Raw genomic sequence first — 115,343 nt, 5'->3', positions numbered from 1 at the left:
CCGAACTGGGCGGCGACAAGGTCAAGGTGTCCAGCGCCACCAGCGCGCTGCAGGACCCGCACCGTATTGAAGCGCGGCCGAGCCTGATCGCGCGCACCCGCAACGCCAATCTGCTGGTGTGCACGGGACTGGAACTGGAAGTGGGCTGGCTGCCGGTGCTGGTGCAGCAATCCGGCAATGGCAAGATCGCCGCCGGGCAGCCCGGCAATTTCGAAGCCGGCGCCTATGTGCCGCGGCTGGATGTGCCAGGCAAGGTGGACCGCAGCGAAGGCGACGTGCACGCGGCCGGCAATCCTCACATCCAGCAGAATCCCCACAACATCGCGCTGGTGGCCGTGGCCCTGGCCAAGCGGCTGGCTGAGCTGGACCCGGCCAACGCGGCTTACTATCAGGCCCGCCAGAAGGACTTCGCGGCGCGCTGGGATGCCGCCATGCAGAAGTGGGAGAGGCAGGCCGCGCCGCTGAAGGGCGTGGCCGTGGTGGAGCACCACAAGAACATGGAATACCTGATGAACTGGCTGGGCTTGCGCCAGGTGGGTACGCTGGAACCGAAGCCGGGCGTGGAGCCCAGCGCGGCGCACCTGTCCGGCTTGCTGAGCCAGTTGCAGCGTCAACCGGCGCGCATGGTGCTGCGCGCCGCCTATCAGGATGGGCGGGCATCGCAATGGCTGTCCGAACACGCGAAGATACCGGCCGTCGTGCTGCCATTCACGGTGGGCGGCGACGAGCGCGCCAAGGACTTGTTCGGCCTGTTCGATTCTTCCGTGCAGCGTCTGCTGGACGCCAATAAATGACGGCCGCGTCGTTCGACTTGATGATCATCCTGCCGGCGCTGCTGGCGGGCCTGCTGGTGCTGGTCACCCATATTCCGCTGGGAGCCCAGGTGCTCAAGCGGGGCATCGTCTTCATCGACCTGGCCATTGCCCAGATCGCCGCGCTAGGGGTGATCATCGCCGGCGTGGCCGATCTGGACCCGCAAGGATGGGCCGTGCAACTAGCCGCCGCGCTGGCGGCCGTGCTGGGCGCCGTGCTGCTGACGTGGACGGAGAAGCGTTGGCCGGAAGTGCAGGAAGCCCAGATCGGCGTGATGTTCATCCTGGCCGCCACGGCCGGCCTGCTGCTGGTGGCGCATAACCCGCACGGTGGCGAGCATTTGCAGGACTTGCTGGCCGGCCAGATCCTGTGGGTCCGTTACGACCAGTTGCTGGTGCCGGCGATCGGCACGGCCGCGATCAGCGCGCTGCTGTTCCTGTTCCAGAACCGGCTCAGCCGCTTGGGTTTTTACCTGATCTTCGCGCTGGCCGTGACGGCTTCCGTGCAACTGGTGGGCGTCTACCTCGTGTTCACCAGCCTGATCGTGCCCGGCCTGGCCGTGCGCCACTACTCTGGTGGCAAGCGGCTGGCCTTGGCCTATTTGATCGGCGCGGCCGGTTATGCGAGCGGGCTGGTGCTGTCGACCCTGTTCGATTTGCCGTCCGGCGCGCTGATCGTCTGGTGCCTGACGGCGCTGGCCATCGTCGTCTATGCCGTTGGCCCTAAACGCCATGGGAGCCATGGCGCATCGCGTCACCACCACGGCTGAGCGTAACGCTCGCCATCGTGGACCAGCACACTTCCGCTCGGAAGTGCCTGGTCCACGTCCAAAATATTTCCCGCGATACAGCGAACGATAACAATTTGCCATGCAGTTTGAGCAGGCTCAAAACTGCGCGCCAATCGCAATTTATACTTTATACAACATTGTTACGCTTTGCCGGTACGCGTCCTTATGGCGCGCGCCGACGGCAACAATCCAGATTGGCCAGCTGGAGGTGTCGCATGAAGAACCAGAACTCAGCCAAGGACAGCTATGACAGCTACGTCTGGTTTCGCGACGCGGCCGAACAGGGCAATCCTTACGGGCAATTCAACCTGGCGTTGATGTTCAAGACGGGCCAGGGCATCGCGCGCGACGATGCCAGCGCGTTCCGCTGGATGCGCCTGGCCGCCCAGCAGGAACTGGCATTCGCGCAGAACCATCTGGGCGCCATGTACTACAACGGCCGGGGTGTCGCTGCCAGCGACCTGGAGGCGGCGCGCTGGTTCCGGCGTGCCGCCAACCAGGGCGACGCGTCGGCCCAGCAAAACTTGGGCGTGATGTACAAGCGCGGACGAGGCGTGCCCCGCAGCGACGAGATGGCGCTGGCCTGGTTCTACCGCGCCTCCGAACAGGGCGTGGCCAGTGCCCAGACCCTGTTGGGTGAGGCCTATGCCCAGGGCTTGGGCACACGGCGCAATTACGCGCTGGCGTTGGCCTGGTTCCGCAAGGCGGCGCTGCAAGGCGATGCCACGGCCCAACTGAATCTCGGCTTGATGTACAAACGCGGCCAGGGCGTCACGCCCAGCGATGCGCAGGCGCTGGCTTGGTTCCGTCAGGCCGCGTCACAGGGCGATGCGGTGGCGCAGCGCCAGGTGGGTGTGGCGTACGCGCAGGGACGGGGTGTGGCGCAGGACGCGACACGCGCTTATGCCTGGCTGTCGCGCGCGGCCGAGCAGGACGACGCGGACGCGCAGTTTAACCTGGGCATCATGCTGGCGACGGGCAAGGGCGTGGATCAGGACGAGGCACGCGCCTGTTCCTGGTATGAGCGGGCGGCCGATGCCGGCCATGCGCTGGCCCAATATAACCTCGGCGGTATGTACGCCCATGGCCGGGGTGTGGAGCGGGATCAGGCGCGGGCGCTGGCGTGGTACCAGCGCGCGGCCGAGCAGGGAACGGCCAATGCCCAGTTCAACGTGGGAGTGATCTACGCCAATGGCCATGGCGTGCCCAAGGATGAGGAAAAAGCGGTCGTGTGGTACCGCACGGCGGCCGAGCAGGGCGACGCCAGCGCACAGAATAACCTGGGGGTCATGTATGCGAATGGCCATGGTGTGGCCCAGGATGACGTGCAGGCCGTGCTGTGGTACCGGAAGGCGGCCGATCAGGGTCATCCGCTGGCCCAGTACAACCTGGGCGGCATGTACAACGGCGGGCGGGGTGTGCCGCGCGATGTGGTGCGCGCCCACATGTGGGTATCCCTGTCGGCCGAGCATGGCGACGAGGCGGCCGACAACCAGCGCAAGCTGATCGCGCGCGCCATGTCGTCTGCCGAACTGGCGTCTTCCCACGAACTGCGGCGCCGCTGGCGGGAGGAACATCGGGCCTGAACGCCTGAACGCCTGAACGCCTGAACGCCGGTGTGCGGCCACAGGGGGGCGGCTAGGCCTGCGTGGCCAAGGCACTCGCCGCCGGGAGATTAACGGGCTTGCTGCTGCCGGCGATCCAGGAACAGGCTGTTGCCGTGGATCTTCTTGGCCTGCTTCTTGGCCTCGGTCGCCGCCGTGGCGATCTGGTGGTGGGAGTAATACTGGTGCGCTTCCACCTTGATCGCGCCTAGTGACAAGCTCATCAGCGAATAGAACACCTTCTTGCCTTGGCGATCTTCGCTCAGGTAGCCGCCCCGTTCCCAGTCTTCCAGGCTGTAATAGTCGCGCGCCCCGAGTGAGAACTGGGCCAGGATGGCCTGGCAGCGCGCTTCCCAGTCCTCGCTCTGGAACAGGATCATGAAATCGTCGCCGCCAATGTGGCCCACGAAGTCGCGGTCGGGATCGCAATGGTCGGTGAGGATCTTGCCCGTGCGCTGGATCACGTCATCGCCGCGCCGGTAACCATACACGTCGTTGAATGGCTTGAAGTGGTCCAGGTCGCAATAGCAAACCCAGAACCGCGTGCCGCTCTCCAGTAGCCGGTCGATATGCTCGTTGATCGGTACGTTGCCGGGCAATTGGGTGAGGGGATTGGCGTAGCGCGCCGCCGTGATCTGCATTTGCGTGATTTCGCGCATCAGGTCGTGGCCCGTGCCCATGCCCAGGTATTGGCCGTTCTCGGTGATGATGAAGCCGTTGAACAGGTGGTGGGCGTCGGCCTGCACCATGGTGAAGCTCAAGTCTTGCAGGCTGGTGTCCTTGTCCGCGATCAATGGCTTGCTGTCCATGAAGATGCGGCACGACTTCTTGCCATACAGTTCGCGCTGGTAGGGGCGGGCGAAGTGGTCGATCATGTCGAAGCGGCTGATCAGTCCCAGCGGCTGCCCTTCCTCGACCACAGGGATGATGAGCAGCTTGGGTTCACGCATGAAAATCTCGTACACCTCGTTATTGCTCATGGACGGCGGTACGGCGGCCACTTTGTGCAACAGTTTGAGGATGCTGGCGCCGTTCTTTTCATTGCCGTGCTGCGGATAGACGGCCACGCCGTTGCGCGCCAGCGCCTTGGCCACCTCGGCCGGCACCGCTTTCGCCGGCTGGCTGTTCGGCCGGCCCAGATGGTAACCCTGGCCGAACGCCACTCCCAGGTCGCGCAGCACCAGCAGTTCCGCCTGCGTCTCGATGCCTTCCGCGATCACCAGCGTGTTGGACTGGTCGGCGATCTCCTGGATGGAACGGACAAATTGCAGTTTGACGGGGTCGTTGTTGATGCCCTGGATGAAGTGCATGTCGATCTTGACGAACTCCGGCCGCAATTCCGACCACAGGCGCAGGCTGGAAAATCCTTCACCCAGGTCGTCAATGGCGATCTGGAAGCCCATGTTGCGGTAATGCAGCACTGCATCGCGCATCAGTTCGTAATCGTAGGTGGGCTGGTTTTCCGTCAGTTCGATGATCACGCGGCTGGGATCGATGCCGGCTTGCTGAATATATTCCAGCGTTTCGCCGTGCGGCGCGTCGCGCTGGAGCAGGCATTCCGGGCTCACGTTGAGAAACAGCTTGCCTGGCAGTTTCAGTTCCGCGAAACGTTCCAGCACCACCTTGCGGCACAGGTGCTCCACCTGCACGGTCAGGTTGTTGGCGCGCGCCACCTTGAACAAATTCATGGGCGCGTGCAGCGGGCTGTCCGATGGACCCCGGATCAAGCCCTCGTAGGCGATGATCTCGCCCGTTTGCATCTGGATAATGGGCTGGAACAGGGCGCTCAGCTGGCGCTGGGCGATGATGTCGTTTAAGTGTAACCGTAGCATTTCATCCTCTTCCAACACGGCCGCCGGAACGGGCGGCTTCAAATAGGTGACGGTGGCGGAAGGGGGGGCGGGGCGGGTGCCGGAGAGCGCCAGGGGGAGGGAATTCACGATGCTTGCCATGGACGAGAGATTGTTGCATATGCTAATCGCCAAATGTGACAACCGTATGAAATGCAGGAAACAAACAGTGCAGCTTTAATTGCCTCATGGAAGCAAAAAATTGCGGAAATCGTTAGCGGGAACTTTTTGCCAGGCGCTACAATGGAAGTTCCGCATCCTCAGCAGGCTCACCAATGTCCTTGAAATTCGTCCTGTCATCCGCCGTGCTGGCGCTCGGTGCGCTCGGTGCGCTTGGCGCCGTCAACGCCGAGGCCGCCGCCTTGATGGTGAAGATCCTTGACGCCAACGGTGCGGCGCTTGCCGACACCGTCGTCTACGCGGAGCCGGAAGGTGGCCAGGTGCCGAAAACCATGGCACCGGGTGAAATCGCCCAAAAAGGACTGAAATTCATCCCATTGGTGACGGTGGTGCAGACCGGCAGCAAGATCTATTTCCCCAATAATGACCGGGTCAGGCACCACATCTATTCGTTCTCGCCCGCCCACAAATTCGACCAGAAGCTGTATTCCGGCGAGCAGGCGCCGCCCCAGTTGTTCGATAAGGCCGGTACGGTGGTCCTGGGCTGCAACATCCATGACAAGATGCTGGCTTTCGTGAAAGTGGTCGATACCCCGTACTTCGCCAAATCCGATGCCGGTGGCCTCGTTCAACTCGATCTGCCGGCCGGCAAATACACGGTCAAGGCCTGGCACTACGACGCAGCCGGCGGCCTGACCCCGGAGCAGCCGGCGCAAGTCAAGGCCGGCGAGGGGGGGGCACCGCTGGTATTCCGGCTGACCCTGAAGCAGGGGAGCGCCGATCCCGACGCGGCCGCCCGGCCTAATCTCTGACCGGAGGTCAGCATCATGCACTTCCGCAGCCTGGAAAGCCGTATCGTCACCTTGTTCCTGGCACTGATCGTGGCGGTGCAGGTGATCGGCCTGCTGGTGATCCAGCGCGGTATCGACAGCAACGCGCGCCAGTCCATCAGCAGTGAATTGAACAACGGGACCAAGGTGTTCCGCCGCCTGCTGGACCAGAATGCGCAAAGCCTGCGCTTCGGCGCCCGGCTGCTGGCGCGTGATACGGCCTTCGTGGCCGCCATCGGCAATAACGACGAAGACGATCGCGCCACCATTGAATCGGCCCTGGCCAACAGCGGACGCCGCATCAAGGCCACCATGACCATGCTGGTGAGCGCCGAGCGCCGCGTCAGCGTGTCGACCAATAGCATCCAGGCGGCAGCCCTGGAGCCGCTCGTGCTGAGCATGCTCGACCCGGCCGAGCAGGGCGACGGCGCCAACGGCATCGCCATCGTGGAGCGGCGCCCGTACCAGATCGTCGTGATGCCCGTCAAAGCCCCCATCACCATTGGCTGGATCGTGATGACCTTCCCGATCGACCGCCAGCTGGCCACGGATATGCGCGACGTGTCGTCGCTGCACACCACCATCCTCACTCACGACCCCAAGAGCGGCTGGCTGGCCGTCGGCTCCACCTTCCTGGCGCCGTCCGTGAACGCCGCCGTGCAGCAGTTGCAGGCCATGCCCCAGCTACCGGTCGACCCCTTCGATCTCACGGTGGAATCGAACAAGTACAGCGCCCGTTTGCTGTCGATCGGCCAGGATGGCCCGCAAAGCGCCAGCGTGATGCTGGCCCGCTCCATCGACGAGGCGACGGAGGATTATCAGCGCCTGGAGCGGTGGTTGATCGGCCTGACCCTGGCCGGCATCGCCGTCTCGGCGCTGGTCAGCGTACTGACGGCCAAGCGCATCGCCCAGCCCCTGAGCGAGCTGGCCGTCACCGCCAAGCGGCTGGAGCAGGGCGATTACCAGGGCCAGATCGACGTCACGCGCCAGGATGAAATCGGCGCGCTGGCCCATGCCTTCGACAGCATGCGCGACGGGATCGCCCGGCGCGAACAGGAAATCTCCCGGCTGGCGTACCGCGACACGTTGACCAATCTGCCGAACCGGGCCCAGTTCCTGCGCCTGCTGAGTGAAGCGTTGGCGGAGGCGCGCAAGCAGGATGGCAGCGTGTTCGTGCTGATGATGGACCTGGACCGCTTCAAGCACGTCAACGACGTCATGGGCCAGAGCTTTGGCGACGCCTTGTTGCGCCAGGTGGCGGACCGCCTGCAAAAACTGTTGGCCGGCCAGCGCCATGTGTCGCCGCAAGTGGCCCGGCTGGGTGGCGACGAATTCGCCGTGCTGCTGCCGGAAGCGACGCTGGAACAGGCGCGCGGGCTGGCCAGCGACATCGCGCAGGCACTGGAAACGCCGCTGTCGCTGGAAGACCAGATGGTCGACATCGGCGCCGGCATCGGCATCGCCGGCTATCCAGCCCATGGCGCCGACGCGGAAGCACTGCTCAGCATGGCCGAAGTGGCGATGTATGCGGCCAAGCTGCGCAACGATGGCGCGGTGGTGTACGACAGCTCCATCGACAAGGCCAGCGAACAAAGCCTGTCGCTGCTGACGGAACTGCGTAACGCCATCGAGCGCAACGAATTCCGCCTGTTCGTGCAGCCGAAGATCCATTTCGACACGGGCGAGGTGGTGGGGGCGGAGGCGCTGGTGCGCTGGGTACATCCCGAACGCGGCAACGTATTCCCCGATCAATTCATCCCGTTCGCTGAGCAGACGGGCTTTATCCGCAAGCTTACGCGCTGGGTGCTGGAGCAGTCGGCGGCCCTGTGCCAGGATCTGGAAGCGGCGGGCCTGCATGTGAAAGTGTCGGTCAACCTGTCCACCCGCGACCTGATGGACCAGGACTTGCCGACCAAATTCCGCGAACTGCTGGAGCGGCGGCGCCTGTCCGCATCGTCGTTCTGCCTGGAGATCACGGAGAGCGCCATCATGGACGATCCCGTGCGCGCCGAGCAGACGCTGGCGCGCCTGCACGCGATGGGCGTGGAACTGTCGATCGACGACTTTGGTACCGGCTATTCCTCGCTGGCCTACCTCAAGCGCCTGCCCGTCAACGAACTGAAGATCGACAAATCGTTCGTGCTGAACATGGAAAGTGATGCGGGAGACGTGATGATCGTCCGTTCCACCATCCAGTTGGGGCACAACCTGGGCCTGCGCGTGGTAGCCGAGGGCGTGGAGAGCGAGGCGGTGTGGCACCAGCTCAAGAGCATGAACTGCGACCAGGGCCAGGGCTATTACATGAGCCGCCCGATCCCGGCCGACCAGCTGCTGCTGTGGATGCAGCAATGGCGCGCGCCAGAGCCGGTCAGCCTGCCCGCGCCGGCGGCGGCCAGCCTGACGCTGGCCAAATAAAAATCGACTTGCCAAGCTTGCTAACATTTTAAATTTGCATCGAAGCGCGCTATCATCGCCGGGCGCGCGAGCCGGGGAGCCCGCGCCGCCACCTTCGACGACGATACGGAAACCCTCATGCAAATACGACGCGCATCCCTTATTTTCACCATGATCGCTGGCCTGGGCGGCAGCGCGGCGGCGCAGGATTGCCCCGCCAATGGCCACGGCCTGTCCTACCCGCTCACCCGCACGGTGGACCAGCAGGACAACTACCACGGCACCAGCATCGCCGATCCCTACCGCTGGCTGGAGGATGCCAATAGCGCCGACACCCACGCCTGGGTGGATGCGCAGAACCAACTGACCCAAGGCTACCTGGCGCAGATTCCCGCGCGCGACGCGATCCGCCAGCGCTTGACCAAGCTGTGGAATTTCGAGCGCTTCTCGGTGCCGTTCAAGGAAGGGGGGCGCTACTTCTACAGCCGCAACGACGGCCTGCAGAACCAGTCCGTGCTCTACACCATGAAGACGCTGGCCGATGCACCGCGCCTGCTGCTGGACCCGAACACCCTGGCCGCTGACGGCACCGTGGCGCTGGCCGGCCTGGCCGTGAGCCCGGACGGCAAATTCCTGGCCTACAGCACGGCCGCATCGGGTTCGGACTGGAACGAGATCCGGGTGCGCGACATCGACAGCGGCAAAGACACGGCGGACCATATCCAATGGGTCAAATTTTCGAACACAGCCTGGCTGCGCGACGGCTCGGGCTTCTTCTACAGCCGCTACGACGCGCCGAATGAAGCCACCAAACTGGCCGACGTCAACTACTTCCAGAAGCTGTACTTCCACAAGCTCGGTACGCCGCAAAGCAGCGACACGCTGGTGTACGAGCGCCCTGACCACAAGGATTGGGGCTTCAGCGGCGACGTCACCAACGATGGCCGTTACCTGATCATCACGGCCTCGCAAGGCACGGAACGCAAGAACCGCCTGTACTACAAGGACTTGAGCGCCAAGGATGGCAAGGTGGTGCCGCTGCTGGAGGATTTCGACGCGGCCTACAACTTTATCGACAACGACGGCCCCGTGTTCTGGTTCCGCACCGATCTGAAGGCACCGCGCGCCCGCATCATCACCATCGACACGCGCAAGCCGCAGCGGGCCAACTGGAAGGAGATCGTACCCGAGAGCGCGCGCACGCTGGTGTCGGCCAACATCGTCAATCAGCAGCTGGTGGTCGATTACCTGAACGACGCCCACAGCCAGGTCACCGTGTATGACCTGAACGGCAAGCGCCTGCATGACGTGGAATTGCCCGGCATCGGTTCCGTCGCCGGCTTCGGCGGCAAGCGCGCCGACAGCGAGACTTTCTATTCCTACACCAGCTTCACCACGCCTTCCACCATCTACCGCTATGACCTGAAAAGCGGCAAGAGCAGCGTGTACCGCCAGCCCAAGGTGGACTTCGACCCATCGGCCTACGAAACGCGCCAGCAGTTCTATACCAGCCGCGACGGCACCCGCGTGCCCATGTTCATCGTCTCGAAAAAGGGCATGAAGCTCGATGGCAGCAACCCAACCTACCTGTATGGCTACGGCGGCTTCAACATCTCGCTCACGCCATCGTTCTCGGTGGCCAACCTGGCGTGGGTGGAAATGGGCGGCGTGTACGTGATGGCCAACCTGCGCGGCGGCGGCGAGTACGGCGAGGAATGGCATGCGGCCGGCACCAAGCTGCGCAAGCAGAACGTGTTCGACGACTTCATCGGCGCGGCGGAATGGCTGGTGCAGAACAAGGTCACCTCGCCATCGCGGCTGGCTATCGGCGGCGGCAGCAATGGCGGGCTGCTGGTGGGCGCGAGCATGACACAGCGTCCCGACCTGTTCGCGGCCGCCATCCCGCAAGTGGGCGTGCTGGATATGCTGCGCTTCCATAAATTCACTATCGGCTGGGCCTGGACCTCGGACTACGGCTCGTCCGACAACGCGGATGAATTCAACGCGCTGGTCAGGTACTCGCCGCTGCATAACCTGAAGAAGGGCGTGTGCTACCCGGCCACCATGATCACCACGGCCGACCATGACGACCGCGTGGTGCCGGCGCACAGCTTCAAGTTTGCCGCCACGGCGCAGGCGGACCAGGGCGGTGCGGCACCGATCCTGATCCGCATCGACACCAAGGCAGGCCACGGCGCCGGCAAACCCACGGCCAAGCAGATCGACGAAGTGACGGACCGTTGGGGCTTCCTGACCCGCGCGCTGCGCATGGATCAGCCGACCCAGGTCGCGGACAAGTAAGCCGGCCAGCCGCACCAAGTTGGATCATCACGATTCACGAAGCTATGCCTCTCGATGGTGCGCAATTCGCGATTTCCCAGCCATCGCCCTACCCATCGCACAATCCCAGTGCTAACGCGATCGACTCACGGCGCTGTGATGCATCATTTTGGTGCGAAAGATTGTTGTAAATTAACGCGCAATTGCCATTATCAATAAAATCAAGCACTTACAAATTTGCACCAAAATGGTACGGTTATTGCTTAAGAGAATACATCTTTATCTTTTGATGCATTCTTTTGGGGAGTAGTTTGATGGGTGGATACAAAGAAGGCGCCGACGCACTGTTTATCTTGCTCGGGGCAATCATGATTCTGGCGATGCACGCGGGCTTCGCCTTCCTCGAGTTGGGTACGGTCAGAAAGAAGAACCAGGTCAACGCCCTGGTCAAGATCCTGGTCGATTTCGCGATTTCGACCATCGCCTATTTCTTCGTTGGCTACAGCATTGCCTACGGGATCAACTTCTTCGCCGCCGCCGACGTGCTGGCCGCCAAGAACGGCTATGAACTGGTCAAGTTCTTCTTCCTGCTGACGTTCGCCGCCGCCATTCCCGCCATTATCTCGGGCGGTATCGCGGAGCGCGCGCGCTTCCATCCCCAATTGATCGCCACGGCCGTGCTGGTAGGCCTGGTTTATCCCTTCTTCGAGGGCATGGTCTGGAACCATCGCTTCGGCCTGCAGGAGTGGCTGGTCCAGGCGTTTGGCGCCGAGTTCCACGACTTCGCCGGGTCGGTGGTGGTGCATGCCGTGGGCGGCTGGGTCGCGCTGCCGGCCGTGCTGCTGCTGGGCGCGCGCCGCGGCCGCTATCATAAGAACGGTGCCATCGCTTCGCACCCGCCATCGTCCATCCCGTTCCTGGCGCTGGGCGCATGGATCCTGACGGTGGGCTGGTTCGGCTTTAACGTGATGAGCGCGCAGGCGCTGGACAAGATGAACGGCCTGGTCGCCGTCAACTCGCTGATGGCCATGGTGGGCGGCACGCTGGTGGCGCTCCTGATGGGCAAGAACGACCCCGGTTTCGTCTACAACGGCCCGCTGGCCGGCCTGGTCGCCGTGTGCGCCGGTTCGGACCTCATGCACCCGATGGGCGCGCTGGTGACGGGCGCCATTGCGGGCGCTATCTTCGTGACCATGTTCACGCTGGCGCAAAACAAATGGAAGATCGACGACGTGCTGGGCGTGTGGCCGCTGCATGGCCTGTGCGGCGCGTTTGGTGGCGTGGCGGCAGGCATCTTCGGCCAGAAGGCGCTCGGCGGTGTGGGCGGCGTGTCGTTCGGCGCGCAATGCGTGGGCACTGGTCTGGGTGTGGCGATCGCGCTGGCTGGCGGCTTCGCCATCTACGGGGCGCTGAAGGCCACGCTGGGCCTGCGCCTCGATCCGGAGGAGGAATTCCAGGGCGCCGACCTGTCGATCCACCGTATCTCGTCCACGCCGGAGCGCGAGTCGAACTGGTAATTCCCTCACCGTCGCGCAGCGGATGCGGCAAGCACCCGCTGCGCGAGGGCGCAGTTAGCAGCGTATCAACGGTGGATCACCACCAGCAAAGCCTTCGCTTCCGTCTTGCCCGCGTTGCGGATCGCATGCGGCACATCGGCCGGATAACGGGCCGTGCCGCCCAGTTTCACCTTCTTCTTGTGGGCACCTGCTTCCACTTCCACGGCACCATGCAATAACGTCAGATGCTCGCTCGCGCCCGGATCATGCGGCTGCGATACCAGCTCGCCGCCCGGCGCCAGCGTCAATTCATACCATTCGTATTTTCCCGCCAGTTCCATCGGCCCCAGGATGCGCAGCACGTAGCCGGCATGCTGGCCGGGCAGGGTGGGCGTCTCATGCGCGTCCACCACGCGGATCGTGTCCGCGTCCTTATTGTCCACGTTGGCCAGCAATTCGCCGATCTGCACGCCCAGCGCATTGGCCAGGCGCCAGGTGATGGCGATAGTGGGGTTGGCTTTCTCGCGTTCGATCTGCGACAGCATCGATTTCGATACCCCCGCGATGCGGGACAAATCTTCCAAAGTCAGGCCGCGGGCCAGGCGCAGGCGCTGCAGCGCCGCCCCGACTTCCGGTGGTGCGTTCGTTGGTACTGGTGTTTTCATGGTTTTATTCGGCCGAAGGGGGAAATACTACGTAAATCTGTCGGAAAAGGATGGAAAGAACCGCATGTGTGCTTATTGCCAAGTTCACTGGCCTTCGGTAGTATCCAATATATTGAATTTTAGTTCGAGATAGCGAATTTCGATGGCAGTCCGGAGAACAGGAGTAGACTTTCTTCCAGAGACGCCCCGCGAAACACGGTACAACATAGTGCAAGGACGGGTCAAGCGACCGCCCGCGCCGCCCACACGAGGATCATCATGAGCGACCAAGCAAAAAGCGACTTCTTTAACGGCCTGCAGCAGAACCTGGATCAACTGCGCGAACAGGGCCTCTACAAGCCGGAGCGTGTACTGTCGTCGCGTCAGGGGGCGGAGGTGGTTGGCCAGGATGGGCGCAAGCTGATTAATATGTGCGCCAACAATTACCTGGGCCTGTCGGGCCAGGAATGGGTGGCCCAGGCGTCCATCGCCGCCACTGAAAAATATGGCTATGGCCTGTCGTCGGTGCGCTTCATCTGCGGCACCCAGACTGTGCACAAGCAGCTGGAACAGGCGATCTCCAAGTTCCTCGGCACGGAAGATACGATCCTGTATGCCGCCGCGTTCGACGCCAACGGCGGTGTGTTCGAACCGCTGTTCGATGAAAACGACGCCATCATCTCGGACGCCCTGAACCACGCCTCCATTATCGACGGCATCCGCCTGTGCAAGGCGGCCCGCTTCCGTTATGCCCACAACGACATGGCCGACCTGGAAGCCCAATTGCAAGCGGCCGCCGGCAAGCGCCACAAGCTGATCGTCACCGACGGCGTGTTCTCGATGGACGGCACCATCGCCCAGCTGGACAAGATCTGCGACCTGGCCGACAAATACGGCGCGCTGGTCATGATCGACGAGTGCCACGCCTCCGGCTTCATGGGCGCCACCGGGCGCGGCACGCACGAACACCACAATGTGATGGGCCGGATCGACATCATCACCGGCACCCTGGGCAAGGCCCTGGGCGGCGCCATGGGTGGTTTCACCTCGGCGCGCAAGGAAGTGATCGACATGCTGCGCCAGAAATCCCGTCCCTATCTGTTCTCGAACACGCTGGCGCCTTCCATCGCCGGCGCCTCGCTGGCCGTGCTGGAGCGCCTCTCCGCATCGACCGAGCTGCGCGACCGCCTGCACGAGAACACCGCCTATTTCCGCAAGGAGATCGAACGCATCGGCTTCACCATCAAGCCAGGCACCCATCCGGTGGTGCCGGTGATGCTGTTCGATGCGCCGGTCGCGCAAAAGTTCGCTGCCCGCATGTATGAGCTGGGTGTGCTGCTCAGTGGCTTCTTCTACCCTGTGGTCCCCATGGGCCAGGCGCGGGTGCGCGTGCAGCTGTCCGCCGCCCATACCCGCGAACAGCTCGACACCGTACTCAAGGCATTCGAACAGGCTGGCCGCGAACTGGGCCTGCTGCCGACCCAGGCACAATGAAAATAGTCAGGAATAACAATATGGAACGCATACTCGTCATCGGCGCCAACGGCCAGATCGGCAGCGAACTGGTGGAAGCGCTGGCCGCCCAGCACGGCGCCAACAACGTCATCGCCAGCGATGTCAGCCCCACCAATGTGCACAAGGCGGAACGCTACATCCAGCTCAACGTGCTCGATAAGGACGCGCTGGCCGGCCTGGTCGCGGAACATGGCATCACCCAGGTCTATCAACTGGCCGCCATGCTGTCGGCCACCGGTGAGGCGGCGCCGTTGAAGGCGTGGACGCTGAACATGGATGGCCTGCTCAACATCCTGGAAGTGGCGCGCGAACGCAACACCGTCGGTAAGCCGCTGCGTATCTTCTGGCCTTCGTCGATCGCCGCCTTCGGCCCGAACACGCCAGCCGACCAGACCCCGCAACTGACGGTGATGGACCCGACTACGATCTACGGCATCAGCAAGCTGGCCGGCGAGCGCCTGTGCGAATACTACTTCCTCAAGTATGGCGTGGACGTGCGCAGCATCCGCTATCCGGGCATCATCAGCTACAAGTCGCCTCCGGGCGGCGGCACCACCGATTATGCGATTTCGATCTTCCACTCGGCCCTGCGTGGCGAATGCTATGAATGCTTCCTCGGCCCGCAATCGACGCTGCCGATGATCTACATGCCCGATGCCATCCGCGCCACCATCGAACTGATGGATGCTCCGGTTGAACAGATCAAGGTGCGCTCGGCCTACAACGTGGCCGGCGTCTCGTTCAATCCGGAACAGCTGGCCGCCGCCATCGCGCGCAAGATGCCGAACTTCCGTATCGCCTACAAGCCGGACAGCCGCCAGGCCATCGCCGACACCTGGCCCAAGAGCCTGGACGACAGCGCCGCCACGGCCGATTGGGGCTGGAGCGCGCGCATCGGCGTCGAACAGATGGTGGACGACATGCTGGCCAATGTGGACGTCAACCTGGGCAAGGCCGCCTGAGCGGCGAAAAACCATAAAAACCATAAAAACCATATAAACAATGCGAGACAAACGATGGACATGAGCGTATTTGACCTGTTTAAGATCGGTATCGGGCCATCCAGTTCCCACACCGTGGGTCCGATGGTGGCCGCGCGCCGCTTCCTGGTCGAATGCGGGTCGCTGGATGATGTGGTGTCCGTTGAAGCATCGTTGTATGGTTCGCTGGCCTTGACCGGCGTGGGCCACGCCACCGACAAGGCGGTCATCCTGGGCCTGATGGGCGAAACGCCGCAGGGCGTGGACCCGAGCCGGGTGGACGCCATGCTGGCCGCCGCCGAGGAGGCGGGCGAATTGGCCCTGCTGGGCCAGCACAAGGTGCCGTTCAAGATGGCCACCGGCCTGCTGTTCCACAAAAGCGAATCGCTGCCCGAGCACCCGAACGGCATGCGCTTCACCGTCAAGCGGGCCAATGGCAGCACCGTCAGCAAGGTGTACTACTCGGTCGGCGGCGGTTTTATCCGCGAGCAGGGCGAAGGGCAGGAGGCCGACGCGGCGCGTCCGGCCAGCGCCATTCCTTATCGTTTCGACACCATGGCCCAGTTGCTGGCGCACGGCCAGGCCAGCGGCCTGACCATCCCGCAGATGCTGCGTGCCAACGAGTGCGTCAAGATCAGCAGTGAGGAACTGGATGCCGGCGTTGACCGCATCTGGCAGGTGATGCGAGACTGTATCGCCCGTGGCCTGGACACGCCGGGCCAACTGCCGGGTGGCCTGCACGTGAAACGCCGCGCCGCCAACCTGTGGCACCAGGCGAACGATCCCAAGGCGCTGAATAACCACGCCAACGACCTGCCGCACGATGCGCTGCACCAGGTATCGCTGTACGCCATGGCCGTCAACGAGGAAAACGCGGCCGGCGGACGGGTGGTGACGGCGCCCACCAACGGCGCCGCCGGTATCATCCCGGCCGTGCTGCGCTACTACGCGGAAGACTGCAAACCCACCGATCCGGTGACGGGCGTGCGCAATTTCCTGCTCACGGCGGCGGCCATCGGCATGCTATGTAAGCGCAACGCCTCCATTTCCGGCGCCGAAATCGGCTGCCAGGGCGAAGTGGGCGTGGCCTGCGCCATGGCGGCGGCGGGGCTGGTGGCGGCGCTGGGCGGCAGTAACCAGCAGATCGAAAACGCGGCGGAAATCGGCATCGAACACCACCTGGGCATGACCTGCGACCCGATCGGCGGCCTGGTACAAATTCCTTGCATCGAGCGTAACGGCATGGGCGCCGTCAAGGCCATCACGGCCGCCTCGCTGGCGTTGAAGGGCGACGGCACCCACTTCGTCAGCCTGGACGAAGTGATCGAAACCATGCGCCAGACGGGCGCCGACATGCAGGCCAAGTACAAGGAAACCTCGCTGGGCGGGCTGGCGATCCACGTCATCACGGTCAATCACGCCGCATGTTGATGGAATTTTAATACCCCTAAAACAACGCGAATTTCACGGTAAAGGTCCAGCCGCACTATAATATGTGCCCATCGCATCGTTTCGCCACACGCTGTTCGCTCAACTGGACCTTTCAAATCTATGCAATACGTGTCTACCCGCGCCGCCGCATCGGCCGCCACCTCGTCTTCCCAACAATTTTCCGACATCCTGCTGGGTGGCCTCGCGCCTGACGGCGGCCTGTATCTGCCGGCCGCCTATCCGCAAGTGACGGGCGCCGAGCTGGATCAATGGCGTCAATTGTCGTACGCCGACCTGGCCTTCGAAATCCTGCGCAAGTTCGCGACCGACATTCCGGAGGCGGACCTGCGCGCGCTGACGGCCAAGACCTACACCAAGGAAGTCTATTGCAACGCCCGCAAAGGCGAGAAGGCGACCCAGATCACGCCACTGCGCGTGCTGGAAGAGCGCGAGGATGGCACGCGTCTGGTGCTGCAGGCGCTGTCGAACGGCCCCACGCTGGCGTTCAAGGACATGGCCATGCAATTGCTGGGCAACCTGTTCGAATACACGCTGGCCAAGCATGACGCCCAGCTTAATATCTTCGGCGCCACCTCGGGCGACACGGGCAGCGCGGCCGAATACGCCATGCGCGGCAAGAAGGGCATCCGTGTCTTCATGCTGTCGCCGCACAAGAAGATGAGCGCGTTCCAGACGGCGCAGATGTTCAGCCTGCAGGACCCCAACATCTTCAACATCGCCGTCGAAGGCGTGTTCGACGACTGCCAGGACATGGTCAAGGCCGTATCGAACGACCTGCCGTTCAAGGCCAAACAGAAGATCGGCACCGTCAATTCCATCAACTGGGCCCGCGTGGTGGCGCAGGTGGTGTACTACTTCCGTGGCTACCTGTCGGCCACCACCAGCAACGACCAGAAAGTGTCGTTCACCGTCCCATCGGGTAACTTCGGCAATATCTGCGCCGGCCACATCGCCCGCATGATGGGCCTGCCGATCGACAAGCTGGTGGCCGCCACCAACGAGAACGATGTGCTGGACGAATTCTTCCGCACCGGCGTGTACCGCGTGCGCAAATCGGCCGAAACCTACCACACCAGCAGCCCGTCGATGGACATCTCGAAAGCGTCCAATTTCGAACGCTTCGTGTACGACCTGGTGGGCCGCGACAGCGAGCGGACCCGCGCCCTGTTCCAGAAAGTGGAAACCCACGGCGGCTTCGACCTGTCGGGCAAGCCAGGCAGCGACGGCGACGAATTCAAACTGGTGGCCAAGTACGGCTTCAAGTCCGGCAAGTCGACCCACCAGGACCGCCTGAACACGATCCGCGACGTGTCCGACGACTACGGCATCACCATCGACACCCACACGGCCGACGGCATCAAGGTCGCGCGCGAGCACCTGGAACCGGGTGTGACGATGATCGTGCTGGAAACGGCGCTGGCCGCCAAGTTCAACGAAACCATCCTCGACGCGCTGGGCGTGGATGCCGAACGTCCGGCCGGCTTCGAGAACATCGAAGCGCTGCCGCAGAAGTTCGTCGTCATGCCGGCCGACGTGGAAAAGATGAAGGCCTACATCGCCGCCAACACCGGCCTGTAAGCGCCTGCGCGAAGGAGCACGCCAACCATGAGCGAATACAAGCCCAAACCGATGCTGGCGGTCAGCGAAGCACTGGCCTTCATGCTGTCGGCCGCGCGCCCCGTGGCCGACGTCGAAACCATCCCCACGCTGGAAGCCAACGGCCGGGTACTGGCCAAGGCCCAGGTGTCGGAGATGAACGTGCCGGGCCAGGACAACACGCAAATGGACGGTTACGCCGTGCGCTCGGCCGATTGCGCCGGCGGCGCGGCCACGCTGACGGTGTCGCAGCGCATTCCGGCCGGTCATGTGGGCCAGCCGCTGCTGCCCGGCACCGCGGCCCGCATCTTCACCGGGGCGCTGATCCCGGAAGGGGCGGACGCCGTCGTCATGCAGGAGCAATGTGAAGCCACCGGCAACCTGGTCACGGTGCGCCATGCGCCCAAGCCGGGCGAATGGATACGCCGCGCCGGCGAGGACATCACCAACGGCAGCGTCATCCTGCCGGCCGGGACCCGCTTGCGCAGCCAGGAACTGGGACTGGCCGCATCCGTCGGGCTGGCGAAACTGCCGGTGCGGCGCAAGCTGAAGGTGGCCGTGTTCTTCACCGGCGACGAGCTGACCATGCCGGGCGAACCGCTGGCGCCGGGCGCGATTTATAACTCCAACCGCTTCACGCTGCGCGCGCTGCTGGAAAACCTGGGCTGCGAGATCAGCGATTACGGCATCGTGCCCGATTCGCTGGACGCCACCCGCGCCGTGCTGCGCGACTGCGCCCAGCAGAATGACCTGATCATCACCTCCGGCGGCGTATCCGTCGGCGAGGAAGACCATATCAAGCCGGCCGTGGAAGCGGAGGGCAAGCTCAATATGTGGCAGATCGCCGTCAAGCCGGGCAAACCGCTGGCCTTTGGCGAAGTGAGGGACGCGTTCTTCGTCGGCCTGCCGGGCAATCCCGTGTCGAGCTACATCACCTTCCTGATGTTCGTGCGGCCCTTCATCCTGCGTATGCAAGGGGTAGAAGGCAGCCGCGCGCTTACGCCGCGCGCCTATCCGCTGCGGGCCGATTTCGACTGGGCCAAGCCGGACCGCCGCAATGAATTCCTGCGCGCCCGCTTCAACGACAAGGGCGGGCTCGATCTGTTCACCAACCAGAGTTCCGGCGTGCTCACTTCGACGGTCTGGGGCGACGGCGTGATCGACAATCCGCCCGGCCGCAGCATCATGGCCGGCGACACGGTACGGTTTATACCGTTTAGCGAATTGTTGAATTAGTTCAAAACTGAACCATTTTAAAGATAGAAATGACGATGAATATTACGCTGCGATTCTTTGCCAGCGTGCGCGAGACACTCGGCACCTCCACCGAAACGCTGGCGCTACCCGATAGCACCTCCACCGTGGGCGATGTGCGCGCGCACTTGGTGGCGCGTGGCGGCAAGTGGGCCGCCGCGCTGGGTGAAGACCGCGCGCTGCGCATGGCCTGCAACCAGGTGATGTGCGCGGCCGACACGGCCTTGACCGAAGGCTGCGAAGTGGCCTTCTTCCCGCCGGTCACCGGCGGCTGAACGTACCGCACAGCTTACCGCCGCCCGCCCTGGATCTGCCGCCTTCCTCATCTTCCCCGGACTGACAGCCACCACACCAGCTTCGGGACCGGCTTTCAATGACAGTTTTCGGATCGGCGCCATGCAGTCCAGCACCCCACAATTTCGCGTTGCCGTGATCGGCGGCGGCCCCGCCGGCCTGATGGCGGCCCAGACCCTGGCGCAGGGCGGGGCGCTGGTCGACCTGTACGACGCCATGCCATCCGTCGGCCGCAAGTTCCTGCTGGCCGGGCGCGGCGGCATGAACATCACCCACGCTGAACCGTATTCCGATTTCGTCACCCGCTATGGCAAGGCCGAAGCGGCGCTGCGCCCGATGCTGGACGCCTTCGGCCCGCAGGACGTGCGCGACTGGGTCCATGGACTGGGTGTGGACACCTTCGTCGGCACTTCCGGCCGCGTGTTCCCGACCGATATGAAAGCGGCGCCGCTGCTGCGGGCCTGGCTGCACCGCCTGCGCGAGCAGGGCGTGCGCTTCCACATGCGCCATCGCTGGCTGGGCTGGCGCGATGGCACACTGCGGCTGGATAGCCCCGATGGAGAACTGACCATACAGGCCGATGCCACCGTCCTGGCGCTGGGCGGCGGCAGTTGGGCCAGGCTGGGATCGGACGGGGCCTGGCTGCCGGTGCTGGCGGAGCGGGGCGTGGACGTGGCGCCACTGGTACCGGCCAACTGCGGTTTCGACGTCGCATGGAGCGAACATTTCAGCAGCCGCTATGCCGGTCATCCACTGACCACCGTGGCCATCCTGTCGATGGACGCCCACGGCCAGCCGCTGCGCAAGCAGGGGCAGTTCGTGGTCACTGCGGGCGGTGTCGAAGGCAGTTTGATTTATGCCTTGTCGGCCGCGCTGCGCGACCAGATTGCGGCAGGGGGAAACACCACCATCTATCTCGACCTGTTGCCGGACCTGGCCCCGCAACGGGTGCTGGACGAAGTGTGCAGGCCGCGTGGCGCCCGATCCATGTCCAGCCACCTTCAAAGCCGTCTTGGCATCAAGGGCATCAAGGCAGGCTTGCTGCGGGAGTGTATCAGCGCCGAGGAATATGCCGATCCCGAACGGCTGGCGCACGCCATCAAGGCACTGCCGGTGCGTTTGCTGCGCCCGCGTCCTATCGATGAGGCGATCAGCAGCGCCGGCGGGGTGCGTTTCGATGCCTTGGACGGCACCATGCTGAAGGCGGCGCCGGGCGTGTTCGTGGCCGGCGAAATGGTGGACTGGGAAGCGCCGACGGGCGGCTATCTATTGACTGCGTGTCTGGCCGGTGGACTAGCGGCCGGCCGGGAGGCGCTGGCGTGGCACTTGAACCATCAAACATGAGATCAGGCCGACCCGCAGCGATCCGTTGATTTAGCTATCCCGTGGAGTAGGGGAAGCTGGTGGGACATCCAACTACGCGTGCAGGACGCTCGTCACGGCCACTGCGTGGCCAGTCGCGCCACCGAGACGCAATAAATAACCAGGCATTCGTTTTTTCGTGTTCGGCGGCGAGGAAGTCAAAGTTGGAAATTTCAGTCTAATTTACAACATTTCTATCGGTTAAATATTTGTTATTATTTGCAAATAATTTAAGAAAAACACCGATATGAAGACGATACGCATCTTTGCTTTCATGGCCGGCCTGGCTTTGGTTGGCGCGGATTCTGCCGCTGAGGATTATCTGCATTATTGCCCGCTCAAGAAGGGTGACCCGATCAGTACGGTCAAGGAGTTCTACCAGATTGGCGCAGAACCCAAGGCGCTGAACAATAAGGGGGCCGCAGGCACGCCTAGCTACGCCTACGAGTTCAAAGAGTATGGGGTGGTCATTTTCCTGAATGAGAACTGGCGCGTCCTGCATCTGTCCTTTAAGCGTCCTTTCGCGGGTAAGATCGAGGGGATAAAGGTCGGAGATTTTGCGCCGGGCCTGATTCAAATGAAGGGACAGCCCTTCAAGAAAGTGCAAGGGATGCTTGATCAGGAACAGCGTGAAGCGTGGTTCAAGCGTAAGCGCGAAATCATTGAGCAACTGCCGAATCCGGCGCCCAGGGAACAGGTAATGAAAGCCTTCGCCGCAGTCGAACAGGTGAATTCCCAGCCGTTGCTGTTCAGCTCTGGCTGGCTGTACAAGAACGCCGATGGTGCTGTGGTTCGCTATGACGTCGGTGCCACTGAAGAGATGGTTCAGGAAATCCTGAGTGAAAAAGGAACCGGGCCACGTCCATCGTATGAGGTGGCAGTGAGCACGTTGACTGAGGCGACGGTGAACGACTTTTTCCGTCGGGCGGATCAAACCTATACCACGGGAGCGGCCGATGCCTACATGGCCCAGTTCGCGGACAGCTATACCATCAAGATCAATGGGCGGCTATTGATCGATGGCAAGAAGACGCGCTGGTCGGAAGTTCAGCGGAATACGTGGCCGGAATTGCCCCATTTGCTGGAAACCATCGTGCATTCAGTCGCGTTGGCGGCCGACGGGCAAAGCGCGGTTGCCAAGGTGACGATGACGGAACGGTATCGCAAGCAGGTCGGCGCCATTAAGAATATCTCCACGACGCTGCGTCCAGTGTTGCACAATTTCGCCGTCGTCGATGAAGCGACCGTCCACTTGGTGTTGGACCGGGGTGTCATCAAGATCACGCGGACTGAGGTCGAACGCCGCGATAGTAGCGAGAACCAAGGGAAGTGATGTCGGTCAATGCAGCAGAGCCGGCACTTCTGATCAATCCTGTGTAGGGAGGTGTCCGTGACTACAATAATTAAACATCATCGAGTGAACATTGTCGTGCTTGAGCGCGGCGAGGAAATAGCGCGGGTATGCGGTAACGGCGATATTGCAATCGTCAACGACGATGCGGGGTGGTGGATAAAGTTTGTTGGCGAAGGTGGTCAGCTTGATTGTTATGGCACCCCATATCCCAGTTATCAGGCAGCGCTCGGCTCTGCTAAAGCCGCTGCTGAGTTTGGGACGGAATAAGGATGCCGCGTTGAGAAAAATCAAAGAAACGCAACCACTGTCCGAATGACAGACCTGACACTGATTTAATCAATACTATTGAACTATCAAGCTTGCTGTTTAGGTATTGTGCTCGCTCAGTTATTGGTCCCAGGTTACCTCACCCGACCCCGTGCGGCTCACGTTGCGGTTGTCCGGGTTGCCGTGCACGCGGATATCGCCGCTGCCGCGCAAGGTCAGGTCGGCCTTCTGTTTGGCGAACACGGCTGTCGTGCCCGAGCCGTTCAGGTTGACGCTGACCTGGTCCGAGGCCAGGTGCTGGGCATCGAGGTCGCCCGATCCCGTCAGCTCCGCGTTGAGGGTCTTGCAGCTGCCGCTGGAGGTGATCTGTCCTGAACCCACCATCTCCAGCGCCACGTTCTCGCTGTTGCCTGCGTTCAGGTTCAGGTCGCCCGTGCCGTGCACGCCGGCCGCCAGATCCTTGTAGCGGCCGGTGAAGGTCACATTGCCCGAGCCGTGCAGGGCCAGTTTGAATTTGTCGCCGCTGAAGCCATTGACGGTGGTGTCGCCGCTGCCATGTACGTTCAGTTCGCGCAGATCGGGCAGCACCATCACCACCTGCAACGGCAGGCGATGGTGCAGCAGCATGCCTTTGGGGCCGATGTGGACCGTGTTTCCATCGAGCGTAGTCTCCACATTGCCCAGCAGGCGCTGCTCGCCGCGCACTTTCAGGTAGGGCGTGTCGCCCTGGGTCAGGGTCAGGTCGATCGGGCCATTCAATTCGACGATCGTGATGTCCTTGTCGATCTTGCGCACTTCGCTGCCCGCCGCGCGGCCGGCCGCGCTGGACGGATAGGCGCGGCCATACGAGCGCAGCATGCTGTACGAGACTCCGATCAACAGCAATGCCAGCAGCAGCAGGCTGGTGGCGACTTTGAGTAATCCGCGCGTCATATCGTCAACGTCCCCGCAACAGCGATACATTCATTTGCACATACCGTTTCAGGCCGGCCACCGTGAAGCGCGTGATCACCAGGCTGACAAGGCACAGCGCGATACCGGCCAGCACCATGCCCAGGCCCACCAGGGTCTGGGTGGTGCGCGCGCCCGGGTCGAAATCGGTCGTCACGCGCAGGTCGCCGTTGGCCACCGCTTCGGCGCGGTCCAGCAGGCGCGGACCGTGGCGCGGTTGATCGTTGTCGTCGGCCGCCGGCGGCTCGACGAACATGTGAATGCCCATCTTGCTGATCGCCATGCGCGCCTCCATGCCGGGATCGTCGGGGCCGTCGCGGTCAAGGATGGCCAGTTGCCGCAGCGGGCCTTCCAGCGCCAGTTCGTTCTGGCCCGACAGGCCGCTGGCAGTGACGGCGATACCGCTGATGTAGAAAGCGAAGGCGCTGGCATAGACTGCCACCAGCAGCGAGGCGTACACCATGGCCGGAATCACCATGAACAGGTTGAACAGGGCCAGGCCGGCGAACGACGTCAACATGCGCAGCAAGGAGGCCGGATTTCGGCTTTGCTCGTAGGCGTGCAGGTGCCGGTTCGCGCGCAGCGTCATCGCGATCTTGCGTGGCTCGTCCAGTTCCTGGGCGATCTCCGCCTCGCTGCGGCCGGCCACCAGGCCGTCGATAAAACGCTGCTCGTAGTAGGCCAGGGTCTTGGCCACCGTGTCCGGCGGCAAACCCGTCATGGCCCGTTTGAGGGCGTCCAGATATTCCTGTTTGCTCATTTTGTTGCTGTCTTGCCTATCGGTTATGCATGTGGGCGCTGTTTTGCGCCGCCGCCACCTGTTCCATTTGCACGATGGCCGTTGTGCTGACCACTACCAGGGCCAGCACGGCGATGATTTTGACGCTGAGCGTGATGTTCATTCCAGTCCTCCCCTAAGAGGTTTTGCTGATGATGCGACTGTACGCAAGTGGGGCGGCGCCAGCCAGCGCGTTGCGACAGGCTGCACTTTTGGCGGATCAGGCGACCAAAACAGGGGATCAGGGCGGCACGTTCCACAGGCCGGATGCGGCGCCCACGCCGCTGCGCACGGCCGATTCCAGGGTGGCCGGGTAGTCGCTGGCCGTGTAATCGCCGGCGATGGCCAGCCCTGCCAGACCGGTGGCGTTGCCGGGGCGGTCCAGCCCGGGAAGGCAGGCGAACGTGGCGCGCTTCTCCGTGATCACTTTGAACCACTGCGGCTGCCCCAGTTCCGGGCGCTGGAACACGTCGGCCAGCTGGACGGCGATGGCTTCGGCCAGCAAAGCCTGTCCCTGCTCGGCGGCGGCGCCCGACGCGCTGACCACCACGGCCAGCAAACCCGCGTTGCGCGCGTCGAGCTGGCCGCGGTCGAACACGAACTGGCCCCATTGATAACGTTCCGGCGCGTCGACCAGGGCGAAGAAGGGCAGGTCCAGCCGCACGTCTTTGCCGTATTGCAGGTAGCAGGTGGTGATGGCTTCCGATTCGAAGGCCGTCAGGCGCGCGCACAGCGGGTTCAGGTCGGCGTCCGGTATGGCGTGCAGCAGCACAGCGGCCTGGCTGGCCGAGGTGGCCAGGACCACGGCGTCGAATGGCGCGTTCCACTCGCCGCCCACGGCTTCGCCACTGGCGCTCACTTGCCAGCGGCCGTCATGCGTGCGGGCCAGGCCATGCACTTTGGCGCCGGTGCGCACGGCGCCGCCGTGGGATTGCAACCAGCTTTCGGCGGCGGCCGGGAACAGGGCCGTCAGGTCGGCGCGCGGCAGCAGCATGTCCGAGGCGCTGCGGCGCGCCCCGAGGCTGTCGCGCAGCACATTGAGGAAGACTTGGGCCGAAGCTCGTTCCGGCGGCGTGTTGAGCGCGGCCAGGCATAAGGGGCGCCACATCAGCTGGATCAGGCGCGCGGTCTGGTCGAAGCGTTCCAGTAGTTCAGATACGCTGCAGTCCTGATGCAATTGCCAGCCCATCCAGCGGGCCGTGGTGGAAAAGCGGGCCAGGCTCAGTTTGTCTTCGCGCGCCAAACCCTTGGCCCGGAGCAGGGCGCCCAGCAAATGCAGCGGGGCCGGCACGGGTAGGCGGGGTGCGACGAAATCCATGCCCTCGCCGCCGGGCGGATAGCGCATTTGCAGCGGCAGCTTGAGCAGCGCCTGCTGCGGGCCCACGCCCACCGTCTTCAGCAGGCGCAGCGTTTCGTTGTAGGCGCCCAGCAGGATATGCTGGCCATTGTCGAGCAGGGCCTGGTCGGTGACCACGCGGCGGGCCCGGCCGCCCAGCACACGGGCGGCCTCGAACAGGGTGACCTTGCAGCCCTGGTGCGCCAATTCCACGGCCGCCGCGCAGCCAGCCCAGCCGCCGCCCACGACGGCCACGCTGCGCACGGTCAGCCCCGGTTCTTGCTTAAGCACGGATCTCAACCACGAATATAGGTCTTCCACGCCAGCCACAGCTTGCGGATCGGCGTGAGCGAGATGCGTTGCTTGAGCACGTGGTAACCATCGGCTTCCACTTCCGTCAGCAGGGTGCGGTAGATGGCCGCCATCATCAGGCCGGGACGCTGGGCGCGCCGGTCTTCCTTGGGCAGCAGGGCGAACGCTTCGTCGTAGGCGGCCTGGGCGCGCGCCACCTGGAACTTCATCAGTTGTTCGAAGTTCTCGCTATGCTTGGCGTTGAGCAGGTCGGCCGCCGTCACGTTGAACTGTTGTAATTCGCTGATGGGCAGGTAGATGCGGCCCTTGCGCGCATCCTCGCCCACATCGCGGATGATGTTGGTGAGCTGGAAGGCGTGGCCCAGCTTTTCCGCGTATTGCAGCGTTTCCGGCCGGGTGGCGCCGAAGATGCTGGCCGACAGGATGCCCACCACGCTGGCCACATGCCAGCAATACCGTTGCAGCGCCTTGTAATCGAGGTAGCGGCTCTGGTTCAAGTCCATTTCCATGCCGTCGATGATGGCTTGCAGGTGCTGTTCCTGCAGCTTGTAGGGCGCCAGGTGCGGTTGCAGCGCTTGCGTGACGGGGTGCGATTGCTTGCCCTCGTACATGCCGGAGATTTCCTTGCGCCACCAGGCCAGCTTGACGCGGGCTACGGATTCGTCCGTGCATTCATCGACCGTGTCGTCCACTTCGCGGCAGAACGCGTACAGCGCCGTGATGGCGCGGCGCCGTTCCGGCGTCAGGAACAGGAAACTGTAGTAGAAACTGGAGCCGCTCTGGGCGGTCTTTTGTTGGCAGTATTCGTCGGGAGACATGGTCGTTCTTGCTAGGTGTGACTATCGAAGGCGCTATTCTATAGGGACGGCGCCCGTTGCAAAGGCTGTAGACGCAGATTCTTACGCCAGCGCGAGGTTTTTCAGCGCTTTTTTCATGCGCACGGCGCGCCAGAAGACGGCCAGCCAGTCGCGCTTGACCAGTTGGGGCCGGCGCCGGAACACGTCGTAGTCCACTTCCTCGATGGCGTCCAGGATGCGCAGGCCGCCTTGCACGACCATGCGCAGTTCGAAGCCGATGCGGCCGTTCAGGCGCAGCGCCAGCGGTGCGCCGCTCAGCATCAGCGCGCGGGCCCGCTCCACTTCCATCTTCATCATGGCGCGCCAGCGCGGGCGGGCGTCCGTATGGTCGAGCGCGGCCGGCGAGATGGCGAAACGGCTCAAATCCTCCAGCGGGATATAGATACGTTCCTTGTGGGTATCGATCGCCACGTCCTGCAGGAAATTAATCAGTTGCAAGGCGGTGCAGATGGCGTCCGAGTCGCGCACATTGTCCTCATTGGCCTGGCCATACAGGCTCAGCATCAACAGACCGACCGGATTGGCCGACCGGGCGCAGTAGTCCAGCAGGGCATCGTAGCTGGCGTAGCGGCTCACCAGCACGTCTTGTTTGAAGGCCGACAATAAGTCGTAGAATGGCCGCATGGGCAGGTCATGCTGGACGATCGCGGCCGCCAGGCGGGCAAACATGGGTTCGTGTGTTTGCGCGCCCTGTTCTATGCGGGCCAGGGCCGCCTCATAGGCGGCGAGGGCGGCCAGGCGCTGCTCCGGCGTGGCGTCGCCCTCATCGGCCAGGTCGTCGGCGCTGCGGGCGAAGGCGTAGATGGCTTCCACCGCCGGACGCAGGCGGCGCGGCAGCAGGACCGAAGCGACCGGGAAATTTTCGTAGTGTTCTACAGGCATAGAGGGGCTATTCAAATAAATGACGCAAAAGTCATTTGCAAACAAAACAGAGCGGTTTATAATTACTTAACGGAAAGTCATTAATTTCCAACGTGTAATAGTAGAGGCATCTTGAATCCACGGCAAGTTTTTGGCTGGCCGCGCTTGCTCCGATGCGACAAGATGCATCAAGTGTTACCGTGAGACAAAATCGAACCGCCCGCATAGTAAAGGAAAACACCGTGTCCGCCCTGAAATACCTGCGATTGCCCCATCCGATTCCGATCGCCTCGCTGATGGTCTTATCCATCGCCCTGAGCGCCTGTTCCAAGCCGGCTGAAAAGACGGAAGATATCCGCCCCGTGCGCGCCATGGTGCTGGCCAGCAGCGATGTTGATGTGAACGCCGAATTCTCCGGCGAAGTGCGGGCGCGGGTCGAATCGCGGCTGGGCTTCCGCGTGGGCGGCAAGATCGTCAGCCGCAAGGTGGACGTGGGCACCCTGGTCAAGCATGGCCAGGTCTTGATGGAACTCGATCCGCAGGATTTGCGGCTGGCCCAGGCGCAAGCGCTGGCGGGCTTGCGCGCGGCCGAAACCAGCCGCGACCTGGCCAGTGCGGAACTGAAGCGTTATCAGGAATTGCGCGCCAAGAATTTCGTCAGCCAGGCCGTGCTGGACGCCAAGGATTCCGCCTTCAAGGCGGCCCAGGCCAACGTCGATTCGGCCAACGCGGCTTACCGGGGCCAGACCAACCAGGCCGGTTATGCCAGCCTGGTGTCCGACATCGATGGCGTGGTGACGGCGGTGGACGCGGAAGTGGGCCAGGTGGTGGCGCCCGGCACGCCCGTGGTGCGGGTGGCCAAGGCGGGCGACAAGGAAATCGTTATCGGTTTGCCGGAAGATAAGGTGGAAACCCTGCGCCGCGTGCCCGACGTGCAAGTGCGCCTGTGGGCCGATCCTGGCAAGGCCGTGGCCGGCAAGATCCGCGAAATTTCGCCCGTGGCCGACCCGTCCACCCGCACCTACACGGTCAAGGTGGCGATTCCCGACAGCCTGACCGAAGCCAAGCTGGGCATGACGGCCGTGGTGCAATTCGCCTCCAAGACGCCGGTGCCGCAGATCAAGGTGCCGCTGACGGCGCTGTTCTATGAAAAAGCGGCCACTTCCGTATGGGTGGTGGAAAATGGCGCCGTCAAGCTGGTGCCGGTCGCCATCGGTGGCGTGGCGGGCAATGAACTGGTGCTGACCAAGGGCGTGGCCGCTGGCCAGACCGTCGTCACGGCGGGCGTGAACCTGCTCAAGCCTGGCCAGAAAGTCAAGATCCTCGGTAGTGACCTGCCGGCCAAGCCGGCCCGTCCGCTCGGCGCCAGCGCCGCGCTGGGCAATGGCGAGGCGGCCATATGATGAAGGGCGGTTTCAATCTTTCCCGTTGGGCGCTGGAGCACATCCCGCTCACGCGCTACCTGATCGCCGTGCTCCTGATCGGCGGCATGCTCAGTTATACCAACCTCGGCCAGGACGAGGACCCGCCGTTCACCTTCCGCGCCATGGTGGTGCGGGCCATGTGGCCCGGTGCCACCTCCTTGCAGATGGCCGAGCAGGTGACGGACAAGCTGGAGAAGAAACTCCAGGAAACCCCCGACATCGATGAAATCTCCAGCTATTCCAAGCCGGGTGAGACAGTCATCATCCTCAAGTTGCGCGAGTCGGCGTCACCCAAGGATACCAACGCTTCCTGGTATCAGGTGCGCAAGAAGATAGGCGATATCCGCGGCACCTTGCCGCCGGGTGTGATCGGCCCGTTCTTCAATGATGAATTCGGCGACACCTTTGGTTCCATCTTCGCGCTGTCCGGCGACGGCTTCACCTACGCGGAAATGAAGGACTACGCCGACTTCGTGCGCCAGCAACTGCTGGGCGTGCCGTTGGTGTCCAAGGTGGAATTGTTCGGTGTGCAGGACGAGAAGATCAACATCGAGTTCTCGCACAAGAAATTCGCCCAACTGGGCATTCCGTTCGAAGCCATCGTCAACCAGATCGCCACCCAGAACTCGGTGGAATCGACTGGCGTGCTGGTCACGCCCACCGACAACCTGCAAGTGCGGGTGACGGGCGCCTTGAAAACCGTCAAGGACCTGGAAGAACTGGAATTGCGCGCCAACGGCACCACCTTCCGGCTGGGCGACTTTGCCACCGTCAAGCGCGTCTACCAGGACCCGCCGCAGGACAAGATGCGTTACAACGGCAAGGAAGTGATCGGCCTGGGCGTGTCGATGGAGAAGGGTGGCAACATCATCCGCATGGGTGAGGGCATGCAGAAGACGGTGGACCAGTTGCGCGCCAAGCTGCCCGTCGGTATCGAACTGGAGCGGGTATCGAACCAGCCGGCGGCCGTCACGGCCTCCGTGGGCGAGTTCGTCCATACCCTGATCGAAGCGGTGCTGATCGTGCTGGCTGTCAGTTTCCTGTCGCTGGGTCTGCACAGCAAGCCGTTCCGGCTCGATGCGCGTCCCGGCCTGGTGGTGGCGCTGACCATCCCGCTGGTGCTGTCCGTCACCTTCCTGTTCATGCGCATGCTCGATATCGACTTGCACAAGATTTCGCTGGGCGCCTTGATTATCGCGCTGGGGCTGCTGGTTGATGATGCGATCATCGCCGTCGAAATGATGGTGCGCAAAATGGAGGAGGGCATGAACCGCTTCGAGGCCGCCACCTTCGCCTACACCTCCACGGCGCTGCCTATGCTGACGGGCACGCTGATCACGGTGGCTGGTTTCCTGCCCATCGGCCTGGCCAAGTCGGCGGCCGGCGAATACACGTTCTCCCTGTTCTCCGTCAATGCGCTGGCCCTGGTCATTTCCTGGGTGGTGGCCGTGGTGTTCACGCCTTATCTCGGCTACGTGCTGCTCAAGGTCAAGCCACACGCCAACGGTGATCATGAGTTGTTCGATACGCCCGGCTTCCGCAAGTTCCGCGCCGTCGTCAGCTGGTGCGTGGAATACCGCAAGACCACCATTGCCGCCACGCTGTTGGTGTTCGCGCTGGGCGTGTACGGCTTCAACTTCATCGAGAAGCAATTCTTCCCCGATTCCAGCCGGCCTGAACTGATGGTGGAAATGTGGACGCCGGAAGGCACCACCTTCGCCGCCAATGAAGCCCAGGTGAAGAAATTCGAAGCCTACATTTCCAAGCAGGAAGGTGTCGTCAGCGTCACCAGCTACGTGGGCACGGGCAGTCCCCGTTTCTACCTGCCGCTGGATCAGATTTTCCCGCAGACCAACGTGTCGCAGATCGTCGTGCTGCCCAAGGACTTGCATGCGCGTGAGGCCGTGCGCAACAAGATCATCGACATCTTCAAGACCGACTTCCCGGAAGTACGGGGCCGCGTCAAGCTGCTGCCGAACGGTCCGCCCGTGCCTTACCCGGTGCAATTCCGCGTGACGGGTGAGCAGGTCGAGAAAGTGCGCGCCATCGCCGATGAGGTGAAGGACATCATGCGCGCCAATCCCAACACGGTGGGCGTAAACGATAACTGGAACGAGTCGATCAAGGTGCTGCGCCTGGACCTGGATCAGGACAAGATGCGCGCGCTGGGCGTGACGTCGCAGACGGTGATGCGTGCCGCCAACACCATCCTGTCTGGCACCACGGTGGGCCAGTTCCGCGAGAACAACAAGCTGATCGACATCCAGGTGCGCCAGCCGCTGGAGGAGCGCAACACGATTTCCGTGCTGAACGATACCAATATACCCACGGCCAATGGCAAGTCGGTCACCATCAGCCAGTTGGCGCGCGCCCATTTCGTGTGGGAGCCGGGCGTCGTGTGGCGTGAGGGCAGGGAATGGGCGATCACGGTGCAGACCGATGTGGTGGACGGCATCCAGGGCCCGACCGTATCCGGCCAGATCAATCCCAAGCTGGACGCACTGCGCGCCCGCTTGCCGGCCGGCTACGCCATCACCGTGAAAGGTGCGGCGGCCGACAGCGGCGCGGCGGAAGCGTCGATCGCGGCCAATCTGCCGCTGGCCATCTTCATCATCTTTACGCTGCTGATGCTGCAATTGCACAGCTTCTCACGGGCCTTGCTGGTGTTCCTGACGGGGCCGCTGGGCGTGGCGGGCGCGGCCATGGCCCTGCTGTTGCTGCACCGTCCGCTGGGCTTCGTGGCCAACCTGGGCATCATCGCGCTGTTCGGCATGATCATCCGCAATTCCGTGATCCTGGTGGACCAGATCGAGCAGGACATTGCCGCTGGCCACGAACCGTGGGATGCCGTGGTGGAATCGGCCGTGCGCCGTTGCCGCCCCATCATCCTGACGGCGGCGGCCGCCGCGTTGGCCATGATCCCCTTGTCGCGCTCCGTGTTCTGGGGCCCGATGGCGGTGGCGATCATGGGCGGCCTGGTGTTGGCTACGGCACTGACTTTGCTGTTCCTGCCAGCACTGTACGCAGCCTGGTTCCGGGTCAAAAAACCGCTGCCTGGCGCAGAGAAATTAGCGGTAAATAAAGAGTAAATAAACGAAAGTAGGCGGGATGTTGGCGATAAGTTAAAAAACGCCACATTTCGCCGAAAAACCCGTTAGAATACCGCGTTGAAGTTGAAAGCTCCCACTGCGAGGCGGGATAGGGCGACCGTTTTCACTTACGGGTCGCCCTTTGCTTTTGTGCAAACATGCCGCGAGGATGGCGAAATTGGTAGACGCACCAGGTTTAGGTCCTGACGCCAGCAATGGTGTGGGGGTTCGAGTCCCCCTCCTCGCACCAACTGTATTCATAAATTTTTTGGACGATTTTTAAACATGGCAACTGCAGTCGAAACCTTGGGCAAACTCGAACGTCGTATCACGATCTCCTTCCCGCTGACTGATGTCCGCACGGAAGTGGAGAAGCGCCTGAAAGTGCAAGCCAAGTCGGCTAAGGCACCTGGCTTCCGTCCGGGCAAAGTTCCTTTGAAAATGGTCGCAGCACAATACGGTTATCAGATCGAAACCGAAGTGCTGAATGATAAAGTGGGCCGCGCGTTCAACGACGCCGCCAACGAAAACAACCTGCGCGTCGCTGGCTACCCACGCATCGAGCCTAAGAACGAAGCGCCGGAAGGCCAGCTGGCCTTCGACGCGACGTTCGAAGTGTACCCGGAAGTGGTGATCGGCGACCTGACCGCCGTGGAAATCGAAACCGTGAAGTCGGAAGTGTCCGACGCCGAAATCGACAAGACCATCGACATCCTGCGCAAGCAGCGCGTGCACTACCACACCAAGGGTGAAGCCGGTGAACACGGCGACGGTGGCGCAGCGATCGCCGCCAACGGCGACCGCGTGACCGTGGACTTCGTCGGCTCGATCGACGGCGTGGAATTCCCAGGCGGCAAGGCTGATGACTACGCCTTCGTGCTGGGTGAAGGCCGCATGCTGCCAGAATTCGAAGCCGCCACCGTCGGCCTGAAAGTGGGCGAAGCCAAGACCTTCCCACTGGCCTTCCCAGAGGACTACCATGGCAAGGACGTGGCCGGCAAGACCGCCTCGTTTACCATCACCCTGAAGAAGCTGGAATGGGCGCACCTGCCGGAAGTGGACGCCGAGTTCGCTAAATCGCTGGGCGTGGCCGATGGCGACGTCGCCAAAATGCGCGACGACATCAAAGTCAACCTGGAACGCGAAGTGGCTGGCCGCATCAAGGCCCGCAACAAGGAAGCCGTGATGGAAACCCTGGTCAAGACCGCCACCCTGGACGTGCCACAGGCACTGATCGCCCAGGACACCGAGCGTCTGGCCGAAATGACCCGTCAGGACATGGCGCAGCGCGGCATGAACGTCAAGGACGTGCCATTCCCACCAGAACTGTTCAAGGACAAGGCTGAGCGTCGCGTACGCCTGGGCCTGATCCTGTCGCAACTGGTCGGCGAGCAGAAGCTGCAAGCGACCCCTGAGCAAGTCAAGGCCCAGGTGGAAGATTTCGCCCAGAGCTACGAAGATCCACGTGAAGTGCTGAAGTACTACTACAGCGATCGTCGTCGTCTGGCGGAAGTGGAAGCTCTTGTATTGGAAGAAAACGTCGTCAACTATGTCCTGGGCCTGTCGAAAACCTCGTCCAAGGCGATCGCCTTCGACGAACTGATGGGAAGCAACGCTCAAGCGTAATTCAGCTCAGGCTGGTCCCCGTGGCCAGCCTGTCTGCTTCACAAGGAAAAGGAATGACTGGAATGAACCGAAATCCGGCGCTGGACACTGAAATGCTCGGCCTGGTGCCGATGGTGGTGGAACAAAGCGGCCGCGGCGAGCGCTCCTACGACATCTACTCGCGCCTGCTCAAGGAACGCGTGGTGTTCATGGTAGGCCCCGTCAACGACCAGATGGCCAACCTGATCGTCGCCCAGTTGCTGTTCCTGGAAAGCGAAAATCCTGACAAGGATATCTCGCTGTACATCAACTCTCCTGGCGGTTCCGTCTCGGCCGGCCTGGCGATCTTCGATACGATGCAGTTCATCAAGCCCGACGTGTCCACGTTGTGCACCGGCATGGCCGCCTCCATGGGCGCCTTCCTGCTGGCCGCCGGCGCCAAGGGCAAGCGTTTTTCGCTGCCGAACTCGCGCATCATGATTCACCAGCCGTCCGGCGGGTCCCAGGGCCAGGCGTCCGACATCGAGATCCAGGCCAAGGAAATTCTCTATTTGCGCCACCGCCTGAACAGTATCCTGGCGGAACGCACGGGCCAGACGATCGAGCAGATCGCCAAGGACACCGACCGCGACCGCTTCCTGTCGGCCGAGGAAGCCACCGAGTACGGGTTGATCGACAAAGTGTTGACCTCCCGCGCTTGATGCGTCCCAAGCGCAATTGCTGAAAAAACGCCCGGACGCTCAAACGTTCGGGCGTTTCGTTTTTATTTCGGGTAGCATGTAGTTGTGGGCGGATTTTTTCCTGCCGCACACAGTAGCACCGGACACAACCTGGTAAACCAAAGAAAACTGCCCCATGTCAGACAAAAAATCCTCCAGCGGCGAAAAATTACTGTACTGCTCGTTTTGCGGCAAGAGCCAGCACGAGGTAAAGAAACTTATCGCCGGCCCGTCCGTCTTCATCTGCGACGAGTGCATTGACTTGTGCAATGACATCATCCGCGACGAAACGTCGGCCATCGAATCGGTCACGGGCGCCAAGTCGGACCTGCCCACGCCGCAAGAAATCAAGGACTTGCTGGACCAGTACGTGATCGGTCAGCAAACGGCCAAGCGCATCCTGTCGGTGGCGGTGTACAACCACTACAAGCGCCTCAAGCACCTGGGCAAGAAAGACGACGTGGAACTGGCCAAGAGCAACATCCTGCTGGTCGGCCCCACCGGCTCCGGCAAGACCCTGCTGGCCCAGACCCTGGCCCGCATGCTCAACGTGCCTTTCGTGATCGCCGACGCCACCACGCTGACGGAAGCGGGTTATGTGGGCGAGGACGTCGAGAATATCATCCAGAAACTGTTGCAAAGTTGCAACTACGATGTGGACAAGGCGCAACGCGGCATCGTCTACATCGATGAGATCGACAAGATTTCCCGCAAGTCCGACAATCCGTCCATCACGCGCGACGTGTCGGGCGAGGGCGTGCAGCAGGCGCTGCTGAAGCTGATCGAAGGCACCATGGCTTCCGTCCCGCCGCAAGGTGGCCGCAAGCACCCGAACCAGGACTTCGTGCAGATCGACACCACCAACATCATGTTCATCTGCGGCGGCGCCTTCGACGGCCTGGCCAAGGTGATTTCCAACCGTTCCGAAAAGAGCGGCATCGGCTTCTCGGCCAGCGTGAAGAGCAAGTCCGAACGTTCGGCCAGCGACGTGCTGCAGGAAGCGGAACCGGAAGACCTGATCAAGTTCGGCCTGATCCCCGAGCTGGTGGGCCGTTTGCCCGTGGTCGCCACGCTGTCGGAACTGACGGAAGAGGCACTGATCCAGATCCTGATCGAGCCGAAAAACGCACTGGTCAAGCAATACTCGAAGCTGCTGGACATGGAAGGGGCGGAGCTGGAAATCCGTCCCGCCGCGCTGCACGCCATCGCCCGCAAGGCGCTGGCCCGCAAGACCGGCGCCCGTGGCCTGCGTTCCATCCTGGAACACGCGCTGCTCGATATCATGTACGAATTGCCGAACCAGCAAAACGTCACCAAGGTGGTGATTGATGAAAATACCATCACCAGCGGCGCCAAACCATTATTAATTTATCAGGAACAGGCAAAAGTTTCTGGCGAAAATTAAATAGACTCAATACCCCGGAGACACAAATGCGAAAAAAGGGTTTCGCATCTCCGGGGCAAGGCGGTACAATTTAAATCAATAAAAGATGCAGGCTTCATTCGAAAAGCCACTCGCGACACCTGCGCCGCGCGTGGCTTTTTTATTTGAACTGTAGACTTTTAGAGCACGGCCTCCAGTTTCCCGGCCAAAAAGTGAACGCCTGGAATTTTTTCTGGACGCTGGTCTTGTGATACGGCCACATTGCGCCCACATCATAAACACGCTTTCACATAAGGTACGCCATGACAACCTCCAAATTAACTGAGCAAACTCAACTGCCGTTATTGCCGTTGCGGGACGTCGTCGTTTTCCCGCATATGGTGATACCGCTGTTCGTAGGACGCCCAAAATCGATCAAGGCGCTGGAAGCGGCCATGGAGCAGGGCAAGAGCATCATGCTTGCCGCGCAAAAAGCCGCTGCCAAAGACGAACCTTCTGCCTCCGATATCTATGAAATCGGCTGCGTGGCCAATATTCTGCAAATGCTGAAACTGCCCGACGGCACCGTCAAGGTGCTGGTGGAAGGCGCTCAGCGTGCGCGCATCAACCGCATCACCGACACCCCGTCGCACTTCGTGGCCGACCTGACGCCGCTCGAATCGGAGCTGGGCGACGAGTCGGAACTGGAAGCCATGCGGCGCGCCATCGTTCAGCAGTTCGACCAGTACGTCAAGCTGAACAAAAAGATTCCACCCGAGATCCTCGCTTCGCTGTCGGGCATCGACGATGCCGGCCGCCTGGCCGACACGGTGGCCGCCCACTTGCCGCTCAAGCTTGAGCAGAAGCAAGTGATCCTGGAAATCTTCAGCGTCTCCAAGCGCCTGGAACACCTGCTGGGCCAGCTCGAAGGCGAGCTCGACATCCTGCAAGTGGAAAAGCGCATCCGTGGCCGCGTCAAGCGCCAGATGGAGAAGTCGCAGCGCGAGTACTACCTGAACGAGCAGGTCAAGGCAATCCAGAAGGAACTGGGCGAAGGCGAGGAGGGCGCCGACCTGGACGAGCTGGAGAAGAAAGTCGCGTCCGCCAAGATGCCGAAGGAAGCGTTGGACAAGGCCACCGCCGAACTGAAAAAACTCAAGCTGATGTCGCCCATGTCGGCCGAGGCGACCGTGGTGCGCAACTACATCGACACCCTGGTCAGCCTGCCATGGAAGAAGAAGTCCAAGGTCAATAACGACCTGAGCAACGCCGAGAAAGTGCTGGAAAGTGACCACTATGGCCTGGAGAAGGTCAAGGAACGCATCCTGGAATACCTCGCGGTGCAACAGCGCGTCGACAAGCTGAAAGCGCCTATCCTGTGCTTCGTTGGTCCTCCGGGCGTGGGTAAGACTTCGCTGGGCCAGTCGATCGCACGCGCCACGAACCGCAAGTTCGTGCGCATGGCGCTGGGCGGCGTGCGTGACGAGGCCGAGATCCGTGGCCACCGCCGTACCTACATCGGCTCCATGCCGGGCAAGATTTTGCAATCGCTGGCCAAGGTCGGCGTGCGCAACCCCTTGTTCCTGCTGGACGAGGTCGACAAGATGGGTGCGGACTTCCGCGGCGATCCGTCGTCGGCCCTGCTGGAGGTGCTCGATCCGGAACAGAACCATACGTTCTCCGACCACTACATCGAAGTCGATTTCGACCTGTCCGATGTGATGTTCGTGGCGACGTCGAACTCGTACAACATCCCGCCGGCCCTGCTGGACCGGATGGAAGTGATTCGCCTGTCCGGTTACACGGAAGACGAGAAGACCAGCATCGCGCAGCGCTACCTGCTGCCCAAGCAGATCAAGAACAACGGTCTGAAGGATGAGGAAATCTCGGTGGCCGAGTCGGCCCTGCGCGACATCATCCGTTACTACACGCGGGAAGCGGGCGTGCGTTCGCTGGAGCGCGAAGTGTCGAAGATCTGCCGCAAGGTGGTCAAGATGCTGCTGCTCAAGAAGTCGGACAAGAAAGTGGCCGTCACCAGCAAAAACCTGGACAAGTTCCTCGGTGTGCGCCGCTACGACTTCGGCGTGGCCGAGAAAGAGAACCAGATCGGCCAGGTGGTGGGTCTGGCATGGACGGAAGTGGGCGGCGACCTGCTGACCATCGAAGCCGTGCAGATGCCAGGCAAGGGCAACGTGATCCGCACCGGTACGCTGGGCGACGTGATGAAGGAATCGATCGAGGCGGCCCGCACCGTGGTGCGCAGCCGGGCGGCACGGCTGGGTATCAAGGCCGAGCTGTTCGAGAAGAGCGACATCCACATCCACGTGCCGGAAGGCGCCACGCCCAAGGACGGTCCGTCCGCCGGCGCGGCCATGACGGTGGCCATGGTGTCGGTGTTCACGGGCATCCCTGTCCGGGCCGATGTGGCGATGACGGGCGAGATCACCTTGCGCGGCGAAGTGTTGCCAATCGGCGGCTTGAAAGAGAAGCTGTTGGCAGCCCAGCGCGGTGGCATCAAGACCGTGCTGATCCCTGAGCAGAACGTCAAGGATCTGGCCGATATTCCGGACAATGTGAAAAACAAGCTGGAAATCGTGCCCGTGCGCTGGATCGATAAAGTGCTGGAAATCGCCCTGGAACGCATGCCGGAAGCACTGGTGGAAACGGCTGCCGTGGAAGCGGTGGCGGCTGCGGCAGCCAAGGCGGATGGCCAGACGGAAGTAGTAAAACATTAACTTTCTGTGTCCCGCAATGAACAAACAAGCGCCCGCGAGGCGCTTGTTTGTTATTTAAGTCCTTATTCCTGGCTTAAAGCCTTGACATAAAGCGAGTGCGGCTTGTTTAATACGGCCTGAGATTTTTCTCAGCCGCGTTTAGCGCGCCATTTGAATGGCGATTAAATAGCGGTGCAACGATATAAACCTTTGTGACGGGGAAGCTAGTGAATAAGACTGAATTGATCGACCATATTGCCCAATCCGCCGATATTTCGAAAGCGGCTGCGGCGCGCGCACTCGATGCGGTGATCGACGGTGTAACGACAACCTTGCAAAAGAACGACAGCGTCACCCTGGTCGGCTTTGGCACTTTCTCCGTGAGCGAACGCGCCGCCCGTACCGGCCGCAATCCGCGCACCAAGGAAGAAATCACCATCGACGCAGCAAAAGTTCCTAAATTTAAAGCTGGCAAAGCTTTGAAAGATGCTGTAAACTAACGGACTTCGGTGAGTGGACGCTCACCGATTTGTTTGTGCATGATGTGGGGCGCTTAGCTCAGTTGGTAGAGCGGAGCCCTTACAAGGCTTAGGTCGGGAGTTCGAGCCTCTCAGCGCCCACCACAGTCAGGCAGTACCAGCATTTGCAGGAGCGGTAGTTCAGTTGGTTAGAATACCGGCCTGTCACGCCGGGGGTCGCGGGTTCGAGTCCCGTCCGCTCCGCCAGCAAATGCGAAATTAAATGTCTAACCCAGGAGCGGTAGTTCAGTTGGTTAGAATACCGGCCTGTCACGCCGGGGGTCGCGGGTTCGAGTCCCGTCCGCTCCGCCAGAACAAGATACCCCGCAGCCGTTATCGGCTGCGGGGTTTTTCTTTTTCCGCGCCGATGATTGCTCATTTAAACTTCACCTGTTTTTATCGGGCCGTTGCCGCGCTGTTGCTAGGCCATGCGCGGCAGGCCACCGTGTGGCTTATGTTGCAATTGATTTACTCTTGCTATCGACTGAGGCTCACTGTAAAATCGCGTGATACCGATTTATTCGGCAGGTTTTTCGTTCACTGTGCCGTATAACTCGTTGAATTTAAAGGCGAAGTTGGCCGGAGCAAGTCGCTCCCACCACCACGCCCGACATAGAAGAGGCGAACGGGAGTTCGCCTTTTTTTGTATGTGCACGTTCCACTCAATCCGAATTGGCTGACCATGTTTGAATTTATACGCACCCATCAACGCTTGATGCAGTTCTTCCTGATGCTGCTCATCATTCCGTCTTTCGCGCTGGTCGGTATCAGCGGCTACAAGAGCTTTGGTGACGACGCCAACACGATCGCCAAGATCGACGGCCGCGCGCTGACCCAGCAAGAGTTCGATTCGGCCCTGCGCAACCAGCTGGAGAGCTATCGCCAGCGCCTGGGCGCCCAGTTCGACCAGAAGATGTTCGATACGCCTGAATTCAAGCAAAACATCCTGGACCAGATGATCGCCGAGCGGGCCCTGAGCGCGGAAGTGGCGCGTGGCCACCTGACTGTGACCGACGCGGCCCTGCAAAAGGCGATCCTGGAAGTGTTCGGTGGCGAAGGCAAGTTCGACATGGAGCGCTACAAGGCCATCCTGGCCGCGCAAGGCATGACGCCGGCCATGAACGACCAGCGCATGCGCCGTGACATGGCCTTCCAGCAGCTGAGCGGCGCCATCCAGAACACCGGCTTCGCACCACGCTCGGTGACCAAGATCGTGTCCGACATCGGCGCGCAAGAGCGCGAAGTGCAGGAACTGGTGCTGCCCATCAGCGAATTCGCAGCCCAGGTCAAGGTCACGGACGACATGGTCAAGGCCTTCTACGACAAAAACGCCAAGATGTTCGAACTGCCTGAGCAGGCCAAGATCGAATACGTGGTCTTCAACAGTGACGCTGTGATGTCGCAAGTGAGCGTGAGCGACGCCGACGTCGCCGCCTACTACGCGCAGAACCAGCAGCGCTACACGAGCGGCGAAACCCGCCGTGCCAGCCACATCCTGGTGGCCGTGAAGAAGGATGCCAGCGCCGCCGACAAGGCCGCCGCCAAGGCCAAGGCCGAAGCCATCCTGGCTGAAGTGCGCAAGGCGCCCGCCGATTTCGCCAAGATCGCCAAGGCCAAGTCGGAAGACCCGGGTTCGGCACAGCAAGGCGGCGACCTGGACGTGATCGAAAAAGGCACCATGGTCAAGCCCGTGGAAGACGCCATCTACAAGCTCAAACAGGGCGAGATCAGCGACGTGGTGGCGTCCGAATTCGGTTACCACATCCTGACCGTGACCGCGCTCAAGCCGGCCACCGTCAAGCCGCTGGACGAAGTGAAGAACGACGTCGCCGCCGAACTGAAGAAGCAGAAAGCGGCCAAGAAGTATTCCGAATTGGCGGAAGCGTTCACCAACACCGTGTACGAGCAGGCGGAAAGCCTGAAGCCGGTGGCCGACAAGCTGGGCCTGAAGATCGAAACGGCCGCCAACATCTCGCGCCTGCCATCGCCGGCTGCCGCCAATGCGCCATACAACAACGCCAAGTTCCTGGCCGCGCTGTTCACCAACGACTCGCTGCAGAACAAGCGCAACACGGAAGCGGTGGAAGTGGCGCCGAGCACCCTGATCGCCGGCCGCATCGTCGAATTCAAGCCGGCCGCCAAGCGTCCGCTGGCCGAAGTGGATGCTGCCATCCGTCAACGCGTGACGATGGAAGAAGCGCTGAAACTGGCCAAGAAGACGGGCGGCGACAAGCTGGCCGCTCTCCAGAAGTCAGGTGACGCGACCGGCTTTGGCGCCGCCAAGCTGGTATCGCGTGCCAAGGCGGACGGCATCAACGGCATGGCCATGGGCCAGATCATGCGTGCCGACACGAGCAAACTGCCAGCGTACGTGGGCGTGGAATTGCCGGGCATGGGTTATGGCATCTACCGCATCGGCAAGGTGCAGCAGCCTGCTCAGCAGGATGAAGCGCGCCGCAAGACTGAGGCTGACCAGATCGCCAACATCGTTTCGCAGCAGGAGATGTTTGATTACGTGGAAGCGCTGAAGCAGAAGGCCAAGGTGAAGATCGTCAAGCCGCTGGCCGTCGCCAGCAGCGCCGCGAAGACGGACGCCGACGCCAAGTAAGTTCAGCAACGCCAAAAAACAAAAGCCGCATTCAGCGGCTTTTGTTTTTTGATTCGGCAGGTTCAATTCGGGACGTAACACAATTCTTGTGTGTTACGTCCCGAATTCTTTAAGCGCTCGCCTGCAGGTGGCGGGCGGCGGCCAGGAAGGCGGCGGGGGAGATATCGTCCAGTTCCAGCACCTGCGCCTGGTCGAACTGGACGAAATTGCGGTCGATGGAGCGCAGGTAGGCAGGGTCGTAGTGCTCGGCCAACAGCTCCTCCACCAGTAGCTCCATCTGGCCGGTATTGGCCAGTTCGTGCCAGCGCTTGATCTTCTCGTGGCCGTGCAGGCTGACCAGGCAATCGAGTTGCGCGTTCAGCGTGGCCGGGTCTTGCGTGAAGTGGGCGTAGTCCTCCATCAGCAGCCGCACCCGGTTGGCGCGCGACAGCGTGAGCGAGATGCAGGGCGAGCCGCGCATGGTATCCATCAGCGCGGCCGGCACCCGCAGCTGGCCGACCTTCTTGCTTTCCGATTCCACGAACACGGGCCGGGCCGGATCGAACTTGCGCAGCCGGTCCCAGATCATCGTCTCGAAGGCTTTCTGGCTGGGTTGCGGGTGGCTGGGCAGGTTGCCCAGCACGGAGCCGCGGTGGGCGGCCAGCTGCTCCAGGTCCAGCACTTGCGCGCCGTCGGCATGCAGCACTTCCAGCAGGCGGCTCTTGCCGCTGCCCGTGGTGCCGCAGATCACGCGGAACGACAGGGCGGGGGCTTGTTCCAGCGCGCCGTTCACGTAGTTGCGATAAGCCTTGTAGCCGCCGTCCAGTTGCACCACAGGCCAGCCTATCTTGGCCAGGATGTGGGCCATGGAGCCGCTGCGGTTGCCGCCGCGCCAGCAGTAGACCAGCGGCTTCCACTCGCGCGGCTTATCCAGGAACTGCGCTTCGATGTGCTGCGCGATGTTGCGCGCCACCAGGGCCGCGCCCACTTTCTTGGCCTCGAATGAGTTGACCTGCTTGTACATGGTGCCGACCTTGATGCGCTGTTCGTCATCCAGCACCGGGCAGTTGATGGCGCCGGGCAGGTGGTCGAGCGCGAATTCGGACGGGCTGCGCACGTCGATGATGGTGTCAAACTGGTCCAGCCGGGGCAGTGCATCTTCAAAGCGCAGCAGTTCAGGGTACTTCATCGTGTCTTGAGTATTTTCTGTAGAGAGGGCCAGATATTGGCCAGGATGGTGGGATGGGCCTCGGCCGTCGGATGCAGGCGGTCGGCCTGGAACAACTGGGGCTTGTCGGCCACGCCTTCCAGCATGAAGGGCACCAGCGGCGCCTTGATCTCCTTGCTCAGCGTGCCGTACATGGCGTAGAACTGGTCGGCGTACTGGCGGCCATAGTTGGGCGGCATGCGCATCCCCACCAGCAGCACGCGGGCCTTCGCCTCGTGCGCGGCGCTGGCCATGGCGCGCAGATTGGCTTCGGCGGCGGCCACCGGCAAGCCGCGCAGGCCGTCGTTGGCGCCCAGTTCGATGACGATCACTTCCGGGTGATACTTTTCCAGCAGCGCCGGCAAGCGGGTGCGGCCGCCGCTGGTCGTCTCGCCGCTCACGCTGGCATTGACGATGTCGGCGGCGAGCTTCTGTTCCTTGATCTTTTGCTCGGCCAGGGCCACCCAGCCGCTGCCCCGGCTCAAGCCATATTCGGCTGACAGGCTGTCGCCGAGCACGAGGATGGTTTTTGGTGCAGAATAGGCGCTCGCGGTGGCGCACAGCAAGAGCAGGGCGGCGAACGCCTGCCGGTATGGCCTTCCAGTGTCACGACATTTTCTTAACAAGTTCAGCATGCCCGATCTTCCAACGACGCCTTCCATTCAATTGACTCCCACCCCGGCCAACGCCGCCGGGGCGACGGCCGCCATCGATGTGGCGGGTCTGACCAAGCGGGTGGCGGACGCCGGCGGTGAGCTGACGATATTGCACCAAGTGGATTTTACCGTGCAAAGGGCGGAGACGCTCGCTATTGTAGGCGCTTCAGGCTCCGGCAAGTCCACTTTGCTGGGATTGCTGGCCGGCCTCGATACGCCCAGCGGTGGCCGGGTGCTGCTCGATGGCGTCGATATCTACGCGCTCGATGAAGACGGCCGTGCCGCGCTGCGCATGGAAAAACTGGGTTTCGTGTTCCAGTCGTTCCAGTTGCTGCCCCATTTGACGGCGCTGGAGAACGTGATGCTGCCGCTGGAGCTACGTGGCGAATCGGGCGCGAAAGACAGGGCCCAGGCCATGTTGCGCCGGGTGGGGCTGGGCGAGCGCCTGCGCCACTATCCCAAATATCTGTCCGGCGGCGAGCAGCAGCGGGTGGCGCTGGCACGGGCGTTTGTCACGGAGCCGCCGCTGCTGCTGGCCGACGAACCTACTGGCAGTCTCGATGCGGCCACCGGCGAGGCCGTGATCCAGCTGATGTTCGAGCTTAATCGCGAACATGGCTCCACCCTGGTGCTGGTCACGCACGATGCCACCATCGCTGCGCGTTGCGGTCGCGTGATCACGATCGCGGCGGGCCGGCTGGTATAACAGCGGCGAACCTTCCGCCGCAGTCGAACCCGCTGCGCTTCAGCGCGCGTGCTGCTGTACCAGGCGGTTGATCGCCGCGCGAATGGCAGGTGTCAGCTCGCCGGCCGTCAGGCCGATCGGTCCTACGCCATCGTTCACCAGCACATCGGCCGCCATGCCATGCAGCCAGACTGCGGCCAGCGCCGCCTCCCACTGAGGCCAGCCTTGGGCCAGCAGGCTGCCGCACAGGCCGGCCAGTACATCGCCCGTGCCAGCGGTGGCGAGCGCTGGATTGCCGGTCGTGTTGATGACAGCGTCGCCATCGGGTCTGGCGATCACGGTCCCCGATCCTTTCAGCACGACAGTGGCCCGCAGTTGCGCCGCCAGCTTGCGCGCGGCCGATAAGCGGTCCGCCTGCACGGCGCCGATGGCGATCCCCAGCAGGCGCGCCGCTTCCAGTGGGTGGGGCGTGATGATGCAGCCGGCGGCGCGCGCCGCGACGGCCGCCTGCAATGCGGCGTCCGACGCGAGCAGGTTGAGCGCGTCGGCGTCGGCCACCAGCGGGCTGGCGCTCGCCACAGCCCGTTTCAGCAGGTCCACCGATTGTGGCGCCGTACCCAGGCCGGGGCCCAGTACCAGCACCGCGCTATCGAGGTCGAAACCGGCCGCGGCCCGGCACATCAGCTCCGGCTGGCCGCTGTCGTAGGCTGGCGCGTCGTCCGCGAATACGGCGAACACGCGCCCCGCGCCCGCGTGCAGCGCGCTGCGCGCTGCGAGGATGGGCGCGCCCGCCATGCCGCGCGCGCCGCCCACCACCGCCACATTGCCGTAACTGCCTTTGTGGCTGTTCTGGCGCCGCAGTTTCAGGTGGCGCGCGAAGAAGCGCACATCGTTCAGGTGCATGCGGGCAGGGGGGAACTGGCGCGGCTCCAGATCCAGCGGGGCCACACTCACTTGCCCGGCGTAGTCGCGTCCATCGCAGGTGTGCAGCCCTGGCTTGTCGCCGATGAAGGTGATGGTATGGGTGGCGTGCACGGCCACGCCATCCGGTCCGACGATGGCGCCGGTATCGGCATCGAGGCCGCTCGGTACGTCGAGCGCCAGCACAGGGCAGGACAGGGTGTTGACCGTGTCGACCAGCGTGCGCAAGGCGCCGCTAACGGGACGGGCCAGGCCGATGCCGAACAGGCCGTCGATCACCAGGTTCCAGTCCGTGCCTGCCATGGTGCTGGTGCCGATATCGATGAAGCGCGCATCGCTGTGTTCTGCGCGCCGCTGCGCGGCCGTCCGTTCCGCCGACGGTGCGCCAGCGGGCGGAAAATGCAGGACCTCCACCTGGACGCCTGAATACGTCAGGTTGGCGGCCGCCTCCAGCGCATCGCCGCCGTTGTTACCCGGCCCGGCCAGCACCAGCACCCTGGCCTGGTTGGTCGAGAAGGGTAGCATGTCGAGTGCCGCGTTGGCGGTGGCCTGGCCGGCGCGCTGCATGAGCGTGCCCGGCGGGAGCGCCGTCGCGGCTTGCTGTTCGATAGCGCGGATCTCCGCGACGGCATAAAGTGGGTTCATAGACGCATCCGATCAAGTGTGTAAAACGGCAGGTCCGGCCTGCGCGCCAGCGCGAAAACCCGCTGGCGATTGATGTTCGTACAATTTTAGCATCGAAATAATCCATTCAACCGTGTCGCGCGTACGCTGGCCCACACACTACAATATGCGCTTCTTGTATAGCATTGAGGTCGGCATGGATTGGCAATTCTGGATAGATCGCGGCGGCACGTTTACGGACATTGTGGCGCGGCAGCCGGATGGCCGCCTGCGCACGCACAAGCTGCTGTCGGAAAATCCTGAACAGTATCGCGACGCCGCCATCGCCGGCATCCGCCAGCTGATGGGACTGGGGCCCCGCACGGCCATTCCCGTGGCGCAAATCGAGGCCGTCAAGATGGGGACCACGGTGGCCACCAACGCCCTGTTGGAACGCAAGGGCGAACCGACGGCGCTGGCCATCACGCGCGGTTTTGGCGACGCGCTGCGCATCGCTTACCAGAACCGTCCCCGTTTGTTCGCGCGCCACATCGTGCTGCCGGAACTGCTGTACGGCCATGTGATCGAAATCGACGAGCGCATGGACGCGCACGGCGACGTGGTTGTGCCGCTGGACGCCGACGCTGCCCGCGGCGGGCTGCAGGCCGCTTACGACCAGGGCCTAAGGGCACTGGCCATCGTCTTCATGCACGGCTACCGCTACCACGAGCATGAACAGCGCGTGGCGCAAATGGCGCGCGAGATCGGCTTTACCCAGGTGTCGGTATCGCACCAGGTCAGTCCCTTGATGAAACTGGTGGCGCGCGGCGACACCACCGTGGTCGACGCCTACCTGTCGCCCATCCTGCGCCGCTACGTGGACCAGGTGGCGCGCGAGATGCCGGGGGTAAACCTGCAATTCATGCAATCGAATGGCGGCCTGGCGGACGCGCGCGCGTTCCAGGGCAAGGACAGCATCCTCAGCGGCCCGGCCGGCGGCATCGTCGGCATGGTGCGCGCCAGCCGGCTGGCCGGATTCGAGCGCGTGATCGGCTTCGACATGGGCGGCACCTCGACCGACGTGTCGCATTACTCGGGCGAGTTCGAGCGCGTGTTCGAAACCCAGGTGGCGGGCGTGCGCATGCGCGCGCCCATGATGAGCATCCATACCGTGGCCGCCGGCGGCGGCTCCATCCTGCATTTCGACGGCAGCCGCCTGCGGGTGGGGCCGGACAGCGCCGGCGCCAACCCGGGCCCGGCCAGCTACCGGCGCGGCGGGCCGTTGGCCGTCACGGACTGCAATGTCATGCTGGGCAAGATCCAGCCCGGCCATTTCCCGCACCTGTTCGGCGCCGAAGGCAAGCAGCCGCTGGACGCGCAGACCGTGCGCACCCGCTTCACCGAGATGGCCGCCCAGATCGCGGCGGCGACCGGCAAGCCGGCCACGCCGGAACAGGTGGCCGAAGGCTTCATCGAGATCGCCGTCGGGAACATGGCCAACGCCATCAAGCAGATCTCCGTCCAGCGCGGCCACGATGTGACGGAATACACGTTGACCAGCTTCGGCGGCGCCGGCGGCCAGCACGCCTGCCTGGTGGCCGATGCGCTGGGCATGAAGACAGTCTTCATCCATTCACTGGCTGGCGTGATGTCGGCCTACGGCATGGGCCTGGCCGACCAGAGCGCCATGCGCGAGGCGGCCGTGGAGGAAAAACTGGCCGATGAGCGCCTTGCGCACCTGGAAGCGCGGCTGCACGCGCTGGGTGACGAAGCGCATGCGGAACTGGTGCGCCAGGGCGTCGCGCCGGAACGCATCACCGTGCTGCGCCGGGTCCACCTGCGGTACGAAGGCACCGATTCCGCGCTGGTCGTGCTATTCGATACGGCCGGCGCGATGCAAGCCCAGTTCGAATCCGCCTACAAGAAACGCTTCTCTTTCCTCATGCCGGCCAAGGCGCTGATCGTGGAGGCGGTATCGGTGGAGGCACTGGGCCGCTCCGACGCGCCGGCCGAAATGGTCACGCCGGCACCGCGCCGGGTGTCCGGCCTCACGCCGCAAGCCGTGGTGCGCATGTACAGCGGCGGCCAGTGGCGCAACACCAAGCTGTATCAGCGCTCGGCCACCCGCATTGGCGACATCATCAAAGGCCCGTCCATCATCGCGGAAGCCAATGCCACCACAGTGGTGGAGCCGGGCTGGCAGGCCGAAGTCACGCCGCACGACCATCTGGTGCTCACGCGCGTGGAGGCGCTGCCCCAGCGGCGCGCCATCGGCACCACGGCCGATCCGGTCATGTTGGAGATCTTCAATAACTTGTTCATGTCGATCGCGGAACAAATGGGGCTGCGGCTGCAGAACACGGCCTACTCGGTCAATATCAAGGAGCGGCTGGACTTCAGCTGCGCCATCTTCGACGCAGACGGCAACCTGATCGCCAACGCGCCCCATATGCCGGTGCATCTCGGTTCCATGGGGGAGAGCATCAAGACCGTGATGCAGGCCAACGCGGGCAGCATGCATCCGGGCGACGTCTACATGCTCAACGATCCCTACCACGGCGGCACCCACCTGCCTGACGTGACGGTGATCTCGCCCGTGTTCGACGAGGCGGGCGGGCAGATCCTGTTCTACGTCGGCTCGCGCGGGCACCATGCCGACATCGGCGGCACCACGCCCGGTTCGATGCCGCCCGATTCGCGCAGCATCGAGGAGGAGGGCGTCCTGATCGACAACTTCAAGCTGGTCGACGGCGCCGCCGGCGGCCAGTTGCGCGACGCCGAAGCGCGCGCCCTGCTGGCCGGCGCCACCTGGCCGGCCCGCAATCCCGACCAGAACATGGCCGACCTGCGGGCCCAGGTGGCCGCCAACCAGAAAGGCGTGGACGAGCTGCGCAAGATGGTGGCCCACTTCGGCCTCGACGTGGTGCAAGCTTACATGGGTCATGTGCAGGACAACGCCGAGGAAGCCGTGAGGCGCGTGATCAGCGCGCTGCGCGATGGCAGCTATACGGTCGAGCTGGACAACGGCGCCCGGATCCAGGTGGCCGTGCGTGTCGATCAGGCCAGCCGCAGCGCCGAAATCGACTTCGCGGGCACGTCGGACCAGCTGGAGAATAATTTCAACGCGCCGTCGGCGGTCTGCATGGCCGCCGTGCTGTACGTGTTCCGCACGCTGGTCGATGACGACATTCCGCTCAACGCCGGCTGCCTCAAGCCGCTCAAGGTGCTGATCCCGCCCGGCTCCATGCTCAACCCGCACTATCCCGCCTCCGTCGTATCGGGCAATGTCGAAACGTCCACCTGCATCACCAACGCGCTGTACGGCGCGTTGGGCGTGATGGCGGCCGCGCAGGGCACGATGAACAATTTCACCTTCGGTAACGCGCGATACCAGTACTACGAAACCATCAGCGGCGGCTCAGGTGCGGGGCCGGGCTTCGACGGCACCAGCGTGGTCCAGACCAATATGACCAACTCGCGCCTGACGGACCCGGAAATCCTGGAATTCCGCTTCCCCGTGCGGCTGGAGAGCTACGCCATCCGCCATGGTTCCGGCGGCGCGGGACGCTGGCGCGGCGGCGACGGCGGTGTGCGCAAGGTGCGCTTCCTGGAACCGATGACGGCCGCCATCCTGTCCAACAACCGGATCCACGCACCATTCGGCATGGCGGGCGGTGCGCCGGGCGCGTTGGGCCGCAACAGCGTGTTGCGGGCCGATGGCAGCGTCGAACATTTGGGTCACATCGGCAAGACCGAGATGCGGACGGACGACGTGTTCGTGATCGAAACGCCGGGCGGTGGCGGCTACGGCCAGCCGGAGTAAATCCGGCGGGTCCTGCGAGTCTGGCGGGGCCGGCGCGTCCGGTGGACTTGCGCCGCACCCGCCGCGCCGTCACGCGGTGGTGGAAATACCGTACTTGCGCTGGGTGGCCGTGTACTGGTTGAGCAGGATGGGCAGAGCGGGGTGGTTGGGGTCCAGCCGGCGGATGCGCTCCAGCAGGTGGTTGCACTGTTCGGCCACGGGCGCTTCCCAACCCAGGTCGTCCAGTTGCTTGAGCATGGCCGAGGCGGCCGCTGGCAGCAGCGCCATATTGCCCGGTGCCTTGCGCAGCGCGCCATTGAGCGTGTCGATGGCCGCCCGCAGGTCGCCATGGGCGCGCTTTTCGGCCGCGTCCAGCAGCAGGTCGTCGAGCTGGCGCGAGATGGCTTCGCTCACTCCGGTGGCCAGGTCGTGGCGGCCGGCCTTCTCGAACACGCCCACGGCTTCGTCCATCGAAATGCCGCTGTCGGTGTCGTTGGTCAGTTCCACCATCAGCGAAGTGGCTTCGTTATCGAGTTTGTTTTTCAGGCAGCTGTGCACCAGGCCCACCTTGAGGCCGTTGGACAGGCCGCGCGTCATGCTCATGGTGCGCACGGCGTTACGCAATTCGGCGGCGGCGGCGAGGGGGTTGTCCATCAGTTCCGCCACCAGGCTGGCGGCCACGGAACGGCACACTTCCGTGTTGGCATTGCCGCGCGAAGAGCGCTCCAGATCCCGTATCACGCCGCCGGCCTGGTTGGCGTCGCCTTTTTTGACCAGGGTCTTGACCAGGTTGACGTGGTCTTCCGGGTCGCGGAATTCCGAATACTTCGCCTTCTGCACCACCTGTTTGAACGCCTTCTCGGCCACCATCACATCGCCCGTCTCAAAGGCCACTTCGCCCAGTTGGCGCAGGCGCTGCACCATGTGTGGCGAAATGGCGACCGCGTCCTCCAGGATGCGCTTGGCCATCACGTTCTGGCCCATGGCCACATGGGTTTGCGCCAGCAAATCGTAGGCCGCCATGAAGCGCGGATTGTGCGCGATCAGGTTGTCCAGGGTCTGTTGGGCCTCTTCATACTTCTGCAGTCCGAACTGGCAGCGGGCCAGGCCAAGGTGGGCCCAGCCGATGGGGCGCGTGAGCAGTATGGTCTGGTAAATGAGCTCCGCTTCCTCCAGCTCGTTCTGGCGCAAGTGCAGTTCGGCGCGCAGGCGCGCGAACTCGATGGCATGGCGTGCGTGCGTGGCCTCGCACTCGAGGCAGGTGGTGATGGCCTTGCGGATATTGCCCATGCCGATCAACTGGTACACGGGCAGGAAGTAGGAGCGGCGCTCGACGGCGCGCGCGATGCGCTGTTGCAGCACGTCGACCGTGAATGGCTTGAGCACGTAGTCGTTGGGCGTTAGTTCGGCGGCGCTGATCACTTTGCTGTACACGCCTTCCGACGTCAACATGATGAAGATGGTCCACTGCGCGATCAGCTTGTGGTGGCGCAGGTCTTCCAGCAGTTGCTGGCCATCCTGGCCGCTGTCGCCGGCGCCACTGCCCAGGTCGTATTCGCACAGGATGATGTCGTAACTTTTCTTGTTCAGCTGGCTGATGGCCGTACCCGAACTCACCGCGTCGTCGACGCGGTTGATGCCGGACTGGTTCAGCATATTGCGCAAGGTGGCGCGCATGCCGGGGTTGGGGTCTACCAGCAGGACGGAAAGTTCAGCGTAATCTTGCATGTATCGGTTTCCAGGCGTGGCCTAAGCGGCCGAAGGTGAAGGTGAGGTTGACGGCGCAGGTGCGGGCGGCTGCGGCGCCGGATGCGCGGCGGCGAGCTGCGCGCCATGCTGCTTGCGGATGGCCACGTACTGGGTCAGCAAACCAGGCAGCAGCGGATGCTCGGCATTGTGCTCGCGGATGCGCCGCAGCAGGGCCGTGCACTGGCCGAACAGGGCCGCGTCCCAACCCACGTCGGCCAGTTGGCGCAACATGGCGGTGGCGGCGACCGTCCACAGACCCGTGTGCTCGGGATTGCGTTGCAGGGCCAGGTGCAGCACCTCGACCGCGCCGCGCAGGTCGCCCTGGCGGCTCTTTTCCGCCGCCTGGCGCACCATCGCGTCCACCGCCGAATCGAGGTTGGCATGGTGCTGCTTGACCAGCTCCGGCCGGTCGGCCTGTTCGCAGATGGCCAGCACCTGCGATGCGCTCACGCCGCTGTTGGGGTCGGCCGTCAGTTCCGCGAACAGGGCGTTGGCCTGTTCGTCCATGCGGTTGACGAGGCAGCTGTGGGCCAGGCCCAGCTTCACATTGCTCGACATGCCCGTCGCCTCGGCCAGCTTGTTCATGGCCTTGGCCAGTTCGGCGGCCGCGCCGGCCGCGTCGCCTTTCAGTTCCAGCACCATGGAGGCGGCGTAGGCGCGGCACACTTCCGTGCCGGCACTGCTGCGCAGGGACCGCTCCAGGTCGCGCACCACGGCGCTGGCGGCTGTCGCATCGCCTTTCTTGACCAGTGTGCGCACCAGGTTGACATGGTCGGATGGATCGCGAAACTCGGAATGGCGGGCCTTGGCGACCACCTGCTTGTAGGCTTGCTCGGCGCCCGCCACATCGCCCACAGCCAGCGCCACATCGCCCAGATGGCGCAGCCGGCGTACCATGTGGGGCGAGATGGCGACCGCGTCCTGCAGCACTTGTTTCGCGGCCTCGTCGTTGCCCCGGACGCGCAGGCACTGGGCCAGCAGGTCGTAGGCGGCCATGAATTTCGGGTTGGCGGCCACCAGCGCTTCCAGCAGGGCCTGGGCTTCGCCATGGCGCCCCAGGTGCGACAGGCAGCGCGCCTGGCCCAGTTGCGCCCAGCCCAGCGGCTTCGATTGGAGGATGGCGGCGTAGACCTGCTCCGCTTCCGCGTGCCGGTCCAGGCTCACCAGCAGTTCGGCCCGCAGCCGCGCGTAGTCGGTGGCGTAGCGGGGCTGGCTGGTTTCCGCCGCCAGGCAGGCATCAAGCGCCTCGCGCGCCTTGCCTTGGCCTATCTTCTGGTACACGGGCAGGAAGTTGGCGCGCCGCTCCAGGGCGCGGCCTATGCGCTGCGACAGCACATCGACCGTGAACGGCTTGAGGATGTAATCAGTGGGCAGCAGCTCGGCCGCGCTCACCACCTTGCTGTACACGCCTTCGGCCGTGAGCATGATGAAAATGGCCCACTGGCTGATGACGCGGTGGTGCCGCAAATCCTCCAGCAACTGCTGGCCGTCCTGGCCGGCGTTCTCGGCGCTGCCGCCCAGGTCGTATTCGCACAGGATCACGTCATAGGACTTGGTGCCCAGCTGGCGGATGGCGGTGGCCGAACTGACGGCGTGGTCGACCTTGGTGATATTCACCTGAGTCAGCATGTTGTGCAGACTGGCGCGCATGCCCTGGTTGGGGTCGACGATCAGGACCGACAGGTTGCTATAGTCTGGCATGGTGGACTTTCGTGGGCCGGGCCGCAGGGGCGGTGAGTCCTTATCGGCAGGCTTCAGCAAAATTTGAAACAAGCATACTCCAAGCAACGAAAAAATTGCAGCGCTTGATAGTGTTTCTCGCCCGGCAAGCCCGTTTTCGACCGTGAAACGGCAAAAAATGTTGCTTCGGCGGCACTTTTTGCGCCGAATTGGGGCTGTGGGGAGAGGGGCGAAAGCGGTATAATGCGCGCACAGGAAATTTTGCAATATCGCATACGTTCAGTTTCGTGCCGTCTCATTCTTTAAATCCGCAGCCTCGCTGCATCAACCATCTCCAAACCATGTTGATTCTGCCGGGCTCCAATGCCCTGTCCGCATTCCGTAGCCAACGCCTGTTAACCCAACTGCAAACGGTGCTGCCCGCCGTGGCCGCGGTGCAGGCCCGATATGTCCACTTCATCGATGCCGCCGCGCCCCTGTCGGCCGACGAGAGTGCCCGCCTGGGCGCGCTGCTGACCTACGGCGAACCGGCCCATGCCGAGCACGCCGAAGGCGCGGTCGAGGAATTCTTCGTCATTCCCCGTTTCGGCACCATTTCGCCGTGGGCTTCCAAGGCCACCGACATCGTCCATAACTGCGGCATGGCGCATATCAAGCGCGTGGAGCGGGGCGTGGCCTTCCGCATCAACCTGAAGGCGGGCTTCCTGGGCACCGGCATCGGCGCCGTCAAGAAGCTGTCGGAGCCGGAAGTGCAGGCCGTGGCCGCGCTGCTGCACGACCGCATGACGGAATCGGTGCTGCGCCATCCGGACGAGGCATCGGCCCTGTTCCGCACCCTGGACGCCCGTCCGCTGGAGACGGTGGACGTGCTGGGCGCCGGCAAGCAGGCGCTGGAAAAGGCCAACACGGACCTGGGCCTGGCCATGTCGGACGACGAGATCGAGTACCTGGACGCCGCCTTCACCAAGGCTGGCCGCAACCCGACCGACGTGGAACTGATGATGTTCGCGCAGGCCAACAGTGAGCACTGCCGCCACAAGATCTTCAACGCCGACTGGACCATCGACGGGGTGGCGCAGGACAAGTCGCTGTTCCAGATGATCAAGAACACCCACCTGCTGCAGCCCAAGGGCACCATCGTGGCCTACAGCGACAACTCGTCCATCATGGAAGGCGCGGAAGTGGCGCGCTTCTTCCCGCGCGGCGCGAACCATGAATACGCCGCCTCGACCGAGCTGACCCACACCCTGATGAAGGTGGAAACCCACAACCACCCGACCGCCATTTCGCCATTCCCGGGCGCCTCCACCGGCGCCGGCGGCGAGATCCGCGACGAAGGCGCGACCGGCCGCGGCGCCAAGCCCAAGGCTGGCCTGACCGGCTTCACCGTCTCGAACCTGATGCTGCCGGGCGCCGTGCAGGCCTGGGAAAACGCGGCCAGCGTAACGGCCGCCGCCGGCTACCGCGATACGGCCAAGGCCTACGGCAAGCCAGACCGCATCGCCTCGGCGCTGCAGATCATGATCGAAGGCCCGCTGGGCGGCGCCGCGTTCAGCAATGAATTTGGCCGTCCGGTACTGGGCGGTTACTTCCGTACCTACGAACAGAACATCGGCCGCCAGTTCGCCGGCGCCAGCGACACCGTGTATGGCTACCACAAGCCCATCATGATCGCCGGCGGCATCGGCAACATCTCGGGCCAGCACACGCACAAGAACGACATCCCGGTCGGCAGCCTGCTGATCCAGCTGGGCGGTCCCGGCATGCGCATCGGCATGGGCGGCTCGGCTGCCTCGTCGATGGCGACCGGCACCAATACGGCCGACCTGGACTTCGACTCGGTCCAGCGCGGCAACCCGGAAATGGAACGCCGCGCCCAGGAAGTGATCAACGGTTGCTGGCAAATGGGCGCGGCCAACCCCATCATCTCGATCCACGACGTGGGCGCGGGCGGCCTGTCGAACGCCTTCCCGGAAATCACCAACGACGCCAAGCGCGGCGCCATCTTCGACCTGCGCAAGATCCCGCTGGAAGAAAGCGGCATGGCGCCCAAGGAAATCTGGTCCAACGAATCGCAGGAACGCTATGTGCTGGCCATCGCGCCGGACAGCCTGCCCGCGTTCCAGGCCCTGTGCCAGCGCGAGCGCTGCCTGTTCGCCGTGGTCGGCGTGGCGACCGAGGAACGCCAGCTGAAACTGGTCGACCCTGAACTGGGCAACAACCCGGTCGATATGCCGATGGACGTACTGCTGGGCAAACCGCCCAAGATGCAGCGCGACGTGCATCACGTGCAAAACGACTTCCCCGCCATCGACCTGACCGGCATGGACCTGGAAGAAGCGGCCAAGCGCGTGCTGCTGCTGCCGACCGTGGGCGACAAGTCCTTCCTGATCACCATCGGCGACCGTTCCGTGGGCGGCATGAGCGTGCGCGACCAGATGGTCGGTCCCTGGCAGGTGCCGGTGGCCGATTGCGCCGTCACCGCCATGAGCTTCGAAGGCTACCTGGGCGAAGCCATGGCGATGGGCGAGCGCACCCCGCTGGCCGTGATCGACGCGCCGGCCTCGGGCCGCATGGCCGTCGGTGAGGCGATCACCAACATCGCCGCCGCCGCCATCCGCGACATTTCCGACATCAAGCTGTCGGCCAACTGGATGGCCGCCTGCGGCCAGCCTGGCCAGGACGCGGCCCTGTACGACACCGTGAAAGCGGTCGGCATGGAACTGTGCCCGGCGCTCGGTATCAGCATCCCGGTCGGCAAGGATTCGCTGTCGATGCGCACCACCTGGCGCGACGAGGCGCAGGAATCGAAAGCCGTCACCAGCCCCGTGTCCCTGATCGTCTCGGCCTTCGCGCCGGTGCATGACGTGCGCAAGTCGCTCACGCCGCAGATCAAGACGGACGCCGGCGATACGGCCATGATCCTGATCGACCTGGGCCGCGGCAAGAACCGCCTGGGCGCGTCGGCGCTGTCGCTGGTCATGGGCCAGCTGGGCAACGAGACGCCGGACGTGGACAGCGCGGAAGACCTGAAAGGCTTCTTCGCCGCCATCCAGCAACTGAACAACGACGGCAAGCTGCTGGCCTACCACGACCGTTCCGACGGCGGCCTGTACGCCACGCTGGCTGAGATGGCCTTCGCCGGCCGCGCCGGCCTGTCGATCAACCTCGACATCCTGACGCTGGAGCAGGGCCATGGCGCCGACCAGGGCGACGCCAAGAACTGGGCCGGCCAGATCGCCGAGCGCCGCAACGAGCAAACCATCCGCGCGCTGTTCTCGGAAGAACTGGGCGCTGTGATCCAGGTGCGCGCCGACGAGCGTTCGCAAGTGATGGACGTGCTGCGTACGTTCAACCTGGGCGCCTGCAGCCACATTATCGGCAAGCCGAACGACCGTGGCGTGATCGAATTCACGCGCGACGCCAAGACCATCTACAGCCAGCCGCGCGCCGCGCTGCACCGCCTGTGGAGCGAAACCAGCTGGCGCATCGCGCGCCTGCGCGACAACCCGGCCTGCGCCGACGCGGAATACGACCGCCTGCTGGACGAAACCGATCCTGGCATGACGCCCAAGGTCAGCTTCGACCTGGCCGACAACGTGGCCGCGCCATTCCTGGCCATGGGCGTGCGTCCGCGCGTCGCCATCCTGCGCGAGCAGGGCGTGAACTCGCACATCGAGACGGCGTACGTGATGCACCAGGCCGGCTTCACGGCCGTGGACGTGCACATGAGCGACCTGATCGCCGGCCGCGTCAAGCTCGATGACTTCCAGGGCATCATCGCCGTCGGCGGCTTCTCGTACGGCGACGTACTGGGCGCCGGCGAAGGCTGGGCCAAGACCATCTTGTTCAACGCCGCGCTGGCCGACCAGTTCGCACGCTTCTTCAACCGCGGCGACAGCTTCGGCCTGGGCGTGTGCAACGGCTGCCAGATGATGAGCAACCTGAAGTCCATCATCCCGGGCGCCCATGCCTGGCCCAAGTTCACCACCAACAAATCGGAGAAGTTCGAAGCGCGCTTCTCGATGGTGGAAGTGCTGGATTCGCCGTCGATCTTCTTCAGCGGCATGGCCGGCACCCAGACCGCCATCGCCATCGCCCACGGCGAAGGCTATGCGGACTTCAGCCAGACCGGCAACATCAACGAAGCCGTGGCCGCCATGCGCTTCATCGATAACCGCGGCGCCGCCACGGAAGCCTATCCGTACAACCCGAACGGCTCGCCGCAGGGCTTGACGTCGGTGACGACGGCCGACGGCCGCTTCACGGTGATGATGCCGCACGCCGAGCGCGTGTTCCGCACCGTGCAGCAGTCGTGGCACCCGGAAGCGTGGGGCGAGGATTCGCCTTGGATGCGCATGTTCCGTAACGCCCGCAAGTTCGTCGGCTAAGGAACCCGCTGCAATAGAAAACGGCCCCGTTTCGGCGACGAAACGGGGCCGTTTTTTTTACGCTATGCTCAGATCCAGTGCAGCACGCCCGCGAACAGGGCCAGCCCGCCGGCCACGGTGGCGCCTAGTCCGGCCACGACGGCCACCTGGCGCGTGCGCGAGCGCATATCGTGCACCAAATAGGCGACGACGAAGAAGGGCATGTAGCCCACCAGCCAGATCAGCCACGGCGTGCCCACGTTCCAGCCGGACCATTCCCAGGTGAGGGCGCCGATGTGGTTGAGCCAGTATTCCACGCCCACGCACAGCACCGAATTCCCGGCCGCGATCACCCAGCGGTTGTTGATGCCGAAAATCTTCGCGTTGGCGTCGGCCGGCAGCATGCGGGCCGCGTACAAACCCATGATGGCGAACATGAAGGTGATTTCCACGTTGAGGCCGATCAGGATCACGTAGGCCGAACTGCCCGGCGTGCCCCAGGCGGGCGCGAAGCCGGAAAAGTGGAACAGCAGGCCATTCCAGATCTCGTTGATCCAATCCATCAGCCAGAACGCCACGCCGGCCAGCACCACATTCCAGCGGCGGGCGGCGGCCTGTTCACCGTAAGCCTGGATCACCAGCAGCAGCAGGGGAATCACATACCACTGAAAATGCGACGCGTTACGCACCAGCGCTTGTGCCTGGGCGGCGGAATCTGCGATCATGTTGTCTCCTTTTTATGAAAACTGGATTGTAGATACCGCGATCGGCGCTGGCTTGACCACGCAGGTCAACTTTTTTGACAATTTAGGCCATGCCCGACCACATTCGTGTACTACCTGCCACCGCCATGGGACTGACCGGCAGTGTGCCAGGTGCCTATGTGCGCCTGTTGTTCGACTATCTGGCGCGACAAGGCGCGGACGCCGCCGTCATCCTGGGCGAAGCGCCACCGCCACCGGAGGCGACCCCGTCTTCCTATCCCGCGTTGCGCTGGGCCGGCATGCTGGCCGCCGCCGCGCGCCAGTTGCATGATCCCGCCCTGGGCTTGCATGTGGGCGCCAGCATCACCCCCGCCCACCTGGGGCCGCTAGGGTACGTGCTGCTGGCGTCGCAGTCCGTGCTGGCCGCCTTGCAACGGTATTTGCGTTACCAGCGGCTGGTGCATGATGTGAGCCCCGTGCGCACTTATGCGGCCGAGGACAGGCTGATCCTGGAATGGAGCGATGAATCGCGCCATATCGGCTTGCTGGCCAACCAATGCGGGTTGGCGGCGCTGGTCCAGTTCGCCCGCGACATTACGGACAGCGATGTCGATCCGGTGGCCATCCACTTCGTCGAGCCGGCGCCGGCCGACGTGGCCCCGTATGCGGAACTGTTCCGCTGCCCGGTCCTGTTCGGGCAGAAGGCCACCCGCGTCTGTTTTCCGGCCAGCCTGCTGGAGTTGCCGCTGCGGCGTGCCGATCCGGCCCTGGTGGCCATGCTGGAGCGCCAGGTAGAGGCCAGTCTGGCCGCCATGCCCGGCCCCGACCACCTGCTGCAAACCGTCAGGCGCTGTATCTCCAGCCATCTGCTGGACGGTGAATCCATGCTGGATCAGGTGGCGCAGGAATTGCACGTGTCGGGCCGGACGTTGCGGCGTTGGCTGCACGCGCGTGGCTGGAGTTTCAGGAATTTACTGGAAGACACCCGGCGCCGGCTGGCCGAGCATTATCTGCGCGACACCCAATTATCGCTGCCGGAAGTGGCCTTGCTGTTGGGGTACTCCGAACAAAGCGCCTTTAATCGTGCATTCCTGAACTGGTCGGGCGAGACGCCGCGGCGCTGGCGCCTGGCTGCGCGACAGGCCGTCTAGCGTCACCCCGGAAGTCAGCCGAGCTTGAGGTGCTTGTTGGCCTCGCGGTAACTTAACGGCGACAACAGCCGCTGTTCCGTGAGCAGGAAGGCGCGCACTGCGTCGGGATCGTGGCGCGCATAGTCGCGTAACGCCCAGCCGATCGCCTTTTGAATAAAAAACTCCCGTTCCGGCGCCAATGTGCGGGCATACCTGAACAGGCGTGCGCGGTCGGTCCGGTCGCGCCAGCCCAATTGATGCAGCAAGGCGATCCGCCGCAGCCACATATTCGGGCTGGATAATGCGTCGTCCATCCCCGCATGGCCGCCGTCGAGTATATCGCCGATAATGGCGGCGAACCCGTCCACGGTATCCCACCAGGATTTATCCTGCGCCAATAATAGCAATTCCGGAATCTGCTCGACGCCCAACTCCTTATGCCACATCGCCAGCATATCCAATGCCGCGTATTGATATTCACGCTCTGGCAAAGCCCATAATTGTTTTGCCAATCCCATTAAATGCGCCGCACCACTGCCTTTTAATTCCTTGAAGCGCTGGTGTAATAACGTGCGCCGTAGCGGCGTGGGAATGCCGAGGAAAATGAACTGGTCACGCATATAGGCGCGCATCGGCGCCGCGCGGGCGGCTTGTGCGTTTGCCGTGAGTATTTTCCGAATCTCATCCAACGCGCGTGTGGTCATGGTGCCTGCTCAGTGCCGTGGTGGCGGGGAATGCGCGGGAGACGCATTGCTAACCTGCGTAGCAGTATAGGCGAACTGGGCGCAGGCCGGGCAGGCGCCGGCCATCATGCTCGATCCTGGCCTGGACGTGCCAGGAATTAGCGTAACGGGCCCGTTCCGGCCGTGACCGCTCGTACGGCCAGGCTGGCTTTCCAAGTTCTCATACAAGCCTTTTTGGTCCATTCCAAGGATTGATACCAATTGGCGGCCCAGCGCCCGCTGCTAAAGATATTTATCCTTATAGAACAAAGGTTTAGCATAAATGCCATCTTGTTGGGGCAGCAGGCACGCCGATTGCTATTACCCCCACCAGACCAGACAGAAGGTCGCCATTGAAAACAACGGAACAGGCCCAAGACGCCGGTTCCACCCATAGGCCGGAGGAACGAAATGAAAAAACAACGCCCGTTAACCATCTATATCTTGATTGCGATGGTGCTAGGCATCCTGGTGGGTTACGCCTGCCATGAAACTTTCCCTGAACAGAAAATCACCAGCGATATCGCCGCGCATATCTCGATTGCGACGGATGTATTCCTGCGTTTAATCAAAATGATTATCTCGCTGCTGGTATTTTCCACGCTGACGATTGGTATTGCCCATATGGGCGATGGTAAAGCGGCCGGCCGCATCGGCGCTAAAGCCATGAGCTGGTTCATTATCGCCTCGCTGGTTTCGCTGACGCTGGGCATGCTGCTGTCCAATTTCATGCAATTGGGCGCCCACCTGGGCTTGCCATTACCGGCGGCTGATGCGTCCACCGGCTTGAAAACGGCGGCATTCACGCTGAAGGACTTCGTGTCCCACATGGTGCCTAAATCGCCGATCGAGGCGATGGCCAACAATGAAATCCTGCAAGTGCTGGTATTCGCCATCTTCTTCGGCAGCGCCTTGGGCGCCATGGGCGACTCGGGCCGCAAACTGACGGCTGTGATCGACCAACTGGCCCAAGTCATGCTGCGCATCACCGGCGCCATCATGAAACTGGCCCCTCTGGCCGTGTTCGCCGCCATGGCGTCCGTCGTGACCACCAACGGCCTGGCCATCCTCGGCACGTTCGCCAAGTTCATGGGCGGTTTCTACCTCGGTCTGTTCTGCCTGTGGGCCTTGCTGATCGGTGGCGGTTTCGTCTTCATCGGCCGTCGCGTATTCACCCTGATCGGCCTGATCCGCGAACCTTTCCTGCTGGCATTCTCGACAGCCAGCTCGGAAGCGGCGTATCCTAAACTGCTCGACGCGCTCGACAAATTCGGCGTGCAACGCAAGATTTCCAGCTTCGTGCTGCCGATGGGTTACTCCTTCAACCTGGATGGCTCGATGATGTACTGCACCTTCGCCGTACTGTTCATTTCCCAGGCTTATGGCATCGATCTGTCGATCGGTACCCAAATCACGATGCTGTTGCTGCTGATGCTGACCTCCAAGGGCATGGCCGGTGTGCCACGCGCTTCGCTGGTGGTGATCGCCGCCACCCTCAACCAATTCCACATCCCTGAAGCAGGCCTGTTGCTGCTGATGGGCGTCGACCAGTTCCTTGACATGGGTCGTTCGGCCACCAACGCCGTCGGTAACGCGGTGGCGACGGCCGTGGTCGCCAAGTGGGAAGGAGCATTGCATGACCCGCAAGAAGCCAGTGAGGCCAACGTGGCTTCTGCACACATTCGCAGCGCATAACAATTACATTTTTTTCGGAGAGACTAATGAAAGCAGCAATCAAATCGGCAACCCTCAGCATGATGGCCCTCGGTATGGTATCGGGCGCGGCCGTGGCCCAATCCAACGTGACCGTCTATGGCGTGGCTGATGCTGGCCTGGTGTTCGAGCGCGGCGGTGCAGCCGGCAGCGTGAGCAAAGTCACCAGCGGTGTTGCCTCGGGCTCGCGTCTGGGCTTCAAGGGTACGGAAGACCTGGGTAGCGGCCTGGCCGCCAACTTTGTCGTGGAAAATGGCTACGGCATCGATACCGGCGCGGCCGGGCAGGGCGGTCTGCTGTTTGGTCGTCAGGCATGGGTCGGTTTGTCCGGCCAGTTCGGCGCCGTGGCCCTGGGCCGTCAGTACTCCCCATGGTACAAGACGGTGCGCGACGTTGCTGACCCGTTCAGCGACGGCCTGGCCGGTGCCGGCACCAACATGCTCGCCGCCAACACCCGCGTCGACAATATGGTGAGCTACGCTTCGCCCAAGCTGGCGGGCTTCTCGGCTGAGCTGGCCTATGGCGCCGGTGAAGTGGCTGGCGACGCGTCGGCTAACCGTACCATGGGCGCCAGCGCGACCTACAGCCAGGGTCCGTTGACCGTGGTGCTGGTCCACCACCAGCGTGAAAACCCGACCGCCACCGCACACTTCCGCAATACCTTGCTGACGGCGCGCTACATGTTTGACAACCACATCACGGGCCACGTCGCCTACGCCGTGAACCGTGACCTGGCTGGCAACGAAAGCAAGGATACCTTGCTGGGCGGCACCTACACCTTGGGCGCCGGCAAGTTCATCGCCTCGGTGATCAACCACCAGGACGACTCGGTGGCGAATCTGGACGCGCGCCAATACGCCGTGGGCTATGTTTACTCCCTGTCCAAGCGTACGGACCTGTATACTGCCTACGGTCACGTCAACAATCGCAACGGTGCGAGCTTCAAGATTGGCAATGCTACCGATAGCGGCTCGGGTGTCACGGGCGTCAATCTGGGTATGCGTCACGTCTTCTGAGGTCTGGTGCCGCTTGCTCCGGCAAGCGGCACGGCTCCGGTCCAACCGTGAGCCGCGCCGCGCCGGATCTTGAAGAAAGCACTATGCCTGCAGAAGTCACAACTGAAACCGCCGGCCCCGGGCGCTCCGGACGCGGGCGGTGGACTGGCCGTACCATCCTCGGATGGAGCCTGGTCGTCGCCGTGGGTTTGGCGCTGGCCGGGCTGGCCTATTGGTGGGCACAGCGCATCACGGTCGCGCGGTTGCAAGATAGTGGCGCACAACGGCTGGAAGTCTATGCCGTGAGCCTGGAGAACTTGCTCAGCAAATACGATTTCCTTCCTAGTACGCTGGAGTTGAGTGATGATGTGGTTGATTTGCTGCAGAAGCCGGAAGATCCGGCACTGCTCGCCGCCGTCAATCATCACCTGGAACGCCTGAACAAGCAGGCCGGTTCCACCAGCATCTACGTCAGCGACTTACATGGCATTACACTGGCCGCCAGCAACTGGCGTGAACCCGGCAGCTTCGTCGGGGATAATGTCGCCTTTCGACCTTATGTACGCGATGCCTTGCGCGGCAAGCCAGCTGGATTCTACGGCGTCGGCACCAGTTTGCGGGAGCCTGGCTATTTCTTTGCCCACGGTATTTACCGCAATGGACGGATGCTCGGCGTGGCCACCGTCAAGGTCAATATCGAAAAGCTGGAACAGACTTGGATACAGGGCAACGACAAGGTCTTGCTCAGCGATGAGCATGGCGTGATCTTCCTGACCTCCGTGCCCGCATGGAAATACACCACATTGGCGCCCTTATCAGCGGCGGTGCAGCGTGAACTGGCCGCGACCCGCCAATACTTTTCGCATGCGCTGCTGCCACTGGATATTCATTCTTCGCCGGCGCACGAGGAAGGGGTGCAGTTTGTCACGATCCGCCCGTCCGCCAGCGGAGCCGGGGCGGATAGGTCGCGCCGGATGCTCAGCCAGCGGCTGTCGCTGGCCCCACGTCATTGGCAGTTTATCTATTTATCGGATTTGAGCCCGGCCCGCTCGAATGCGCAGACGGCGTTCTTGCTCGCCTGCCTGCTCGAAGGCTTTTTGATCGTGTTGTATCTGTACGTACGTCAGCGTCGCCGCAGCCTGCGGCTGAAACTCAAGGCCAGGGAAGATTTGCAGCATGCCTACGATAACCTGGAACTGATGGTGGCGGAGCGTACCTATAACTTGAAGCAGATGACACGCAACCTCAGTGACGAAATCGCTGTGCGCCAGCGGGCCGAAGACAAGTTGCGCGTCACCCAGAATGAACTGGTGCAGGCCGGCAAGATGGCGGTGCTGGGCCAAATGTCGGCGGGCATTACCCATGAGTTGAACCAGCCCTTGACGGCCTTGCGCACCATGTCCGACAACGCGGCCGTCTTGCTGGACCGCGGCCGGATCGATGACGCGAAAGCCAACCTGGGCGTCATTTCCCAGATCGTGGCCCAGATGGGCACGATCACGGGCCAATTGAAGGCCTTTTCACGCAAATCGGCGGGTCACATGGCGCCCGTGGCGGTCCAGCCGGCCATCGCCAACGCCTTGTTCCTGGTGCAGCGCAGGCTGGAGCAGGAGCAGGTCGCATACCGGCTGGAAGCGCGTCATCCTGACGCCTACGCCTTATGCGAAGGCAACCGCCTGGAACAGGTGTTGGTCAACCTGTTCAACAATGCGCTCGATGCCATGGCTGGCGTGCCTGCCCGTCAATTGACGGTGGGCATAGACCGCCAGGCTAACCGGGTGCTGATCAGTGTGGCCGATACCGGCCCCGGGATACCGGACGAGGTGCGCGCGCATTTGTTCGAGCCGTTCTTCACCACCAAGGAGCAGGGCGCCGGCCTGGGGCTGGGCCTGGCCATTTCCGAGGGGATCGTGGTCGACTTCGGTGGTATATTGAGGGCCGATCCGGCGCCGGGCGGCGGCGCCGTATTCACAATTGAATTACCTATTTCAAAGCAGGGAGCGGTGCATGGTTGATGGATTGCAGGTGTTGTTGGTCGAGGATGATGCTACGGTACGCGCCGGCAGTGTCCAGGCCCTGCAACTGGCCGGGTTGGAGGTGCAGGGCTACGCGTCCGCCGAACCGGCGTTGAAGGCGCTGACGCCGCACTTTCCCGGCGTCGTCGTGACCGACGTTCGACTGCCGGGCATGAGCGGTCTGGAACTGTTGACGGCCGCCAAGGCCATCGACGCGGAATTGCCCGTGATTCTGGTGACGGGGCATGGCGACATCAACATGGCTGTGCAAGCCATGCGCGACGGCGCCTACGATTTCATCGCCAAGCCGTATTCATCGGAACAGCTGGTGGAGGTGGTGCAGCGCGCGCTGGCCACCCGCGGCCTGATGCTGGAAGTACACAGCCTGCGCCGCAAGCTGGCGCAAAGCGCGGGTATCGAAGCGATGCTGCTGGGCGAATCGCCGGCCATGCGCGAGCTGCGCCGTTTGATCCTGGACCTGGCTGACGAACCGGCCGATGTGCTGGTGTTCGGCGAGACGGGCACGGGCAAGGAGATGGTGGCGCGCAGCCTGCACCAGCACAGCATCCGCAGCAAGCATCATTTCGTCGCGATCAATTGCGGCGCGATCCCGGAGAATATCTTCGAAAGTGAAGTGTTCGGCCATGAATCAGGCGCTTTCACCGGCGCGGCCAAGCGCCAGATCGGCAAGATCGAGCATGCCGACGGCGGCTCCCTGTTCCTGGACGAGGTGGAAAGCTTGCCGCTGGCCATGCAGGTCAAGCTGTTGCGCGTGCTGCAGGAACGCTACGTCGAGCGGCTGGGTTCGAACCAGCCGGTGCCGGTGGACGTGCGCATCATCGCGGCCACCAAGGTGGATTTGAAGGAACTGTCGGATCAACATAAATTCCGCAGCGACCTGTATTACCGCCTGAACCTGATCGTGCTCCATCTGCCGCCGCTACGTGACCGGCGCGAAGACATTCCCCTGTTGTTCGAGCATTTCGTGCTGGGCGCTGCGGCGCGCTACAAGCGTGAAGTGCCAACCATGTCCGGCCCGCTGATGCAGCGGCTGATGGCGCATACCTGGCCCGGCAATGTGCGGGAATTACGCAATATCGCCGACCGTTTTGTGCTGGGCCTGTCCAGCGGCGCCGATGGCTTGCTGGCCGCCGCGCCGGCCGCGCCGCTGGCCTTGCCCGAACAAGTAAGCCGTTTCGAGCGTGCCTTGATCGAGCAGGAACTGCGCCATTTCGCCGGTAACGTCGCCGAGGCTTGCGTGACACTGGGCCTGCCCAAGCAAACCCTGTATCACAAGATGCAGAAATACAATCTGGTGGCAGAAGACTTCAAATAGTCGCGGCCATAAAAAAGCGCTTCACGAGGAAGCGCTTTTTCAGATCGGATGAGCGTAGCCAGCTTACTGGATCTTGGCTTTCTTCATCAGTTCGTCGCGGTAAGCGGCGATCTTACGCTGTTGCAGCGATTCCGCCACCTGGCCTTTGACTTCTTCCAGGGCCGGCAGTTTCACGGCGCGCGAATCTTCCAGCTTGATCACGTGGTAGCCGAATTCCGTCTTGACGGGGGTATCGGTGGTCTGGCCATTCTTCAGGGCCACCATGGCGTCGGCGAAAGGCTTGACCAGCTTGGCAGGGGTCATCCAGCCCAGGTCGCCGCCGTTGTTGGCCGAACCGTCTTTCGATACTTTGGCCAGCTCTTCGAACTTGCCGCCCGCTTTCAGCTTGGCGATGATGTCCTTGGCTTCCGCTTCCGTGCCCACCAGGATGTGGCGCGAGTGGTATTCCTTCTCGCCCATGGCCGCCTTGTACTTGTCGTACTCGGCCTTGATGTCGGCATCCTTGACCGGGTTCTTCTTCACGTAGTCAGCCAGCATGGCATTGATGATGATGCTCTGGCGGGCGTTCTCGATGGCGGCCTTGACGTCGGCGTGGGTGCCGAAGCCTTGCTTGTCCGCTTCCTGGATCAGCACTTCGCGGCCGATCAGGTCTTTCTTGACGGCTTCGCGCAGTTGCGGCGAATCCGTTTGCTGGCCTTGTGCCACCACTTGCTTGACGATCTGGTCGACGCGCGATGCCGGAATGGCCTTGCCATTGACGGTGGCGGCATTTTGCGCGAATACCGGCGCTGCAGCTACAGCGATCAGGGCTAACAACAGGCGTGCTGGCTTCAAAATCATTATCAAATCCTATAAAAATACAAGAAATCGCGCCTGGCGGGCAGTGCGCATAGTTGGACGCAGAATCAAAAACGGCGCCCAGTGGGCGCCGGAGACGACTATATTACTGAATCTTTGCTTTCTTGACCATTTCTTGTTGGTAAGCTTGCAGTTTCTTCTGGGTCAGCGCTTCCGCGATCTGTGGCTTCACTTCTTCCAGGGTAGGCAGCTTGGCAGGGCGGATATCGTCCACCTTGATCACATGGAAACCATTTTCGGTCTGCACTGGCTTGTCGGTGAACTGGCCTTTTTGCAGGGTCACGAACGCGCCCGAGAATGCTGGCGGGAACGACGATGGGGTGGCCCAGTCGAGGTCGCCGCCGGTCGCGGCGGAGCCGGTGTCTTTCGAATTCTTGGCCAGGTCTTCGAACTTGCCGCCCGCTTTCAGCTTGGCGATCACGTCATTGGCTTCAGCTTCGGTGCCCAGCAGGATGTGGCGCACATGGTATTCCTTGTCGCCGGCTTGCTTGGCGAAGCGGTCGTATTCAGCCTTGATGTCGGCGTCCGACACAGGGTTCTTCTTGACGAAGTCGCCAACCAGGGCGTTGATGATGATGGCCTGGCGTGCGTTTTCCAGCTGTTGCTTGACGTTGGCGTCTTTCGCGAAACCTTGCTTTTCCGCTTCCTGCATCATCACTTCGCGGCCGATCAGGTCTTTCTTGATCAGTTCACGCAGTTGTGGGGAATCTTGCTGCTGGCCTTGCGCGACCACTTGTTTGACGACGGCGTCGACGCGCGAAGTAGGAATAGCCTTGCCATTGACGACAGCAATGTTTTGAGCAAATGCAGGTACAGCGGCAACGGCGAGAAGTGCAATCAGCAAACGGGCTGGCTTGAAAGTCATTATTAATTCCTGTAAAGGGAAAGTTTAAGCTAAAAAGTGTTGATTCAGGTTAGACAGTCATTGTGTCGTCATGTTTCAAGACTATGCTGCGTCCAACCTAAACCTTGCGCTACATCATACTTCGGATGGTGCCAGTGCGGTAATGGCCAATGCATGAATTTCTTTATGCATCATATCGTGCACGGAATCATACACGAGTCGATGTCGCATGACGAGTTTGATCCCCTCGAATCGGGCGGAAACAATCCGCACCGTGTAATGGCCGCCACCGGAGGCGGCGCCGGCATGGCCGGCATGCATCGCGGAATCGTCGCCAAGCTCGATTTCCAAAGGGGTCAGGGCCGCCTGCAGGCGGGTGCGGATCATTTCCAAACGTACATCGCTCATGCTTCATCTTTCATGTGTTTCGACAGATACAGAGTTTGGCCCACGATAAAGACAAACATGATGGACGTGGAACCGAAAGCCTTGAAACTGACCCAGGCGCCGGTATCGCCCTTGAACAGGACGAAGGCGACGAACAGATTCAAAAAGCCCATCGCCACGAAGAAACAAATCCAGGCCAGATTAAGCCGGTTCCAGATCACGTCCGGTAAATGAATGATGTGTTCCATGGATTTGCGCATCAGGTTCTTCTTGAACGCGAGTTGCGACACCATCAGGCCGATGGCGAAGCACCAATAAACAATGGTCAGCTTCCATTTGATGAAGTTATCGTCGTGGAAGTAAATGGTCAGGCCGCCGAAGAATATAAACATGAACAGCGACAGCCACAGGACGAAGTCGACTTTGCGGCCGCGCAGCTTGATATACACGATCTGGCCCATGGTGGCGAAAATACCGACCAGGGTGGCGATAATGATGGGCGATTGGGCCGCCGTCACTACGCCGCCGGAAACCAGGGCACTCATATGGGTATTGATAAAGTCTTGCGCCGCGTCGGCATGGCTGCCCGCCAGTTTATAGGCGGCGAAGAACATCAGCAGCGGCAGAAAGTCGAACAGGAATTTCATGGTCTTATGGTGGTGGCGGTGGATCAGGTTTCAGGGTCAAAACGCAGTGAAGCGGAATTGATGCAATAGCGCAAACCAGTGGGCGGCGGGCCATCGGGGAAGACATGCCCCAGATGCGCGTCGCAGACGGCGCACAGGATTTCGGTGCGCAGCATACCATGGCTACGGTCGACCTTCTCAGTCACATTGGCCGGATCCAGCGCTTCGAAATAGCTGGGCCAGCCACAACCGGAGTCGAACTTGGCGTCCGAGCGGAACAGCGGCGTATCGCAGCACACGCAGGTATAGATGCCGGCTGCGTGATGATCCCAGAATTTGCCCGTGAAAGCGCGCTCGGTGGCGGCATGGCGCGTCACTTCGAACTGCATCGGGTCCAGCTGGGCGCGCCACTCGGCCTCGCTTTTGCTTACTTTGTTGGTCATGATGATCCTCAGGAAGAACAGCTCACTTCAAGGTGGCTTGCCCAATCCGGCGGCAAGGCGGCATAGTGTTCGTGCTCTGGCTGTTCGTCGTATGGACGCTGCAGAACTGTCAGCAAGCGTGCCACTTCAGTAAAGTCCTTATTTTGCGCCTTTTCAATGGCAAGCTGCGCAAGGTAGTTGCGCAGAACATACTTCGGGTTGACTTTGTCCATGGCGCTGCGGCGCGCCGCGTCCTCGCTGCCCTCCGCAAGCAGGCGGGCGCGGTATTGCGCGGCCCAGGCGTCGAACGCGGGACGGTCCAGGAACAGGTCGCGCAAGGGCGCGTCGGCGCCAGGTTCGGCCACTTTCAATTGGCCCAGGGTGCGGAAGAACTGGGTGAAATCGACGCTGTTCGCTTGCATCAGCGTAAACATCGCATCGAACAGGGCTTGATCGCTTTCCTGCTCGGTGGCCAGTCCCAGCTTGGCGCGCAACAGCGCAGAGATTTTCTCCGCGAACGCGGGTTGATAGACGTCCAACGCCGCCTGGGCCGCTTCCACCTCGCCGATCAGGGGCAGCAAGGCCTGGCCCAGGGCATAGCAATTCCAGTGGCCGATCTGGGGTTGCATGGCGTAGGAATAGCGTCCTTGCTGGTCCGTGTGGTTGCAGATGTGCTGCGCATCGAACGCTTCCATGAAGCCGAACGGACCGTAGTCCAGCGTTTGGCCCAGGATGGACATATTGTCGGTATTCATCACGCCGTGCATGAAGCCGACCGCTTGCCAGTGGGCGATCAGGTGCGCCGTGCGGCGCGTGACTTCTTCCAGCAAGGCTTGATAAGGGTTGGCTGCGGCACGCAATTGCGGATAAAACCGGTCAATCACGTAATCGGCCAGTTGTTGCAGCTGCTCGGTCTTGTCCTGGTAGAACCAGTGTTCGAACGAGCCGAATCGGACGAAAGTGGGGGCCATACGGACCACGACGGCGGCCGTTTCCGGCGTTTCGCGCATCACGCCCTGGTCCGAGCCAGTCACCGACAAGGCCCGCGACGTAGGGATGCCCAGCGCATGCATGGCTTCCGAGCACAGGAATTCGCGGATGGAGGAGCGCAGCACGGCGCGGCCGTCACCCATGCGGGAATAGGGCGTCAGTCCGGCGCCTTTCCATTGCAACTCCAGTGGGCCATCGGCACCGTTCACATTGCCCACCAGGATGGCGCGGCCATCGCCCAGTTGCCCGGCCCACACGCCAAACTGGTGGCCGGAATACACGGCTGCCAAAGGCTGGGATTGTTCCGGTACCAGGTTTCCTGTCAACAAATCGACATAATCAGCCCGGCCCAGTTGTGCCGGGTCAAGGCCGGCCAATGCGGCGGCCGCGTCGCTGACCCCGACCAGATAGGGCGAGGGGAGCGGCGTGGGCATCAGCCGCGTGTAGAAGGCGGGAGGCAAGGACGCAAATGAATTGTCCAGCGGCAGTTTAGCGGCAGTAATGGTAATTCCAGTCGATGGTCATAGGTATACAAAAAAGGCTGTTGGATTTTACCCCACAGCGCCAATTCTATTGGGGCGCGGCGCAAAAACGCATGCCGCTTACATTCGGTAACGCACAAGACGCCACAGGTCAGGATGTTTATTGCAATGCAACATTGAAATGCATTGACGGATTTCCGGGCGGCGTTTCAAACTTGAACGCAAGTCCAATCTCTCCAGGAGTGTCGATGTCCTATCCGCAAAGCCCCGTCATGGGGCAAATGATGAACCAGCCGTTGCTGATTTCCAGTATTGTCGAATTCGCTTCGCGCCACAATGGCGGTGCCGAGATCGTCTCGCGCCGGGTCGAAGGCGATCTGCACCGCTATACCTTCCGCGAATGTCACCAACGTTCGCGCCGGCTGGCCAACGCCTTGCAGGGCCTGGGCGTGAAGATGGGCGAACGGATCGCGACCTTGGCCTGGAATGGCTATCGGCACCTGGAAGCGTACTACGCCGTGTCCGGTTCCGGCGCCGTATTGCACACCATTAATCCGCGGCTGCATCCGGAGCAGGTGGCCTACATCATCAATCATGCGGAAGACCAGTTGCTGTTCTTCGACCTGACCTTCCTGCCCGCCGTCGAGATGGTGGCGGCCCACTGCAAGATGATCAAGGGCTATGTCTTGATGACGGACCGCGCCCACATGCCGGCCGACAGCAAGATCCCCAACCTGATGTGCTACGAAGATCTGATCAATTCGCACTCGGATGACTACACCTGGCCGCTGTTCGACGAAAATTCCGCCGCCACGCTGTGCTACACCTCCGGCACCACGGGCAATCCCAAGGGCGCGCTGTATTCCCATCGCTCCACCGTGCTGCACGCCTATGCGTCGGCCTTGCCGAATGCGCTCAACGTCACCTCGCACGACACGGTATTGCCGGTGGTGCCCATGTTCCACGTCAACGCCTGGGGCTTGCCATACTCCGTACCGCTGACGGGCGCCAAAATGGTGTTCCCGGGACCGGCACTGGACGGCAAATCCCTGTACGAACTGTTCGAGAGCGAGCGCGTGACCATGTCGGCCGGTGTGCCGACCGTCTGGCTGGGCTTGATCAACCACGCCTTGCAGAACAAGCTGAAGTTCTCCACTTTCCGCCGCACCGTGATTGGCGGTTCGGCCTGTCCTCCCGCCATGATGAACACGCTGATCGATGATTTTGGCGTGGAAGTGGTGCACGCCTGGGGCATGACGGAAATGTCGCCGCTGGGCACGGCTTGCGTGTTGTCGAGCAAGCACAAGGACTTGCCGAAGGAGGAGCAGCGCAAGATCCTGCAAAAGCAGGGCCACGCCATCTTCGGTGTGGACATGAAGATCGTGGACGACGATGGCAAGGAATTGCCGTGGGATGGCGTCGGCTATGGCCACTTACTGGTCAAGGGGCCGTGGATCATCAGCCGCTATTTCAAGGACGAGGGCGGCGATGTGCTGCAGGACGGCTGGTTCCCGACCGGCGACGTGGCCACCATCGATCCCGACGGCTACATGCAGATCACCGACCGCAGCAAGGACGTGATCAAGTCCGGCGGTGAATGGATAAGCACGATCGACCTGGAAAACATAGCCATGGCCCATCCTGCCGTCATGCAGGCGGCCTGCATCGGGATCTACCATCCGAAATGGGATGAACGGCCGTTGTTGGTCGTCGTGCGCCGGCCCGCCCAGGATGTCAGCCGCGATGAGTTACTGGCGTTCTACGAGGGCAAGATCGCCAAATGGTGGACGCCGGATGACGTGGTGTTCGCCGATGCCTTGCCGCTGGGCGCGACCGGCAAGGTACAGAAGAATAAGTTGCGGGAACACTACAAGAACCACAAGCTGCCCACCGCTTGACAAGGTTCCCACCGCTTGATGCAAGCGCCCCGGCCCGACAGCCGGGGCGCCGCCATCAATAGGGCCGTACGCCGATCAGCCAGCCGTGCAGCAGGAAGGCGAACACGGCCCAGCCGGCCAGCCCGGCCACCACCGTGGTCACGGTCGCGCCCGTTGTACCGGCCGGATAGACCGTCCCTTCGGCGATATCGCGCCGCCGTGCGGCCCGGAAGCTGAGGATGGCCCACAGCAGGAAGCTGCCAAACAGCACCACGTCATGCAGTTTGCCGTTGGCCAGCAAGTGGGCCAGCGCCCATACTTTCACGCCCAGCACCATCGGATGGTGCAGCCGGGCCTTGATGCCGTTGTGGGGAATGTCCTTTGCCGTCAACAGGATGAAGGCTAGCGCCGTCAGCAAACCGGCCACATGACGCATGGCGACAGGCGGCGTCCACAGCACCACCGGGTTTTGCCGGGCCAGGCCGAATCCCCACACCAGCACAATGAATCCCGCCAGCGACAACAGGCTGTAGCCCGCCTTCCACTTCGCGGCACCCAGTCGCGCGCGCGTGGCGGTGCGCCAGTCGTCGGCCACGATGCGCACGGAATGCACGCCCAGAAACAGCACCAGTCCCAATATCAATATCGCCATCGTTTTCCCTAGTCTTGTGTGGTTGAGTGGCGATGGCGACAGGGCGCCGCCATCCCGTTTCAGCAATATTGATTATACGTACACTACGGCACTGGCTTACAATCTCCGCTGCCCTCCACGCGCAAACAAAAAAAATAATACGACCGTTCTTTTTCTGGGGTATAGTTAGATTTTTGCAGCAAGCCCGTTACCCACACAACAAGGAAGAGACATGACCGCCGAATATCAAGTCAACGGTTCCGTTGCCGTCATCACCCTGAACAATCCGCCCGTCAATGGCCTGGGCCTGGCCACGCGCACGGCCGCCGTGGCCGGCATCAAGCAGGCGCTGGCCGATGACGCCGTCAAGGCCATCATCATCACGGGCGCCGGCAAGGCGTTCTCCGGCGGCGCCGACATCAAGGAATTCAATTCGCCCAAGGCGCTGGCGGAACCGAGCCTGCATACCCTGATCGCCACGGTAGAGAACTCCACCAAGCCGGTGATCGCCGCCATCCACACGGTCGCCATGGGCGGCGGGCTGGAACTGGCGCTGGGTTGCCACTACCGCGTGGCGATGCCGGGCGCGCAGATCGCCTTGCCGGAAGTGAAACTGGGCCTGCTGCCGGGTGCCGGCGGCACGCAGCGTCTGCCGCGCGTGCTGGGCCTGGAAATGGCGCTCAACATGATCGTGTCCGGCACCCCGGTGGTGTCCGACAAGCTGGCCAAGACGGCGCTGTTCGATGCAATGCTGGCCGCCGATGCCGACTTGCTGACCGGCGCCGTAGCCTTCGCCAACAAGGTGGCCGATGCGCGTCCGTTGCCGAAAGTGCGCGATCGCAAGGTCGACTATCCGAACCACGAAGCCTTCCTGCAATTCTCGCGCAATACGGTCAAGGCCATGTCCGGCCCGTTCCCGGCGCCGCTGGAGTGCGTGGAAACCGTGGGCGCGTCCGTCACCATGAAGTTTGAAGATGGCCTGAAGTTCGAGCGCGACCGCTTCCTGCACCTGATCCAGACCACCGAGTCGAAATCGCTGCGTCACGCCTTCATCGGCGAGCGCCAGTGCAGCAAGGTGCCGGACGTGCCTGCCGATACGCCAGTGCGTGCCATCAAGGCGGCGGCCGTGATCGGCGCCGGCACCATGGGCGGCGGCATCGCCATGAACTTCCTGAACGCGGGCATCCCCGTCACGCTGCTGGAAACCAAGCAGGAAGCGCTGGACAAGGGCATGGCCACGATCCGCAAGAACTACGAAAACACCATGAAGAAGGGCAAGCTGACGCAGGAGAAGTTCGACCAGCGTATGGCCCTGCTGGGTGGCACCTTGTCGTATGAAGCCATCGGCCAGGCCGATATCGTGGTGGAAGCCGTGTTCGAGGACATGGGCGTTAAGGAAACCGTGTTCCGCAAGCTCGATGAAGTGATGAAGCAGGGCGCCATCCTGGCCAGCAACACCTCCACCCTGGACGTGAACAAGATCGCCAGCTTCACCCAGCGCCCGCAGGACGTGATCGGCCTGCACTTCTTCAGCCCGGCCAACGTCATGAAGCTGCTGGAAATCGTGCGCGGCGCCAAGACCGGCAAAGATGTGCTGGCCACTTCGCTGGCGCTGTCCAAGAAACTCAAGAAAACCGGCGTCGTCTCCGGGGTGTGCGACGGCTTCATCGGCAACCGCATGATCGAGCAATACAGCCGCCAGGCCGGCTTCCTGCTGGAAGAAGGCTGCCTGCCGGAACAGGTGGACAAGGCGGTCGAGAAATTCGGCTTCGCCATGGGGCCGTTCCGCATGGGCGACCTGGCCGGCAACGATATCGGCTGGTACATCCGCAAGCGCCGCTATGTGGAATCGCCAGAGATCAGTTATTCGAAAACGGCCGACCTGCTGTGCGAAATGGGTCGCTTCGGCCAGAAGACTTCAGGCGGCTGGTACGACTACAAGGCTGGCGACCGCAAGGCTTATCCATCGGAAGTGGTCAATGCGATGATCGTCAAGCACTCGGCCGATATCGGCGTGGCGCGCCGCAAGATCAGCGACCAGGAAATCGTTGAGCGTCTAGTGTTCGCCATGGTCAATGAAGCGGCCCTGATCCTGGAAGAGGGCATCGCCATGCGCGCTTCCGATATCGACATGGTCTACCTGACCGGCTATGGCTTCCCGCTGTTCCGCGGCGGCCCCATGTTCTACGCCGATACGGTGGGCCTGCCCAACGTACTGGCCGCCATCGAGAAGTATGGCCGTGGCCACCACGGCGAAGCGTGGAAACCAGCGCCGCTGTTGCTGCGCCTGGCTGCCGAAGGCAAGACCTTCAACGGCTAAGCAAGCAGATCGGGCCACCCGCCTGGGTGGCCCGCGCCGGGACGGGCGCCATGCCACGGTCCCGTTTTTTTGCTTTCCATTTCCGTTTCCCGTTTCCCAGCCTGCGCGCCAGCACGGCGCGGCTTCCATGCCGCTAGTGTTGCCGCGTTTGGACAACGGCGGCGGAAACACAGGCGCTTGCCCTCGCGCCATTGTCCCACCGTAAAAATCATGTAAGACTGGCCACAGATTCATCGCTCCCACCCATACTTGAGGGGAAGTTCGCATGCGAGTCTGGCATCATGGCTGAAGCCTCCAAACCCCGTAACGATATCAACCGGCTCAGCCTGCGCGCCCGGCTGCTGATCTGCTTTTCCGCGCTGGTGGTGCCGGCCGTGCTGGCGGCCGTGGTATCGCTGCTGATCCACGAACGCATGGCGGCCACCATGGGCGCCTATCTGGACCACGATGCCCGGATCGTCGAACTGGCCTTGCGCAGCAGCGCCGCCTTGGCCGGCGCCGGGGCCACGCCGGAAGGCTGGAAGTCCGCCACCGAAGAAGTGCGCAACAACATGCGCAGCGCGGCCCCCCTGGCCTCCGACGCGCTGCGGCAGGAAGCGCTCGATATCGGCGTGCTCAGTTATGATGCCCCGCCCGACAAGCTGGCCGCGCGCCTGGCGATGCTGACCCAGCACGCCACCGACGCCAGTGCCGGCATGGAAGCGAACCTGCGCCAGCAGCGCGCCTTGTCCAGCGTGGTACTGGTGCTGGCCCCGGCGCTGGCGCTCACGCTGGGCATGGTGCTGGCCTACGGCATCGCGCGCGGCATGTACATTACCTTGAGCGACTGCATCGCCTTCGCGCGCGATATCGCGGAAGGCAAGATCCCGTCGCGCCTCGAACCTGACAGCAAGAACGAATTCGACGTGCTGGTGGTGGCCGTCAACGACCTCATGCTCGACGCCCGCCACAATTCGCAGCTTCGGCACGAGCTCGAAAGCCGGATCGCCGTGCTGGAACGGTCCGCCGTGCTGCACGCGGCCAGCAGCCAGGCCTTGGCCAGCGGCGCCAGCGAGGAAACCATGCTGGCCGGCTTCTGTTCCGGCCTGGTCGAGACGGGTGGCTACCGCGCGGCATGGATAGGCTACGCGCGCCAGGACGCCGACCACAGCATCGAACTGGCGGCCCACGCCGGCATCGACCGCGAATTCTTCGAGGGCTTGCACCTGAGCTGGGGCCAGGATTTGCGCCGCCACGCCGCTTGCGGTGGCGCCATCCTGCTGAAAAAACCGCAGGTGGTGCGCGACATGGCCGACGCGCCCGCGTTCGCCACCTGGCGCGGTGGGCTGGTGATGCGCAACCTGGTCAGCTGCATCGCCGTGCCGCTGCTGCACGGTGGCGAAGTGTTGGCCGTGCTGGCCGTCTACGCCAGCGATGCCAGTCCCTGCAATGAAGACGAACTGGCGCTGTTGCAGGAACTGAGTCACATACTGGCGGCCGGCATGGCGCGCTACCGCGAGCTGGCCGCCCGCCAGCGTGCCGAGCAGTTGCTGGAACGGCGCGCCAATTACGACGAGCTTACCGGCCTGCCCAACCGCGCCACCCTCGAGGATGCGCTGCCGCGCCTGGCGGCCGCGGCCGACGCCGACGGCAAACGGCTGGCGGCGCTGTTCGTGGACCTGGACCGTTTCAAGGAAGTGAACGACAACCTGGGCCACAAGGTGGGCGACACCATGCTGGTGGAAGTGGCGCAGCTGTTGCAGAGTATCGCGGGCGAGGGCAATCTCGTGGCGCGCCCCGGCAACGATGAATTCGTTGTAATGCTGCAAAACCTGGAAGCAGGCGCCGATGCCGCCGTGGTGGCCACCGCCATCGTGGGGCGGCTGGCCGAGGCGCTGCCGAGCGGACCGGCGCAGGTGCGCCCCCTGGCGTCGCTGGGCATCAGCCTGTACCCGGACGATGGCGCCGTCGCGGGCGACTTGTTGCGCCTGGCCGACCTGGCCATGCAGGACGCCAAGCAGGCGGGCGGGAACACCTTCCGCTTCTTCGCGCCCGCCATGAACGCGCGCATGGCGGACCGCTTCGCCATGGAGGCCGACTTGCGCCAGGCGCTGCAAAAGGGCGAGCTGCTGATGCACTACCAGCCCCAGGTGAGCCTGGTCAACGGTGCCATCACGGGCGCGGAGGCGTTGATGCGCTGGCGCCACCCCACCCGTGGCATGGTGGCGCCCAACGAATTCATCCGGCTGGCCGAGGAAACGGGCCTGGTGCTGCCGCTGGGGGAATGGGCCATCGGCCACGTGTGCGCGCAACTGGCGCGCTGGCGCAAGGCGGGGCTGGCCGTGCCCACGGTGGCCGTCAACCTGTCGGCGCGCCAGTTCCACCAGCCCGGCCTGGTTGAGGTGGTGCGCAAGGCGCTGGCCGACAATGGCCTGACAGCGCGCATGCTGGAACTGGAGATGACGGAAAGCGCCGTCATGCACGATGTGGCGGCAGCGGCCGGCATCCTCAAGCAGTTGGCGCAGATGGGGGTGGGCGTGACGCTGGACGAATTCGGCACCGGCTATTCCTCGCTGTCCTACCTCAAGCGCTTCCCCATCAGCCATTTGAAGATCGACCGTTCCTTCGTGCGCGACGTCACCACCTCGCCCGACGACGCGGCCATTTGCAACGCCGTGATCGGCCTGGCCCACAGCATGCACGTGAGCGTGATCGCGGTGGGCGTCGAGACTGAGGGGCAGATGAATTACCTGCGCCGGCGCCTGTGCGACCAGATGCAGGGCAACCATTTCAGCAAGGCGCTGTCGGGCGAAGCCTTCGCCCAGCTGCTGACGGATGGCAAGCGGCTGCTGCTGCCGGCCGACCGCAGCCAGCGCACGCTGCTGATCCTGGACGACGAGCCCAACATCGTGCGCGCGCTGGCGCGGGCGCTGCGGCCCGATGGCTACAAGCTGCTGCTGGCCACCTCGGCCGCCGAAGCGCTGCAACTGCTGGCCGTCAACGAAGTGCACGTGGTGATGTCCGACCAGCGCATGCCGGAAATGAGCGGTACGGAATTCCTGGCCAAGGTCAAGGATCTGTATCCGGAGACGATACGTTTGATCCTGTCCGGTTATGCCGACCTGGAATCGGTGATCGACGCCATCAACCGTGGCGCCATCTACCGCTTCTTCACCAAGCCGTGGGACGACGAAGGGCTGCGGCGTTGCATCGCCGAGGCGTTCCGGCAGCAGCAACTGGAGCATGGCGCGGATGCGGTGACCAGCGTGTGAATGCGGCTCCCGGATGCAAAAAAGCCGCCATCGCTGGCGGCTTTCTAGTGTGCGGCGCTGAAACTCAGTCGGCCGCGTAGATGTCGTTGTCGCGCGTTTCCTTGACGAACAGGGCGCCGATCACCACCGTGACCAGGGCGATCACGATTGGATACCACAGGCCGTAGTAGATGTCGCCTTTGAATGCCACCAGCGCGAACGCGGTGGTGGGCAGCAGGCCGCCGAACCAGCCATTGCCGATGTGGTAGGGCAGGGACATGGAGGTGTAGCGTATCCGGGTTGGGAACATTTCCACCAGCATGGCGGCGATCGGGCCGTAGACCATCGTCACGTAGACCACCAGGATGAACAGGATCAGCACCATCATTGGACGGTTGATCTGGTCTTCATCCGCCTTGGCCGGATAGCCGGCGGCCTTGACGGCGGCGGCCGCATCCTTCTTCAGCGCCGCTTCCGCTTTCTTGCTGTCGGCATTGAAGTTCAGGCCGTCTGGGGTCATGACGGCGTTGAACGATGGGATTTCCTTGTCGCCGATCTTGATCACAGCGATAGAACCAGCAGGCGCATCCACCTTGGTGTAGGCGACCGAGCTGTTCGACAACAGGCCGGTGGCGATGTCGCACGACGATGGGAATTTTTTCTGGCCCGTCAGGTTGAACTGGAAGTGGCAGGACGCCGGATCAGCCACCACCGTCACGGGCGAGTTCTTCAGCGCCGCTTCCAGCGCCGGATTGCCGTAGTGGGTCAGCGCGCCGAACAGCGGCATGTAGGTGGCGGCGGCCAGCAGGCAGCCGCCGAGGATGATGTACTTGCGGCCGATCTTGTCCGCCAGGGTGCCGAAGAAGATGAAGAACGGCGTGGCCAGCGCCAGCGCCACGGCGATCATCAGGGTGGCGTTGACGATGTCGATCTTGAGCGTCTGCTGCATGAAGAACAGGGCGTAGAACTGGCCCGTGTACCACACGACGGCCTGGCCCATGGTCAGCCCGATCAGGGCCAGCACGACGATCTTCAGGTTGCGCCATTGGCCGAACGCTTCGCTCAGCGGGGCCTTGGAAGTCTTGCCTTCCGCTTTCATGCGGGCGAAGGCGGGCGATTCATTCATCGACAGCCGGATCCACACGGAGATGCCCAGCAGCAGCACGGATACGAGGAACGGCACGCGCCAGCCCCAGGCGTTGAAGGCGTCCTCGCCGATGGCCTTGCGGGTACCCAGGATCACCAGCAGCGACAGGAAGAAGCCCAGCGTGGCCGTGGTCTGGATCCACGAGGTGAACGCGCCGCGCTTGCCGTGCGGCGCATGCTCGGCCACGTAGGTGGCGGCGCCGCCATACTCGCCGCCCAGCGCCAGCCCTTGCAGGATGCGTAGCGAGACGAGGATGATGGGCGCGGCGATGCCGATCGCTCCATAGCCGGGCAGCAGGCCGACAATAAAGGTGGAGCCGCCCATGATCAGGATGGTGATCAGGAAGGTGTATTTGCGGCCTATCATGTCGCCGAGGCGGCCGAACACCAGCGCGCCGAACGGGCGCACGATGAAGCCGGCCGCGAACGCGAGCAGGGCGAAGATGAAGGTGGTGGTCGGGTCGCCGATGAAGAACTGCTTGGCGATGATGGAAGCGAGCGAACCGTACAGGTAAAAGTCGTACCATTCGAAGATGGTGCCCAGCGAGGACGCGAAGATGACCTTGCGCTCCTCCGGGGTGATCGCGCCAGCCTTGGGAGGCGATTTGCGCAGATCGGCGTTGGTGCCGGATGAAACTGCCATGATTAGTCTCCTGATTTTATTGTGCTTTTTTATGTTGTTCTACATTAGCTGACGGAATACAACATTGTCAGCATGGTTTCAGTCTGAGCGCTTAACCTTACGGCAAGCTTGCACCAAACTTACGTCAAGCTTACAACATTTCCGCAAAAAAGTATGATCGTCCGGATGTCGAAAAATTTGCGAACGGTCGTACTAAAATATGCTATTCTTACCTTCATCGCAGCAATCACCGCGGCCGCCATGGGGTGCGCGCGCGGCTCAAAAAACACTACCCATCAGGAGACTCACATGATAGATGCCGTCATCGTATCGACCGCCCGCACCGCCCTGGCCAAATCGTGGAAAGGCGCGTTCAACATGACCCACGGCGCCACCCTGGGCGGCCATGCGTTGCAGGCGGCCATCGCCCGCGCCAACATCGAAGCGGGTGAAGTGGAAGACGTGCTGGTGGGTTGCGCCAATCCTGAGGGCGCCACCGGCGGCAATATCGCGCGCCAGATCGCTATCCGCGCCGGCTGTCCCGTCACCACGGGCGGCATGACGGTCAACCGTTTCTGCTCGTCGGGCCTGCAGACCATCGCGCTGGCGGCGCAGCGCATCATCGCCGGCGAAGGCGACATCTACGCGGCCGGCGGTGTGGAATCGATCTCCTGCGTGCAGCAGGAAATGAACCTGCATATGTATAAGGAAGTCTGGTTGTCCGAACACAAGCCGGAAATCTACTGGCCCATGCTGCAGACGGCGGAAACCGTGGCCAAGCGCTACAACATCAGCCGCGAGCGCCAGGATGAATACGGCGTGCAAAGCCAGCAGCGCGCCTCCGCCGCCCAGGCCGCCGGCCTGTTCAACGCCGAGATCGTGCCCATGACCACCGTGATGGGCGTGGCCGACAAGGCCAGCGGCATGCTGCTGAGCCGCGAAGTGACCATCTCGGCCGACGAAGGTATCCGTGCCGACACCACCTATGAAGCCGTGTCCAAGATCCGCAGCGCCGTGCCCGGCGGCGTGATCAGCGCCGGCAATGCCAGCCAGTTCTCGGATGGTGCCTCGATGGCTGTCGTGATGAACGCCAAGACGGCCGCCGCCAAGGGCTTGCAACCGCTGGGCATCTTCCGCGGCTTCGCCGTGGCCGGTTGCGAACCGGACGAAATGGGCATCGGCCCCGTGTTCGCCATTCCCAAGCTGCTCAAGCAGGCTGGCCTGTCTGTGGCCGACATCGGCCTGTGGGAATTGAATGAAGCGTTCGCCGTGCAAGTGCTGTACTGCGCCGACAAGCTGGGCATCCCCATGGACCGCCTGAACGTGAACGGCGGCGCGATCGCCGTTGGCCACCCCTACGGCGTGTCGGGCGCCCGCCTGACGGGCCATGCCCTGATCGAAGGCAAACGCCGCGGCGTCAAATACGTGGTCGTGACCATGTGCATCGGCGGCGGCCAAGGCGCCGCCGGCCTGTTCGAAGTGGTCTGATCCACCTGCCACGGGCGCCTTGAAGGGCGCCCGTTTCGTATCAGCCCTATCCGCCACTCCGCTCAACGATAAAGGGACTGCGCCATGCAATCCACGATTTTGTCGCGCCGCGATATCGAGTTCATGCTGTATGAATGGCTCGATGCGCAGGCGCTGGGTCAACGCGCCCGTTTCCAGGACCACAACCGCGAAACCTTCGACGCCGCCATCGATACGGCCGAACAGATCGCCACCGACTTGTTCGCCCCGCATAACAAGAAGAGCGACCAGCAAGAGCCGCATGCCGTCCAGGGCGACGGTTGCCTGCGGGTCCAGATCATCCCCGAGGTCAAGACCGCGCTGGATGCGTTTTCCGCCGCCGGCCTGATGGCGGCCGGGCAGGACTTCGAACGCGACGGCATGCAATTGCCGACCGTGGTGGAAAAAGTGTTGTCCGCCTATTTCACCGCCGCCAACGTCAGCACCGCCGCGTACCTCTTCCTCACCATGAGCAACGCCAATACCTTGCTCAAGCACGGTACGCCGCTGCAAGTGCGGCGTTTCGTGGAACCTATGTTCGCTGGCAAGTTTTTCGGCACCATGTGCCTGTCCGAGCCGCAGGCCGGCTCCAGCCTGTCCGACATCACCACCCGGGCCGAACCGGACCCCATGCCCGGCGAGGAGGGCGAGCGCCAGTTCCGCCTGACCGGCAACAAGATGTGGATTTCCGCCGGCGAGCACGACCTGGCCGGCAATATCGTCCATCTGGTGCTGGCCAAGATTCCCGGCCCGGACGGCAAGCTGGTGCCCGGCGTCAAAGGCATTTCCCTGTTCGTCGTCCCCAAGTTCCTCGTCAATGAAGACGGCAGCGTGGGCGAACGTAACGACGTGGTGCTGGCTGGCCTCAACCACAAAATGGGCAACCGGGGCACCAGCAACTGCCTGCTCAATTTCGGTGAAGGCAAGTTCACACCGGCGGGCAAGGGCGGCGCCATCGGCTACCTGGTGGGCCAGCCGGGCCAGGGCCTGGCCTGCATGTTCCACATGATGAACGAGGCGCGCATCGCCGTCGGCCTGGGCGCTGCCGTGCTCGGCTACACCGGCTACCTGCATGCGCTCGATTACGCCCGCAACCGCCCGCAAGGCCGGCATCCGGCCCAAAAGGATCCGGCCCAGCCGCAGCTGCCCATCATCGAGCACACCGACGTGCGGCGCATGCTGCTGGCGCAAAAAGCTTATGTGGAAGGCGGTCTGGGCCTGGTGCTGTATAGCGCCCGCCTGGTCGACGAGCAGCGCACGGCCGAAGCGCCGGAGGCACGCGAACATGCGGGCCGTCTGCTGGACTTCCTCACCCCGATCACCAAGAGCTGGCCGTCCCAGTGGTGCGTGGAAGCGAACAGCCTGGCCATCCAGGTGCATGGCGGTTACGGCTATACGCGCGAATACAACGTCGAACAGTTCTACCGCGACAACCGGCTGAATGCGATTCACGAAGGCACGCACGGCATCCACGGCCTGGACCTGCTGGGCCGCAAGGTCACGTTGCAGGATGGCGCCCTGTTCAAGTCCTTTGCCGGCGAACTGCGCAAGACCGTGCGCAAGGTGCGCGGCAGCGTGGCCGTGCCTCGCGAAGACAGCGCCAACCTGACCGTGGCGCAGGCCGGACAACTGGCGGCGGACTTGACGGCCCACGCGGGCGCGCTGGACGCGGCATGGGGGCGGGTGGAACAAGTGACCCAGACCCTGTATGCTGCGGGCGACATGAACAAGACCCTGGCCAACGCCAGTGCCTACCTGGAAGCGGTCGGCCACGTCGTGGTGGCCTGGATCTGGCTGCAGCAAGCCTTGCTGGCGGCCAGCCATCTGCCCGCCGCCAATGGCGACGATGCCGACTTTTACCGGGGCAAGTTGCAAGCCTGCCGTTACTTCTTCCACTGGGAATTGCCCAAGGTGGAAGCGCAACTGGCCTTGCTCGAAAGCCTGGACACCACCACCCTTGATATGCAAGACAGGTGGTTTTAACTCATTCGATACGAAAAACATATGATCAAGCACATCGTGATGTGGAAGCTGAAAGACCACGCGGAAGGCGCCGACCGCGCCGCCAACGCCGCCCGCATGAAATCCATGCTGGATGCCTGCGCCAATGTGACGCCGGGCATCCTGGCGTTCGAGGCCGTGGTGGCCCAACCGGGGCTGGAAGCGACTTATGACGTGATCCTGTATTCGGAATTCACCGATAAGGCCGCGCTGGACGCTTATCAGAACCATCCCGGGCATCAGGCACTCAAACCGTTTTTCGGTGCCGTGCGCGAAGCGCGCCAGTGCATGGATTACGAGATTTAACGCCGTATCAACACTCCAATAATGCAACAATAGGACGACAGACTCATGCGTACAACTCAAGAATTGTTTTCGCTGGCCGGCAAGACGGCGCTGGTGACGGGCGGCTCGCGCGGCCTGGGCCTGCAAATGGCACTGGCGCTGGGCGAGCAGGGCGCCAAAGTGGTGATTTCCTCCCGCAAACAGGCCGACCTGGACGAAGCGCTGGCCTATCTGGCCCAGCACGGCGTGAGCGCCCAGGCGATTCCGGCCGACCTGTCGCAGGACGCGGCCGCTGATGCGCTGGTGACGGCTGCGCTGGCCCAGCTTGGCCATATCGACATCCTGATCAACAACGCCGGCGCCACCTGGGGCGCGCCAGCCGAGGATCATCCGGTCGAGGCGTGGGACAAGGTGATGAACCTGAATATCCGCAGCATCTTCCTGGTGTCGCAACTGGTGGGCAAGCGCTCCATGATTCCGCGCAAGTATGGCCGCATCATCAACATCGCCTCGATCGCGGGCCTGAGCGGCAATCCTCCAGGCACCATGCAGACCATCGCCTACAACACCTCCAAGGCGGCCGTGATCAACTTCACGCGCGCGCTGGCGGGCGAGTGGGGCGTGCACGGCATCACGGTGAACGCCATCGCGCCAGGCTTCTTCCCATCCAAGATGACCAAGGGCATCCTGGACCACCTGGGTGCGGAAAAGCTGGCCCGGGGCGCGCCCCTGCAGCGCATCGGCGACGACGAGGACTTGAAAGGCACCGCCGTCCTGTTCGCCTCCGACGCGGGCAAGCACATCACCGGCCAGACGCTGGCGGTGGACGGCGGCGTGTCGGCGGTCTGAGCGATGGCCATGACGCAATATCAACGCCTGGTGCTGGCCGCCCGTCCGCGCGGCGAAGTCCAGGAATCGGATTTCCGGATGGAGACGGTGGCCGTGCCGGAACTGCGGGACGGTGAAGTACTGGTGCGCAACCACTACCTGTCGCTGGACCCCTATATGCGAGGACGCATGAGCGCGGCCAAGAGTTACGCCGCCTCGCAAGCGCTCGATGAAACCATGATCGGCGGCACAGCTGGCCAGGTGGTGGCCTCGCGCCATGCCCGTTTCGCGGCTGGCGACTTCGTGACCGGCATGCTGGGCTGGGCCGAGATGGGCGTGGCCGATGGCGGCCAGTTGCGCAAGGTCGATACGGCGCAGATTCCGCTGTCGGCCTACCTGAGCGTGGTCGGCATGCCCGGCATGACGGCCTGGTACGGCATGAACCAGATTTTGCAGGCCAAGGCCGGCGAGACGGTATGCGTGTCGGCCGCCAGCGGGGCCGTGGGCAGCGTGGTGGGCCAGTTGGCCAAACTGCGCGGCTGTCGCGCCATCGGCGTGGCCGGCGGCAAGGACAAGTGCGACTACGTGGTCCGGGAACTGGGCTTCGACGCCTGCGTGGACTACAAGGCCGGCAATCTGGAGGCCGACTTGGCCGCTGCCGCGCCCAACGGCATCGACGCCATCTTCGAAAACGTGGGCGGCACCGTGTTCGACGCGGCACTGGCCCGCACCAATGCCTTCGCCCGGGTCGCCCTGTGCGGCCTGATCGCTGGCTACAACGGCACGGAACTGCCGATCCGCAATGCGCGCCTGCTGTTGCTCAACCGCATAGCGTTGCGCGGCTTCATCGTCACCGAACACATGGAATTCTGGCCGCAAGGCTTGACGGAACTGGGCATGCTGGTGGCGCAAGGCAAACTCAAGTATCGGGAGACAGTGGCGCAAGGCTTGGCCAGCGCACCGCAAGCATTCAAGGGCCTGCTTTTGGGCCATAACTTTGGCAAACAACTGGTGAAACTGATCTGATGAAAAACTTCCAAGGAAAAGTCGCAGTGATTACGGGCGGCGCAAGTGGACTGGGCCGTGAATTCGCCAACGTGGCGGCCAAGTTGGGCATGAAACTGGTGCTGGCCGACGTGCAGCGTGACGCGCTCGACCGCGCGCGCGAGGAGCTGGCGGCCCAGGGTGTGGCGGTGCAGGCGCTGGTGTGCGATGTGCGCAAGGGCGAGCAAGTCCAGGCCCTGGCCGACGCGGCCATGGCGGCTTACGGCGCCGTGCATCTGGTGTTCAACAATGCGGGTGTCGGTTCCGGCGGCCTGATCTGGGAAAACACGGAGGCGGACTGGGAATGGGTACTGGGCGTCAACGTGTGGGGCGTGATCCACGGCGTGCGCATCTTCACCAAGCTGATGCTGGAGGCGGCGGCCCGCGATCCTGAATTCGAAGGCCATATTGTGAACACGGCGTCGATGGCGGGGCTGGTCAACGCGCCGGCCATGGGCGTGTACAACGTCTCCAAGCACGCCGTGGTGGCGCTGTCCGAAACCCTGTACCAGGACTTGCAGCTGGTGCAGGCGCCGATCGGCGCGTCCGTGCTGTGCCCGTACTTTGTGCCGACCGGCATCAGCCAGTCCCACCGCAACCGCCCCGCCGACGTGCGCATGACCCAAGGGCCGACGGCCAGCCAGCTCGCTTCGCAAGCCATGACGGACAAGGCTGTGACGTCGGGCAGGGTTTCCGCGGCCGAGGTGGCGGAAATGACCTTCAAGGCCATCGCGGACGGCCAGTTCTACATCTATTCCCATCCGGGCGCCCTGGCCGGCGTCCAGGAGCGCATGGAGGATGTCTTGCAGCAGCGCAATCCGAGCGATCCTTACAAGGCCGCGCCGCAAGTGCGTGACGCCTTGCGCGCCAAACTGCAAGCAGGTGCTGGCTCGCGCTAAAGCAGCGTGCGACAATCGTGGCTGGTTCAACTATCATGCAAGTTATGAATAACGAGACTAGTCACGTCATCCGCTTTGGCGACTGGAGCGCCTTGAGTGCCGACGCCAAGGCGATCCGCTTTGAAGTGTTTGTGGCGGAACAGAACGTTCCCGCCGAGATCGAGTTGGACGACATGGACGCCGTCTGCCTGCACGCGGTGGCCTACGATGGGGCCGGCGTGCCCATCGGCACCGGCCGTTTGCTGCCGGACGGGCACATCGGCCGCATGGCCGTCCGCAAGACGGCGCGCGGCAGCGGCGTGGGCGGCGCCCTGTTGCAGGCTTTGATGGCCCAGGCCCGCGCGCGCGGCGACCGGCGCGTGGTGCTGAGCGCCCAGACGCATGCGGCGCCGTTTTACCAACGCCACGGCTTCAGCATCGCCGGCGACGAGTTCTACGAAGCGGGCATCGCCCACATCGACATGCAGCTGACCTTTGCCTGACTTTTTCGAAGGGAGTATGTCATGACTAACATCGCGGACGACTACGATCCGGACCTGGATCTGGTATTCGAACGGACGGTGGAACTGCGCCCGGAACAGATCTGGGCCGCCTGGACCCAGCCCGCCCACGTCGTGCACTGGTTCACGCCGGCGCCCTGGAAGACGCTGTCGTGCGACATCGACTTGCGGCCGGGCGGCATCTTCCGCACGGTGATGTGCTCGCCAGAAGGCCAGGAACACCCCCATGTGGGCTGCTACCTGGAAATCGTGGAAAACCGGCGCCTGGTATGGACCGACGCGCTGTTGCCGGGTTACGGCCCATCACCCACCCCCTTCATCACGGCCTACATCACCCTGGTGCCGGAAGGCAGCGGCACCCGCTACCACGCCCGTGCCCGCCACAAGAACGACGAGGACATGCTGCGCCACGTCGACATGGGATTCGAGCGGGGCTGGGGCCTGGCCCTGGACCAGATGGTAGCTTACATGAAGTCGCTGTGACGGCTACTGGATCAGCATTTCATGCAGCACGGCCGGCGCATCGGCATAGAGTTTGACGACGGTCGAGGTGCGGGTGCCATAACCGGGCGTTTCGATGCGCACGGCCGACAGTACCCGTTCCAGATCCAGCGGCACACCTGTTTCCGGCAGGCGCTGGTCGGGGGCGGGCGTGGTATCGGCCAACATTTCAAAAAACGCCTCGTCGGGCGCACCCAGGCATAGCAAACTGGCGAACTGCGCCTTCGTCTTCAGCACCTTGGGCCAGGGCGCGTCCAGCAGCGCGTTCGACAGGCCGTAGATCCCCGGTTCCAGCGGCTGGCCGTTGCGCGGGTCGTCCTCTCCCTTGTTGGAGAACCAGATCAAGGTGTCGCGGTCGCCCAGCACCAGGTTGAAACCGTTGTAGGCTTGGCAATCGCCCCGGATGGCGTCCACATATTGCTGCGGCGACATGATGCCCGCCAAGTAGTCGGACACCAGATGGCCACGTGAGGGGGCATCGTCGCGGTGCTCGGATGGGCAGCGAATGTTGGTGATGGCGGCGAAGCGCGGCGAACGCCCCTCCTGGCTGGACTGGGTAATGCCCATCCAGCTGCCGCCCGCCTTCAGGTCGCGGCCGCCATAAATCTGGGGATGTTCCGGCCACACGCCGGCCGGCGCCGTGGCCCGCTCATAGAATTCATCGCGATTGGCAGCCGCGATCAGCGGCACGGCAGGCACCACTTTCCAGGCAAAGACAATCAGGCACATGGGAGCATATCCATAAAAACTTCAACGTGGCGGGCACCGGCGATGAGCGCAGGCACATCAGCCTGTGCCACCGCCGCAGCCAGCATCCCGGCGAATCCGTCGTCCGTGGCCGGATACACTTCCATCCACGTCTGCAAGCCTTCCCGCGCCTCCGGCCGGCGCTTGAGCTGGCCGGTCACGCCATGCTGCCGCGCCAGCGCCGCCTGCATGGCGGTCACACGGGGCAGCAGGGCCGGTGCGTCCGCTTCCCGCACCTGGTAATAAATGTACAGATCGTGCATGTCAGAGGTCGAGCGCATCCAGCACGTAAGGCATGGGCAGGAATTGCAGCGCGACGCCTTCGGCCGACCCCACGCGCACGGAAGCCCGTTCGATCGCGTCCAGCTTCATTTCCACCAGCGCGTCCACGCCACCCTGGCCGTTGGGCGCGGTGTTGACGATCATGCCGCAAGGCTGTTCGGGATCGGCCGTGGCGAACACTTCCGTGCCGGCGGCCGCTTGCGCATCGGGGATGCTGACCAGCGTGGTGCGGCGCTTGAGCTTGCCCAGATACTGGCTGCGGGCCACGATTTCCTGGCCGGGATAGCAACCCTTCTTGAAGTTGACGCCACCCAGCAATTCAAGATTGATCATCTGCGGCACGAACTGCTCCTGGGTGGCGGCCGTCACCAGCGGCACACCCGCGTGGATGGAGGACAGCTGCCAGGCGTCATTGCCGCCCACCGCCAGTTTTTCCGCCAGCGCGGGCCACACGGCGGTGGCCGTCTCGGCGCTGGTCAGCCACTGGTAGCGCGGCGCGCCAAACGCGTCGCCCACACGGATCAGGGTGCCCATGGCATGGTCGAGTTTGCCATAGGGCTGCGCAGGCAGCGTGTCGAACCAGGTGCGCAGCACGGCCTCGGCCTGCGCGCCGCCGACGCCCAGCATGACGGCGTTGGCGGGCAGTTCGGTGGCGTCGCTCAATTTGGTCTTGGCCCGCAGCACGTACATCTGCAAGCGTTTTTGCAGCGCCGGCTGGATCGCGCGCGGCAGCTGCAGGAAGATGGTTTCGGCATTGCGCCACATGAGGAAAGTGGCCAACAGCCGGCCTTTCGGGGTGCAATAACCGGCCAGGCGGGCCGCGTCCTGGCCCAGGTGTTCCACATCGTTGGTCAACTGATTGTGGAGGAAAGAGGCCGATTCCTCACCGTTCAGGGCGATCAGCCCCAGGTCCGTCAGCGGCGCGGCGAAGCCGTTCGCCAGCTCGGCGGCCGTCAATTGGCGGCCGAAATCGCGGAACTGCTGCGGCGCCGCTTCGGTGCCGCGCGCGCCCTGCTGGGTGAGAAGTTGGTTCCAAGTATTCATAATTTCCAGAAGTTTGACGATGAAAGCATTATCATTACGGGCTCATTATAGTGATCCCGCCAATTTCGCGCCGGAGATGCCCCAATTTTGGCGCGCCGGGAGGTTGGCATGCCGGGCGATTCTGGTCCACTATGCAGATATAACCTAAGACTTGTACATGATGTCCCTCATTAAAAGATTGATTGGCTTTGGTTTGATCGCCGCGCTCGTGGCAGGCGGCTACTTCGCCTGGTGGGCGCAGAGTCCCATTACGCCGGACGATGGCCCACCGGTGGAATTCACCGTCGCCCCCGGCAGCGGCGCCCACGCGGCCGGCCAGCAAATGGCCGACGCCGGCGTGCCCCTGGAACCTTTGCTGTTCAACCTGCTGGCCCGCGTCACGTCGTCCAGCGCGCGGCTGAAGGCGGGTGCTTACGAGCTCAAGCCGGGCACCACGCCGCTGCGCCTGATGGAGCAGCTGGTCAAGGGCGAATTCGCCCAGGAAACGCTGACCATCATCGAAGGCTGGACGTTCCGCCAGATGCGCCAGGCCATGGCCGCCAGCAAAGGCTTGAAGCATGACACGGCCGACCTGTCCGACCAGGCACTGATGGCGCAGATCGATACCGATTTCAAACGGCCTGAAGGCTTGTTCTTCCCCGACACTTATCTGTTCCCCAAAGGCTCCAGCGACCTGCTGGTGCTCAAGCAGGCCCATGCGGCCATGTTGACCCGTCTGGGCGATGCGTGGAGCAAGCGCGATCCGGCGCTGCCGTACAAGACGCCGTACGAGGCCCTGACCATGGCTTCCATTGTGGAAAAGGAAACGGGGCAGAAATCCGAGCGCAACATGATCGCCGCCGTGTTCGTGAACCGCCTCAAGCTGGGCATGCTGCTGCAGACCGATCCCACCGTGATCTATGGCATGGGCGACAAGTACGACGGCAAGATCCGTAAAAAAGACCTGGAAACGGACACGCCCTACAATACCTACACCCGCGCCGGCCTGCCGCCCACGCCGATCGCCTTGCCCGGCGTGCAGTCGCTGGCGGCGGCGCTGGCGCCGGCCAAGAGCCCGGCCCTGTATTTCGTCTCGCGTGGCAACGGCACCAGCCAGTTCTCCGACAACCTGACCGACCACAACCGGGCGGTCAACCAATATCAACGATAGGCAGTAGCGCTACATGACTCAAGCACGCGGCAAATTCATCAGTTTCGAAGGCATCGACGGCGCCGGCAAATCCACCCACATCGGCTTCGTGTCGTCCTACCTGCGCGAGCGGGGCCTGGAACTGGTCAGCACGCGCGAGCCGGGCGGCACGCCGCTGGGGGAAAAGCTGCGCGAACTGGTGCTGCACGAGAAAATGCACCTGGAGACGGAAGCCTTGCTGATGTTCGCCAGCCGCCGCGAGCACCTGGCCCAAGTGATCGAACCGGCGCTGGCCAGCGGCGCCTGGGTCATTTCCGACCGTTTCACGGACGCCAGTTTCGCCTACCAGGGCGGCGGCCGTGGCCTGGGGCGCGACAAGCTCGACGCGCTGGAGCAGTGGGTGCATCCCGATTTGCAGCCGGACCTGACCTTGCTGTTCGACGTGCCGCTGGAAGTGGCGCGCGCCCGGCTGGACGCCACCCGCGCGCTCGACAAATTCGAACAGGAAAAGGCGGACTTCTTCGCCGCCGCCCGTGCCGAATACCTGCGCCGCGCCGCCCAGTTCCCGGCACGTTTCCGCGTGATCGACTCGACCCAGACCATCGCCGCCATCCAGTTGCAACTGGCGGCGCTGCTTGATGCAATACTTTAACTTTAAAGCCATTGCATAAGCGTTTGTTTTAAAACAGAATACTACTGATGAGCAATTCCATTTACCCGTGGCAGGAAGACGCCTGGCGCCAGCTTCAGCTGCTGCGCCCGCGCATGCCGCACGCCATCCTGTTCCACGGCGCGGCCGGCATCGGCAAATCCGACTTCATCGAGCGTTTCGCCCAGGGCCTGTTGTGCGAAGCCGTGCTGCCGGACGGCCATGCCTGCGGCCAGTGCGTGTCTTGCGGCTGGTTCTCGCAACAAAACCACCCCGACTACCGGCGCGTGCGTCCCGAAGCGCTGGAAGACGAACCGTCGGCCGAAGGCGAGGAGGGCGGCGACGCTGACACGAAAAAGACAGCCAAGTCGTCCAAGGCGCCATCCAAAGAGATCAAGATCGAGCAGATCCGCAATCTGGCCGACTTCATGAACATTTCCACCCACCGCCAGGGCTTGCGCGTGGTGGTGCTGTACCCGGCCGAGGCGCTCAACATGCCCGCCTCGAACGCGCTGCTCAAGACGCTGGAAGAACCGCCGCCCGGCACCGTATTCCTGCTCGCTTCGAACAGCCTGGACCGGCTGCTGCCCACCATCCTGTCGCGCTGCCGCAAGTTCGCGCTGCCCATGCCATCCCATGCACAGGCGCTGGCCTGGTTGCAGGCGCAAGGCGTGGCCGACGCCGACAGCTGGCTGCGCGAGCAGGGCGGTTCGCCGTTGGCCGCGCTGGCCCAGGCCGAGACGGGCAACCGCGACGATATGGACACCTTGCTGCAATTGCTGGCCCGTCCGAGCGTGGAAGGCGCGTTGAAAACAGCCGACAAGTTGCAGAAAGTTCCGCTCGCGGCCCAAGTTTCTTGGATGCAGCGCTGGCTTTATGACATGTTTTCCTACAAACTGGCGGGAAATATCCGTTACTATCCGCGCTACCGCAAGGAACTGGCGAGCCTGGCCGACAAGATCCACGTCAGCCGTCTGCTGGCCGCGCTGAAGTCGGCCAACGAGCGCCGGGCGACGGCCGACCATCCGCTGTCGCCCAAGCTGTTCATTGAAGACATGCTGCTCGATTACGCGGCATGCTGTGCCTGAAAGGAAATGCATGAGCGCTAGCCCTGTCGACCCGAACGCCGCGCCCGTCGCCCGGCCCACGGTATTGTCGCTCGCGATCAAGGAAAAAGCGGCCTTGTACGCCGCCTACATGCCCTTCCTGAAAAATGGCGGCATGTTCGTGCCGACCCAGAAACCGTACAAACTGGGCGACGAGATCTACCTGATTCTCGCGCTGATGGACGATGCCAACAAGTACCCCATCGCCGGCAAGGTGGCCTGGATCACCCCGCCGGGCGCCCATAACAACAAGGCGCAAGGCATCGGTGTGCATTTCCCCGACGACGAGAGCGGCCAGCGCGCACGCTTGCGCATCGAGGAAATCCTCGGCGCCGCCCTGCGTTCGTCGCGCGCCACCCATACGCTGTAACTTCTTTCTGTTCCCATGTCCGCTTTCCGTCACCGCCTGGCCACACTGGCCGACCTGCCCACCATTGTGGCCATCTACAACAGCACCGTCGCCTCGCGCGAAGTGACGGCCGACACGGAACCCGTCTCGGTCGAATCGCGCGTGCACTGGTTCAATGACCATGCGCCGGACCGGCGTCCGCTGTGGGTGATCGAGGCCGTCGGCGACGACAGCGCCAGTCCGGCCGTGCTGGGTTGGATTTCGTATTCGAATTTCTACGGCCGGCCGGCGTACGCGGGCACGGCGGAAGTGTCGATCTACATCGACGAAGCGTGGCGCGGCAAGGGCGTGGGCCGTTATGGCCTGGAGCAGGCCATCGCCTTCGCGCCGCAGATCCAGGTGCATACGCTGCTGGGCTTCATCTTCGGCCACAACGCGCCCAGCCTGGGCCTGTTCCGCAAATACGGCTTCGAAACCTGGGCCAATCTGCCGCGGGTGGCCAACCTGGACGGCGTCGAGCGCGACCTGATCATTCTCGGCAAGCGCGTGGCTTGAACACGCGCGCCGCTATTCAGGCGGCAAGGTCCAGTCTTCCAGCTTGAGGGCTGGCCTGATCCTGTAAAACGCCTTGTCATTGGTGATGAGGGTGGCACCCACAGCGGTGGCATGGGCCGCGGCGCTGTCCCCAGATCGTTTACCATGGCGATAGACTGGATCAAAAGAGATCGCGTTCTTGGGGCGGAGTACGGTCACGGTCGTCCATGAAATCGGCGGGGACATCGGCCGCTTTCACCAGTTTGAAGAATTCATCCCACGATCCTGGCCGCTTTGACAGGATCACGTCGCCTGTGGTGGGGTCTTTGCGAATATAAACTTCCGTGCAATCAAAGCGGAAATTTGACGGTAGGCGCACGGCTTGACTGCGACCGTTCATAAATAGTTTTGCAACGTGGCGCATCTTGACTCCTGATCGTGGGGTATACCATTCATGCTATGTTCCGAAGGAGGATAGATCAAGGTATATCTCCAGGTCGGCGGCTGTCGCGCCTGTAACGCGGCATGGGAAACACGATACAATCACGCCATGTATATCGATTCTCATTGCCACATCAATTTCCCCGAGCTGGCCGCTCGCATGCCTGAAATCCTCGCCAAGATGGCGGAAAACAAAGTCAGCCATGCGCTGTGCGTGTCGGTCGACTTGCCGGACTTCCCGCAAGTGCTGGCCCTGGCCGAACAATATCCCCACATTTACGCCTCGGTCGGCGTGCACCCCGATTACGAGGACACGCCGGAACCGAGCGTGGAAGGCCTGGTCCGGCTGGCCGACCATCCGAAGATCATCGCCATCGGCGAAACGGGCCTCGACTATTTCCGCCTGACGGGCGACCTGGAATGGCAGCGCGAGCGCTTCCGCACCCACATCAAGGCGTCAAGAGTCACCCGCAAGCCTTTGATTATTCACACCCGTTCCGCCAGCGAGGACACCATCCGCATCATGCGCGAGGAGGGCGCGGGGACGGAAGCGGGCGGCGTGGCCGGCGTCATGCATTGCTTCACCGAGTCGCTTGAGGTGGCGCGCGCCGCCATCGACATGGGGTTCTATATTTCGTTCTCCGGCATCGTGACCTTCAAGAGCGCCAAGGAGTTGCAGGCCGTGGCACTGGAAGTGCCGCTGGAGCGCATCCTGATCGAGACGGATTCGCCTTATCTGGCCCCCGTGCCGCACCGTGGCAAGATGAACGAACCGGGCTTCGTGGCCCACGTGGGCGAGTTCATCGCCAAGCTGAAAGGCGTGCCGGTCGAGCAAGTGGCGCAGCAGACGACGGACAATTTCTTCAACCTTTTCAACATCGTACGCTGAGCTCGTCATGGCAACTCGTATCTCGACACGCCGCTTGCTGATGGCCGCCGCCTTGTCGCTGGCCATCCCCGTCGCTTTCGCGGCCGACGATGAACGGGCGGTGAGCTTCTTCCGTGCCATTCAGCTCGACAATGTGGGACCGGTCAAACGCGCGCTGTCCCAGGGGCTGGATCCCAACGTAAGGGAACCGGAGCGAGGCGAGACGGGCTTGATCGTCGCCATGCGCTACGATGCGATGAACACCTTGGACCTGCTATTGGCCCAACCCGGCATCCAGATCGAGGCCCGCGCGCCTAACGGCAACACGGCGCTGATGATGGCCGCTTTCCGCCAGAACAAACCGGCCGTGCTGACCTTGCTGGGCAAGGGCGCGGCCGTCAACCAATCCGGCTGGACGGCGCTGCATTACGCGGCCGCCGCCAACAGCACCGATATCATCAAGCTGCTGCTGGAACGCCATGCGACGGTCGACGCGCCATCCCCCAGCGGCCTGACGCCGTTGATGCTGGCCGCCCGTGAAGGTCAGGAAGCGGCCGTCCAGTTACTGCTGGAGCGGGGCGCGGATGCCACCCTGAAAGACGGCGCCTACCACCAGACGGCGGCCGAATTTGCCACCAAGGCCGACAAGCCCTGGATCGCGGAAACCATCCGCAAACACCTGGCCAGCGCCGCCAAACGTTAAAGACCTGACGTTCGTCATGTGACAAACTGGGAATTGGCGGGTTTTCCCCGCTCAGATCCCCGCTTGGTCCAGCCCCAGGGTTGACGATAATGATCCCGCCGTATTGACGATTTGCAATACGATCCAACAAGGGACAACCATGCTGAACGAACGCGAGATCGAAAGCTGCTATCTGGGGCAATTCATTCCAGTCCACTACCATCACAATATGCTGATGGATCAAAACCGCATGCATGGTTTCAAGTCGGCCATCGACTATGCGGTCAAGCCCGGCGCCAAGGTGCTGGAACTGGGTGGCGGCACGGGCGTGCTGTCCTGGTTCGCCGCCGCCAAGGCGGACAAGGTGTATTGCGTCGAATTCAATCCGGACATGGTCAAGGAAGCGCGCAAGATGCTCGCGCTGAACGCCAACGGCCACAAGGTCGAGGTGATCCATGCCGACGCGTTCGAATACCTGCCGCCTGAGCCGGTCGATGTGGTGATCTGCGAGATGATCCACGTCGGCATGCTGCGCGAGAAGCAGGTGGAAGTGATCGAGTCGTTCAAGCGCCGCTATGCCGCGCGCTTTGGCGGCCCGCTGCCCGTATTCCTGCCGGAAGCGGTGATCATGGCCGTGCAGCCATTGCAGCAAGAATATGATTTTGAAGGCTTTTATGCCCCCATCGTGCAGTTCCAGGAAACCACGGCCGTCTATTCCGGCACCGTGGAAATGGCGCAGCCGGCCGTCTACAGCATCATCGATTTCAGCCAGCCCAACGAGCTGATGTATGCCTGGCAGGGCAAATTCGTCGTCGAGCGGAGCGGGCAGATCAACGCCATGCGCTTTGTCACCAAGAACATCCTGGCCGTCGTCAGTGAACGCTCGACCACCATCGACTGGCTCAACCACTACATGACCTTGCCGCTGGCCGTTCCCGTGCGGGCCAGCGAGGGTGACGTGCTGCAAGTGAGTTTCCAGTACCGCGCGGGCGGCGCCATTCCATCGCTGCAAGCGTCGTTGACGGCGGAAATCCTGTACGAGGCGGCGCACCAGCCGGTGCAGTTCGTTCCAGCCTACGCCTGATCGTCGGGAATCGCCCCCGGCGCGCGCCGGGGGCTTATACTTCGTCTTTCACACTTGATATGCAAGACGAATAAATATGGAACAGCAGAAAGAAGTCGACCAGCGCTACCTGGTGCAGCAAAACAAAGTCAGCGATGGCGACACCAAACCGCCCGTTTTCGCCAAGGTCATGCGCGGCAAGACCGGTGCGTTCGAGGGCGTGTCCTTCATCAAGTCGAAAGACAAGGCGACCGTGATGACGATCACCGAAGCCAACCAGGCCATCGAATGGGCGACCAAGAAGAAGCCCAACGCCCGCGAATACGTCACCAAGATCATTTGCGTGGGCCAGTAATCCCGCCATGGCGGGCTGCTCGCCCGAGTTGGCGTAGGGCCCGCTTTCCCTCTGTTCGCCCCCCAATTCCAACCACTCATCGCATCTGGCCGCAGCCGGTCGCATGACGATTGCCCGTGCCCGGCGGGCGGCATACAGTGACGCCTGGTACTCGATTCACGGTCGCGGGAGCGTTGTCATGCTGAGTTTCATGTTGTGGTTGCTGTTGCTGGTCCTGTGCTGGCCGCTGGCCTTGCTGGCGCTATTCCTCTATCCCATCGTGTGGCTGATCATGCTGCCGTTCCGGCTGGTGGGCATCGGGGTGGAAGCCGTCTTCGAGCTGCTGCGCGCCGTCGTCATGCTGCCGGCCCGATTGCTGCGGGGCGCGCCAGGACGGTAAGCGGTCCCGTTTGCGCGCCACCTTGAAATTGCGCCGTCATCCCATACTTCAGTTCTCCAATGCTGTTAGAATTTAAGCACGACCTCGCCGTCGTCGGCTGTCGTCGTTCAAGGAGAATGTGATGACCCGCAAGACACCTATCGAGCGTTACCGCAACATCGGCATCAGCGCCCACATCGACGCGGGCAAGACCACGACCACCGAGCGCATCCTGTTCTACACCGGCGTCAATCACAAGATCGGCGAGGTGCACAATGGCGCCGCGACCATGGACTGGATGGAGCAGGAGCAGGAGCGGGGCATCACCATCACCTCGGCCGCCACCACCGCCTTCTGGAAAGGCATGGCGGGCAATTTCGCCGAACACCGCATCAACATCATCGATACCCCCGGCCACGTCGATTTCACGATCGAAGTCGAGCGCTCCATGCGTGTGCTCGATGGCGCCGTGATGGTGTACGACGCCGTGGGCGGCGTACAGCCGCAATCGGAAACCGTGTGGCGCCAGGCGAATAAATACGCCGTGCCCCGCATCGCCTTCATCAACAAGATGGACCGGGTGGGCGCGGACTTCTTCCGCGTGCGCCAGCAGATCGCCGACCGCCTGAAGGGCGTGGCCGTGCCGATCCAGATTCCGCTGGGGGCCGAGGATGACTTCCACGGCGTGGTGGACCTGGTCAAGATGCGCGCCATCAACTGGGACGACGCCAGCCTGGGCGTGAAGTTCACCTATGAGGACATTCCCGCCCATCTGCAGGCGCTGGCCGCCGAATGGCACGACAAGATGGTGGAGGCGGCCGCCGAGGCCACCCCTGAGCTGATCGAAAAATACCTGAACGGCGAGCCGTTGACGGAGGAGGAGATCAAATCCGGCCTGCGCCAGCGCACCATCCGCAACGAGATCGTGCCCATGCTGGCCGGCAGCGCCTTCAAGAACCGCGGCGTGCAGGCCATGCTGGACGCGGTGATCGAATATTTGCCGTCGCCGCTGGACGTGCCCGCCATCTCCGGCCACGACGAGCAGGACAATGTGATCGAGCGCCATCCCGACGACGCCGATCCGTTCTCGGCGCTCGCCTTCAAGATCATGACCGATCCGTTCGTGGGCCAACTCACCTTCTTCCGGGTCTACTCCGGCGTGGTCAATTCGGGCGATACCGTGTACAACCCCACCAAGGGCCAGCGCGAGCGCCTGGGCCGCATCCTGCAGATGCATGCCAACGAACGCAAGGAAATCAAGGAGGTGTACGCGGGCGACATCGCGGCCGCCGTGGGCCTCAAGGCCGTGACCACGGGCGACACCCTGTGCTCGCCCGAGCACGTCATCGTGCTGGAAAAGATGACCTTTCCCGAGCCCGTGATTTCGCAGGCGGTGGAACCGAAGACCAAGGCCGACCAGGAAAAGATGGGCATCGCCCTGAGCCGGCTGGCGCAGGAAGACCCGTCGTTCCGCGTGCGCACGGACGAGGAGTCGGGCCAGACCATCATGTCCGGCATGGGTGAACTGCACCTGGAAATCCTGGTCGACCGCATGCGCCGCGAGTTCGGCGTGGAAGCGACGGTGGGCAAACCGCAGGTGGCCTACCGCGAGACGATACGCAAATCCGTGCAGGACATCGAGGGCAAGTTCATCAAGCAATCCGGCGGCCGGGGCCAATACGGCCATGTGGTGCTGTCGCTGGAGCCACTGGCGGCCGGCAAGGGCTATGAATTCGTCGACGCGATCAAGGGCGGCGTGGTGCCGCGCGAGTTCATCCCGGCCGTCGACAAGGGCGTGCAGGAGACGCTGCAGAACGGCGTGCTGGCCGGCTACCCGGTGGTGGACGTGAAGGTGACGCTGACCTTCGGCTCCTACCACGACGTGGACTCGAACGAGAACGCGTTCCGCATGGCCGGCTCGATCGCGTTCAAGGATGGCATGAAGCGCGCCGATCCCATCCTGCTGGAGCCGATGATGCATGTGGAAGTGGAAACGCCGGAGGAATTCATGGGCAACGCCATGGGCGACCTGACTTCGCGGCGCGGCATGGTGCAGGGCATGGACGAGATCCCCGGCGGTGGCGGTAAGATTATCCGCGCGCTGGTACCGCTGGCCGAGATGTTCGGCTACTCCACCACGCTGCGTTCACTCTCCCAGGGCCGCGCCACCTACACCATGGAGTTCAAGCATTACGCGGCCGTGCCACCGCACATCCTCGAACACGTGGCCGTGTCGTCGCGCTCGCGGCATTGAATGAAACCGCAAGCCGCCACAGGGCCATGCGCCTTGTGGCGGCTTTTCGCGTGCTTACTCGAACACTTTCAGTCTGAGCTGGACCGAGATGGCGCCGTACAGCCTATCCTTGTAAGTTGGCACGATGGCCACGTTGACGCCCACGCTTTTGTATTCGGCGCTCAGGGTGGGAATGGCGGCCAGGAACCAGCCGCCGTTACGCATTTTGGGATAGCCATTGAAGCCGCCGGCCACGGCGCCCAGCCGTACCGGCCCGAACGCGAACGGCTGGTAATACACCCCCGCGTAATTCGAATAGAAACGGTCGCTGTTGTAGAAGCGGCCCGCCGTCACCGACGCCACGGTGGAAAAACGGTATTCGCCGCCCAGGCCGGGATTGCTGTCGTTGAGGTTTTTGTCGCGCTGGAAGTGGTAGGAATAGAAGCCGGGATTGAGCCACACTTCCTTGAGCGGTTTGTTCTCGATCACGGTGAACAGATCGTCCGCGTGGACGGGCAGGGCGCCGGCCAGCAGCATGGCGGCGCAGGCAAGGCGGCAGGCGCGAACGCCAAGGGTAGGAATCATCGTCACACTTTCGTTCAAATGGCGGGAAATCGGGCTGCTGATTATAGCCAATTGGGGAAAGATCACATACGGGCGCGGTTGGCGGGCGCCCGACAGCGCGGCTCAGGTCGAGGCCGCCAACCAGGTGGCTAGACCGTGATACGCCAGCCGCGCCGCTCGAAACCATGCATGGCCAGCCAGAACAGGCCGGTGAAAGCTGCGGCGAACAGCAGCGACGGCAGGAACGGACCTGTCAGGGATGCCAGCGGGCGCAGGAATATGGCGTCATACAACGGTTGCATGGCACCGCTGCCTTCCAGCAGGCAGGTGGCCAGCCACGCGCCCGCGTAAGCGGCGATCGCGTTGATGCCCAGGCACCGCCCCAAGTCCGGCCAGCCCTTGCGGTCGATCAAATAATGCGCCAGCCCCACTGCCAGCATCCCCAGTCCGCCCATCCACAAGACAAACGACGGTGTCCACAGCTGCTTGTTCAACGGCAGTACCAGCGACCACAGGGCGCCGATGGCCGTCGCCGCCAGCCCACCCGTCAGCAGCGCGCGCAAATCGCGCGCCCGCAGCCACGCGCCCGCGCGCATGCCGAGGATGACAGTGGCCAGCGACGGCAGGGTGCTGAGCAAGCCCTCGGGGTCGTGGGCCAGTCCGGTGGCAGGGTTGAACTGATAGGCCAGGTGGCCCAGCAACGCCGTGTCGAGGCGGTCGGCCAGATTCAGATCCGGAGCCAGCGAGCCGCCCGCCATGAGCAAGGCCCAGTAGCCGGCCAGGATGGCGGCCAGGATGGCCCATTGCGCCCGCGCCCGGGGCACGTATATGGCCAGCAGGCCCGCCAGCGCGAAGCAGATGCCTATCCGTTGCAGTACGCCCAACAGGCGGAAGTCGCGGCCATGCAACAGCAGTGCGGCGGCTGCGTGCAAGGCCAATCCCAGCGCGAAGATGCGGGCGCCGCGCACCAGCACAGCGCGCGCCATCGGCCGGGCCGGCGCCCGTGCCTCGATCTTGGCCCCCAGCGCGAGCTGGAGCGAGATACCGACGATGAGCATGAAGAACGGGAAGATGAAGTCGGCCGGCGTGGCGCCGTGCCATTCGGCGTGTTCCAGCCATGGATAGACATGGGACCAGTCGCCGGCGTCGTTCACCAGCAGCATGGCGGCGACGGTCAGGCCACGCAGGGCGTCGATAGAGGAAATGCGGGAGGCAGGCAGCATGGCAGGTTATCAAGAGTGGGGGAGTGGAGTTACAGGCGCAGGGTGATGCGCATGTGGTTGAGGATGGGTATTGCAGCGACAACGGCGCAGGCGTAGGCGAGCGCCGCCAGCATGCCGGGCACACCCGCGTTGAGCGTGTCTGGCAGCGTAAGACGGCAGTACTGCGCCAAGGCATAGACGATGTAGGGCACGATGTAGGTCAACAGTGGATTCGCCGCGGCTGGCCGCAGCAGGGTGGTCCAGCGCTGGATGCGCCGCAGGTCGACCAGCCAATACAACACGCCAAAGCTGGCCACGCAGATCGCGGCGCTGTACAAGGCCCAGCTTGGCGTCGCCGCGATCTTTGAAATAGGGAAGTATGGGCGCAGTACGTAGCCGGATGCCAGCAAGACCGCCGCGAACAGCAGGGCGTGGCGGTAGCGCTGGGGGATGTCCGGCAGGCCGGGCGCCAGGAAGATGCGGGTCATGAGCACGCCACACAGCACGATGGCGGCGTGTATCGCGTTGCCCGACTGGCCCGCCAGCAAGCCAAATGCGCCGGTTTGGGCCGCGCAGTAGAATCCGATGCAGCCCGCCGCCGCGCCCGCCAGGGCCATCGTCCGGTCGCGCGACAGCAGGTGCAGCGTGCTGGCGATCAGGTAGGCCCAGCCGATCAAGCCCAGGATGCCCCACCATTGCGGTGCCAGCCGCTGCGCGCCATCCGTTCCGCCGCGATACAGCATCGCCAATACCAACAGGGCGATCGCACCGGATACGCGTAGCGCCACGCCCGTGCCAGGCCGCCGGAATGTCTGGCCATGCCAGACCAGCAGCGCAGAGCCGTAGAACAGCAGCGACCACACATGGATGGACATGCCCATGACCGCTTCGTTAAACCCGCTTTCGGCGTTGACCATGAATACGCCCAGCACCAGCAGTCCCGCGGTACGGCCCACGATGTGCTGCGCCAGTTGCCACGAGGTGTCGCCCACCGCAAGGCGACGCGCCGTCGCGATGGGAATCGACATGCCGACGATGAACAGGAAGGCGGGGAAAACCACGTCGGCCACGGTCATCCCATCCATCCCGAGCGGTGCGTGCTCCAGCCATGCGGGGACGCCCCGGACGCCGGCCAGCGCGTTCACGAAGATCATGAGCAGGATCGTCACGCCGCGAAACGCGTCCAGCGCCAGCACACGTTGCGGCGGCGCTTGAACCGGAAAGGTGATTTCCTGTGGGCCTGACTGGCGTTGGGTTGCTGCGGACGGCATCTGTTCTCCCTGATCTCTCGGCGCGGCATGGTTGACCTGACCGGCTATTATCCCTACTCTTTCTAAATGCCTGCGCAAGGCAACCTTAAGTTTTCCTATATTTTCGGCGGGCCGGGCCCGTTGACAGGTGGCCGTCAAGATGCGTACATAGCGGCCTTCACGCGGTACTGGAATAGAGACATGAAAATTTGCCTGGTCGAAGATGACCTGGAACTTGGCAAGGCCCTGCAATCGTCGCTGCAAGACGAGGGCCAGGATGTGTTGTGGCTGCGGCGCGGCGCCGACGCGCGCCAGCGTATCGCCAGCGACCGGTTCGACGCGGTGCTGCTCGACCTTGGGCTGCCCGATGGGAACGGGATCGACCTGCTGCGCCAGTTGCGGGCCGATGGCGAGACCCTGCCGATCCTCGTCATCACGGCGCGCGACAGCCTGGAAGACCGGTTGCGGGGACTGGACCGGGGCGCCGACGACTATCTGGTCAAACCATTCGCCGTCTCCGAACTGCTGGCCAGGTTGCGTGCGGTGGTGCGGCGCGCCACCGGCTGGAGCGAGACGGGAGAACTGGTGTGGCGGATCAAGGATCTCGCGCTGGACGAACGGCGCCGCGTGCTCACGCGCGCCGGCGCAGGCGTGGACCTGTCCAAGACGGAGTTTGAGTTGCTGTTGTCCCTGATGCGCTATCCGGAACGGGTGCTGACCCGGCGTGAGCTGGAGGCGCGCGCCCTGCCGCAAGGCGAGGGCCAGACCCTGGACGTGCATATGTCGCACCTGCGGCAAAAAATAGGCGATGGCTACATCCGCACCGTGCGTGGCGTGGGCTACGTGATCGACAAATGACCGGACTGCCCGAACGCTCGCTGTTCCGGCGCCTGATGCTGGGGTTCTTTGGCGTGGTGCTGGTCATCTGGCTGGCCAACCTGGCGTGGGACATCCACGAGACACGCACCACCAAGCAACGCGACATGCAGCGCGAGCTGCGCGCCAGTGCCTTGCGCATCCTGGTGTTGATGCAGACCGTGGATAGCCGTCCGCCAGAGGAGATCGCTCCTTTGGTGCGCAAGATGGAGGCGCTGCATTACGCCCTGTACCGGGAACTGGGCTGGTACGTACCGGCGCTGCAAACACAGGTGTGGCGGCGCGGCCAGCTGGTGTACGCGTCCGGCGACGCCGGCCCGATCACCGCCACGGTGGCCGGCATCGCGCCGCAGCGCCCGCCGCTGCCCGATGGCTGGGTGGTCGCTGAGGAATCGGATCCCGCCACCGGCGTCACCGTGCGCATGGCGACCCAAGTGATAGGCGAATGGTTGCTGCAGACGTCGAGCATAGGCTATTACCTCGCGCCCTTGCTATTCAGTCTGCCGTTCCTGCTGCTGCCTGCCTGGTACATCGTCCGCGTGGGCCTGGGCCCATTGCGTGGCATCGTGGCCGAGATCGAGGAGCGCTCCGCGAACGCCCTGACGCCGCTGGCGCCGTCGCCATTCCGTGAATTATCGCCGCTGGTGGCTTCCGTCAACCGGCTCATGCGGCGTCTGGTGGAACGGCTGGAGCGGGAACAGGAGTTCCTGGCCGATGCGGCCCATGAGTTGAAAACGCCACTGTCCATCATCCAGATCAACGCCGACGCGTTGGCCCACGCCCACACGCCGCAACGCATACAGGAGGCGGGCGAGGGCTTGCGGCAAGGCGTGCGGCGCGCCACCCACACCGTGCACCAGTTACTGGCCCTGGCCAGATCGGGACCCGATAGCGACGCGGCGCCGCGACAGGCGCTCGACCTGGTGCAGCTGGTGTGCGACCGTCTGGCGCTGGCTGGGCCGCTGGCGGCGGCCCGCCAGATCGAGCTGGAATTGCAGGCGCCCGACCTGTGCGCCATGTATCTGCACCGGGAAAGCATGGCGGCCCTCATCGACAATGTGGTCGGCAACGCCATCAAATATTCGCCTGACGGTGGACGCGTGGCCGTGAGCATCACGGCCGACGCTGGGCTGATCATGCTGGCAGTACGCGACGAAGGCCCCGGCATTGCCCCTGCGGCGCAGCGCAAGGTGTTCGAGCGCTTCTACCGGTTGCCCGACCAGGATCAGCCGGGCAGCGGGCTGGGACTGGCGATCGCGGAACGGGCGGCGCAGCGCAACCTGGGCGGCATCACACTGGGCAATTGCGAGGACGGCCCCGGCCTGTGTGTGCAGGTGACGTTCGATGTCACCCTGGCCGCCGGGTGATGTTTTATACAAGTGAATTCCACTATAATCAGCCGGCCAATAACCATACGTCGAAATCATGAATCGTCTACCCCGCTGGAGCACACCGCTGATCCTCGCACTGCCGCTGCTGCTGGGCGGTTGTCAGGCCACGATGGAGCGCATCGCCGATTGCAAGGCCGGCGATTGGAACACCATCGGCCACAAGGATGGCGCGGCGGGCGAAAGTCAGAAATTCGTCGAACGTAAGGATTTCTGCGACAGCCATGACGGCGCCAAAGGGCAGGGCGACGCGGCGGCCGGCTATCTGGCCGGTTGGGCGCAGGGCAACTGGGATTTCTGGGCCGCTCGTGGCGTGAGCGACGGCCGCCAGGCGCTGCCCCAGTCCACCTATGAGCGCCACGCGGCCAGCGAGGAAGTGCAAAAACGCCATACGCCCGCCAATCGTCCCGCCTACGATGCCGGTTGGATGAACGGGAATGCCGATTACTGGAACGGACAGGGCAAGCGTGACGGCACCGATGGCAAGCCGGCATCGGCCAAGGACGCCGCCCGCAACCGCGCCGCGCAGCAGGGGCAGCGCTTTGACGACGCCAGTTACGCGAGTGGCTGGCAGACGGGCAACCGCACCTACTGGCAGGATGCCGGCTACACCGATGCCCGCAACGGCGTGCCCGATACCGAATTGAAATCGCGCGCCGCCGCCGCCCGCGCGGCGGGCGTGCAGGTGCAGGAGGATGCTTACCGCGCTGCATGGAACGCGGAAATCGTCAACTACTGGAGGAACCTGGGCACCCAGGACGCCGTATCGGGCAAGGACTTCAACCAGCGCCGCACCGAGGCGCGGGGCAAGGGACTGAAGGTGTATGAGGCCGAATACCGCCAGAGTTGGGAAAACCGATTGGTCGACTACTGGCGCAAGGCGGGCCAGGACGACGGCTATGGCCGCCCATTCCAGCTGGAGGACCGCATGGCCAACGCCGCGCGCGATGGCGTGTTCGTGATCCCGCGCACGCGTGAGCTGTACACGGCCGCCTGGGATGAGCAGAACGCCCGCTACTGCAACCCCGAGAACGCCTTTGACCTGGGGCGGCATGGCGCCGGCATGGCGTTTGAAGTGTGCCGCGATCCAGGGCGCAACCAGATGAAGCGCGCCTATCTCAGCGGCCAGGATTACGAAGTGGCGGCCGCCAAATATAACCGCGCCGTCAGCGACGTGGACGAGCTGGCGGGCCGCATGCGCGAGGCGCGCGGGCGCCTGGGCCGCATCGAACGCGACATCCGCGCCAATCTGGACAACAAGGACCGTCCCGTCAACGACGAAACCCAGAAACAGGACCGCCGGCGCGAGCAGGAGCGGCGCGACGTGGCCGATTACCTGCAGCGCACCGAACGCCAACTGGACGACGCCCGGCGCTGGGCCGAACGCCACCAGCAGCAGATGGAGCGGCTGCGGCGCGACATCTACCTGAACTGAACCCGAGCCGCGTGCGCTGCGCGCGCGTTCCGGATGGTGGTATTAAAATAGCAATTCAAAACGGCTTGAAAATCCATAACCATTTGGCTATAGTTTAATCCATAACCTGAGAGCTATGGATTATCATGACCACGATGCAAGATGCGCTGTTCCGGGCACTGAGCGATCCCACGCGGCGCGCCATCTTTGAACAACTGTGCGCGGGCGGTGAACAAACCGTTGGCGCGCTAACTGGCCATGCGCGGGTTTCACAGCCGGCCGTGTCCAAGCATCTCGCCATACTGAAGCAAGCTGGCCTCGTGCTGGACCGCCATGCCGGACGCCAGACCCACTACAGCGCACGCCCCGGCGCACTGACGCCATTGCTGGATTGGACCAACCAGATGACCCGATTCTGGGAAAACCGGTTCGATGACTTGGAAGACTTACTGAAAAGGATCGACCAATGAACGCCACCGCACAAGAACTACGTACCGTTGTCGTCGAACGGGACTTTCCCCATCCGCCAGAAAGACTCTGGCGCGCTTTGACCCAGCCGCATCGGCTCGACGCCTGGCTGATGCAAAACGATTTCCTGCCAGTGGCGGGCCACCGCTTCAATTTTCGGGCCGACTGGGGCGCGGTCGATTGCGTCGTGACGGAAGTGAAGCCGCAGCGCACGCTGGCCTACACCTGGTCCGCCTATGGACTGGAAAGCATCGTCACCTGGACCCTGGAACCCTCGTCCAGCGGCACCCATTTGCGCATGGAGCAATCCGGATTCCGTCCCGACCAGGAACAGGCTTACCAAGGCGCCAAGTTCGGCTGGCAAAAATTCTTCGACGCGCTTGAACAGGTACTGCCGCGGGAGGCCGCATGACGACGGCGCCCATCGAAGGGCCAGCGGCGACCGCCATCATCGACCAGAAAATCGCCACGCTGGACGACTGGCGCGGCGCCACCCTGAGCCGGATGCGCGCGCTGATCCATGAAGCCGTGCCGGACGTGGTGGAGGAGGTCAAGTGGATGGGGACGCCGGTTTGGTCCAGCGACGGCATCATTTGCACGGGTGAAACCTACAAGGCCGTCGTCAAGCTGACGTTTCTCAAAGGCGCTTCGTTGGCCGACCCGGCCGCGCTGTTCAATTCCAGCCTGGACGGCAACGCCCGGCGCGCCATCGACATCCCTGAGGGCAGCGCGGTCGATGGCGAGGCGTTCAAGGCACTGGTGCGCGCGGCGGCGGCCCTGAACGCGCAGGGCGGCGCGAAGAAGCGCCGCGCCAAGCCCGCCGGCTAGACAGCTCGATAGCAGCCTGCGCCACAATGTCGCCCAACCCGTGGATGCCAGCGTTGCGGGCAATGGCAGGCCAGGACTGAGGCCGAGGCGGTCTACGCCTATGCGCTGCGCTCAAAAGAGCCGATAATAGCGGCCACAACATTTTGAGCACGGTTTGGAATTCTCATGGAAATTAAGGTCAACTTTCTCGACAAGCTACGTCTGGAAGCCAAGTTCGATGACTTCACGGTCATCGCCGATCAGCCTATCCGCTACAAGGGCGATGGCTCGGCGCCGGGACCATTCGATTATTTTTTGGCATCGTCGGCCCTGTGCGCGGCATACTTTGTAAAGTTGTATTGCACAACACGCAATATTCCGACCGAGAATATCCGCCTATCGCAGAACAACATTGTCGATCCGGAAAACCGTTACCAGCAGATTTTCAAGATTCAGGTCGAGTTACCTGCGGATATTTCCGCCAAGGACCGCGAAGGTATTTTGCGCTCCATCGACCGCTGCACGGTCAAGAAAGTGGTCCAGACGGGCCCTGAATTTGTGATCGAAGAGGTGGAAAGCCTGGACGCCGACGCCCAGGCTTTGCTGACGCTGAATCCGGCTTCGGAAGCGAGCACCTATATCACCGGCAAGGATTTGCCGCTGGAACAAACCATTGCCAATATGTCGGGCCTGTTGGCCGGCCTCGGCATCAAGATTGAAATCGCTTCGTGGCGCAATATCGTCCCCAACGTGTGGTCGCTGCATATCCGCGACGCGCACTCGCCGATGTGTTTCACCAATGGCAAGGGCGCGACCAAGGAAAGCGCCTTGGCATCCGCGTTGGGCGAGTATATCGAGCGGCTCAGCTGCAATCACTTCTATGCCGGCGAATACTGGGGCGAAGACATCGCCAACGCGGCGTTTGTCCATTACCCGGAAGAGCGCTGGTTCAAGCCTGGCCGCAAGGATGCGCTGCCAGCCGGCATCCTCGATGAATATTGCCTGGAAATCTACAATCCCGACGACGAATTGTGCGGTTCGCACCTGTACGACACCAATTCCGGCAATGTGGAGCGCGGCATCTGTTCGTTGCCGTTCGTGCGCCAGTCGGACGGCGAAACGGTGTATTTCCCCGTCAACCTGGTGGAAAACCTGTTCGTCAGCAACGGCATGAGCGCCGGCAATACGCTGGTCGAAGCTCAGGTGCAATGCTTGTCGGAGATATTCGAAAGGGCGGTCAAACGCGAAATTCTGGAAGGCGAACTGGCCTTGCCGGACGTGCCGCAGGAAGTATTGGCGAAATACCCGGGCATCGTGGCCGGTATCAAGGGGCTGGAAGAACAGGGCTTCCCGGTGCTGGTGAAGGACGCCTCGCTGGGCGGCACGTATCCGGTGATGTGCGTGACCCTGATGAACCCGCGTACCGGCGGCGTATTCGCCTCGTTTGGCGCGCACCCGAGCTTTGAAGTGGCGCTGGAACGCAGCCTGACGGAATTGCTGCAGGGGCGCAGTTTTGAAGGCTTGAACGATTTGCCGCGGCCGACCTTTGTCAGCAACGCCGTGACTGAACCAAATAACTTCGTTGAACACTTCATCGATTCCAGCGGCATCGTGTCGTGGCGCTTCTTCAGCGCCAAATCGGATTTCGATTTTGTCGAATGGGATTTCTCTGGCCAGGGCGCGGATTCCAATGCCCAGGAAGCCGCGACCTTGTTCGGCATCCTGGAAGGCATGGGCAAAGAAGTCTACATGGCCGCGTACGACCAATTGGGCGCGACCGCGTGCCGGATTCTGGTGCCCGGTTATTCGGAAATCTATCCGGTGGAAGACCTGATCTGGGACAACACGAACAAGGCCTTGTCGTTCCGCGCCGATATCCTGAATATTCATGGCCTGGACGATGCCAGCCTGGAAGCGTTGCTGGATCGCCTGGAAAACAGCGAGCTGGATGAATACAGCGACGTCGCCACCTTGATCGGCATTGAATTTGACGAGAATACGGATTGGGGCCAGTTGACGGTCCTGGAACTGAAGCTGCTGATCAATCTGGCGCTGCAGGATTTTGAGGCGGCGAAAGACCAGGTGGAAGCCTTCCTGCAATACAACGACAACTCGGTCGAGCGCGGATTGTTTTACCAGGCCATGCTGGCGGTGCTGGAGGTGCTGCTGGACGACGACATGGAACTGGACGAATACGCCGTCAATTTCCGCCGCATGTTTGGCGATGCGCGGATGGACGCGGCGTTGGGTTCGGTGGACGGCAGCGTGCGTTTCCACGGCCTGACGCCGACCAGCATGAAGCTGGAAGGACTCGAACGGCACCAGCGCAAGATCGACAGCTACCGCAAACTGCACGCGGCGCGGGCCAAGGCGGCTAAATAACGGCAGGCCATAACAGCTAACTGGAAACGGTTGCGGCACCCAATTACGGGGGCCGCATCTTATAGCATACCTTCGCATAATTTATATTATGTAAAATGGCATCTGGAAGCCCTGCGCGTTTTACGGACAGTACGGACATGGTTTGAAAGGCTGTTTGTGCCGCGAGCACTTCGACCGGCAGCACTTTAACAAGTCCAAGACCTCACGCTTTGATACGCCTGCCATGAGCAGGCGTTTTTTTTGGGCTTCAACCCGCCGATATTCCTTGCGCGCCCTCGCCTGACCAAATTTGCCAGAACGTAGATTCCGTAGATACCAGTAGCTGTTACGGATCAGGCTGTAAATGTTCTGACGTTCCGCCTGCCCAAGCGTATCGAACGGGAAAAGCTCCAATTGCATTTCAGCAATACTAATCGACTGATATTCTTGACGCAAATCCGGCCCCCACCAAACTTGATTAAAGTCCTAAACCGCAGGAATCGAGTGGCAGGTTCCAAGACGTTTAGAATCAGAACGGGCACTCCATTTCCTGCCCAATCGGTCGAGGCGCAGTCGACAACCAGACCACACCCAACCCGTTGTTAAGCCACGATTGAACGCCTTCAAGCCCGTACTGCGCCGCGATACTGAAAGCAGCCTGGACAGCGCCCAGCATCGTTGTGCAATGCAAGCGCACAGTGTCAACTTCCGGCACCACAATCCCTTTGGAGCGGAAATAGCGTTTTTGATCCAGCCCCCGGCACTGCATCTGCTTTGAGCAATACTTGGCGATATAACCCGCCAACTTGTGAGCGCCGTTTTTCCCAAATCCGAACTTATGCGGATCTCGCACGTTCACCTGCCCCATTTGTTGACCGTCATCGCCCCGGCCAAGAATGCCTTGCCAGATCGACCGCAACAGCGCATACATCTGCCGACCGGCGACAGCTACATGGAAATGCAGCGCGCCCCGTTCCTGTTCCTCAATGACCGCCACGTAATGAAATTGCTTGTGCTTACCCAACTTGCGACAGAAGGCTTTCCAGTGCTTCAGTGCCGTATCACGGTCAACCATGTTTTCCCGATACGTCAACGTCACCATGCGATCCGCCCCGATGGCCTTGCAGCACTCGCGCACCTTCTTTTTTGCACGGCGGCCAGCGTCATCATCGTTTTCTTCCCGCTTCTCAGACTCGCCGCGTTTTGCACGCGGTTTGCGCGTAATTGCCGGGCCTACAAAGTGGCGATCTTTCGTTACCGACACTTCGCACTGCCCATCAGAGAAAACGCGCCTACGGGCCGTATACGTGTCCTGCCATGTACCCCTCACCCCATCGTCTGACCAGTGTTCCGGCTTTTGCTCGACCGTATCGAGGCAGAACGGCGAAAGAGAGATTGACAACGCATCTAAACTACTTTCAAATACCGACATCGGTTTTCCTGTTGTAGCAGGTTGATCGAGGCCCGGAGTGTTTCGACCACTACCGGGCTTTTTTTTTGTCCTTCAACTTCCGAAAATCTTTTCTTCTAGAAACGCCGCGAATCCGTCTGTTTACCGTGGCTGTTCTTAAGTGTCCCTAATACAAGTTTAGGCGGCGCTTTCGCGCCGCTCCCCGCGCTGCGCTCAGGTAGCGGCGCAATCGCCACCACACCCGTCACGTTCATCAAAACCGCCGCCACGCCTCAAACCGCCATTGCGGGCTTTCAGAGCGGGGCCGGTAGCCAACGTGCAGCAGCGAGGCATTAAACACGCTGGCGGACTGCCCGCTAAAACTTTGGAACCTATGGCGGGTTGACCGCCAGCACGCCTCATTACTTCGGTTGCAGCTACTTCAACAGCCACAGCCGGTATCTATTGCCCCCAAAGATTTTGCCCTTCGGGCCGCTTGTGCTTTGCGTGGCGACAGGTTGGTGACTTTCCGCCGTGGCCTCATCACCGCTTGCGCAACAACCGATCTCGCAATACCCGATCGACCACACTCCCCTTCGTTTCATCCTTGAAGCGCACAAACGCATCGAGGGCGTCAATCACTTCCTGCGAAACCTCAACAGTCAACATTCCCTTGCCAGCCTCCACCAACCTATCGCGCCGCGCTTGCTGTCTCTGTGCTGCCGTCATGGCCGGGGCCGGGCCTCGTGGCTTTCCACGTCCGCGCTTGGCCGGGTCGAACAATTCCAGCGTCCGGGTATCCTCTACTTGCTTCATATCGTGCTGCCTATTTCCCGTGACTTGTCACGATTAATTTGCGCCCGCAACCTTCGCACTCAGGACTAGCACCAAGTCCGACGCGGACGAGGACTGCGACTTTGCGCCCCAACTGGACGGAAGGAACGACCAGCGAGACATGCTGTCCGTGTTCTGCACATCGTTCAAGCCACCAATAAGCAACACCTCACCATCAGTCACTGTCACTGTGGTTTTGACCTGGCGCTTTATCAGCGTGGGCGAGCCGGTAACGCCTGTACTAGTGGCCTTGAAATTGCTGATCTGGCCGTCCACCGTCAGCCGAATTTTCCCGTTACCCAAAACCTTCGGAATCACATCGACAATCACACCGGATGGCCGATACACGATGTTCTGCACCGCATTGCCGGAATTGTCTTTACCCGTGCTGCCCACCGTCGGCGTCTCGTCACCAACGCTCAGCAAAAGCTTTTCGTAATCGTCACCGACCACCCGGCTATTCGACACCTGCCTAAACCGGCTGTCAGCGTTGAGCGCATCAAGCACTAGTTGAAAATTCGCGTTGCCGAAGCTGATCGCCGATCCCGACGACACGGAACCAAGCTGCAACGACAAGCGCTCGCCCAACACCTTCGCCACCAGTGATATACCGCGCCCCGATGACGCCGTACTCGTCACCTCAACCCACGACGCGGACACATCAACCAACTTAGGCAACGAATCTACAGCCACGAGCAACGACCGCATCTTTACAATGTCGTCCTTCGTGCCCGTCAACACCACAGAGCCGCCAGACACAACCGCAGCCTTTGGGCCAAAAGCACCGACGACTACAGCGGCCAAGAAGTCGCCCGCACGATTTACCGGCGCATACACTGCCGTTTCCAAATCAGCCGCACGCCGATCTGGAACGCGCTCAACGTCCAGCCCATGCCGAACCGGAAAAACGTCCTGCTTTCCCTTGCCAGCATCGACCGGCTTAACACCATCCTCCGCAACCTTGCTAACCGGCCCAAGGTAATACACCCCGCCACGCTCAACAACGGCAATTCCCTGTTGCGCCAAAACGCCTTCAACAAATTCGGGAACCTGCGCCGGATCGAGATTTGCCACACTGACGCTGATCTTACGATCCGATCCCTGTAGTTCAGGTGCCATCACATAGTCGCGATGCAGCAACCCCTTGAACGTACTTTGGGCGAATGCACCAACCGGCACGGCGGCGAAATCAAATGACACGCCGGGCGCAGCAAACGCCAATGCAGGAATTGTATAAAACAGTATAAATAGTTTACGCATTACAGATTTCCCCTCACCCATGTTCCGCCCGGTATTTGCGCCTCTACTTCATCACCCTTGAATCGGTACGACAGCGCCGAGACAACCCGGCCATCCGAGAGCGTAACGGTGACGGCAACGCCGTTGCGTATTACACCGACAACATGAAGTTTGTCCGAGAATTCCGGCACGGCCCCCTTTGCACCCGCGATCCCGGCAGCAGCCACCGACCGGGGAGCGAAATAGCGCGAGCCGACAGCGCCCAACGTGCAGCCCAACAGCAGCGCCATGGTCAAATACTTGTTCATATGCTTTGAAATTGGTTTGAGTGGTAAGGCACGGGGACGCAGCAACACAGAATCCATCCCTTGCAGACGAACCGGGCCGACAAAGGAAGCGGCCACGCCGACCCTGGCTGATAAATGCCACGCCGACAGCAAGCAATGTGTGCCGTGCGGATAGGCGTCCGAAAAAACTTGCGTGGTGTTGTATGCGTTATTCAGATCATCGCCCCGAAACACCCAACGGTCAGCGACAAGCCCGTCGGGCATGGAGCCCAACCGGACAACGCCGATATGCACGCGGGGTAGATTTCCCTCAGTAGCGCCAGCCGTCAGCAACTTGAGCGCACCACTGATGACGGGAACTTTCATACGATCCAGCCGGTTTAGCCTCACAACGTATTCCAGCAAGCTATCTCGCAACTGCTTATCCACCTGCGAAATATTTTGCATGATGAAGAAAATGTCCCAGCCGTATTTACGTGCATGAATCGCCCACTCAAGCATTTCCGCCCTGCCCTTGTCTTGGAAATTCCGAGTGTTCAGCCACGACCCGCACTCGTCCAAAACCAGCGCGCCATTGTGGGATTCGTCAAAGCCCTTGAGCAACCGCGGCGACGGGGCCACCGCCGTAATCGCGTCACGAGAATGGCGCAAGATGGGATCGAACTCGACATAGCGATTACCACTGCCGATCATGTACAGATCAACCGCTGCAGGCTTATCAGGAATGCGTAGAACGGTCGAACGATCCCGTTCCGGCATCAAGTGCTCAAGGAACACATCGCAATTCGTAGCGACTCGCTTACCGGTCCGCAGATAGCGGCGTATCTGATCAATACCGGCCTTGCCCTTGCCGCTACCGAGCTTACCCGTGATCGCGTAGACGGCCATCGTCATCCTTCTTTGTGTTCAGAGATTCGCGCGAGCGAACAAAGAAATCTTCCGGCAAATCGGCCGCTATACGAGTCCACACGAACCACACCACGCCCACGAACACGGCGACTGAAATAGCCCCCTGATTCACCGGACACAGCCTATGCGCTATTCTTACGGATAGGAATAGGACTGTGCATATGACTAGGAACAAGCAAACAATCGAGGTTGTAACGATAAGCCAGGAGCGCCGCAGG

At 62.6% G+C, this 115,343-nt stretch carries 95 protein-coding genes and 4 tRNA genes (1 of these 99 running past the window's edge); 65 read left to right on the top strand and 34 right to left on the bottom strand.

Annotation, left to right across the window (positions count from 1 at the left end; all coding sequences use genetic code 11):
- The 3 genes from H3H39_RS11605 to H3H39_RS11595 all read left to right on the top strand — a co-directional run.
- Positions 1–794: the 3' portion of a metal ABC transporter substrate-binding protein gene (locus H3H39_RS11605; RefSeq protein WP_182153546.1), read on the top strand. It extends 124 nt beyond the left edge of the window; the window shows 794 of its 918 coding nt (coding positions 125–918); its start codon lies beyond the left edge, outside the window; the stop codon is at positions 792–794.
- The gene (locus H3H39_RS11600; protein WP_182153545.1) at positions 791–1,582 is read left to right on the top strand and encodes a metal ABC transporter permease; all 792 of its coding nucleotides are present in this window, start codon (positions 791–793) and stop codon (positions 1,580–1,582) included. Before H3H39_RS11605 ends, H3H39_RS11600 begins: the two co-directional genes overlap by 4 nt.
- Before the next feature lie 236 nt (positions 1,583–1,818).
- A complete protein-coding gene (locus H3H39_RS11595) occupies positions 1,819–3,189 on the top strand; it encodes a tetratricopeptide repeat protein (protein ID WP_182153544.1) in 1,371 nt (456 codons plus the stop codon).
- 89 nt (positions 3,190–3,278) lie between these two features.
- Here H3H39_RS11595 and H3H39_RS11590 read toward each other — a convergent pair whose 3' ends face one another.
- A complete protein-coding gene (locus tag H3H39_RS11590) occupies positions 3,279–5,039 on the bottom strand; it encodes a GGDEF domain-containing protein (RefSeq protein WP_229218008.1) in 1,761 nt (586 codons plus the stop codon).
- A gap of 293 nt (positions 5,040–5,332) precedes the next feature.
- Here H3H39_RS11590 and H3H39_RS11585 point away from each other — a divergent pair, with 293 nt between their 5' ends.
- From H3H39_RS11585 to H3H39_RS11570, 4 genes are all read left to right on the top strand, one after another.
- Positions 5,333–5,989, top strand: a complete 657-nt coding sequence (locus tag H3H39_RS11585) for a methylamine utilization protein (RefSeq protein WP_182153542.1) — start codon at positions 5,333–5,335, stop codon at positions 5,987–5,989.
- A 15-nt stretch (positions 5,990–6,004) separates the two neighbouring features.
- Positions 6,005–8,422 carry a putative bifunctional diguanylate cyclase/phosphodiesterase gene (locus H3H39_RS11580; protein WP_182153541.1) on the top strand — a complete coding sequence of 806 codons (2,418 nt, stop codon included), beginning with the start codon at positions 6,005–6,007 and terminating at the stop codon, positions 8,420–8,422.
- Between the two features lie 117 nt (positions 8,423–8,539).
- A complete protein-coding gene (locus tag H3H39_RS11575; RefSeq protein ID WP_182153540.1) occupies positions 8,540–10,702 on the top strand; it encodes a prolyl oligopeptidase family serine peptidase in 2,163 nt (720 codons plus the stop codon).
- 293 nt (positions 10,703–10,995) lie between these two features.
- Positions 10,996–12,198: an ammonium transporter gene (locus H3H39_RS11570; protein WP_182153539.1), complete on the top strand. Its 1,203-nt coding sequence runs from the start codon at positions 10,996–10,998 to the stop codon at positions 12,196–12,198.
- A 65-nt stretch (positions 12,199–12,263) separates the two neighbouring features.
- Here H3H39_RS11570 and H3H39_RS11565 read toward each other — a convergent pair whose 3' ends face one another.
- Entirely contained in the window at positions 12,264–12,842 is a 579-nt protein-coding gene (locus H3H39_RS11565) for a helix-turn-helix domain-containing protein (protein ID WP_182153538.1), read from the bottom strand.
- A 258-nt stretch (positions 12,843–13,100) separates the two neighbouring features.
- Between H3H39_RS11565 and kbl the strand changes: the two genes are divergently transcribed.
- The 9 genes from kbl (at position 13,101) to H3H39_RS11520 (ending at position 22,895) form a co-directional block, all read left to right on the top strand.
- Positions 13,101–14,315 (top strand): glycine C-acetyltransferase, encoded by a 1,215-nt coding sequence (kbl, locus tag H3H39_RS11560; RefSeq protein ID WP_182153537.1) that lies wholly within the window; start codon positions 13,101–13,103, stop codon positions 14,313–14,315.
- A 20-nt stretch (positions 14,316–14,335) separates the two neighbouring features.
- Positions 14,336–15,298: an NAD-dependent epimerase/dehydratase family protein gene (locus tag H3H39_RS11555; RefSeq protein WP_182153536.1), complete on the top strand. Its 963-nt coding sequence runs from the start codon at positions 14,336–14,338 to the stop codon at positions 15,296–15,298.
- A 54-nt stretch (positions 15,299–15,352) separates the two neighbouring features.
- Entirely contained in the window at positions 15,353–16,747 is a 1,395-nt protein-coding gene (locus tag H3H39_RS11550; RefSeq protein WP_182153535.1) for an L-serine ammonia-lyase, read from the top strand.
- Positions 16,748–16,867: 120 nt separating this feature from the next.
- Positions 16,868–18,346, top strand: a complete 1,479-nt coding sequence (gene thrC / locus H3H39_RS11545; RefSeq protein ID WP_182153534.1) for a threonine synthase — start codon at positions 16,868–16,870, stop codon at positions 18,344–18,346.
- A 27-nt stretch (positions 18,347–18,373) separates the two neighbouring features.
- The gene (locus tag H3H39_RS11540) at positions 18,374–19,600 is read left to right on the top strand and encodes a molybdopterin molybdotransferase MoeA (RefSeq protein WP_182153533.1); all 1,227 of its coding nucleotides are present in this window, start codon (positions 18,374–18,376) and stop codon (positions 19,598–19,600) included.
- Between the two features lie 35 nt (positions 19,601–19,635).
- Positions 19,636–19,893: a molybdopterin converting factor subunit 1 gene (moaD, locus tag H3H39_RS11535; RefSeq protein WP_182153780.1), complete on the top strand. Its 258-nt coding sequence runs from the start codon at positions 19,636–19,638 to the stop codon at positions 19,891–19,893.
- Positions 19,894–20,014: 121 nt separating this feature from the next.
- Positions 20,015–21,256: a TIGR03862 family flavoprotein gene (locus H3H39_RS11530; protein ID WP_182153532.1), complete on the top strand. Its 1,242-nt coding sequence runs from the start codon at positions 20,015–20,017 to the stop codon at positions 21,254–21,256.
- 265 nt (positions 21,257–21,521) lie between these two features.
- The gene (locus H3H39_RS11525; protein ID WP_182153531.1) at positions 21,522–22,607 is read left to right on the top strand and encodes a hypothetical protein; all 1,086 of its coding nucleotides are present in this window, start codon (positions 21,522–21,524) and stop codon (positions 22,605–22,607) included.
- A 57-nt stretch (positions 22,608–22,664) separates the two neighbouring features.
- Positions 22,665–22,895 carry a hypothetical protein gene (locus tag H3H39_RS11520; protein WP_182153530.1) on the top strand — a complete coding sequence of 77 codons (231 nt, stop codon included), beginning with the start codon at positions 22,665–22,667 and terminating at the stop codon, positions 22,893–22,895.
- Between the two features lie 120 nt (positions 22,896–23,015).
- Here the strand turns inward: H3H39_RS11520 and H3H39_RS11515 are convergent, their stop codons facing one another.
- The 6 genes from H3H39_RS11515 to hpnC form a co-directional block, all read right to left on the bottom strand.
- Entirely contained in the window at positions 23,016–23,828 is an 813-nt protein-coding gene (locus tag H3H39_RS11515; RefSeq protein WP_182153529.1) for a head GIN domain-containing protein, read from the bottom strand.
- 4 nt (positions 23,829–23,832) lie between these two features.
- The gene (locus H3H39_RS11510) at positions 23,833–24,606 is read right to left on the bottom strand and encodes a DUF1700 domain-containing protein (protein ID WP_182153528.1); all 774 of its coding nucleotides are present in this window, start codon (positions 24,604–24,606) and stop codon (positions 23,833–23,835) included.
- 16 nt (positions 24,607–24,622) lie between these two features.
- Entirely contained in the window at positions 24,623–24,748 is a 126-nt protein-coding gene (locus H3H39_RS28190; RefSeq protein ID WP_255462562.1) for a hypothetical protein, read from the bottom strand.
- Between the two features lie 117 nt (positions 24,749–24,865).
- Positions 24,866–26,251, bottom strand: coding sequence for a hydroxysqualene dehydroxylase HpnE (gene hpnE, locus H3H39_RS11505; protein ID WP_311196897.1), 1,386 nt, complete (start codon positions 26,249–26,251; stop codon positions 24,866–24,868).
- Between the two features lie 5 nt (positions 26,252–26,256).
- A complete protein-coding gene (gene hpnD, locus H3H39_RS11500) occupies positions 26,257–27,090 on the bottom strand; it encodes a presqualene diphosphate synthase HpnD (protein ID WP_182153527.1) in 834 nt (277 codons plus the stop codon).
- A gap of 81 nt (positions 27,091–27,171) precedes the next feature.
- Positions 27,172–28,011 carry a squalene synthase HpnC gene (hpnC, locus tag H3H39_RS11495; RefSeq protein WP_182153526.1) on the bottom strand — a complete coding sequence of 280 codons (840 nt, stop codon included), beginning with the start codon at positions 28,009–28,011 and terminating at the stop codon, positions 27,172–27,174.
- A gap of 221 nt (positions 28,012–28,232) precedes the next feature.
- Between hpnC and H3H39_RS11490 the strand changes: the two genes are divergently transcribed.
- From H3H39_RS11490 to H3H39_RS11435, 12 genes are all read left to right on the top strand, one after another.
- A complete protein-coding gene (locus H3H39_RS11490; protein WP_311196896.1) occupies positions 28,233–29,393 on the top strand; it encodes an efflux RND transporter periplasmic adaptor subunit in 1,161 nt (386 codons plus the stop codon).
- The gene (locus H3H39_RS11485; protein WP_182153778.1) at positions 29,393–32,503 is read left to right on the top strand and encodes an efflux RND transporter permease subunit; all 3,111 of its coding nucleotides are present in this window, start codon (positions 29,393–29,395) and stop codon (positions 32,501–32,503) included. Before H3H39_RS11490 ends, H3H39_RS11485 begins: the two co-directional genes overlap by 1 nt.
- Positions 32,504–32,666: 163 nt before the next feature.
- Positions 32,667–32,753 (top strand) — tRNA-Leu (locus tag H3H39_RS11480).
- A gap of 35 nt (positions 32,754–32,788) precedes the next feature.
- Positions 32,789–34,129, top strand: coding sequence for a trigger factor (tig, locus tag H3H39_RS11475; protein ID WP_182153524.1), 1,341 nt, complete (start codon positions 32,789–32,791; stop codon positions 34,127–34,129).
- A 62-nt stretch (positions 34,130–34,191) separates the two neighbouring features.
- Entirely contained in the window at positions 34,192–34,809 is a 618-nt protein-coding gene (clpP, locus tag H3H39_RS11470) for an ATP-dependent Clp endopeptidase proteolytic subunit ClpP (protein ID WP_182153523.1), read from the top strand.
- A 154-nt stretch (positions 34,810–34,963) separates the two neighbouring features.
- Positions 34,964–36,232, top strand: a complete 1,269-nt coding sequence (gene clpX, locus H3H39_RS11465; protein WP_182153522.1) for an ATP-dependent Clp protease ATP-binding subunit ClpX — start codon at positions 34,964–34,966, stop codon at positions 36,230–36,232.
- Between the two features lie 281 nt (positions 36,233–36,513).
- Positions 36,514–38,925: an endopeptidase La gene (gene lon, locus H3H39_RS11460; RefSeq protein ID WP_182153521.1), complete on the top strand. Its 2,412-nt coding sequence runs from the start codon at positions 36,514–36,516 to the stop codon at positions 38,923–38,925.
- A gap of 191 nt (positions 38,926–39,116) precedes the next feature.
- Positions 39,117–39,404, top strand: a complete 288-nt coding sequence (locus H3H39_RS11455; RefSeq protein ID WP_311196558.1) for an HU family DNA-binding protein — start codon at positions 39,117–39,119, stop codon at positions 39,402–39,404.
- A gap of 47 nt (positions 39,405–39,451) precedes the next feature.
- Positions 39,452–39,527: transfer RNA gene (locus tag H3H39_RS11450), tRNA-Val, on the top strand.
- Between the two features lie 25 nt (positions 39,528–39,552).
- Positions 39,553–39,629 (top strand) — tRNA-Asp (locus H3H39_RS11445).
- A 28-nt stretch (positions 39,630–39,657) separates the two neighbouring features.
- Positions 39,658–39,734 (top strand) — tRNA-Asp (locus H3H39_RS11440).
- 370 nt (positions 39,735–40,104) lie between these two features.
- Positions 40,105–42,030 carry a SurA N-terminal domain-containing protein gene (locus H3H39_RS11435; protein WP_182153519.1) on the top strand — a complete coding sequence of 642 codons (1,926 nt, stop codon included), beginning with the start codon at positions 40,105–40,107 and terminating at the stop codon, positions 42,028–42,030.
- Positions 42,031–42,139: 109 nt separating this feature from the next.
- Here H3H39_RS11435 and mnmH read toward each other — a convergent pair whose 3' ends face one another.
- Together mnmH and H3H39_RS11425 are read right to left on the bottom strand one after the other, a co-directional pair.
- On the bottom strand, positions 42,140–43,198 hold the full coding sequence (gene mnmH / locus H3H39_RS11430) for a tRNA 2-selenouridine(34) synthase MnmH (protein WP_182153518.1): 1,059 nt from the start codon (positions 43,196–43,198) through the stop codon (positions 42,140–42,142).
- A complete protein-coding gene (locus tag H3H39_RS11425) occupies positions 43,195–43,851 on the bottom strand; it encodes an arylesterase (protein WP_182153517.1) in 657 nt (218 codons plus the stop codon). The genes mnmH and H3H39_RS11425 overlap by 4 nt, the downstream gene beginning before the upstream one ends.
- On the opposite strand from H3H39_RS11425, the gene H3H39_RS11420 reads away from it, so the two are divergent.
- Entirely contained in the window at positions 43,850–44,578 is a 729-nt protein-coding gene (locus tag H3H39_RS11420; RefSeq protein ID WP_182153516.1) for an ABC transporter ATP-binding protein, read from the top strand. The two genes, H3H39_RS11425 and H3H39_RS11420, sit on opposite strands and share 2 nt — an antisense overlap.
- A 39-nt stretch (positions 44,579–44,617) precedes the next feature.
- Here the strand turns inward: H3H39_RS11420 and H3H39_RS11415 are convergent, their stop codons facing one another.
- On the bottom strand, positions 44,618–46,123 hold the full coding sequence (locus tag H3H39_RS11415; RefSeq protein ID WP_182153515.1) for an NAD(P)H-hydrate dehydratase: 1,506 nt from the start codon (positions 46,121–46,123) through the stop codon (positions 44,618–44,620).
- Between the two features lie 175 nt (positions 46,124–46,298).
- On the opposite strand from H3H39_RS11415, the gene H3H39_RS11410 reads away from it, so the two are divergent.
- Entirely contained in the window at positions 46,299–49,904 is a 3,606-nt protein-coding gene (locus tag H3H39_RS11410) for a hydantoinase B/oxoprolinase family protein (protein WP_182153514.1), read from the top strand.
- A 69-nt stretch (positions 49,905–49,973) separates the two neighbouring features.
- On the opposite strand, the gene H3H39_RS11405 is transcribed toward H3H39_RS11410, so the two are convergent.
- Together H3H39_RS11405 and H3H39_RS11400 are read right to left on the bottom strand one after the other, a co-directional pair.
- Positions 49,974–51,611, bottom strand: coding sequence for a tetratricopeptide repeat-containing response regulator (locus H3H39_RS11405; protein ID WP_182153513.1), 1,638 nt, complete (start codon positions 51,609–51,611; stop codon positions 49,974–49,976).
- A gap of 21 nt (positions 51,612–51,632) precedes the next feature.
- The gene (locus H3H39_RS11400; RefSeq protein ID WP_182153512.1) at positions 51,633–53,333 is read right to left on the bottom strand and encodes a response regulator; all 1,701 of its coding nucleotides are present in this window, start codon (positions 53,331–53,333) and stop codon (positions 51,633–51,635) included.
- A gap of 320 nt (positions 53,334–53,653) precedes the next feature.
- On the opposite strand from H3H39_RS11400, the gene purL reads away from it, so the two are divergent.
- A complete protein-coding gene (purL, locus tag H3H39_RS11395) occupies positions 53,654–57,703 on the top strand; it encodes a phosphoribosylformylglycinamidine synthase (RefSeq protein WP_182153511.1) in 4,050 nt (1,349 codons plus the stop codon).
- Positions 57,704–57,771: 68 nt separating this feature from the next.
- Here the strand turns inward: purL and H3H39_RS11390 are convergent, their stop codons facing one another.
- On the bottom strand, positions 57,772–58,407 hold the full coding sequence (locus tag H3H39_RS11390; protein WP_182153510.1) for an AF_1327 family membrane protein: 636 nt from the start codon (positions 58,405–58,407) through the stop codon (positions 57,772–57,774).
- 89 nt (positions 58,408–58,496) lie between these two features.
- On the opposite strand from H3H39_RS11390, the gene H3H39_RS11385 reads away from it, so the two are divergent.
- Entirely contained in the window at positions 58,497–59,537 is a 1,041-nt protein-coding gene (locus H3H39_RS11385) for an AraC family transcriptional regulator (RefSeq protein ID WP_182153509.1), read from the top strand.
- A gap of 14 nt (positions 59,538–59,551) precedes the next feature.
- On the opposite strand, the gene H3H39_RS11380 is transcribed toward H3H39_RS11385, so the two are convergent.
- Complete coding sequence (locus H3H39_RS11380; protein ID WP_182153508.1) at positions 59,552–60,220, bottom strand: DNA alkylation repair protein; 669 nt, start codon at positions 60,218–60,220, stop codon at positions 59,552–59,554.
- A gap of 429 nt (positions 60,221–60,649) precedes the next feature.
- Between H3H39_RS11380 and H3H39_RS11375 the strand changes: the two genes are divergently transcribed.
- The 4 genes from H3H39_RS11375 to H3H39_RS11360 all read left to right on the top strand — a co-directional run bounded on the left by H3H39_RS11375 (position 60,650) and on the right by H3H39_RS11360 (position 66,297).
- The gene (locus tag H3H39_RS11375) at positions 60,650–61,933 is read left to right on the top strand and encodes a dicarboxylate/amino acid:cation symporter (RefSeq protein WP_182153507.1); all 1,284 of its coding nucleotides are present in this window, start codon (positions 60,650–60,652) and stop codon (positions 61,931–61,933) included.
- Between the two features lie 38 nt (positions 61,934–61,971).
- Positions 61,972–62,967 (top strand): porin, encoded by a 996-nt coding sequence (locus H3H39_RS11370; RefSeq protein ID WP_511263548.1) that lies wholly within the window; start codon positions 61,972–61,974, stop codon positions 62,965–62,967.
- 83 nt (positions 62,968–63,050) lie between these two features.
- Positions 63,051–64,961, top strand: coding sequence for a sensor histidine kinase (locus H3H39_RS11365; protein ID WP_182153505.1), 1,911 nt, complete (start codon positions 63,051–63,053; stop codon positions 64,959–64,961).
- Positions 64,954–66,297, top strand: a complete 1,344-nt coding sequence (locus H3H39_RS11360; RefSeq protein WP_182153504.1) for a sigma-54-dependent transcriptional regulator — start codon at positions 64,954–64,956, stop codon at positions 66,295–66,297. The genes H3H39_RS11365 and H3H39_RS11360 overlap by 8 nt, the downstream gene beginning before the upstream one ends.
- Before the next feature lie 63 nt (positions 66,298–66,360).
- On the opposite strand, the gene H3H39_RS11355 is transcribed toward H3H39_RS11360, so the two are convergent.
- The 6 genes from H3H39_RS11355 to H3H39_RS11330 form a co-directional block, all read right to left on the bottom strand.
- Positions 66,361–67,137: a peptidylprolyl isomerase gene (locus tag H3H39_RS11355; protein ID WP_182153503.1), complete on the bottom strand. Its 777-nt coding sequence runs from the start codon at positions 67,135–67,137 to the stop codon at positions 66,361–66,363.
- A gap of 103 nt (positions 67,138–67,240) precedes the next feature.
- Entirely contained in the window at positions 67,241–68,020 is a 780-nt protein-coding gene (locus H3H39_RS11350; protein WP_182153502.1) for a peptidylprolyl isomerase, read from the bottom strand.
- Positions 68,021–68,134: 114 nt separating this feature from the next.
- Positions 68,135–68,407: a BolA family protein gene (locus tag H3H39_RS11345; protein ID WP_182153501.1), complete on the bottom strand. Its 273-nt coding sequence runs from the start codon at positions 68,405–68,407 to the stop codon at positions 68,135–68,137.
- Positions 68,404–69,033 carry a septation protein A gene (locus H3H39_RS11340; RefSeq protein ID WP_182153500.1) on the bottom strand — a complete coding sequence of 210 codons (630 nt, stop codon included), beginning with the start codon at positions 69,031–69,033 and terminating at the stop codon, positions 68,404–68,406. The genes H3H39_RS11345 and H3H39_RS11340 overlap by 4 nt, the downstream gene beginning before the upstream one ends.
- 23 nt (positions 69,034–69,056) lie before the next feature.
- Complete coding sequence (gene msrB / locus H3H39_RS11335) at positions 69,057–69,455, bottom strand: peptide-methionine (R)-S-oxide reductase MsrB (protein ID WP_182153499.1); 399 nt, start codon at positions 69,453–69,455, stop codon at positions 69,057–69,059.
- Between the two features lie 8 nt (positions 69,456–69,463).
- Positions 69,464–70,858: a protein adenylyltransferase SelO gene (locus H3H39_RS11330; RefSeq protein WP_229217993.1), complete on the bottom strand. Its 1,395-nt coding sequence runs from the start codon at positions 70,856–70,858 to the stop codon at positions 69,464–69,466.
- Between the two features lie 296 nt (positions 70,859–71,154).
- Here H3H39_RS11330 and H3H39_RS11325 point away from each other — a divergent pair, with 296 nt between their 5' ends.
- Positions 71,155–72,804, top strand: coding sequence for a 3-(methylthio)propionyl-CoA ligase (locus H3H39_RS11325; protein WP_220461520.1), 1,650 nt, complete (start codon positions 71,155–71,157; stop codon positions 72,802–72,804).
- A 55-nt stretch (positions 72,805–72,859) separates the two neighbouring features.
- Here the strand turns inward: H3H39_RS11325 and H3H39_RS11320 are convergent, their stop codons facing one another.
- A complete protein-coding gene (locus H3H39_RS11320; RefSeq protein ID WP_182153498.1) occupies positions 72,860–73,435 on the bottom strand; it encodes an NnrU family protein in 576 nt (191 codons plus the stop codon).
- Positions 73,436–73,646: 211 nt separating this feature from the next.
- Here H3H39_RS11320 and H3H39_RS11315 point away from each other — a divergent pair, with 211 nt between their 5' ends.
- Entirely contained in the window at positions 73,647–75,734 is a 2,088-nt protein-coding gene (locus H3H39_RS11315) for a 3-hydroxyacyl-CoA dehydrogenase NAD-binding domain-containing protein (protein ID WP_182153497.1), read from the top strand.
- 281 nt (positions 75,735–76,015) lie between these two features.
- Entirely contained in the window at positions 76,016–78,985 is a 2,970-nt protein-coding gene (locus tag H3H39_RS11310) for an EAL domain-containing protein (RefSeq protein WP_182153496.1), read from the top strand.
- A gap of 64 nt (positions 78,986–79,049) precedes the next feature.
- On the opposite strand, the gene H3H39_RS11305 is transcribed toward H3H39_RS11310, so the two are convergent.
- A complete protein-coding gene (locus tag H3H39_RS11305) occupies positions 79,050–80,753 on the bottom strand; it encodes an MFS transporter (protein ID WP_182153495.1) in 1,704 nt (567 codons plus the stop codon).
- Positions 80,754–81,041: 288 nt separating this feature from the next.
- Here H3H39_RS11305 and H3H39_RS11300 point away from each other — a divergent pair, with 288 nt between their 5' ends.
- The 8 genes from H3H39_RS11300 to H3H39_RS11265 all read left to right on the top strand — a co-directional run bounded on the left by H3H39_RS11300 (position 81,042) and on the right by H3H39_RS11265 (position 88,278).
- A complete protein-coding gene (locus tag H3H39_RS11300; protein WP_182153494.1) occupies positions 81,042–82,220 on the top strand; it encodes an acetyl-CoA C-acyltransferase in 1,179 nt (392 codons plus the stop codon).
- Between the two features lie 84 nt (positions 82,221–82,304).
- Positions 82,305–84,221: an acyl-CoA dehydrogenase gene (locus H3H39_RS11295; RefSeq protein WP_182153493.1), complete on the top strand. Its 1,917-nt coding sequence runs from the start codon at positions 82,305–82,307 to the stop codon at positions 84,219–84,221.
- Positions 84,222–84,242: 21 nt separating this feature from the next.
- A complete protein-coding gene (locus H3H39_RS11290) occupies positions 84,243–84,545 on the top strand; it encodes a Dabb family protein (protein WP_182153492.1) in 303 nt (100 codons plus the stop codon).
- 45 nt (positions 84,546–84,590) lie between these two features.
- A complete protein-coding gene (locus H3H39_RS11285) occupies positions 84,591–85,373 on the top strand; it encodes an SDR family oxidoreductase (protein ID WP_182153491.1) in 783 nt (260 codons plus the stop codon).
- Positions 85,374–85,382: 9 nt separating this feature from the next.
- Positions 85,383–86,378 carry an NADP-dependent oxidoreductase gene (locus H3H39_RS11280; protein ID WP_375540421.1) on the top strand — a complete coding sequence of 332 codons (996 nt, stop codon included), beginning with the start codon at positions 85,383–85,385 and terminating at the stop codon, positions 86,376–86,378.
- Positions 86,378–87,295, top strand: coding sequence for an SDR family oxidoreductase (locus H3H39_RS11275; protein WP_182153489.1), 918 nt, complete (start codon positions 86,378–86,380; stop codon positions 87,293–87,295). The genes H3H39_RS11280 and H3H39_RS11275 overlap by 1 nt, the downstream gene beginning before the upstream one ends.
- A 44-nt stretch (positions 87,296–87,339) precedes the next feature.
- Complete coding sequence (locus H3H39_RS11270) at positions 87,340–87,777, top strand: GNAT family N-acetyltransferase (RefSeq protein WP_182153775.1); 438 nt, start codon at positions 87,340–87,342, stop codon at positions 87,775–87,777.
- Positions 87,778–87,798: 21 nt separating this feature from the next.
- A complete protein-coding gene (locus tag H3H39_RS11265; RefSeq protein WP_182153488.1) occupies positions 87,799–88,278 on the top strand; it encodes an SRPBCC family protein in 480 nt (159 codons plus the stop codon).
- 3 nt (positions 88,279–88,281) lie between these two features.
- On the opposite strand, the gene H3H39_RS11260 is transcribed toward H3H39_RS11265, so the two are convergent.
- The 3 genes from H3H39_RS11260 to ygfZ are packed head-to-tail and all read right to left on the bottom strand — an operon-like array spanning position 88,282 to position 90,369.
- Positions 88,282–89,025, bottom strand: a complete 744-nt coding sequence (locus H3H39_RS11260; protein WP_182153487.1) for an NRDE family protein — start codon at positions 89,023–89,025, stop codon at positions 88,282–88,284.
- Positions 89,016–89,306 carry a DUF4936 family protein gene (locus tag H3H39_RS11255; RefSeq protein ID WP_182153486.1) on the bottom strand — a complete coding sequence of 97 codons (291 nt, stop codon included), beginning with the start codon at positions 89,304–89,306 and terminating at the stop codon, positions 89,016–89,018. Before H3H39_RS11255 ends, H3H39_RS11260 begins: the two co-directional genes overlap by 10 nt.
- Position 89,307: 1 nt before the next feature.
- The gene (gene ygfZ / locus H3H39_RS11250) at positions 89,308–90,369 is read right to left on the bottom strand and encodes a CAF17-like 4Fe-4S cluster assembly/insertion protein YgfZ (RefSeq protein ID WP_182153485.1); all 1,062 of its coding nucleotides are present in this window, start codon (positions 90,367–90,369) and stop codon (positions 89,308–89,310) included.
- A 160-nt stretch (positions 90,370–90,529) separates the two neighbouring features.
- Between ygfZ and mltG the strand changes: the two genes are divergently transcribed.
- Genes mltG through H3H39_RS11225 form a run of 5 tightly spaced genes read left to right on the top strand, consistent with a single transcriptional unit; the run spans position 90,530 to position 94,157 of the window.
- Complete coding sequence (mltG, locus tag H3H39_RS11245; protein ID WP_182153774.1) at positions 90,530–91,519, top strand: endolytic transglycosylase MltG; 990 nt, start codon at positions 90,530–90,532, stop codon at positions 91,517–91,519.
- Between the two features lie 13 nt (positions 91,520–91,532).
- Positions 91,533–92,150 carry a dTMP kinase gene (tmk, locus tag H3H39_RS11240; protein WP_182153484.1) on the top strand — a complete coding sequence of 206 codons (618 nt, stop codon included), beginning with the start codon at positions 91,533–91,535 and terminating at the stop codon, positions 92,148–92,150.
- 47 nt (positions 92,151–92,197) lie between these two features.
- The gene (locus H3H39_RS11235; protein WP_182153483.1) at positions 92,198–93,235 is read left to right on the top strand and encodes a DNA polymerase III subunit delta'; all 1,038 of its coding nucleotides are present in this window, start codon (positions 92,198–92,200) and stop codon (positions 93,233–93,235) included.
- Between the two features lie 10 nt (positions 93,236–93,245).
- Positions 93,246–93,623: a PilZ domain-containing protein gene (locus H3H39_RS11230; RefSeq protein WP_182153482.1), complete on the top strand. Its 378-nt coding sequence runs from the start codon at positions 93,246–93,248 to the stop codon at positions 93,621–93,623.
- 15 nt (positions 93,624–93,638) lie between these two features.
- On the top strand, positions 93,639–94,157 hold the full coding sequence (locus H3H39_RS11225; RefSeq protein WP_182153481.1) for a GNAT family N-acetyltransferase: 519 nt from the start codon (positions 93,639–93,641) through the stop codon (positions 94,155–94,157).
- Between the two features lie 160 nt (positions 94,158–94,317).
- Here H3H39_RS11225 and H3H39_RS11220 read toward each other — a convergent pair whose 3' ends face one another.
- Positions 94,318–94,560 carry an antitoxin gene (locus tag H3H39_RS11220; protein WP_182153480.1) on the bottom strand — a complete coding sequence of 81 codons (243 nt, stop codon included), beginning with the start codon at positions 94,558–94,560 and terminating at the stop codon, positions 94,318–94,320.
- A 126-nt stretch (positions 94,561–94,686) separates the two neighbouring features.
- Between H3H39_RS11220 and H3H39_RS11215 the strand changes: the two genes are divergently transcribed.
- The 6 genes from H3H39_RS11215 to fusA all read left to right on the top strand — a co-directional run bounded on the left by H3H39_RS11215 (position 94,687) and on the right by fusA (position 100,157).
- Positions 94,687–95,466, top strand: coding sequence for a TatD family hydrolase (locus tag H3H39_RS11215; RefSeq protein WP_182153479.1), 780 nt, complete (start codon positions 94,687–94,689; stop codon positions 95,464–95,466).
- A gap of 7 nt (positions 95,467–95,473) precedes the next feature.
- Positions 95,474–96,148 carry an ankyrin repeat domain-containing protein gene (locus H3H39_RS11210; protein WP_182153478.1) on the top strand — a complete coding sequence of 225 codons (675 nt, stop codon included), beginning with the start codon at positions 95,474–95,476 and terminating at the stop codon, positions 96,146–96,148.
- Positions 96,149–96,287: 139 nt separating this feature from the next.
- Complete coding sequence (locus H3H39_RS11205; RefSeq protein WP_182153477.1) at positions 96,288–97,211, top strand: class I SAM-dependent methyltransferase; 924 nt, start codon at positions 96,288–96,290, stop codon at positions 97,209–97,211.
- 76 nt (positions 97,212–97,287) lie between these two features.
- Complete coding sequence (locus H3H39_RS11200) at positions 97,288–97,545, top strand: hypothetical protein (protein ID WP_182153476.1); 258 nt, start codon at positions 97,288–97,290, stop codon at positions 97,543–97,545.
- Between the two features lie 178 nt (positions 97,546–97,723).
- Complete coding sequence (locus H3H39_RS11195; RefSeq protein WP_182153475.1) at positions 97,724–97,924, top strand: hypothetical protein; 201 nt, start codon at positions 97,724–97,726, stop codon at positions 97,922–97,924.
- A 121-nt stretch (positions 97,925–98,045) separates the two neighbouring features.
- Positions 98,046–100,157 carry an elongation factor G gene (fusA, locus tag H3H39_RS11190; RefSeq protein WP_182153474.1) on the top strand — a complete coding sequence of 704 codons (2,112 nt, stop codon included), beginning with the start codon at positions 98,046–98,048 and terminating at the stop codon, positions 100,155–100,157.
- A gap of 54 nt (positions 100,158–100,211) precedes the next feature.
- Here fusA and H3H39_RS11185 read toward each other — a convergent pair whose 3' ends face one another.
- The 3 genes from H3H39_RS11185 to H3H39_RS11175 form a co-directional block, all read right to left on the bottom strand.
- Positions 100,212–100,721 carry a hypothetical protein gene (locus tag H3H39_RS11185; protein ID WP_229217992.1) on the bottom strand — a complete coding sequence of 170 codons (510 nt, stop codon included), beginning with the start codon at positions 100,719–100,721 and terminating at the stop codon, positions 100,212–100,214.
- A gap of 128 nt (positions 100,722–100,849) precedes the next feature.
- Positions 100,850–101,923 carry an acyltransferase family protein gene (locus tag H3H39_RS11180; RefSeq protein ID WP_182153473.1) on the bottom strand — a complete coding sequence of 358 codons (1,074 nt, stop codon included), beginning with the start codon at positions 101,921–101,923 and terminating at the stop codon, positions 100,850–100,852.
- A gap of 29 nt (positions 101,924–101,952) precedes the next feature.
- Positions 101,953–103,173: a DUF5009 domain-containing protein gene (locus H3H39_RS11175; protein WP_182153472.1), complete on the bottom strand. Its 1,221-nt coding sequence runs from the start codon at positions 103,171–103,173 to the stop codon at positions 101,953–101,955.
- A gap of 180 nt (positions 103,174–103,353) precedes the next feature.
- On the opposite strand from H3H39_RS11175, the gene H3H39_RS11170 reads away from it, so the two are divergent.
- From H3H39_RS11170 to H3H39_RS11140, 7 genes are all read left to right on the top strand, one after another.
- Positions 103,354–104,010, top strand: a complete 657-nt coding sequence (locus tag H3H39_RS11170) for a response regulator transcription factor (RefSeq protein WP_182153471.1) — start codon at positions 103,354–103,356, stop codon at positions 104,008–104,010.
- Positions 104,007–105,395 carry a sensor histidine kinase gene (locus tag H3H39_RS11165; RefSeq protein ID WP_182153470.1) on the top strand — a complete coding sequence of 463 codons (1,389 nt, stop codon included), beginning with the start codon at positions 104,007–104,009 and terminating at the stop codon, positions 105,393–105,395. The genes H3H39_RS11170 and H3H39_RS11165 overlap by 4 nt, the downstream gene beginning before the upstream one ends.
- 58 nt (positions 105,396–105,453) lie before the next feature.
- Positions 105,454–106,851, top strand: a complete 1,398-nt coding sequence (locus H3H39_RS11160; protein ID WP_182153469.1) for a DUF2799 domain-containing protein — start codon at positions 105,454–105,456, stop codon at positions 106,849–106,851.
- 125 nt (positions 106,852–106,976) lie between these two features.
- The gene (locus tag H3H39_RS11155) at positions 106,977–107,300 is read left to right on the top strand and encodes an ArsR/SmtB family transcription factor (RefSeq protein ID WP_182153468.1); all 324 of its coding nucleotides are present in this window, start codon (positions 106,977–106,979) and stop codon (positions 107,298–107,300) included.
- A complete protein-coding gene (locus tag H3H39_RS11150) occupies positions 107,297–107,710 on the top strand; it encodes an SRPBCC family protein (RefSeq protein ID WP_182153467.1) in 414 nt (137 codons plus the stop codon). The genes H3H39_RS11155 and H3H39_RS11150 overlap by 4 nt, the downstream gene beginning before the upstream one ends.
- A complete protein-coding gene (locus tag H3H39_RS11145; protein WP_182153466.1) occupies positions 107,707–108,126 on the top strand; it encodes a DUF1801 domain-containing protein in 420 nt (139 codons plus the stop codon). Before H3H39_RS11150 ends, H3H39_RS11145 begins: the two co-directional genes overlap by 4 nt.
- Positions 108,127–108,291: 165 nt before the next feature.
- On the top strand, positions 108,292–110,487 hold the full coding sequence (locus H3H39_RS11140; protein WP_182153465.1) for an OsmC domain/YcaO domain-containing protein: 2,196 nt from the start codon (positions 108,292–108,294) through the stop codon (positions 110,485–110,487).
- Positions 110,488–110,995: 508 nt separating this feature from the next.
- Here the strand turns inward: H3H39_RS11140 and H3H39_RS11135 are convergent.
- The 4 genes from H3H39_RS11135 to H3H39_RS11120 form a co-directional block, all read right to left on the bottom strand.
- Complete coding sequence (locus tag H3H39_RS11135; RefSeq protein ID WP_220461519.1) at positions 110,996–111,898, bottom strand: rolling circle replication-associated protein; 903 nt, start codon at positions 111,896–111,898, stop codon at positions 110,996–110,998.
- Between the two features lie 501 nt (positions 111,899–112,399).
- Entirely contained in the window at positions 112,400–112,672 is a 273-nt protein-coding gene (locus H3H39_RS11130) for a hypothetical protein (protein ID WP_182153464.1), read from the bottom strand.
- Between the two features lie 33 nt (positions 112,673–112,705).
- Positions 112,706–113,950 carry a type II secretion system protein GspD gene (locus tag H3H39_RS11125; protein ID WP_182153463.1) on the bottom strand — a complete coding sequence of 415 codons (1,245 nt, stop codon included), beginning with the start codon at positions 113,948–113,950 and terminating at the stop codon, positions 112,706–112,708.
- On the bottom strand, positions 113,950–115,104 hold the full coding sequence (locus H3H39_RS11120) for a zonular occludens toxin domain-containing protein (protein ID WP_182153462.1): 1,155 nt from the start codon (positions 115,102–115,104) through the stop codon (positions 113,950–113,952). The genes H3H39_RS11125 and H3H39_RS11120 overlap by 1 nt, the downstream gene beginning before the upstream one ends.
- Positions 115,105–115,343: the final 239 nt, after the last annotated feature.

It is taken from the genome of Rugamonas apoptosis (assembly GCF_014042355.1).
GTDB lineage: Bacteria > Pseudomonadota > Gammaproteobacteria > Burkholderiales > Burkholderiaceae_D > Rugamonas > Rugamonas apoptosis.
This window is presented reverse-complemented; position numbering and strand designations above follow the sequence as displayed.

What these genes read in the sequence shown, in the direction of transcription:
- H3H39_RS11600 (WP_182153545.1), top strand. Translation starts at nt 791, where the DNA reads ATGACGGCCGCGTCGTTCGACTTGATGATCATCCTGCCGGCGCTGCTG.
- H3H39_RS11595 (WP_182153544.1), top strand. Translation starts at nt 1,819, where the DNA reads ATGAAGAACCAGAACTCAGCCAAGGACAGCTATGACAGCTACGTCTGG.
- H3H39_RS11590 (WP_229218008.1), bottom strand. Translation starts at nt 5,039, where the DNA reads ATGCTACGGTTACACTTAAACGACATCATCGCCCAGCGCCAGCTGAGC.
- H3H39_RS11585 (WP_182153542.1), top strand. Translation starts at nt 5,333, where the DNA reads ATGTCCTTGAAATTCGTCCTGTCATCCGCCGTGCTGGCGCTCGGTGCG.
- H3H39_RS11580 (WP_182153541.1), top strand. Translation starts at nt 6,005, where the DNA reads ATGCACTTCCGCAGCCTGGAAAGCCGTATCGTCACCTTGTTCCTGGCA.
- H3H39_RS11575 (WP_182153540.1), top strand. Translation starts at nt 8,540, where the DNA reads ATGCAAATACGACGCGCATCCCTTATTTTCACCATGATCGCTGGCCTG.
- H3H39_RS11570 (WP_182153539.1), top strand. Translation starts at nt 10,996, where the DNA reads ATGGGTGGATACAAAGAAGGCGCCGACGCACTGTTTATCTTGCTCGGG.
- H3H39_RS11565 (WP_182153538.1), bottom strand. Translation starts at nt 12,842, where the DNA reads ATGAAAACACCAGTACCAACGAACGCACCACCGGAAGTCGGGGCGGCG.
- kbl (WP_182153537.1), top strand. Translation starts at nt 13,101, where the DNA reads ATGAGCGACCAAGCAAAAAGCGACTTCTTTAACGGCCTGCAGCAGAAC.
- H3H39_RS11555 (WP_182153536.1), top strand. Translation starts at nt 14,336, where the DNA reads ATGGAACGCATACTCGTCATCGGCGCCAACGGCCAGATCGGCAGCGAA.
- H3H39_RS11550 (WP_182153535.1), top strand. Translation starts at nt 15,353, where the DNA reads ATGGACATGAGCGTATTTGACCTGTTTAAGATCGGTATCGGGCCATCC.
- thrC (WP_182153534.1), top strand. Translation starts at nt 16,868, where the DNA reads ATGCAATACGTGTCTACCCGCGCCGCCGCATCGGCCGCCACCTCGTCT.
- H3H39_RS11540 (WP_182153533.1), top strand. Translation starts at nt 18,374, where the DNA reads ATGAGCGAATACAAGCCCAAACCGATGCTGGCGGTCAGCGAAGCACTG.
- moaD (WP_182153780.1), top strand. Translation starts at nt 19,636, where the DNA reads ATGAATATTACGCTGCGATTCTTTGCCAGCGTGCGCGAGACACTCGGC.
- H3H39_RS11530 (WP_182153532.1), top strand. Translation starts at nt 20,015, where the DNA reads ATGCAGTCCAGCACCCCACAATTTCGCGTTGCCGTGATCGGCGGCGGC.
- H3H39_RS11525 (WP_182153531.1), top strand. Translation starts at nt 21,522, where the DNA reads ATGAAGACGATACGCATCTTTGCTTTCATGGCCGGCCTGGCTTTGGTT.
- H3H39_RS11515 (WP_182153529.1), bottom strand. Translation starts at nt 23,828, where the DNA reads ATGACGCGCGGATTACTCAAAGTCGCCACCAGCCTGCTGCTGCTGGCA.
- H3H39_RS11510 (WP_182153528.1), bottom strand. Translation starts at nt 24,606, where the DNA reads ATGAGCAAACAGGAATATCTGGACGCCCTCAAACGGGCCATGACGGGT.
- H3H39_RS28190 (WP_255462562.1), bottom strand. Translation starts at nt 24,748, where the DNA reads ATGAACATCACGCTCAGCGTCAAAATCATCGCCGTGCTGGCCCTGGTA.
- hpnD (WP_182153527.1), bottom strand. Translation starts at nt 27,090, where the DNA reads ATGTCTCCCGACGAATACTGCCAACAAAAGACCGCCCAGAGCGGCTCC.
- hpnC (WP_182153526.1), bottom strand. Translation starts at nt 28,011, where the DNA reads ATGCCTGTAGAACACTACGAAAATTTCCCGGTCGCTTCGGTCCTGCTG.
- H3H39_RS11485 (WP_182153778.1), top strand. Translation starts at nt 29,393, where the DNA reads ATGAAGGGCGGTTTCAATCTTTCCCGTTGGGCGCTGGAGCACATCCCG.
- tig (WP_182153524.1), top strand. Translation starts at nt 32,789, where the DNA reads ATGGCAACTGCAGTCGAAACCTTGGGCAAACTCGAACGTCGTATCACG.
- clpP (WP_182153523.1), top strand. Translation starts at nt 34,192, where the DNA reads ATGAACCGAAATCCGGCGCTGGACACTGAAATGCTCGGCCTGGTGCCG.
- clpX (WP_182153522.1), top strand. Translation starts at nt 34,964, where the DNA reads ATGTCAGACAAAAAATCCTCCAGCGGCGAAAAATTACTGTACTGCTCG.
- lon (WP_182153521.1), top strand. Translation starts at nt 36,514, where the DNA reads ATGACAACCTCCAAATTAACTGAGCAAACTCAACTGCCGTTATTGCCG.
- H3H39_RS11435 (WP_182153519.1), top strand. Translation starts at nt 40,105, where the DNA reads ATGTTTGAATTTATACGCACCCATCAACGCTTGATGCAGTTCTTCCTG.
- mnmH (WP_182153518.1), bottom strand. Translation starts at nt 43,198, where the DNA reads ATGAAGTACCCTGAACTGCTGCGCTTTGAAGATGCACTGCCCCGGCTG.
- H3H39_RS11420 (WP_182153516.1), top strand. Translation starts at nt 43,850, where the DNA reads ATGCCCGATCTTCCAACGACGCCTTCCATTCAATTGACTCCCACCCCG.
- H3H39_RS11425 (WP_182153517.1), bottom strand. Translation starts at nt 43,851, where the DNA reads ATGCTGAACTTGTTAAGAAAATGTCGTGACACTGGAAGGCCATACCGG.
- H3H39_RS11415 (WP_182153515.1), bottom strand. Translation starts at nt 46,123, where the DNA reads ATGAACCCACTTTATGCCGTCGCGGAGATCCGCGCTATCGAACAGCAA.
- H3H39_RS11410 (WP_182153514.1), top strand. Translation starts at nt 46,299, where the DNA reads ATGGATTGGCAATTCTGGATAGATCGCGGCGGCACGTTTACGGACATT.
- H3H39_RS11405 (WP_182153513.1), bottom strand. Translation starts at nt 51,611, where the DNA reads ATGCAAGATTACGCTGAACTTTCCGTCCTGCTGGTAGACCCCAACCCC.
- H3H39_RS11400 (WP_182153512.1), bottom strand. Translation starts at nt 53,333, where the DNA reads ATGCCAGACTATAGCAACCTGTCGGTCCTGATCGTCGACCCCAACCAG.
- purL (WP_182153511.1), top strand. Translation starts at nt 53,654, where the DNA reads ATGTTGATTCTGCCGGGCTCCAATGCCCTGTCCGCATTCCGTAGCCAA.
- H3H39_RS11390 (WP_182153510.1), bottom strand. Translation starts at nt 58,407, where the DNA reads ATGATCGCAGATTCCGCCGCCCAGGCACAAGCGCTGGTGCGTAACGCG.
- H3H39_RS11385 (WP_182153509.1), top strand. Translation starts at nt 58,497, where the DNA reads ATGCCCGACCACATTCGTGTACTACCTGCCACCGCCATGGGACTGACC.
- H3H39_RS11380 (WP_182153508.1), bottom strand. Translation starts at nt 60,220, where the DNA reads ATGACCACACGCGCGTTGGATGAGATTCGGAAAATACTCACGGCAAAC.
- H3H39_RS11375 (WP_182153507.1), top strand. Translation starts at nt 60,650, where the DNA reads ATGAAAAAACAACGCCCGTTAACCATCTATATCTTGATTGCGATGGTG.
- H3H39_RS11365 (WP_182153505.1), top strand. Translation starts at nt 63,051, where the DNA reads ATGCCTGCAGAAGTCACAACTGAAACCGCCGGCCCCGGGCGCTCCGGA.
- H3H39_RS11360 (WP_182153504.1), top strand. Translation starts at nt 64,954, where the DNA reads ATGGTTGATGGATTGCAGGTGTTGTTGGTCGAGGATGATGCTACGGTA.
- H3H39_RS11355 (WP_182153503.1), bottom strand. Translation starts at nt 67,137, where the DNA reads ATGATTTTGAAGCCAGCACGCCTGTTGTTAGCCCTGATCGCTGTAGCT.
- H3H39_RS11350 (WP_182153502.1), bottom strand. Translation starts at nt 68,020, where the DNA reads ATGACTTTCAAGCCAGCCCGTTTGCTGATTGCACTTCTCGCCGTTGCC.
- H3H39_RS11345 (WP_182153501.1), bottom strand. Translation starts at nt 68,407, where the DNA reads ATGAGCGATGTACGTTTGGAAATGATCCGCACCCGCCTGCAGGCGGCC.
- H3H39_RS11340 (WP_182153500.1), bottom strand. Translation starts at nt 69,033, where the DNA reads ATGAAATTCCTGTTCGACTTTCTGCCGCTGCTGATGTTCTTCGCCGCC.
- msrB (WP_182153499.1), bottom strand. Translation starts at nt 69,455, where the DNA reads ATGACCAACAAAGTAAGCAAAAGCGAGGCCGAGTGGCGCGCCCAGCTG.
- H3H39_RS11330 (WP_229217993.1), bottom strand. Translation starts at nt 70,858, where the DNA reads ATGCCCACGCCGCTCCCCTCGCCCTATCTGGTCGGGGTCAGCGACGCG.
- H3H39_RS11325 (WP_220461520.1), top strand. Translation starts at nt 71,155, where the DNA reads ATGTCCTATCCGCAAAGCCCCGTCATGGGGCAAATGATGAACCAGCCG.
- H3H39_RS11320 (WP_182153498.1), bottom strand. Translation starts at nt 73,435, where the DNA reads ATGGCGATATTGATATTGGGACTGGTGCTGTTTCTGGGCGTGCATTCC.
- H3H39_RS11315 (WP_182153497.1), top strand. Translation starts at nt 73,647, where the DNA reads ATGACCGCCGAATATCAAGTCAACGGTTCCGTTGCCGTCATCACCCTG.
- H3H39_RS11310 (WP_182153496.1), top strand. Translation starts at nt 76,016, where the DNA reads ATGGCTGAAGCCTCCAAACCCCGTAACGATATCAACCGGCTCAGCCTG.
- H3H39_RS11305 (WP_182153495.1), bottom strand. Translation starts at nt 80,753, where the DNA reads ATGGCAGTTTCATCCGGCACCAACGCCGATCTGCGCAAATCGCCTCCC.
- H3H39_RS11300 (WP_182153494.1), top strand. Translation starts at nt 81,042, where the DNA reads ATGATAGATGCCGTCATCGTATCGACCGCCCGCACCGCCCTGGCCAAA.
- H3H39_RS11295 (WP_182153493.1), top strand. Translation starts at nt 82,305, where the DNA reads ATGCAATCCACGATTTTGTCGCGCCGCGATATCGAGTTCATGCTGTAT.
- H3H39_RS11290 (WP_182153492.1), top strand. Translation starts at nt 84,243, where the DNA reads ATGATCAAGCACATCGTGATGTGGAAGCTGAAAGACCACGCGGAAGGC.
- H3H39_RS11285 (WP_182153491.1), top strand. Translation starts at nt 84,591, where the DNA reads ATGCGTACAACTCAAGAATTGTTTTCGCTGGCCGGCAAGACGGCGCTG.
- H3H39_RS11280 (WP_375540421.1), top strand. Translation starts at nt 85,383, where the DNA reads ATGACGCAATATCAACGCCTGGTGCTGGCCGCCCGTCCGCGCGGCGAA.
- H3H39_RS11275 (WP_182153489.1), top strand. Translation starts at nt 86,378, where the DNA reads ATGAAAAACTTCCAAGGAAAAGTCGCAGTGATTACGGGCGGCGCAAGT.
- H3H39_RS11270 (WP_182153775.1), top strand. Translation starts at nt 87,340, where the DNA reads ATGAATAACGAGACTAGTCACGTCATCCGCTTTGGCGACTGGAGCGCC.
- H3H39_RS11265 (WP_182153488.1), top strand. Translation starts at nt 87,799, where the DNA reads ATGACTAACATCGCGGACGACTACGATCCGGACCTGGATCTGGTATTC.
- H3H39_RS11260 (WP_182153487.1), bottom strand. Translation starts at nt 89,025, where the DNA reads ATGTGCCTGATTGTCTTTGCCTGGAAAGTGGTGCCTGCCGTGCCGCTG.
- H3H39_RS11255 (WP_182153486.1), bottom strand. Translation starts at nt 89,306, where the DNA reads ATGCACGATCTGTACATTTATTACCAGGTGCGGGAAGCGGACGCACCG.
- ygfZ (WP_182153485.1), bottom strand. Translation starts at nt 90,369, where the DNA reads ATGAATACTTGGAACCAACTTCTCACCCAGCAGGGCGCGCGCGGCACC.
- mltG (WP_182153774.1), top strand. Translation starts at nt 90,530, where the DNA reads ATGTCCCTCATTAAAAGATTGATTGGCTTTGGTTTGATCGCCGCGCTC.
- tmk (WP_182153484.1), top strand. Translation starts at nt 91,533, where the DNA reads ATGACTCAAGCACGCGGCAAATTCATCAGTTTCGAAGGCATCGACGGC.
- H3H39_RS11235 (WP_182153483.1), top strand. Translation starts at nt 92,198, where the DNA reads ATGAGCAATTCCATTTACCCGTGGCAGGAAGACGCCTGGCGCCAGCTT.
- H3H39_RS11230 (WP_182153482.1), top strand. Translation starts at nt 93,246, where the DNA reads ATGAGCGCTAGCCCTGTCGACCCGAACGCCGCGCCCGTCGCCCGGCCC.
- H3H39_RS11225 (WP_182153481.1), top strand. Translation starts at nt 93,639, where the DNA reads ATGTCCGCTTTCCGTCACCGCCTGGCCACACTGGCCGACCTGCCCACC.
- H3H39_RS11220 (WP_182153480.1), bottom strand. Translation starts at nt 94,560, where the DNA reads ATGCGCCACGTTGCAAAACTATTTATGAACGGTCGCAGTCAAGCCGTG.
- H3H39_RS11215 (WP_182153479.1), top strand. Translation starts at nt 94,687, where the DNA reads ATGTATATCGATTCTCATTGCCACATCAATTTCCCCGAGCTGGCCGCT.
- H3H39_RS11210 (WP_182153478.1), top strand. Translation starts at nt 95,474, where the DNA reads ATGGCAACTCGTATCTCGACACGCCGCTTGCTGATGGCCGCCGCCTTG.
- H3H39_RS11205 (WP_182153477.1), top strand. Translation starts at nt 96,288, where the DNA reads ATGCTGAACGAACGCGAGATCGAAAGCTGCTATCTGGGGCAATTCATT.
- H3H39_RS11200 (WP_182153476.1), top strand. Translation starts at nt 97,288, where the DNA reads ATGGAACAGCAGAAAGAAGTCGACCAGCGCTACCTGGTGCAGCAAAAC.
- H3H39_RS11195 (WP_182153475.1), top strand. Translation starts at nt 97,724, where the DNA reads ATGCTGAGTTTCATGTTGTGGTTGCTGTTGCTGGTCCTGTGCTGGCCG.
- fusA (WP_182153474.1), top strand. Translation starts at nt 98,046, where the DNA reads ATGACCCGCAAGACACCTATCGAGCGTTACCGCAACATCGGCATCAGC.
- H3H39_RS11185 (WP_229217992.1), bottom strand. Translation starts at nt 100,721, where the DNA reads ATGATTCCTACCCTTGGCGTTCGCGCCTGCCGCCTTGCCTGCGCCGCC.
- H3H39_RS11180 (WP_182153473.1), bottom strand. Translation starts at nt 101,923, where the DNA reads ATGCTGCCTGCCTCCCGCATTTCCTCTATCGACGCCCTGCGTGGCCTG.
- H3H39_RS11175 (WP_182153472.1), bottom strand. Translation starts at nt 103,173, where the DNA reads ATGCCGTCCGCAGCAACCCAACGCCAGTCAGGCCCACAGGAAATCACC.
- H3H39_RS11170 (WP_182153471.1), top strand. Translation starts at nt 103,354, where the DNA reads ATGAAAATTTGCCTGGTCGAAGATGACCTGGAACTTGGCAAGGCCCTG.
- H3H39_RS11165 (WP_182153470.1), top strand. Translation starts at nt 104,007, where the DNA reads ATGACCGGACTGCCCGAACGCTCGCTGTTCCGGCGCCTGATGCTGGGG.
- H3H39_RS11160 (WP_182153469.1), top strand. Translation starts at nt 105,454, where the DNA reads ATGAATCGTCTACCCCGCTGGAGCACACCGCTGATCCTCGCACTGCCG.
- H3H39_RS11155 (WP_182153468.1), top strand. Translation starts at nt 106,977, where the DNA reads ATGACCACGATGCAAGATGCGCTGTTCCGGGCACTGAGCGATCCCACG.
- H3H39_RS11150 (WP_182153467.1), top strand. Translation starts at nt 107,297, where the DNA reads ATGAACGCCACCGCACAAGAACTACGTACCGTTGTCGTCGAACGGGAC.
- H3H39_RS11145 (WP_182153466.1), top strand. Translation starts at nt 107,707, where the DNA reads ATGACGACGGCGCCCATCGAAGGGCCAGCGGCGACCGCCATCATCGAC.
- H3H39_RS11140 (WP_182153465.1), top strand. Translation starts at nt 108,292, where the DNA reads ATGGAAATTAAGGTCAACTTTCTCGACAAGCTACGTCTGGAAGCCAAG.
- H3H39_RS11135 (WP_220461519.1), bottom strand. Translation starts at nt 111,898, where the DNA reads ATGTCGGTATTTGAAAGTAGTTTAGATGCGTTGTCAATCTCTCTTTCG.
- H3H39_RS11130 (WP_182153464.1), bottom strand. Translation starts at nt 112,672, where the DNA reads ATGAAGCAAGTAGAGGATACCCGGACGCTGGAATTGTTCGACCCGGCC.
- H3H39_RS11125 (WP_182153463.1), bottom strand. Translation starts at nt 113,950, where the DNA reads ATGCGTAAACTATTTATACTGTTTTATACAATTCCTGCATTGGCGTTT.
- H3H39_RS11120 (WP_182153462.1), bottom strand. Translation starts at nt 115,104, where the DNA reads ATGGCCGTCTACGCGATCACGGGTAAGCTCGGTAGCGGCAAGGGCAAG.